Annotated in this window: 103 protein-coding genes, 1 tRNA gene, 1 pseudogene and 1 riboswitch (1 of these 106 cut by a window edge); of the genes and pseudogenes, 56 read left to right on the top strand and 49 right to left on the bottom strand. The window is 71.9% G+C overall.

Annotated features, from left to right (window positions below; translation table 11 throughout):
- From ACGFIE_RS04100 to ACGFIE_RS04085, 4 genes are all read left to right on the top strand, one after another.
- Positions 1–356, top strand: the final stretch of a protein-coding gene (locus ACGFIE_RS04100; RefSeq protein WP_363680960.1) for a (Fe-S)-binding protein. Its footprint begins 1,843 nt before the window's first position; the window shows 356 of its 2,199 coding nt (coding positions 1,844–2,199); the start codon falls outside the window, past its left edge; its stop codon occupies positions 354–356.
- A gap of 130 nt (positions 357–486) precedes the next feature.
- Positions 487–1,812: a hemolysin family protein gene (locus ACGFIE_RS04095; RefSeq protein ID WP_393290770.1), complete on the top strand. Its 1,326-nt coding sequence runs from the start codon at positions 487–489 to the stop codon at positions 1,810–1,812.
- The gene (locus ACGFIE_RS04090; protein WP_393290768.1) at positions 1,805–2,806 is read left to right on the top strand and encodes a hemolysin family protein; all 1,002 of its coding nucleotides are present in this window, start codon (positions 1,805–1,807) and stop codon (positions 2,804–2,806) included. The genes ACGFIE_RS04095 and ACGFIE_RS04090 overlap by 8 nt, the downstream gene beginning before the upstream one ends.
- A 167-nt stretch (positions 2,807–2,973) precedes the next feature.
- Positions 2,974–3,987 carry an NlpC/P60 family protein gene (locus ACGFIE_RS04085; RefSeq protein WP_393290766.1) on the top strand — a complete coding sequence of 338 codons (1,014 nt, stop codon included), beginning with the start codon at positions 2,974–2,976 and terminating at the stop codon, positions 3,985–3,987.
- A gap of 68 nt (positions 3,988–4,055) precedes the next feature.
- Here ACGFIE_RS04085 and ACGFIE_RS04080 read toward each other — a convergent pair whose 3' ends face one another.
- On the bottom strand, positions 4,056–6,032 hold the full coding sequence (locus ACGFIE_RS04080; RefSeq protein WP_393290763.1) for an N-acetylmuramoyl-L-alanine amidase: 1,977 nt from the start codon (positions 6,030–6,032) through the stop codon (positions 4,056–4,058).
- Positions 6,033–6,264: 232 nt separating this feature from the next.
- Positions 6,265–6,401: riboswitch (cyclic di-AMP (ydaO/yuaA leader) on the top strand.
- Positions 6,402–6,477: 76 nt separating this feature from the next.
- On the opposite strand from ACGFIE_RS04080, the gene ACGFIE_RS04075 reads away from it, so the two are divergent.
- Positions 6,478–7,455: an NlpC/P60 family protein gene (locus ACGFIE_RS04075; protein WP_393290760.1), complete on the top strand. Its 978-nt coding sequence runs from the start codon at positions 6,478–6,480 to the stop codon at positions 7,453–7,455.
- 59 nt (positions 7,456–7,514) lie between these two features.
- On the opposite strand, the gene dcd is transcribed toward ACGFIE_RS04075, so the two are convergent.
- Positions 7,515–8,093, bottom strand: a complete 579-nt coding sequence (gene dcd, locus ACGFIE_RS04070) for a dCTP deaminase (protein ID WP_363680972.1) — start codon at positions 8,091–8,093, stop codon at positions 7,515–7,517.
- 77 nt (positions 8,094–8,170) lie between these two features.
- Between dcd and ACGFIE_RS04065 the strand changes: the two genes are divergently transcribed.
- Positions 8,171–8,728, top strand: a complete 558-nt coding sequence (locus ACGFIE_RS04065; RefSeq protein ID WP_363680974.1) for a pyridoxamine 5'-phosphate oxidase family protein — start codon at positions 8,171–8,173, stop codon at positions 8,726–8,728.
- Between the two features lie 77 nt (positions 8,729–8,805).
- On the opposite strand, the gene ACGFIE_RS04060 is transcribed toward ACGFIE_RS04065, so the two are convergent.
- Positions 8,806–9,789 carry a zinc metalloprotease gene (locus ACGFIE_RS04060; RefSeq protein WP_393290758.1) on the bottom strand — a complete coding sequence of 328 codons (984 nt, stop codon included), beginning with the start codon at positions 9,787–9,789 and terminating at the stop codon, positions 8,806–8,808.
- A 245-nt stretch (positions 9,790–10,034) separates the two neighbouring features.
- Here ACGFIE_RS04060 and ACGFIE_RS04055 point away from each other — a divergent pair.
- Positions 10,035–10,108 (top strand) — tRNA-Gly (locus tag ACGFIE_RS04055).
- 198 nt (positions 10,109–10,306) lie between these two features.
- Here the strand turns inward: ACGFIE_RS04055 and ACGFIE_RS04050 are convergent.
- Positions 10,307–11,122, bottom strand: a complete 816-nt coding sequence (locus ACGFIE_RS04050; protein WP_393290756.1) for a cellulose binding domain-containing protein — start codon at positions 11,120–11,122, stop codon at positions 10,307–10,309.
- A 349-nt stretch (positions 11,123–11,471) separates the two neighbouring features.
- Positions 11,472–13,370 carry a cell wall-binding repeat-containing protein gene (locus ACGFIE_RS04045; RefSeq protein WP_393290754.1) on the bottom strand — a complete coding sequence of 633 codons (1,899 nt, stop codon included), beginning with the start codon at positions 13,368–13,370 and terminating at the stop codon, positions 11,472–11,474.
- A gap of 465 nt (positions 13,371–13,835) precedes the next feature.
- Here ACGFIE_RS04045 and ACGFIE_RS04040 point away from each other — a divergent pair, with 465 nt between their 5' ends.
- Positions 13,836–15,620: a cell wall-binding repeat-containing protein gene (locus tag ACGFIE_RS04040; RefSeq protein WP_393290751.1), complete on the top strand. Its 1,785-nt coding sequence runs from the start codon at positions 13,836–13,838 to the stop codon at positions 15,618–15,620.
- 73 nt (positions 15,621–15,693) lie between these two features.
- On the opposite strand, the gene ACGFIE_RS04035 is transcribed toward ACGFIE_RS04040, so the two are convergent.
- Positions 15,694–17,652, bottom strand: coding sequence for a cell wall-binding repeat-containing protein (locus tag ACGFIE_RS04035; protein ID WP_393290748.1), 1,959 nt, complete (start codon positions 17,650–17,652; stop codon positions 15,694–15,696).
- A 349-nt stretch (positions 17,653–18,001) separates the two neighbouring features.
- Here ACGFIE_RS04035 and ACGFIE_RS04030 point away from each other — a divergent pair, with 349 nt between their 5' ends.
- Together ACGFIE_RS04030 and ACGFIE_RS04025 are read left to right on the top strand one after the other, a co-directional pair.
- Positions 18,002–20,017: a cell wall-binding repeat-containing protein gene (locus ACGFIE_RS04030; RefSeq protein ID WP_393290745.1), complete on the top strand. Its 2,016-nt coding sequence runs from the start codon at positions 18,002–18,004 to the stop codon at positions 20,015–20,017.
- A gap of 328 nt (positions 20,018–20,345) precedes the next feature.
- Positions 20,346–22,367, top strand: coding sequence for a cell wall-binding repeat-containing protein (locus ACGFIE_RS04025; RefSeq protein ID WP_393290743.1), 2,022 nt, complete (start codon positions 20,346–20,348; stop codon positions 22,365–22,367).
- Between the two features lie 232 nt (positions 22,368–22,599).
- Here the strand turns inward: ACGFIE_RS04025 and ACGFIE_RS04020 are convergent, their stop codons facing one another.
- Entirely contained in the window at positions 22,600–23,301 is a 702-nt protein-coding gene (locus ACGFIE_RS04020; RefSeq protein WP_393290741.1) for a dihydrofolate reductase family protein, read from the bottom strand.
- A gap of 114 nt (positions 23,302–23,415) precedes the next feature.
- The gene (locus ACGFIE_RS04015; RefSeq protein ID WP_393290739.1) at positions 23,416–23,610 is read right to left on the bottom strand and encodes a hypothetical protein; all 195 of its coding nucleotides are present in this window, start codon (positions 23,608–23,610) and stop codon (positions 23,416–23,418) included.
- A gap of 126 nt (positions 23,611–23,736) precedes the next feature.
- On the opposite strand from ACGFIE_RS04015, the gene ACGFIE_RS04010 reads away from it, so the two are divergent.
- Positions 23,737–24,615: an LLM class flavin-dependent oxidoreductase gene (locus tag ACGFIE_RS04010; RefSeq protein WP_393290737.1), complete on the top strand. Its 879-nt coding sequence runs from the start codon at positions 23,737–23,739 to the stop codon at positions 24,613–24,615.
- A 41-nt stretch (positions 24,616–24,656) separates the two neighbouring features.
- Here the strand turns inward: ACGFIE_RS04010 and ACGFIE_RS04005 are convergent, their stop codons facing one another.
- The 3 genes from ACGFIE_RS04005 to ACGFIE_RS03995 are packed head-to-tail and all read right to left on the bottom strand — an operon-like array spanning position 24,657 to position 26,792.
- The gene (locus ACGFIE_RS04005; protein WP_393290734.1) at positions 24,657–25,088 is read right to left on the bottom strand and encodes an ASCH domain-containing protein; all 432 of its coding nucleotides are present in this window, start codon (positions 25,086–25,088) and stop codon (positions 24,657–24,659) included.
- 57 nt (positions 25,089–25,145) lie between these two features.
- Positions 25,146–26,207: a hypothetical protein gene (locus ACGFIE_RS04000; protein WP_393290732.1), complete on the bottom strand. Its 1,062-nt coding sequence runs from the start codon at positions 26,205–26,207 to the stop codon at positions 25,146–25,148.
- A gap of 33 nt (positions 26,208–26,240) precedes the next feature.
- A complete protein-coding gene (locus tag ACGFIE_RS03995; RefSeq protein WP_363681004.1) occupies positions 26,241–26,792 on the bottom strand; it encodes a phosphoribosyltransferase family protein in 552 nt (183 codons plus the stop codon).
- A gap of 186 nt (positions 26,793–26,978) precedes the next feature.
- Here ACGFIE_RS03995 and ACGFIE_RS03990 point away from each other — a divergent pair, with 186 nt between their 5' ends.
- The 4 genes from ACGFIE_RS03990 (at position 26,979) to ACGFIE_RS03975 (ending at position 31,309) form a co-directional block, all read left to right on the top strand.
- On the top strand, positions 26,979–27,611 hold the full coding sequence (locus ACGFIE_RS03990) for a septal ring lytic transglycosylase RlpA family protein (protein ID WP_393290730.1): 633 nt from the start codon (positions 26,979–26,981) through the stop codon (positions 27,609–27,611).
- A gap of 101 nt (positions 27,612–27,712) precedes the next feature.
- Positions 27,713–28,840, top strand: a complete 1,128-nt coding sequence (locus ACGFIE_RS03985; RefSeq protein WP_393290727.1) for a PP2C family protein-serine/threonine phosphatase — start codon at positions 27,713–27,715, stop codon at positions 28,838–28,840.
- Positions 28,841–28,968: 128 nt separating this feature from the next.
- Complete coding sequence (locus ACGFIE_RS03980) at positions 28,969–30,825, top strand: acyl-CoA dehydrogenase (protein ID WP_393290725.1); 1,857 nt, start codon at positions 28,969–28,971, stop codon at positions 30,823–30,825.
- Positions 30,826–31,039: 214 nt separating this feature from the next.
- Positions 31,040–31,309: a DUF6458 family protein gene (locus tag ACGFIE_RS03975; protein WP_007454197.1), complete on the top strand. Its 270-nt coding sequence runs from the start codon at positions 31,040–31,042 to the stop codon at positions 31,307–31,309.
- 48 nt (positions 31,310–31,357) lie between these two features.
- On the opposite strand, the gene ACGFIE_RS03970 is transcribed toward ACGFIE_RS03975, so the two are convergent.
- Positions 31,358–31,897 (bottom strand): SixA phosphatase family protein, encoded by a 540-nt coding sequence (locus ACGFIE_RS03970; protein ID WP_393290722.1) that lies wholly within the window; start codon positions 31,895–31,897, stop codon positions 31,358–31,360.
- 113 nt (positions 31,898–32,010) lie between these two features.
- Between ACGFIE_RS03970 and ACGFIE_RS03965 the strand changes: the two genes are divergently transcribed.
- Entirely contained in the window at positions 32,011–32,298 is a 288-nt protein-coding gene (locus ACGFIE_RS03965; RefSeq protein ID WP_393290720.1) for a DUF6458 family protein, read from the top strand.
- 64 nt (positions 32,299–32,362) lie between these two features.
- Here ACGFIE_RS03965 and ACGFIE_RS03960 read toward each other — a convergent pair whose 3' ends face one another.
- Entirely contained in the window at positions 32,363–33,040 is a 678-nt protein-coding gene (locus ACGFIE_RS03960) for a hemolysin III family protein (protein ID WP_393290717.1), read from the bottom strand.
- A 107-nt stretch (positions 33,041–33,147) separates the two neighbouring features.
- Here ACGFIE_RS03960 and ACGFIE_RS03955 point away from each other — a divergent pair, with 107 nt between their 5' ends.
- Genes ACGFIE_RS03955 through ACGFIE_RS03945 form a run of 3 tightly spaced genes read left to right on the top strand, consistent with a single transcriptional unit; the run spans position 33,148 to position 35,403 of the window.
- Positions 33,148–33,807: an allophanate hydrolase subunit 1 gene (locus ACGFIE_RS03955; RefSeq protein ID WP_393290716.1), complete on the top strand. Its 660-nt coding sequence runs from the start codon at positions 33,148–33,150 to the stop codon at positions 33,805–33,807.
- A complete protein-coding gene (locus ACGFIE_RS03950; protein ID WP_393290714.1) occupies positions 33,804–34,667 on the top strand; it encodes a biotin-dependent carboxyltransferase family protein in 864 nt (287 codons plus the stop codon). The genes ACGFIE_RS03955 and ACGFIE_RS03950 overlap by 4 nt, the downstream gene beginning before the upstream one ends.
- Positions 34,651–35,403, top strand: coding sequence for a LamB/YcsF family protein (locus ACGFIE_RS03945; protein ID WP_393290712.1), 753 nt, complete (start codon positions 34,651–34,653; stop codon positions 35,401–35,403). The genes ACGFIE_RS03950 and ACGFIE_RS03945 overlap by 17 nt, the downstream gene beginning before the upstream one ends.
- Positions 35,404–35,448: 45 nt before the next feature.
- On the opposite strand, the gene ACGFIE_RS03940 is transcribed toward ACGFIE_RS03945, so the two are convergent.
- The 8 genes from ACGFIE_RS03940 to ACGFIE_RS03905 form a co-directional block, all read right to left on the bottom strand.
- The gene (locus ACGFIE_RS03940; RefSeq protein ID WP_393290709.1) at positions 35,449–37,287 is read right to left on the bottom strand and encodes an NHL domain-containing thioredoxin family protein; all 1,839 of its coding nucleotides are present in this window, start codon (positions 37,285–37,287) and stop codon (positions 35,449–35,451) included.
- Between the two features lie 247 nt (positions 37,288–37,534).
- Positions 37,535–40,237 carry a hypothetical protein gene (locus ACGFIE_RS03935; RefSeq protein WP_393290706.1) on the bottom strand — a complete coding sequence of 901 codons (2,703 nt, stop codon included), beginning with the start codon at positions 40,235–40,237 and terminating at the stop codon, positions 37,535–37,537.
- A gap of 343 nt (positions 40,238–40,580) precedes the next feature.
- Entirely contained in the window at positions 40,581–40,718 is a 138-nt protein-coding gene (locus ACGFIE_RS03930) for a hypothetical protein (RefSeq protein WP_007454215.1), read from the bottom strand.
- 220 nt (positions 40,719–40,938) lie between these two features.
- The gene (locus ACGFIE_RS03925; protein ID WP_393290703.1) at positions 40,939–42,411 is read right to left on the bottom strand and encodes a dihydrolipoamide acetyltransferase family protein; all 1,473 of its coding nucleotides are present in this window, start codon (positions 42,409–42,411) and stop codon (positions 40,939–40,941) included.
- Positions 42,408–43,397 carry an alpha-ketoacid dehydrogenase subunit beta gene (locus tag ACGFIE_RS03920; RefSeq protein WP_393290701.1) on the bottom strand — a complete coding sequence of 330 codons (990 nt, stop codon included), beginning with the start codon at positions 43,395–43,397 and terminating at the stop codon, positions 42,408–42,410. Before ACGFIE_RS03920 ends, ACGFIE_RS03925 begins: the two co-directional genes overlap by 4 nt.
- Positions 43,397–44,572: a pyruvate dehydrogenase (acetyl-transferring) E1 component subunit alpha gene (pdhA, locus tag ACGFIE_RS03915; protein ID WP_363681031.1), complete on the bottom strand. Its 1,176-nt coding sequence runs from the start codon at positions 44,570–44,572 to the stop codon at positions 43,397–43,399. The genes ACGFIE_RS03920 and pdhA overlap by 1 nt, the downstream gene beginning before the upstream one ends.
- A gap of 583 nt (positions 44,573–45,155) precedes the next feature.
- Positions 45,156–45,368 carry a hypothetical protein gene (locus tag ACGFIE_RS03910; RefSeq protein WP_393290699.1) on the bottom strand — a complete coding sequence of 71 codons (213 nt, stop codon included), beginning with the start codon at positions 45,366–45,368 and terminating at the stop codon, positions 45,156–45,158.
- A 12-nt stretch (positions 45,369–45,380) separates the two neighbouring features.
- Positions 45,381–45,935: a hypothetical protein gene (locus ACGFIE_RS03905; RefSeq protein ID WP_393290696.1), complete on the bottom strand. Its 555-nt coding sequence runs from the start codon at positions 45,933–45,935 to the stop codon at positions 45,381–45,383.
- 90 nt (positions 45,936–46,025) lie between these two features.
- Here ACGFIE_RS03905 and ACGFIE_RS03900 point away from each other — a divergent pair, with 90 nt between their 5' ends.
- Positions 46,026–46,649: a phosphatase PAP2 family protein gene (locus ACGFIE_RS03900; RefSeq protein ID WP_393290693.1), complete on the top strand. Its 624-nt coding sequence runs from the start codon at positions 46,026–46,028 to the stop codon at positions 46,647–46,649.
- 99 nt (positions 46,650–46,748) lie between these two features.
- Here ACGFIE_RS03900 and ACGFIE_RS03895 read toward each other — a convergent pair whose 3' ends face one another.
- From ACGFIE_RS03895 to ACGFIE_RS03885, 3 genes are read right to left on the bottom strand one after another with little or no spacing between them, the layout of a single operon-like run.
- On the bottom strand, positions 46,749–47,972 hold the full coding sequence (locus ACGFIE_RS03895; RefSeq protein ID WP_393290691.1) for a hypothetical protein: 1,224 nt from the start codon (positions 47,970–47,972) through the stop codon (positions 46,749–46,751).
- A 38-nt stretch (positions 47,973–48,010) separates the two neighbouring features.
- Positions 48,011–49,696, bottom strand: a complete 1,686-nt coding sequence (locus ACGFIE_RS03890; protein ID WP_393290689.1) for a GTPase — start codon at positions 49,694–49,696, stop codon at positions 48,011–48,013.
- Positions 49,693–51,531, bottom strand: a complete 1,839-nt coding sequence (locus ACGFIE_RS03885; protein WP_393290687.1) for an ABC transporter — start codon at positions 51,529–51,531, stop codon at positions 49,693–49,695. Before ACGFIE_RS03885 ends, ACGFIE_RS03890 begins: the two co-directional genes overlap by 4 nt.
- 220 nt (positions 51,532–51,751) lie before the next feature.
- Here ACGFIE_RS03885 and dnaK point away from each other — a divergent pair, with 220 nt between their 5' ends.
- The 5 genes from dnaK (at position 51,752) to ACGFIE_RS03860 (ending at position 56,489) form a co-directional block, all read left to right on the top strand.
- Positions 51,752–53,623 (top strand): molecular chaperone DnaK, encoded by a 1,872-nt coding sequence (gene dnaK, locus ACGFIE_RS03880; RefSeq protein WP_393290684.1) that lies wholly within the window; start codon positions 51,752–51,754, stop codon positions 53,621–53,623.
- A 48-nt stretch (positions 53,624–53,671) separates the two neighbouring features.
- Positions 53,672–54,430, top strand: coding sequence for a nucleotide exchange factor GrpE (locus tag ACGFIE_RS03875; RefSeq protein ID WP_363681044.1), 759 nt, complete (start codon positions 53,672–53,674; stop codon positions 54,428–54,430).
- 91 nt (positions 54,431–54,521) lie between these two features.
- Positions 54,522–55,709: a molecular chaperone DnaJ gene (gene dnaJ, locus ACGFIE_RS03870; RefSeq protein WP_363681046.1), complete on the top strand. Its 1,188-nt coding sequence runs from the start codon at positions 54,522–54,524 to the stop codon at positions 55,707–55,709.
- A 30-nt stretch (positions 55,710–55,739) separates the two neighbouring features.
- Positions 55,740–56,180 (top strand): heat shock protein transcriptional repressor HspR, encoded by a 441-nt coding sequence (locus tag ACGFIE_RS03865; protein ID WP_030332087.1) that lies wholly within the window; start codon positions 55,740–55,742, stop codon positions 56,178–56,180.
- A gap of 120 nt (positions 56,181–56,300) precedes the next feature.
- Entirely contained in the window at positions 56,301–56,489 is a 189-nt protein-coding gene (locus ACGFIE_RS03860; RefSeq protein WP_363681048.1) for a hypothetical protein, read from the top strand.
- Between the two features lie 147 nt (positions 56,490–56,636).
- Here the strand turns inward: ACGFIE_RS03860 and ACGFIE_RS03855 are convergent, their stop codons facing one another.
- From ACGFIE_RS03855 to ACGFIE_RS03835, 5 genes are all read right to left on the bottom strand, one after another.
- On the bottom strand, positions 56,637–57,068 hold the full coding sequence (locus ACGFIE_RS03855) for a hypothetical protein (RefSeq protein WP_363681050.1): 432 nt from the start codon (positions 57,066–57,068) through the stop codon (positions 56,637–56,639).
- A gap of 207 nt (positions 57,069–57,275) precedes the next feature.
- The gene (locus ACGFIE_RS03850; protein WP_393290680.1) at positions 57,276–58,481 is read right to left on the bottom strand and encodes a cation:proton antiporter; all 1,206 of its coding nucleotides are present in this window, start codon (positions 58,479–58,481) and stop codon (positions 57,276–57,278) included.
- A 5-nt stretch (positions 58,482–58,486) separates the two neighbouring features.
- On the bottom strand, positions 58,487–58,987 hold the full coding sequence (locus ACGFIE_RS03845; protein WP_363681054.1) for a TrkA C-terminal domain-containing protein: 501 nt from the start codon (positions 58,985–58,987) through the stop codon (positions 58,487–58,489).
- Positions 58,988–59,110: 123 nt separating this feature from the next.
- A complete protein-coding gene (locus tag ACGFIE_RS03840) occupies positions 59,111–59,332 on the bottom strand; it encodes a winged helix-turn-helix domain-containing protein (protein ID WP_393290678.1) in 222 nt (73 codons plus the stop codon).
- A 211-nt stretch (positions 59,333–59,543) separates the two neighbouring features.
- Positions 59,544–60,680, bottom strand: a complete 1,137-nt coding sequence (locus tag ACGFIE_RS03835) for an epoxide hydrolase family protein (protein WP_393290676.1) — start codon at positions 60,678–60,680, stop codon at positions 59,544–59,546.
- Positions 60,681–60,766: 86 nt separating this feature from the next.
- On the opposite strand from ACGFIE_RS03835, the gene ACGFIE_RS03830 reads away from it, so the two are divergent.
- The 9 genes from ACGFIE_RS03830 to ACGFIE_RS03790 all read left to right on the top strand — a co-directional run bounded on the left by ACGFIE_RS03830 (position 60,767) and on the right by ACGFIE_RS03790 (position 68,980).
- The gene (locus ACGFIE_RS03830; RefSeq protein WP_393290673.1) at positions 60,767–61,408 is read left to right on the top strand and encodes a TetR/AcrR family transcriptional regulator; all 642 of its coding nucleotides are present in this window, start codon (positions 60,767–60,769) and stop codon (positions 61,406–61,408) included.
- An 86-nt stretch (positions 61,409–61,494) separates the two neighbouring features.
- The gene (clpB, locus tag ACGFIE_RS03825) at positions 61,495–64,086 is read left to right on the top strand and encodes an ATP-dependent chaperone ClpB (RefSeq protein ID WP_393290671.1); all 2,592 of its coding nucleotides are present in this window, start codon (positions 61,495–61,497) and stop codon (positions 64,084–64,086) included.
- A gap of 101 nt (positions 64,087–64,187) precedes the next feature.
- Entirely contained in the window at positions 64,188–64,568 is a 381-nt protein-coding gene (locus ACGFIE_RS03820; protein ID WP_363681062.1) for a hypothetical protein, read from the top strand.
- A gap of 186 nt (positions 64,569–64,754) precedes the next feature.
- Entirely contained in the window at positions 64,755–65,357 is a 603-nt protein-coding gene (locus ACGFIE_RS03815) for a DUF4178 domain-containing protein (protein WP_363681064.1), read from the top strand.
- An 89-nt stretch (positions 65,358–65,446) separates the two neighbouring features.
- On the top strand, positions 65,447–66,280 hold the full coding sequence (locus ACGFIE_RS03810) for a hypothetical protein (RefSeq protein ID WP_393290668.1): 834 nt from the start codon (positions 65,447–65,449) through the stop codon (positions 66,278–66,280).
- A 71-nt stretch (positions 66,281–66,351) separates the two neighbouring features.
- Positions 66,352–67,017, top strand: a complete 666-nt coding sequence (locus tag ACGFIE_RS03805; RefSeq protein ID WP_393290666.1) for a hypothetical protein — start codon at positions 66,352–66,354, stop codon at positions 67,015–67,017.
- A 10-nt stretch (positions 67,018–67,027) separates the two neighbouring features.
- A complete protein-coding gene (locus ACGFIE_RS03800; protein ID WP_393290664.1) occupies positions 67,028–67,837 on the top strand; it encodes an SDR family NAD(P)-dependent oxidoreductase in 810 nt (269 codons plus the stop codon).
- Positions 67,838–68,005: 168 nt separating this feature from the next.
- A complete protein-coding gene (pyrE, locus tag ACGFIE_RS03795) occupies positions 68,006–68,545 on the top strand; it encodes an orotate phosphoribosyltransferase (RefSeq protein WP_393290662.1) in 540 nt (179 codons plus the stop codon).
- Positions 68,546–68,602: 57 nt separating this feature from the next.
- A complete protein-coding gene (locus ACGFIE_RS03790; RefSeq protein WP_007454255.1) occupies positions 68,603–68,980 on the top strand; it encodes a helix-turn-helix transcriptional regulator in 378 nt (125 codons plus the stop codon).
- Between the two features lie 169 nt (positions 68,981–69,149).
- Here ACGFIE_RS03790 and ACGFIE_RS03785 read toward each other — a convergent pair whose 3' ends face one another.
- Complete coding sequence (locus tag ACGFIE_RS03785) at positions 69,150–69,971, bottom strand: DedA family protein (RefSeq protein WP_393290660.1); 822 nt, start codon at positions 69,969–69,971, stop codon at positions 69,150–69,152.
- 113 nt (positions 69,972–70,084) lie between these two features.
- Between ACGFIE_RS03785 and ACGFIE_RS03780 the strand changes: the two genes are divergently transcribed.
- Complete coding sequence (locus ACGFIE_RS03780) at positions 70,085–70,570, top strand: SigE family RNA polymerase sigma factor (RefSeq protein ID WP_393290657.1); 486 nt, start codon at positions 70,085–70,087, stop codon at positions 70,568–70,570.
- Positions 70,567–71,631 carry an LCP family protein gene (locus tag ACGFIE_RS03775; RefSeq protein ID WP_393290654.1) on the top strand — a complete coding sequence of 355 codons (1,065 nt, stop codon included), beginning with the start codon at positions 70,567–70,569 and terminating at the stop codon, positions 71,629–71,631. Before ACGFIE_RS03780 ends, ACGFIE_RS03775 begins: the two co-directional genes overlap by 4 nt.
- A 4-nt stretch (positions 71,632–71,635) precedes the next feature.
- Here ACGFIE_RS03775 and ACGFIE_RS03770 read toward each other — a convergent pair whose 3' ends face one another.
- Positions 71,636–71,848, bottom strand: a complete 213-nt coding sequence (locus ACGFIE_RS03770; RefSeq protein WP_393290652.1) for a hypothetical protein — start codon at positions 71,846–71,848, stop codon at positions 71,636–71,638.
- A gap of 122 nt (positions 71,849–71,970) precedes the next feature.
- Between ACGFIE_RS03770 and ACGFIE_RS03765 the strand changes: the two genes are divergently transcribed.
- Together ACGFIE_RS03765 and fbaA are read left to right on the top strand one after the other, a co-directional pair.
- The gene (locus tag ACGFIE_RS03765; protein ID WP_393290649.1) at positions 71,971–72,354 is read left to right on the top strand and encodes a phage holin family protein; all 384 of its coding nucleotides are present in this window, start codon (positions 71,971–71,973) and stop codon (positions 72,352–72,354) included.
- 136 nt (positions 72,355–72,490) lie between these two features.
- Positions 72,491–73,516: a class II fructose-bisphosphate aldolase gene (gene fbaA / locus ACGFIE_RS03760; RefSeq protein ID WP_363681080.1), complete on the top strand. Its 1,026-nt coding sequence runs from the start codon at positions 72,491–72,493 to the stop codon at positions 73,514–73,516.
- Between the two features lie 49 nt (positions 73,517–73,565).
- Here the strand turns inward: fbaA and ACGFIE_RS03755 are convergent, their stop codons facing one another.
- Positions 73,566–74,759, bottom strand: a complete 1,194-nt coding sequence (locus ACGFIE_RS03755) for an LOG family protein (RefSeq protein WP_393290646.1) — start codon at positions 74,757–74,759, stop codon at positions 73,566–73,568.
- A gap of 247 nt (positions 74,760–75,006) precedes the next feature.
- Between ACGFIE_RS03755 and ACGFIE_RS03750 the strand changes: the two genes are divergently transcribed.
- Complete coding sequence (locus ACGFIE_RS03750; protein WP_266247783.1) at positions 75,007–75,435, top strand: DUF3151 domain-containing protein; 429 nt, start codon at positions 75,007–75,009, stop codon at positions 75,433–75,435.
- A gap of 43 nt (positions 75,436–75,478) precedes the next feature.
- On the opposite strand, the gene ACGFIE_RS03745 is transcribed toward ACGFIE_RS03750, so the two are convergent.
- The gene (locus ACGFIE_RS03745; RefSeq protein ID WP_393291283.1) at positions 75,479–77,425 is read right to left on the bottom strand and encodes a chromosome partitioning protein; all 1,947 of its coding nucleotides are present in this window, start codon (positions 77,423–77,425) and stop codon (positions 75,479–75,481) included.
- A 581-nt stretch (positions 77,426–78,006) separates the two neighbouring features.
- Complete coding sequence (locus tag ACGFIE_RS03740) at positions 78,007–79,104, bottom strand: hypothetical protein (protein WP_393290643.1); 1,098 nt, start codon at positions 79,102–79,104, stop codon at positions 78,007–78,009.
- Positions 79,105–79,228: 124 nt separating this feature from the next.
- Here ACGFIE_RS03740 and ACGFIE_RS03735 point away from each other — a divergent pair, with 124 nt between their 5' ends.
- The 3 genes from ACGFIE_RS03735 (at position 79,229) to purD (ending at position 83,030) form a co-directional block, all read left to right on the top strand.
- On the top strand, positions 79,229–80,518 hold the full coding sequence (locus tag ACGFIE_RS03735) for an adenylosuccinate synthase (RefSeq protein WP_363681086.1): 1,290 nt from the start codon (positions 79,229–79,231) through the stop codon (positions 80,516–80,518).
- Positions 80,519–80,759: 241 nt separating this feature from the next.
- Positions 80,760–81,689 (top strand): hypothetical protein, encoded by a 930-nt coding sequence (locus ACGFIE_RS03730; protein WP_393290640.1) that lies wholly within the window; start codon positions 80,760–80,762, stop codon positions 81,687–81,689.
- Positions 81,690–81,779: 90 nt separating this feature from the next.
- Positions 81,780–83,030, top strand: coding sequence for a phosphoribosylamine--glycine ligase (gene purD / locus ACGFIE_RS03725; RefSeq protein ID WP_393290638.1), 1,251 nt, complete (start codon positions 81,780–81,782; stop codon positions 83,028–83,030).
- A gap of 31 nt (positions 83,031–83,061) precedes the next feature.
- On the opposite strand, the gene ACGFIE_RS03720 is transcribed toward purD, so the two are convergent.
- On the bottom strand, positions 83,062–84,624 hold the full coding sequence (locus tag ACGFIE_RS03720; RefSeq protein ID WP_393290636.1) for an AMP-binding protein: 1,563 nt from the start codon (positions 84,622–84,624) through the stop codon (positions 83,062–83,064).
- A gap of 463 nt (positions 84,625–85,087) precedes the next feature.
- Between ACGFIE_RS03720 and ACGFIE_RS03715 the strand changes: the two genes are divergently transcribed.
- Positions 85,088–85,471, top strand: a complete 384-nt coding sequence (locus tag ACGFIE_RS03715; protein ID WP_393290634.1) for a peptidase inhibitor family I36 protein — start codon at positions 85,088–85,090, stop codon at positions 85,469–85,471.
- A 78-nt stretch (positions 85,472–85,549) separates the two neighbouring features.
- On the opposite strand, the gene ACGFIE_RS03710 is transcribed toward ACGFIE_RS03715, so the two are convergent.
- Together ACGFIE_RS03710 and ACGFIE_RS03705 are read right to left on the bottom strand one after the other, a co-directional pair.
- Positions 85,550–86,764 carry an acyl-CoA dehydrogenase family protein gene (locus ACGFIE_RS03710; protein WP_363681096.1) on the bottom strand — a complete coding sequence of 405 codons (1,215 nt, stop codon included), beginning with the start codon at positions 86,762–86,764 and terminating at the stop codon, positions 85,550–85,552.
- A gap of 1 nt (position 86,765) precedes the next feature.
- Positions 86,766–87,218: an SCP2 sterol-binding domain-containing protein gene (locus tag ACGFIE_RS03705; protein ID WP_393290632.1), complete on the bottom strand. Its 453-nt coding sequence runs from the start codon at positions 87,216–87,218 to the stop codon at positions 86,766–86,768.
- 68 nt (positions 87,219–87,286) lie between these two features.
- Here ACGFIE_RS03705 and ACGFIE_RS03700 point away from each other — a divergent pair, with 68 nt between their 5' ends.
- On the top strand, positions 87,287–87,925 hold the full coding sequence (locus tag ACGFIE_RS03700; RefSeq protein ID WP_363681099.1) for a TetR/AcrR family transcriptional regulator: 639 nt from the start codon (positions 87,287–87,289) through the stop codon (positions 87,923–87,925).
- Here ACGFIE_RS03700 and ACGFIE_RS03695 read toward each other — a convergent pair.
- Complete coding sequence (locus ACGFIE_RS03695) at positions 87,900–88,565, bottom strand: DedA family protein (protein ID WP_393290630.1); 666 nt, start codon at positions 88,563–88,565, stop codon at positions 87,900–87,902. The two genes, ACGFIE_RS03700 and ACGFIE_RS03695, sit on opposite strands and share 26 nt — an antisense overlap.
- Before the next feature lie 170 nt (positions 88,566–88,735).
- Between ACGFIE_RS03695 and ACGFIE_RS03690 the strand changes: the two genes are divergently transcribed.
- Positions 88,736–89,887: a sensor histidine kinase gene (locus tag ACGFIE_RS03690; protein ID WP_393290628.1), complete on the top strand. Its 1,152-nt coding sequence runs from the start codon at positions 88,736–88,738 to the stop codon at positions 89,885–89,887.
- On the top strand, positions 89,884–90,525 hold the full coding sequence (locus tag ACGFIE_RS03685) for a response regulator (RefSeq protein ID WP_393290626.1): 642 nt from the start codon (positions 89,884–89,886) through the stop codon (positions 90,523–90,525). The genes ACGFIE_RS03690 and ACGFIE_RS03685 overlap by 4 nt, the downstream gene beginning before the upstream one ends.
- 11 nt (positions 90,526–90,536) lie before the next feature.
- Here ACGFIE_RS03685 and ACGFIE_RS03680 read toward each other — a convergent pair whose 3' ends face one another.
- The 7 genes from ACGFIE_RS03680 to ACGFIE_RS03650 form a co-directional block, all read right to left on the bottom strand.
- Complete coding sequence (locus ACGFIE_RS03680) at positions 90,537–91,157, bottom strand: DedA family protein (RefSeq protein WP_363681105.1); 621 nt, start codon at positions 91,155–91,157, stop codon at positions 90,537–90,539.
- A gap of 64 nt (positions 91,158–91,221) precedes the next feature.
- A complete protein-coding gene (locus ACGFIE_RS03675; RefSeq protein WP_393290623.1) occupies positions 91,222–92,484 on the bottom strand; it encodes an adenylosuccinate synthetase in 1,263 nt (420 codons plus the stop codon).
- Positions 92,481–93,440 (bottom strand): hypothetical protein, encoded by a 960-nt coding sequence (locus ACGFIE_RS03670; RefSeq protein ID WP_393290621.1) that lies wholly within the window; start codon positions 93,438–93,440, stop codon positions 92,481–92,483. Before ACGFIE_RS03670 ends, ACGFIE_RS03675 begins: the two co-directional genes overlap by 4 nt.
- 9 nt (positions 93,441–93,449) lie before the next feature.
- Positions 93,450–94,421, bottom strand: a complete 972-nt coding sequence (locus ACGFIE_RS03665; RefSeq protein ID WP_393290618.1) for a serine/threonine protein kinase — start codon at positions 94,419–94,421, stop codon at positions 93,450–93,452.
- On the bottom strand, positions 94,418–95,170 hold the full coding sequence (locus ACGFIE_RS03660; protein WP_393290616.1) for an NUDIX domain-containing protein: 753 nt from the start codon (positions 95,168–95,170) through the stop codon (positions 94,418–94,420). The genes ACGFIE_RS03665 and ACGFIE_RS03660 overlap by 4 nt, the downstream gene beginning before the upstream one ends.
- 107 nt (positions 95,171–95,277) lie before the next feature.
- The gene (locus ACGFIE_RS03655; protein WP_393291280.1) at positions 95,278–96,096 is read right to left on the bottom strand and encodes a MaoC/PaaZ C-terminal domain-containing protein; all 819 of its coding nucleotides are present in this window, start codon (positions 96,094–96,096) and stop codon (positions 95,278–95,280) included.
- A 245-nt stretch (positions 96,097–96,341) separates the two neighbouring features.
- Entirely contained in the window at positions 96,342–97,688 is a 1,347-nt protein-coding gene (locus ACGFIE_RS03650) for a 3-oxoacyl-ACP reductase (RefSeq protein WP_393290613.1), read from the bottom strand.
- Between the two features lie 55 nt (positions 97,689–97,743).
- Here ACGFIE_RS03650 and ACGFIE_RS03645 point away from each other — a divergent pair, with 55 nt between their 5' ends.
- Complete coding sequence (locus tag ACGFIE_RS03645) at positions 97,744–99,036, top strand: acetyl-CoA C-acetyltransferase (protein ID WP_393290611.1); 1,293 nt, start codon at positions 97,744–97,746, stop codon at positions 99,034–99,036.
- 60 nt (positions 99,037–99,096) lie between these two features.
- Here the strand turns inward: ACGFIE_RS03645 and ACGFIE_RS03640 are convergent, their stop codons facing one another.
- Positions 99,097–101,415 carry a right-handed parallel beta-helix repeat-containing protein gene (locus ACGFIE_RS03640; RefSeq protein ID WP_393290608.1) on the bottom strand — a complete coding sequence of 773 codons (2,319 nt, stop codon included), beginning with the start codon at positions 101,413–101,415 and terminating at the stop codon, positions 99,097–99,099.
- 317 nt (positions 101,416–101,732) lie between these two features.
- Between ACGFIE_RS03640 and ACGFIE_RS03635 the strand changes: the two genes are divergently transcribed.
- The 5 genes from ACGFIE_RS03635 (at position 101,733) to purB (ending at position 107,032) form a co-directional block, all read left to right on the top strand.
- Positions 101,733–102,251: a SigE family RNA polymerase sigma factor gene (locus tag ACGFIE_RS03635; protein WP_393290605.1), complete on the top strand. Its 519-nt coding sequence runs from the start codon at positions 101,733–101,735 to the stop codon at positions 102,249–102,251.
- Entirely contained in the window at positions 102,248–103,552 is a 1,305-nt protein-coding gene (locus ACGFIE_RS03630) for a hypothetical protein (protein WP_393290603.1), read from the top strand. The genes ACGFIE_RS03635 and ACGFIE_RS03630 overlap by 4 nt, the downstream gene beginning before the upstream one ends.
- Positions 103,553–103,709: 157 nt before the next feature.
- On the top strand, positions 103,710–104,225 hold the full coding sequence (locus tag ACGFIE_RS03625) for a SigE family RNA polymerase sigma factor (protein WP_393290600.1): 516 nt from the start codon (positions 103,710–103,712) through the stop codon (positions 104,223–104,225).
- Entirely contained in the window at positions 104,222–105,484 is a 1,263-nt protein-coding gene (locus ACGFIE_RS03620) for a hypothetical protein (protein ID WP_393290597.1), read from the top strand. The genes ACGFIE_RS03625 and ACGFIE_RS03620 overlap by 4 nt, the downstream gene beginning before the upstream one ends.
- 126 nt (positions 105,485–105,610) lie before the next feature.
- The gene (gene purB, locus ACGFIE_RS03615; RefSeq protein ID WP_393290595.1) at positions 105,611–107,032 is read left to right on the top strand and encodes an adenylosuccinate lyase; all 1,422 of its coding nucleotides are present in this window, start codon (positions 105,611–105,613) and stop codon (positions 107,030–107,032) included.
- Between the two features lie 146 nt (positions 107,033–107,178).
- Here the strand turns inward: purB and ACGFIE_RS03610 are convergent, their stop codons facing one another.
- A complete protein-coding gene (locus tag ACGFIE_RS03610) occupies positions 107,179–107,742 on the bottom strand; it encodes a YbjQ family protein (RefSeq protein WP_393290593.1) in 564 nt (187 codons plus the stop codon).
- Positions 107,625–107,990 carry a hypothetical protein gene (locus ACGFIE_RS03605; RefSeq protein ID WP_393291318.1) on the bottom strand — a complete coding sequence of 122 codons (366 nt, stop codon included), beginning with the start codon at positions 107,988–107,990 and terminating at the stop codon, positions 107,625–107,627. The genes ACGFIE_RS03610 and ACGFIE_RS03605 overlap by 118 nt, the downstream gene beginning before the upstream one ends.
- A 279-nt stretch (positions 107,991–108,269) precedes the next feature.
- On the opposite strand from ACGFIE_RS03605, the gene purS reads away from it, so the two are divergent.
- The 4 genes from purS to ACGFIE_RS03585 all read left to right on the top strand — a co-directional run bounded on the left by purS (position 108,270) and on the right by ACGFIE_RS03585 (position 112,746).
- The gene (purS, locus tag ACGFIE_RS03600) at positions 108,270–108,533 is read left to right on the top strand and encodes a phosphoribosylformylglycinamidine synthase subunit PurS (protein ID WP_007454310.1); all 264 of its coding nucleotides are present in this window, start codon (positions 108,270–108,272) and stop codon (positions 108,531–108,533) included.
- A complete protein-coding gene (purQ, locus tag ACGFIE_RS03595; protein ID WP_266247815.1) occupies positions 108,530–109,213 on the top strand; it encodes a phosphoribosylformylglycinamidine synthase subunit PurQ in 684 nt (227 codons plus the stop codon). The genes purS and purQ overlap by 4 nt, the downstream gene beginning before the upstream one ends.
- A gap of 106 nt (positions 109,214–109,319) precedes the next feature.
- Positions 109,320–111,986: a phosphoribosylformylglycinamidine synthase subunit PurL gene (gene purL, locus ACGFIE_RS03590; protein ID WP_393290589.1), complete on the top strand. Its 2,667-nt coding sequence runs from the start codon at positions 109,320–109,322 to the stop codon at positions 111,984–111,986.
- Positions 111,987–111,990: 4 nt separating this feature from the next.
- Positions 111,991–112,746: a 2-phosphosulfolactate phosphatase gene (locus ACGFIE_RS03585; RefSeq protein WP_393291277.1), complete on the top strand. Its 756-nt coding sequence runs from the start codon at positions 111,991–111,993 to the stop codon at positions 112,744–112,746.
- Between the two features lie 237 nt (positions 112,747–112,983).
- Here the strand turns inward: ACGFIE_RS03585 and ACGFIE_RS03580 are convergent.
- Positions 112,984–113,266: pseudogene (locus ACGFIE_RS03580) on the bottom strand (hypothetical protein); the annotation flags it as partial.

The raw sequence follows: 113,266 nt of genomic DNA, 5'->3' as shown, positions 1-113,266 counted from the left end.
ACCGGGTCTTCGCCGCCCCTCGTGAGGTCCTCGGCGACGCGATCGAGGGCGAGATCACCGAGATGCCGCGCAACAGCGAGCGCTCCTTCTGCTGCGGCGCCGGCGGCGCCCGGATGTGGATGGAGGAGAAGATCGGCAAGCGGATCAACGTGGACCGGGTCGAGGAGGCCATGGCCACCGGGGCGAAGACGGTCGCCGTCGGCTGCCCGTTCTGCTCGACGATGCTCAACGACGGGGTCAACGGCAAGGGCGCCGGCGAGCAGGTCGAGGTGATCGACGTGGCGAGCGTGCTGCTCCGCTCGGTGAAGCCGGATCAGCCGCGGGGCGACAAGGAGTCCGCGCCGGTCGCCGGCTGAGGCGTACCCCGAAAATCATCGGACGGCGGCGGCGCCCACGGGGTGCCGCCGCCGTGCCCGACCGCCCCGGCCCTCGCGGACCCGGCGTGGCACAATCGCGCCGAGGTGAGGCGATATCGACGGCCTGCTCTTGACCACGCTGCTGCCACTGGTCGGCTTCGTTGCGCTGACCGCCGGCAACGCGTTCTTCGTCGCGGCCGAGTTCGCCCTGGTCACGGTCGATCGGGCGGAGATCGACCGTCGGGCCGCCGCCGGCGACGAAGCCGCCCTGAAGGTCCGCACCGCGCTGCGTGAGCTGTCCTTCCAACTCTCCGGGGCGCAGCTCGGGATCACCATCACCGCGCTGCTCACCGGCTACCTGGCCGAGCCGGCCCTGGCCCGGATCTTCACTCCGCTGCTGCGCCCGCTGGCCGGGGAGAACACCGAGCGGTTCACCCCTTTCCTGGCGCTGGCCCTGGCCACACTCATCTCCATGCTGTTCGGTGAGCTGGTGCCCAAGAACGCGGCGCTGGCCCAGCCGATGCCCGCCGCGCTGGCCACCGCCGGGCCGATGCACACCTTCTCCCGGACGTTCGGCTGGGTGATCCGGGGCCTGAACGGCTCGGCGAACCGGCTGGTCCGGGCGCTCGGCGTGGAGCCGCAGGAGGAGCTGGCCAGCGCCCGCTCACCGGAGGAGCTGGGCCTGCTGGCGGCCATCTCGGCCCGTGCGGGCGCGCTGCCCAGCGACACGGCGATGCTGCTGCGCCGCACCATCCGCTTCGGCGACAAACGGGCGGCCGAGGCGATGACGCCGCGGGTCGACGTGGTCGCGCTGCGCGCCACCGCCACGGTGGCCGAGCTGCTCGAAGAGTCTCGGCGGACCGGCCGGACCCGCTTCCCGGTGTACGAGGAGACCCTGGACCTGGTCACCGGTGTGGCAGGCGTGCCGGACGCGCTGGGCGTGCCGTTGGCGGCGCGGGCGTCGACAATGGTCGCCTCGGTGGCCCGGGAGCCGGTGTACGTGCCGGAGAGCCTGGACCTGGACGGCGTGCTGGCGGCGTTGAAGGCGGCCGGGGCGGACCTGGCCATCGTGGTCGACGAGTACGGCGGCACGGACGGCGTGGTGACGATCGAGGACCTCGTCGAGGAGTTGGTCGGAGAGATCGCCGACGAGTTCGATCCGGCCAGTGTGGACGACGCCGGGCCGATCGAGCTGACCGTGCCGGGCGGGGAGCGTACGGTGCTCGTCGACGGGGTGCTGCGCTCCGACGAGTTGGCCGAGCAGACCGGCTTCCGGCTGCCCGAGGGGCCGTACGAGACGTTGGCCGGGTTCCTGCTGGCGCGGCTCGGGCACATTCCGCTGGCCGGCGAGACGGTCGACGCGGACGGCTGGGAGTTCACTGTGGTCGAGGTGGAGCGGCACCGGATCGAGCAGGTCCGGGTGTTGCGCCCGGCGGAGCCGGACACCGATGACTGAGCTGCTGGTGACCGTGCTGCTGCTCCTCGGCAACGGGTTCTTCGTGGGCAGTGAGTTCGCGCTGATCGCGTCCCGGCGGACCGTGATCGAGCCGCTGGCGGCCGGCTCCAAGCGGGCCCGCTGGGCGCTGTCGGCGATGAACCAGATCCCGCTGATGATCGCCGGCGCGCAGCTCGGCATCACGGTCTGCTCGCTGGGCCTCGGCGCGATCGCCGAGCCGGCGCTGGCTCATCTGCTGGAGTCGCCGTTCCACGCCGTCGGCCTGCCCGAGCGTGCGGTGCACCCGGTGGCGTTCGTACTCGCGCTCGGTGTCGTCGTCTTCCTGCACACGGTGGTCGGCGAGATGGTGCCGAAGAACATCACGCTTGCCGGTCCGGAGGTCTCCGCTCTCTGGCTGGGCCCGGCCATGCTGGCGTTCTGCGTGGCCACCAAACCGCTGCTGCTGGCCATGAAGTGGGCGGCGCGCCGGGTGCTGGCGTTCTGGCGGATCGAGGCGACCGAGGCCGTGAAGACGGTGTTCACCGCCGAGGAGTTGGCCGGGCTGGTGTCGCAGGCGCGTACCGAGGGGCTGCTCGACGCCGAGGAGCACGCCCGGATCACCGGCGCCCTGGCCCTGCACACCCGGACCGCGGCGGACGCGTTGCAGCCGTGGTCGACGGTGGTCACGGTTGCCGAGGACGTCTCTCCGGCGTCGCTGGAGGTGCTGGCGACCAGGACCGGCCGGTCCCGGTTCCCGGTGGTGCAGCGGTCCACCCGGCGTGTCCTGGGCTTCGTGCACGTGAAGGACGTGCTCGGTTACGCCGGGCAGGGTCGCCGGGCACCGGTGCCGGCGCAGGTTTACCGGCCGCTGGCGGTGGTGCCGCCGGATCGTACGCTTGCCGATCTGCTGCTGGCGATGCGCCGGGAACGGCGACACATGGTGCTGGTCAGCGATGGTCGGCGTCCGCTCGGTGTGGTCACGCTCGATGATGTATTGACCGCAATCGTTGGCTAATCAACCAGCACCCTTGGTGTGCAAGCGGTTGCGCCACAGTGATGGTGACTCGGCTCGCCTTGATTCCGGTGCGGCGCTTCCCTAATGTGGGGCACCGACCGCTGTGGGTCGTCTGCCTCGGCCCTTCCCTCACGCGAGGCGCCCGGCGGTCGGTTGCAAAGGAGTCGGTGCCGGTGGCAACCATGCCCCCTCATCGTCACGCCCCGGGACTGTCCGCTCGGCCGGGCGGTCTGCGCCGGGTCGCCCACCGTCTGCTCGTACTGGTCGCCGCCGCCGCGGTAGGTGCCGGAATGCTCGCCGTGCCGGCGCAGGCCGAGCCCACGGTCGACGAGATCGAGGCCCAGATCGACAAGAAGTGGGAGCAGTTGGAGCCCACCATCGAGCAGTACAACAAGGTGCGGGCGCAGCTGAAGGTCAACCGGAGCAAGTCGTCCGCGCTGCAGAAGAAGATCGAGCCGCTGGCACTGCAGAGCGAACTGGCGCTCAGCCGGGTCGGTGACCTCGCCTCCCGCTACTACATGTCGGGCCCGTCGCAGGAGATCGGCGCGCTGCTGGTCAGCGCCAAGCCGGACACGCTCACCGAGCAGCTCACCCTCCTCGACCGGCTGGCCGCGCAGGAGCGCAAGCAGGTCGCGGGCGTCCTGGCCGTGCGGGCCAAGTACGACCGCGAGAAGCAGAAGCTGGACGCGCTGATCACCACGCAGACGAAGCAGCAGAACGAGCTGGCGGCCAAGAAGAAGCAGATCGACGCCGAGATCAAGAAGCTCGAGGCGTCGATGCCCAAGACCACTGTCAAGACCGTCGGCTGTCCGACCATCAACGGTGTGCTCGCCGTGGCCGCCCAGAAGGCGATCAAGACCGCGTGCCAGCAGGTAGGCGATCCGTACGTCTGGGGCGCCACCGGCCCGAACTCGTTCGACTGCTCGGGGCTGACCCAGTACGCCTACAAGTCGGCCGGGATCTACCTCACCCACCACACCGGTGACCAGTGGAACGAGGGCAAGGCGGTCTCGCGCGCCGACGCCCGTCCCGGTGACCTGGTCTTCTTCTTCTCCGGCCTGAGTCATGTGGGGCTGTATCTGGGTAACAACCAGATGGTGCACGCGCCACGTGCCGGCAAACCGGTGCAGGTGTCCAGCATCAACACCATGCCCGTCGCCGGGTTCCGCAGACCCGGCTGATCCACCTCGCGCACCACGACGGCCCCCGGTCACCCGGGGGCCGTCGTCGTCTCTCGGCGAGGCGTCTCTCAGCGGGGCGCGCCCACCGGGGACGGCAGCAACTGCACGTCGGCGAGGTCGACGTACATGATGCGGTGGCCGAACTGGATCTGCGCGTACCGGTTCTTGCCCCGGATCACCGTCCAGTCGCCGGGCGAGGAGCCGTCGAACGTGCTGGCCCGGTAGTACTCGCCGCCCAGCACCGCGCCGACGGCGTAGCGCTGCCCGGCGGCCAGCGTGTACTGCAGCGGCGAGATCGCCTGGTAGGGAACGCCTGTCGGGTAGGCCGCCTGCTCCGGGTACGCCCGCCCGTACACCGGGATGGTGGCCCGGCCGGCCTTCGGGGTGGCCACCACGCCGACGGTCCAGGTGGCGGTCGGCGCGGACGCCGGGTTGTGGAACCAGGCCCGTTGCCCGAGGTACCAGATGGCCGTCCAGTCGCCCTGCCGCCCGGCCAGGGCGTACGTCTGGCCGGCGGAGGCCCGGGCGCCGTGGTCCGACACGTCCATCGTGTTCGGGGTGCCGTCCGGGCGCAGCGCGATGTCGTTCACCAGCGGCGCGTCCTCGGACGGCGCGGTGTGCAGCACCACCGACGAGGAGCCGCGCGGCGCACACGGCGTTCCGGCTGTCACGCATCCGGTGAACGCCGGTTGGTTGGTCGCGTAGTCGGGGTCGATCCGGACCAGCCCGGTGGCCGGGGTGCCGGTGTCCAGGCGCGGCGCGTGCAGCAGGTCGAAGTAGTGCGTCCAGTCCCAGTAGGGGCCCGGGTCCCAGTGCATCCCGCGCACTGTCGACGCGATGGTGCCGGGCACGTTGTCGTGGCCGATGATGTGCTGGCGGTCCAGCGGGATGCCGTACCGCAGCGCCAGGTGCCGGACGAGCTTCGACGAGGTCCGGTACATCGCCTCGGTGTACCAGGTGCCCTGCGCGGCGAAGCCCTCGTGCTCCAGCCCGATCGACTTCGCGTTGACGTACCAGTTGCCGGCGTGCCAGGCGACGTCCTTGGTCTTGACGTGCTGGGCGATGTGCCCGTCCACCGAGCGCAGCGAGTAGTGCCAGCTCACGTACGTCGGGTCCTGGACGAGTTGCAGGGTGGTCGCCCAACTCGCCTCGGTGTCGTGGATGACTATGTACTCGATCTTCTGCCGGGCGGGCCGGTCGGAGAGGTCGTGGTTGCCGTAGTCGCCGTCGCCGAACGCCTCGTAGGGGGCGGGGATCCACTCACAGGACACGGTCCGGGGGCATTCCAGGCCGTCCGGGCGGGCGAGTCGTCGCAGGCCCAGCCGGTCCAGCCAGGAACGCTCGGGTCGTACCGCGCGGGCCGGCAGCGTGACCCGCTGGCCGTCGTCGGTCACGCGGGTCTCGCCCGCGCCGATGGTGGTGAAGACCTCGTCGGCGAAGGCCGCCGCGGCGTCGGCGCTGTCCGCGCCGGCGTAGCGGGCCACCGCGCCGTACCAGGTGGCCGGGTCGGTGCCGGCGCCGACCGGGGCGCCCACCTCCCGTTGGTACGCGGCCAGCAGCGCCGCCCCTCCCCGGATGTTGGTCGTGGCGTCGGTGCGCAGCGCCTCGGGGGCGGCGCCGGTCAGCGCGGCGGCGGCGTCGACGGTCTGCAACGCGGCGCTGGGCGGCGCGGGATCGGTAGCCGGTGCGGGTGCCCGGACGGCACGTGAATCGTCGCCGCGCGGATCCTCGGTGCCGGCGTCGTGGTGGCCGCGCGCGGGTAGGGCGGCCACGTGGCGGGCGTCGGTCAGGTGCATGGGCCCGTAGCCGCCGCTGGTGCTCGGGGTGCCGGCGTTGCTGTCCCAGCGGGACTCCAGGTAGGAGACGCCGAGCAATACGGCGGTCGGCACCCCGTACTCGGTCGACGCGGCGACGTACTGCTGTTGACGGTCGGCGGCCGGCGCTGCGGAGGCGGGACCGGCGCTCAGCGGTACGGCTGTCGTTGCGGTGACCACCGCGACGACGAGCAGCGCGCGCCGGCCGGCGGACAGGGTTGGACTTTCCATCGAACCCCCTAGATTTGCTGGTATCGGTCTGGTCACCTTCGCGCCGGCCGGGAGTCCGCGTCAATACCTTTCTATCTATCAAAGCGTGCAGAAAGAAACCTTCATGTACGCTCGGTGATCCCCTCCAATCGGTACGGAGTGTCACGGCCGTACGGGTTGCGGATCGGTAACGGCCGTCTCTACTCTGGTCATTTGTCGGCCCGGTAGCAGGTCTGCCCATCCGGGCGGTAACGGACCGACACCGCCGAGTCGCTTGCGAGCGAGCCGGGGACCCAGGTTCCCCCGGGGTGAATCCGCAGCCAATGCGGTAGGGCGCCAACTTCCCGCCCGAACCCGTCAGCTAACCCGGTAGGCGGTCAGGAAGAAGGAGTACGGAACCCCGGTGGCCCTCCATGCCCCGCGGCCGTCGTCCGAACGGTCGGCTTCGGCCAACCCGACGTCGACCATGCCGCGTCCACGCTGGTCCCGCTTCACCACAGCCCTTGCCGCAGTGATCGGCGTCGCCGTCGTCCTCACCGGCAGCGCCACGGCGGCGCACGCGGACCCGTCCGTCGCCGAGATCGAGCGCCAGATCGACGCCGACTGGAACAAGCTCGAACCGGTCATCGAACGGCACAACGCCACCCGCGCGGACCTGGCCGTGAAGCGCAAGCAGGCCGACACGCTCGCCGCTCGCATCACGCCCCTGGAACGCCAGGTCGACGCCGCGATGACCAAGGTCAGCGCGCTGGCCGTGCGGGCGTACATGGGCGAGAACCTGTCGACTGTCAACACGATGCTCGGCAGCCGGTCGCCCAGCGAGGTGGTCGGGCAGCTCGAGATGCTCGACCGGTTCGCCCACAACCAGCAGGAGGACGTCCGGCAGGTCGCCGACCTCCGCGACGAGCTGGCCCGGCAGAAGGCGCCGCTCGACGAGATGGTGGTCCAGCTGACCCGGACCGAAGCGCAGTTGGCGGCGAAGAAGAAGCAGATCAACGACGAGATCGACAGGCTGCAGAAGCTGCGCCTCAAGGTGTACGGCAACGGCGGCGGCGGTTCGCTGCGTCCGGCGCCCTGCCCGGCCAGCTACCCCGGCGGCGCCGCGGGCACGGCTGTCAAGTTCGCCTGCGCCCAGATCGGCAAGCCGTACGTGTGGGGTGCCGAGGGTCCGAACTCGTACGACTGTTCCGGGCTGATGCTCGCCGCGTGGGCGAAGGCCGGCGTGTCGCTGCCGCACAACGCCGCAGCGCAGAGCCGGGTGACCAAGAACGTCAGCAGGGGCGATCTGCGCGCCGGTGATCTGGTCTTCTACTACAGCGACATCCACCACGTCGGCATGTACGTCGGCGGCGGCTGGGTGGTGCACGCCTCCCAGGCCGGTCAGCCCGTCAAGATGAAGAAGGTCGACGACGGGCCGATCCACAGCTACGGCCGTCCCGGCTGACCGACGCCGGACGCAGCAGGGCCCGTCGCGATCTCAACGCGGCGGGCCCTCGTCGTCTCCTAGCGCGTCGGCCAGGCACGCCAGTTCTGCCAGGAGCGGCTCGGCGTCGGCCCCCGCTGACCCTGGTACCGCGAGCCGTAGACCACCGAGCCGTACGGGTGCTCGGCCGGCGAGGAGAGCCGGAAGATGCAGAGCTGGCCGATCTTCATGCCCGGCCAGAGGGTGATCGGCAGGTTCGCCACGTTGGACAGCTCCAGCGTCACGTGGCCGGAGAAGCCCGGGTCGATGAACCCCGCGGTGGAGTGGGTGAGCAGGCCGAGGCGGCCCAGTGAGCTCTTCCCCTCCAGCCGGCCGGCGAGCTGGTCGCCGAGCGAGATCACCTCCAGTGTCGAGGCGAGCACGAACTCCCCCGGATGCAGCACGAACGGCTCGCCGTCGGGCACCTCGACCACCGAGGTCAGGTCGTCCTGCTGCATGGCCGGGTCGATGTGGGTGTAGAGATGGTTGTTGAAGACCCGGAACAGCCGGTCGAGTCGGACGTCGATGCTGGACGGTTGGACCAGGGTGGGCTCGAACGGCTCCAGGCCCAGCGTGCCGGTCTTGATCTCGGAGACCAGGTCACGGTCGGAGAGCAGCATCGGACCACCATAGCGAGGGCCGCGGTGACCAGCGTGTTGAGGTCGCTCCTCGTACATTTGTTCGATAGAATGCCGGCATGGCTTCCTGGTCCGAATTCGCCGCCGACGAGCCCCGCCTCGCCGACGGGATCCGCGTTCTCCTGCAGCAGTACGGGCCGGGCTTCGGCTATCTGGCCACGGTCCGCGCCGACGGCGGGCCCCGGGTCCACCCGGTCTCCCCGGTCATCACCGACGAGGGTCTCTTCTGCTTCATCATCGACTCGCCGAAGCGCCGTGACCTCGAACGGGACGGCCGCTACGCGCTGCACTCCTTCCCTTCGGAGGAGAGCGACGACGAGGCGTACGTGGCGGGCCACGCCTGGCCGGTCGCCGACCCGGGCCGGGTGGCCCGGTTGGCGCAGAGTGCCCGGGCCGAGCCGCAGGTCGACTGGCGGTTGTTCGAGTTCACAGTCGACGTGGCGATGTTGACCCGTCGCGAGCAGCACATCACAGGCGTTCCGGGTGTCACTCCGGGCCGCCCGGCAGTGCGGGTCTGGCTGGATCCGCAATCCCCGCCGGCACCGGCCGCGCCTCTCTCCGTACCGCAGACGCGCCCGACCCGACGCAGCCGTGACGTCCAGTGCACGGCCGCCTGACCGCGGGCCCGATCCGGTAAAAACGCCGGTGCCGGCTCCGTCGTGACGGAGCCGGCACCGGGTGTACGCGGGGGAAGCTACGCCGCGCGGTACGCGTTCCACGCGGTCAGCATGCGGCTCGCCTGCCCCGGGGTGAACTGGTACATGCACGAGTCGTAGGTGTAGTCCATGAAGTTGGTGATCGGGTCCAGGCCGGCCGCCGAGCAGGTGTTCCGCCCGGTCGGGCACTCGTAGGCCGGTGACGCCTCGGCCGGGGTGTCACCCACACTGTCACCCGAGCCGCCGCAGCCACCCTGGAACGTGTGGTAGAGGTTCAGCCAGTGCCCGATCTCGTGGGTGCCGGTGTCGCCCTGGTTGTAGTTGGTGGCGGCGCCCCCCGGGAGAGACTCGTTGAGCACGACCACGCCGTCCATGCTGCTGAGCTTGCGCTGCGGGAAGGTCGCCCAGCCCAGCAGGTCGTCGCTCAGCTCACCGAGGTAGATGTTGAGGGTGCTCTTGCCGCCCACCCGCAGCGACGACTTCATCGAGCGCTCCGCCGACGAGCCGTCGACGATCGGGTACCAGGACGGGTTCGTCACCCGGTTGATCTTGTCAAGTCGGAAGGAGAAGGCGGTGGCCGCGCCACCGGTCCCGCCCGCGTAGGCCTGGTTGAGCACGCTGATCTGCGAGGTGATCAGCGAGTCCGGGATGTTGCCGCCGGCCCTGGTGCTGTCCCGCTGGATCACGTGCACCACCACCGGGATGGTAACGGTGGCAAGCGTCGTGGCGCCTGCGCCGGCGCGGAAGTTGGCGCGCTCGCGCAGCGCCGTCGCGAGGTCGGCCTCGCGTTCGCGGACCTGCTTCGCGGTCAGCTCGTTGGGCTCGTGGGTGCTCGCCGCGCCCGGCCTCACCCGGGCGTTGGTGTGGCTGTCGGTCGGCTCCGCGCAGGCGCCACCAGGCGCCGCGGAGAAGGCCGAAGCAGCCGGAACGACGCCCACCGCAGCGGTGCTCAGCAGCAGCGCGAGGGTCGTCGATGCGACACCGGCGGCACGCCGGGTCAGCAGGTTGGGACGGAGTCCCATGGGCCCACCTCTTTCTGGCGGCGCGGCAGGGGGTGTGTCACGCCGTGGCTGGGAACGTGTGGCAGACGTTACAACCCATCGACGCATTTGAGAACGGACACATGTTGCCGCGCGGAGACTTTTTCGTGTCTGCAGGTGGTGCGGAGGCGACCTGCCGTCATCTCCCGGCCTCGGCGGGTGGGGGACGGGTGCGCGGGGGTACCTGGGTGCACCGGCCCGGTGCCTCAGGTACAGTGGTGCCGCCTGCGGGTGTAGTTCAATGGCAGAACATCAGCTTCCCAAGCTGACAGTGCGGGTTCGATTCCCGTCACCCGCTCCACGTACGGAAGCCCTGGTCAGGACTCATGTCCCGCCAGGGCTTCCGCGTTTCTAGGTCATGCCGAAACAGGGCTGGGCCATTAGTGGGCCATTAGCTCGCCTCGGGCCGCCAAGGTTCCGTCGGCTCTCGCCGGTGAACACGAACGCCTCGGGTGCCCCGCCCACATAGCCACTCATGTGCTGCGGTCCGGTGCGCGGGCTACCCGGCGGCGCAGCTGACGTTGTTGAGCGTGAACGCGGTCGGCACCGCGTCGCTGGCCTGCCAGGTGCCCAGGACGCCGAAGACCACCGAGGCGCCCGGCGCCACCAGGGGGTTGTAGCTGGCGTTCCGGGCCGTGACGGTGACACCGCTCTGCTGGGCGGTGGCGGACCAGGACTGGTCGATGTGCTGGTCACCGGGGAAGGTGAAGCCGAGCGTCCAACCGTTGACCGGCACGGTGCTGGTGTTCTTGATGGTGATCTGGGCGGTGAAGCCTCCCGGCCACTCGCTCCCGGTGCGGTAGCTCACGGTGCAGGGTGCCGCCGGCGGCGGGTCGATCGGCACCGTGGCGGTCTGGGTGAGCTCGCCGCCGGTGGCGTCGTCCTCTACCCAGACCGTGACCTGCAGACCGGTGGCCGTACAGCCGGAGGGCACGTGGTAACCCTCCTGCCAGCTGAAGGTCGCGCCCGGATCGACGGTGACCGTCCAGCCGGGCAGCGAGGGGAGGGCCGGGCAACCGGTGGGGATGCCGGGGGTGGAGCCGACGAACCGGCCGTAGATCGCCGTGGAGACCTGTTGCTGTTGGGCGGTGCAGTTCTGCCCGACGGCCGTGGCCCTGACGACCTGGCCCGCAACCACCCGGGGCGGGTTGAAGGTGAGCGACTGGATCTGGACGGTACTGGCGCAGGCGTCGGCCGGGACGGTCGCGCCGGTCGGGGCGGTGCCGGCCGGATCGGCCTGCGCCGCCGCTGCGGGGACGGCCAGTGCACCGGCGGCGCAGACGGCGGCCGCGGCGAGGGTCAGGAGCGTACGCAAGAGGGTCCTCCTGGGTGAGCCGGGGGATGCGGGCCTCGCCAGTCGACCGCGATAATCGACGTCTGTCAATTGACCGGATCGGCGGGCGTCTCCATCATGCGTCGCACCGGCTCGCCGCCGGAGACCGCCGTGACCTCCCGACCGGCCCCCTCGGCCAGGACGGGTTCGGGCGTTATCTTGCCTCGCCGTGACATGTGGTCCGTGCTCATTGACAACCGTCGAACTGGCCGGTGGGCCACGTCGTCCCCATGAACGCCAGCGCGCTGCCCTTCGCGCCGTCGGCCGGAGCCCGAGAGAGGAAAGGGCCCGGCGAATTCGCCGGGCCCTTCCGATCGTTCGCGGGATGCCGCTACTTCAAGTAGGTCCCGTTGGTGGCCATCGAGCTGCCCATCGGGCCGCCGATCCACCTGCCGAGCTCGACCGCCTGCGGCTCGCTGACCACGCCCGCCGAGCCGAAGACGACGGCGGTGTCAACCGCGCCGCTGAGCAGGTCGGCGTACTCCTTCGCCTTCGGGTGCAGCGTGTCCTGGGTGCCGACGGTCAGCATGAGAGGGCCGTTCAGGGTCGCCATCAGGGCGCCGCCGGCGAGCGCGTCCGGCCAGTCCATCCCGGTGGCCAAGCCGACGGTGCCGCCCCTGCCGAAGAACTGCACGTTGACGGAGAGGGCGGTCTCGAACCGGTCCCGGCCGGCGAAGTTGATTGTCAGGTACGGGTCGACCGCAGCGGCTGCCTGCTTGCCGACCGCGATGAGCTGGCTGCCCCCGGCGGCCCGGGCATCGAGGTAGGCCTTGGTGTCCGATGACAGCTTCTCGTCGTTGGTCAGCACCACCACAGCGGAAGTGTCGGTGCCAGGCCGGTTGCGCGATCCGGCCGCGGCCCCGGCGGCCAGCGCGTCGGGGAAGTTCATGCCGGTCGCGACGAGGACCTCCTCCGGGGTCGGGTCGATGGCGTTGGCGATCGCGATCGAGGTGGCGAAGCGGTCGGCGCCGGCCAGCCGGACGACCCTGAAGCCGAGACGCTCGACGGCGGTGCGCACGGTGTTGGACAGCGCACCCTCGCTGCCGAGCAGGTAGACGGTGCCGCCGTCCGGGAGCACCCGGCGGATCTCGTCGGCGGTCTGCGGCTGGAGCGCGGTGGGCGGGGTCAGCAGCAGCGGCCCCTTCTTGGCCGCGGCGAGCGCGGAGCCGCCGAGCGCGTCGGCGTACGTGTCCGAACGCGACAGCACGACGGCGCCGGCCCGCGGTCGGACGTCGGCCGGGTCGTCGTACTTCCCCCAGTGCGATTGGGATGCGGCCACCGCGGTGCCGAACCGGTCCTGGCCGGCGACCCGCACCGTGCGGTCCAGGAGTTGCGGCTGGTACGCCGGCACGCCGCTGAGCCCGTCGAGGGGGTAGACCTTGTCCTGCATTCCCCCGATGGCGTAGACCCTCACCACGGACGAGCTGGCGGACCCCTCCACGCGCTGGTTGGCCATCACGAAGTCGCCGCCCGGCGCGAAGTGGGGATTGTCGTAGCTGGCGCCGTCCGGCGTGACGCGGTTCTCGAGCCCGCTGTGAAGGTCGATGTTCCAGAGGTGGCCGTCGCGGACGAACGCCACCTTGCGTCCGTCGGGCGAGATGGTCGGGTTGCTGGCGTTGGCCGCGATCTCCTCGAAGCGCTGGGAGGTGATCACCCCGATTTCCGGGACGCCTGCCGGCTTGCCGCTGCCGTCACTCTGCTGACGTTGGGCGACGACGGTACCGGCGTTGTCGCTGTCCGGGTTCGTGTAGTTCCGGCCGTCGTCGGGGCTGATGGCGTCGGTCTCGATGCCGTTCAGGTTTCGGGTGTGCTCCAGCCGCCAGGGGCGGCCCAGCGGCTTGGCCGCCCAGACCAGCTCATCGGTACGCCCGATCCACTGCGGGTCACGGCGTTGGGTGTCGGTCTCGGGCCAGACCGCCGTGTGGACATCGTCCGGATCGTCGTAGCGCAGGGTGAGGATCGCGCCTTTCTGGTTGACGAAGGCGGCGCGGCTGCCGTCGGGAGACCAGGAGGCGTAGTTGATCTTCTCTCCGGCGGAGTTGGTCAGGATCCGACCGTCGGCGAAGGTGATGGAACTGCTGCCGTTGCTGGCCGTAGGCGCGAAGGGGTTGCCGATGAGGCCGGTGGAGGCGGTGGCCGGAGTCGGAGTGACGGCGAACGCCACGGCAACGGTGGCGAGAACCGGCGCCATCGTCGCGGCGAGCGGCCGTCGGAGCTGGGGTCGAGGCAAGGGGATCCCCTCGGAGGAGGTAGATGGGACAGCCGGGCCCAGGCGGACGATCACATCTGCGGCGCGGCGGCAGGTGCACGATACGGCCTCAGGACCAGTCTCGGCAGCCCGCCCTGGGGCGTGCCGTCGGGCCGGCCGGAGGAGGGTCCGTGCGTGCGAAGCCGAGTCGGGAGCGGTCCACATCGTGGAGCCGATGCTGGTGACAACCCGGCCTGCCGGTGGTAACCGGCGCACTGTCGATCATGGAGACCAGGAAGTCGATCGTCGACTATAGAGTCTCGCGTGTGCCGCCCTCGTCGGAAGCAGCGACGCACGGAGTGAGCACGCTTCCCAGCAAGGAGTCTCCACGTGCCTCGATCCTTGATTCGGGGTCCGGTCGCTGCGGCGTCGGCCCTCGCAATCACCACGACCGTTCTGCTGTCCGGCGGTACACCTGCGACAGCCAGCCTCCCTGGCTCGGGCGGCGTGCTGACCAGCAGTAACGGCGGCACCGCCATCACGTTCCACGGGGATCCGTCGCGGACCTCCCTCAGCTCGCCGGACACCATCACGGACGCCGCCTGGTCCCCGGATGGCAGCCAGGCGGTCTACCTCGACCAGCAGGCGGGCATCAAACGCATCCGGTTCAACGACGGCGCGATCCGCTACACGGTCAACTCGCCGCCGGATGACGGGGTTCGACGCGGCAGCCCGACCTGGTGGGCCGACGGTAGCGCTGTCGCGTGGTCGGAGAAGAACTCCGCCAGCTCGCCCTGGCGGGTGGCGACTGAGCGGGTCGGAGGGCTGCTGGGCAACAGTTGGCTCTCGCCCAAGGACGGGAAGCACTATCTGAATCCGGATGGCGGCCCCGGCCAGCTGGTGGCGTTCCAGCGTCAGGACGACAACGGTTCGGGTCTGCCGACCGGCCAGCCGGCCGTCATGCTGTACGACGGCGCCCAGGAGGGGTTCGAGCGCTGGAGACTCGTCGACGAAAATGGGTCCAATCCGTCGATCTCGCCGGACGGTTCCCGAGTGGCCTTCGTTCGCGCCGGCCGGATCGTCGTGTCCGATCTCGCCGGTGACAACGAGGTGACCATCACCCCCGCCGACGTCCAGTACGACAACCCCACCTGGTCGCCGAACGGCACCTCGTTGGCGTTCAGCAGGGTTACCTCGACGGGTGCGTGGCCGGTGTACACGGCCTTGGTGGACGGTACGGCCGCGCCGTCGGCGGTGCCGGGTCTGAACGGTGTGCCGGCTTACCAGCCGCAGCGCAAGGAGCGGGTCGCGCGGGTGTCCGGCGCGAGCCGGTTCGAGACGGCGGTGGCGGTGTCCCGGGCGCGGTGGGGCGATGGTGGGGCGTTCGCGGCGGTTCTCACGCGGTCGGACACCTACGCCGACGCGCTGAGTGGCACGGCACTGGCGGCGGCGAAGGGCGGCCCGCTGTTGTTGACGCCTTCGGCTCGGCTGGAGGCGACGACCAAGGCGGAGATGCAGCGGATCCTGGTGCCCGGACACAGCACGGTCTACCTGTTGGGTAGCACCGGGGCGCTGTCGACGGCGGTCGAAAACGAGGTCCGGGCCATGGGTTACGCCGTGCAGCGGCTCGCCGGCCCGGATCGCTTCGCGACGTCCGTGGAGATCGCGAAGGCGATCGATCCGAGACCGGATCAGGTGCTGCTGGCCACGGGGATGAACTTCCCGGACGCTCTGGCCGCTGGTGCCGCCGCCGGTGCCACCAACGCGGACTTCGAGCGCTACGAGTCCGCCGTGGTGTTGCTCACCCGCGACGAGGTGATTCCTCCGGTGACGAAGGCGTTCCTCGACTCGCAGCCGAGGGACCAACGAATGCTGTACGGCATCGGGAAGCAGGGCGGGGCAGCGGCCTACGCCTACGACCCGGTCGGTCCGTACGTTCGTGGCGTCTGGGGCGAGAGCCGGTACGAGACGGCACAAGACGTCGCCCTGGAATTCTTCGAGGGCCAGCGGTACACGGGCTTCGCCACCGGAACCAACTGGCCGGACGCGTTGACCGGCGGCGCGCTGATGGGCGTGCTCGGTGGCCCGTTGATGCTCACCCCGGGCAACGACGTCACCCTCGCGACCCACGGGGCCTCGTTGCTCAAGGAATCCAGCGGGTCGGTGCACACCGGGTTGGTCTTCGGCTCGTCCGCGGTGGTGAGCACGTCGCAGCAGACGCAGATCGGGGCCTGGCTCGGTGGGCCGCTCGGGGCGACTTCGTTGAGTAACCCCACCAACATCGGGCGCTAGTCCGCAGAGCGAAAACGACACAGCCCCTGCTCGGACGAACCCGTCCGAGCAGGGGCTGTGTCGTTCTTGGGTTCTACCGGCTGAGGCGCTTCTGTCCGGCCACCACCGCCGCCTTGATCTCGGCAGTCGACCGGCGAGGCCCGGGCGCCGCCGTACGCGCACCAGCGGGCGTGCCGGTCCGCACGGCTGAAGTGTTGTCCTCCGACAGGTAGCCTGACGGGCCGCTCAGCAGCGCGCCCGCCGCGCTCTGCTGCTCTGCCCAGACCACCGGCTCACTGCCGAAGATGAGCCCCGTGTGCACCGAGCCGCTGAACTCGTCGAGTACCTCCGAGGCTTCCGGGCTGAGCTGGGTGCTGGTCCCCAGGGTGAGCATCAGCGGCCCGCGCAGCGTACCCATCATGGCCCCACCGGCGAGCGCGTCCGGCCAGTCGCTGCCGGTGGCGATACCGACGTGGTTCTCGCCGCCGAAGAAAGCCCACGCGGTCAGCGCTGCTGTCTCGTACCGACTGTCACCGACCACCGGCACCGAGCCGTACGCCGCACTGGCCTGGGCGGCGTGCAGGCCGATGCCGTACATCTCGGTGCCGGCCGGCAGCGCGTCGAGGTAGGTCTTCGTGGCTGGCGCGAGCGTGGCGTTGTTTGTCAGCACCAGGACGGCCGTCTTTCCGTCCGCGAGGAGGCCGCCGGTGGCGGCACCCGCGGCGAGCGCGTCCGGATAGTCCATGCCGGTCGCCGTGAGCACCACGTCGGGCCTGGTGTCGATGGCATTGGCGACGGCGATGGAGGTGCCGAACCGGTCGGCACCGGCCAGTCGGACCGTCTGGTAGCCGAGCGCCTTGATCTGATCCTGCACGCTCTGGCTCAGCGCGCCGGTGCTGCCGAGCAGGTAGACGGTCCCCCCTGGTGGGAGGATCCGCTGGATCTCCGCCTTGGCATTGGGATCGAGCGAGGTGGGCGGGGTGAGTAGCAGTGGGCCCTGCTTGGCCACGGCCAGCGCCGCGCCGCCGAGCCCGTCCGCGAACACGTCCGAACGGGACAGGACAACCGACTTGGCCTCCGCCTGCTGGCCACCGATCGTCCCGACGCCCCGCCAGAGCGACTGGGAGATCTTCACGGCGGTGGTGTGCCGGTCGGTGCCGGAGAGCCGGACCACCCGGTCCCGCCGCAGCGGCTGGTACGCCGGCAGGCCGGCCTTCGCGGTCACGGTCGGGGTGTCGGCGGTGCTGCCGCTCGCCGTGGCCTCGGCCACCGTGTCGCCCTGACTGAAGGCGATCACCTGGCCGCTCGGAGACCAGGTCGGGTTGTCGTGGTCGACCGGGTTGCTGGTGACCTGCACCAGGTCGCCGCCGGACAGGTTGCTGACCCAGATCTGCCGGTGGGTGCCGTCCGACCGGACGAAGGCGACCCGGGTGCCGTCCGGCGAGATCGACGGGTTGCTGGCGTCAGTGGTGATCCGTTGGTAGGTGCCGAAGTTGATGATGCCGATCTCCGGCGTTCCGGTCGGAGCGCCACCGCTGTCGGCCTGGCGCTGAACGACCAGGCGGAAGCTGAGGTTGGTGTCCGGATTGAGGTAGTGCATGCCGTCGTCGGGAGTGACCCGGACCGGCTGGTACCCGAACGAGCTGACACTCTGCTCGATTCGCGACGGCGTGCCGGCCGTCTTCTCCGCCCAGATCACCCGGTCGCCGTTGCCGATCCACTGCACGTCGGTGCGTTGGGCGGTCGGGTCGGTGTCGGGGTCGAGGATGGGATAGACGTTCTCGCCGTCGTTCCACCTGACGGTGGCCACGTAGCCGTCGTCGGTGACGAAGACACCCCGGCTGCCGTCCGGGGACCAGGCGATCTGGTCGATCGGATAGGACGTCGTCAGGGAGACCGGGCCATGCACCGTGGTGCTGCCGTCGGCGATGGTCAGTCGGCCGCCGGTGCTCGGCAGCGCCGCGTGCGCCGGGCTCGCGACAGTGATCCCGGCAGCACCGACGACGAGCACCGCGGCCGCGACGGCCGGGCGACGGATGAGATGTTGAAGCAAGGAGACTCCCGAGTAGAGGGGCGCGATCTCTCCGGTGGGGCGGCCGGACTCTCCCGGCTGCCCAGGGGCGCTCGGACGGACCCTACTGTGATCGCCGACGATGCGATGTACCGTCCGTCCTCCCTCGGGGACGACATCACGCGTTCGCTCAGGACGGCCCGGATCGTCGCCGGCAGACCGGTCGGCCGATTGAGCCTCCTCTGTATGGTCAATTCACCCGACCGACTCTCCCTCAGGGCGACGGGGGAGCAAAGGATCTCTTAAGGTTCTCGCATCTGCGCCGCCCCGCCCCGGATCAGCCGGTGGACGGGTGGAAACCTACGGCGTTCTCTTTCAGCAGGGAGTTCCCTTGCCTTCATCCCTTCGCAGGTCCGCCGCGCTTGCTTCGGCCCTCGCAGTCGGCTCCACCGCGCTCATCGCGGGCGCGCCGGCCGCCAACGCCAGTCTGTCGGGCTCCGGCGAGGTCCTGACGATCAGCAACAAGAGCACGTCGATCAAGTTCATCGGTGACGCATCGCGCACCGTGCTCAACAACCCGTTCGGCGAGACGATGGCTAACGCCTCCTGGTCGCCGGACGGCAGCCGGGCTGCCTACATCGATCCGGACGGCGGCATCACGTCGATCCGCTTCGACGGCAAGGGCGACCTGTGGTACGTCGCTCCGCCCGAGGACGGGGTGACCCGTACCAGCCCCTCCTACCGGGGCGACGGCGGCAGCCTCGTCTGGGGTGAGAAGGCCGGTTCGAGCGGCAAGTGGGTCGTCCGGGTCGCGCCCAGCAGCTCCGGCGCCTACGGCGGCCAGCTCTCGCCGGAGGACGGCCAGCACTATCTCAACCCGGACGGCGGCCCCAATTCGACGGTCGTCTTCCAGCGGCAGGCCGACAACGGTTCCGGCCTGCCGACAGGCACCCCCGCCGTGATCCTCTACGACTACAGCAGGCCCGAAGCCGAGCGGGTGACCCTGGTCGACGACAACGGGGCCAATCCGTCGATCTCCCCCCAGGGGGACCGGATCGCCTTCGTGCGCAACGGTCAGATCATCGTCTCGGACCTGACCGGCGAAGGTGAGGTGGCGGTGACCAGCAACGCCGCCGCGCACGACAACCCCACCTGGTCGCCGGACGGCAAGAAGATCGCTTTCAGCCAGGGCACCCAGGTGGCCACCGCCGCAGCCGACGGCACGACGGCGGCCAACCCGACGGTGGTCTCCACCACCGCTGGCGTCCCCGCCTACCAGCCGCGGCGCAAGGACCGCGCGGTCCGGCTCTCCGGTGCGTCCCGGTTCGGCACGGCTGCCGCCGTGTCCCAGTCGCACTGGAAGTCGGTGACCGACCAGAGCGACACGCGGGAGCAGGCCGGCGCGGTGGTGCTGTCCCGTTCGGACACCTTCGCGGACGCGCTCAGCGGCTCCGCGCTGGCGGCCGCCAAGCGGGGACCGTTGCTGCTGACCCCGTCGACCAGCCTGGAGGCGAGCACCAAGGCCGAACTCCAGCGGGTGCTGGCGCCGGGTGGCGTCGTCTACCTGCTGGGTAGCGCGGGTGCCCTCTCCACCTCGGTCGAGAACGAGGTCAAGGGGCTCGGCTACACCGTGCGTCGGCTGGCCGGCGCCGACCGCTTCGGCACCTCGGTGGAGATCTCCAAGGCCATCGACCCCACGCCGGACCTGGTGCTGCTCGCCACCGGCATGAACTTCCCGGACGCGCTCGCCGCGGGTGCGGCGGCCGGCTCGTTCGACGCTCCCGGCAGCGGCACCAGCGCCGTGGTGGTGCTCACCAACGACTCGGCGCTGCCGACCGCGACCAAGAGCTTCCTGGACTCGCTGTCGAACACCGACCGCGTCATCTTCGGGATCGGACGCGGCGCCGCCGCGGCCGCCGAGGCGTACGACCCGTCCGGGATTCCCCTCTTCGGTGCGGGACGCTACGAGACCGCGCTCCTCACCAGCTACGTGTTCTTCGGTGGGTCGTCGCACATCGGCCTCGCCACGGGCACCAACTGGCCGGACGCCCTCGCCGGCGGTGCGCTGATGGGTCTGCTCAACGGCCCGTTGATGCTCACCCCGGGCACCAGCGGCACGCTGGGCGTCGAGGCGCAGTGGCTGCTGGACGAGAACAGCGCCTCGGTGAACACCGCGTTGATCTTCGGATCGACGGCGGTCGTGTCGTACAGCCAGCAGACCCAGGCTGGCACGTGGATCGGCGGCCCGCTCGGCTTCAGCCGGGTGGACAACCCGACCAACGTCCGCATCGCTGCGGGTGCCCGCTCCACGGCGGGGCTGCGCACCACCGGCGGTGCCGGCGTCCGTACGCCCGAGCAGGCGGTCGCTGCGGCGAAGGCTCTGACGGAGCGGAAGACCCGCCGCTAGGCGGTACACACCCGCCGGTCCGCCGGCGTTGCGCAATGGAGGAGCCCGGTCGTTTCGACCGGGCTCCTCCTGTCTCTGCGGCGATTGATGACTGACTGGACTGCCACCCGCACCATTGTCGAACGAGTCCGGAACGTTTGACCCGCTTTGCCGGACAACCCGGTCGGCGGTGGATCGCTAAGCTGTGACGGCCGCGTTGCCGCGCGCCCCATTCGGGCCCGCCCGCTCCGCCTTTCACATCGACGCGAGGCTTTCCCAGCGTCACGTCAACCCGGTCCTCCGCCCGTCTCCTCCGACGGGCGTACCGCACGAAACGGGGAGTTCCACTTTGTCATCCACGTCTCCACGCCGAGCGCTCGCGATCGCCTCGGCGCTCGCGATCGGCGCCACCGGCCTGGTGGTCGCCACGCCGGCCGCTCACGCCAGCCTGCCCGGCAGCGGCCAGGTCCTGACCATCAGCAACGGCAGCAGTTCGGTCCAGGTCATCAGCGGCACGACCCGATCCACGTTGAAGAACCCCGACGGTGAGGCGATGCGGGACGTGTCCTGGTCGCCGGACGGCAGTCGGCTGATCTACCACGCCCCCGATGGCAAGATCAAGTCCCTCCGGTACACCGGCGCGGACACGGTCCGGGAGGTCAACTACTCCGTTCTCAGCGACATCGAGCGGGCGGGCACGTCCTGGCTCGGCGACGGCAGCAGCGTGGTCTGGGCGCAGATGTGGAAAACCTCCGCGTACTCGAGGTGGACCATCCAGATCTCGGAGAGCACCTGGGGCGGCTGGGCCGAGACGATCTACGTCGGTGACTCCACCAAGCACTACCGGAACCCCGATGCCGGCCCCGGTCAGACGATCGTCTTCCAGCGGGAGGACGACGACGGCAGCGGTCAGCCGACCGGCCAGCCGGCCGTGCTGCTCTACGACGGTGCCAAGCCGGAGTTCAACCGGGTCACCGTGGTGGACGAGCACGGCGCCAACCCGGCGCTGTCGCCGGACGGCCGCCGGGTCGCGTTCGTCCGAGATGGCCAGATCATCACCTCTGACCTCACTGGTGCCAACGAGGTGGTGATCACCAGCAACCCAGCGGCCCACGACAACCCGACCTGGTCCCCGGACGGCGGGACTATCGCCTTCAGTCAGGGCACGACGGTGGCGACCGCGCCGGCCGACGGCTCGCGGGCAAGTACGCCGACCGTCGTCTCCACCACCGGTGGGGTGCCGGCCTACCAGCCGCAAAAGAACGACCGGGTCGCCCGGCTCTCCGGCGCCAGCCGGTTCGACACTGCGGTCCAGGTCTCCCGGTCGCACTGGGCGACCGCCGCTGACCCGAACGACCGGCGGGAGAAGGCCGGAGCGGTGGTGCTGTCCCGGTCGGACACCTTCGCCGACGCGCTCGCCGGCTCGGGTCTGGCGGGGGCGAAGCGCGCGCCGCTGCTGATGACCCCACCGACCGGCCTCGAGGCGGGCACCCAGGCGGAGATCCAGCGGGTGCTGACCCCCGGTGGCACGGTCTACCTGCTCGGCAGCCCCGGCGCGCTCTCCAGCGCCGTCGAGAACGAGGTCCGGGCCCTGGGCTTCCAGGTCAAGCGACTGGCGGGCGCGGATCGGTTCGGCACCGCGGTCGCCATCGCGAAGGAGGCCGACGTCGACCCGGCCTTCGTGTTCGTGGCGTCCGGCATGGACTTCCCGGACGCGCTCACCGCTGGTTCCGTGGCCGGTAGCGAGATGTTCCCGGGCGCGACCCACGGCGTGGTGGTGTTGAGCAACGGATCCGCGCTGCCTCCGGCAACCGAGTCCTACCTGGACTCGCTGACCACTCCCTCGGTGTGGGGCGTCGGACGGGACGGTTCCGCGGCCGCTCTGTCGTTCGACCCGAACGCGTACGGTCTGTTCGAGGCGGACCGCTACGGCACCGCCGCCTACGTGGCGCAGATCTTCTTCGCCGGCCAGCAGTACGCCGGCATCGCGACCGGTGCGGACTGGCCGGACGGGCTCGCCGGCGGGGCGCTGATGGCTGCCCTGAACGGCCCGCTGCTGCTCACCCCCGGAACGGCGACCGATCTCGGTGTCGCGGCGCGCGACTCGCTCGACGAGACCAGCGGCGCGGTGAAGGAGGGTCTGGTGTTCGGTGCGGCCGCGGTGGTCACCAACCGCCAGGCGTCCCAGGTCGGGACGTGGATCGGCGGTCCGCTCGGCTCGACCTCGGTCACGAATCCCACCGACGTGGGCGTCACGCTGAGGCGTGCTCCGACGGCGGCTGACGCCGCGGCGGCACGCGCCGCGCAGGACGTGGAGCGGGCTGCGGTCGCCGAGGTGGTGCGCAACGCGCGGCAGGCCGCCAACCGGTAGGACCACGACCAGCGCGGCGCGGCGGGCCGCGCCGGCCCGGTAGGGCGTAGGGAAGGGCTCGGCCACGACGGCCGGGCCCTTCCTCGTACCGTGGGGACGGCGGCCGGGCCCGGCCCGCCGACGGACATCGGGCGCTCACCGGCGCGGGCGCCACGCAGCGCTCCGCCGGGCCGGGCGCCGACGACATCCGACGGGCGGAAGGGCGGGTGGCGGCTGAGGCCCGAGGTCCGGTTCACTTCGTGGCCGTCGGGCCGCCGCCGCTGCCCCGGTCGTCGAGCACGAGTGGGGCTCGGCCCCTCACCGCGTACCGGATGTGGGTGACCTGCGGTGTGGGGATGACCCGGGTCGGCGTCAGCTCGATGGCCTCCTTGTCACCCAGGTCGAGGTCCGCGTCGAGCAGCCGCAGGCCGGTGCCGAGCACGACCGGTACGACGTGCAGCTCCAACTCGTCGAGCAGGCCGGCCTTGAGTACCTGCCGCACCAGGCTGCCGCCCCCGGCCACGGCGACGTTCCGGCCGCCGGCCGCCGCGCGTGCCTGCTCGACGGCGCTGGCCACGCCGTCGGTGACGTAGGTGAAGCTGGTGCCGCCGCCGCGCTGCAGGGTTTCGCGGGGCCGGTGCGTGACGACGAAGACCGGCGCGCGGAACGGCGGCTCCTCGCCCCAGGGCACCTCGCCACCGTCGGCCATCCGCCGGCCCATGACGTACGCGCCGGCGGCGCCGAACGTCTCGGCCATCACGTCGGAGTTGGTGTCCTGCTCGCCTCCGGCGAAGCCCTGTCGCTCGCGCCACGCCACGGAGTCGGTCACCCAGCGGGTGACCCGGAAGAACCCGGCAGCCTCGGCCGAGTCCGTCCAGTCGCCGTCGCCGTGGAACAGCGGGCCGGCGTAGAACCCGTCCACCGACACCGACAGCTGTGCGGTCACCTTCGTCATGTTGCTTCTTCCTCTCCGCGGGCGGCACCATGCGGGTGCCTGCTCGCAGGGAGGTCGGAGCCGATCCGGGCGCCCCTACCGCAACCAACTGTGACCTGAGTCACGCAGGAGGGGTTATGGCCTGCGGTCGATGATCGCCGCCTCGATCCGCAGACCGATGCCGGTCAGGATGAGAAAGGCGGCCAGGAGCTGCGGTTTTAGCCCGCCACTGCCGGACGACATGGTGAGCAGCGTCGTCAGGAAGCCGGCAACCAGCGACACGGTGCCCAGGACTCGCGCCGTGTCGGCCCGCCGTGACCGTGGATCCACGGCAGAACGGTAGCGAAAGCCCGGCGTCCGTGATGCCCCGCATCGTCGGCGCATCCGCGCGACTCGACGGGCTATCGCTGTCGCGCTCCGAGTGCAGGTATATCGGGCGCGGCTAGGCTGGCGATCATGCGGATTGGCATCGTGATCCTGCCGGACCAGCGTTGGGCGGAGTCGCAGCGTCGCTGGCGGCAGGTCGACGAGTGGGGCTTCGACCACGCCTGGACGTACGACCACCTGGGCTGGCGGGACCTGGTGGACGGCCCGTGGTTCGACTCGATGGCCACGCTGACCGCCGCCGCGACTGTGACATCCCGGATCCGACTGGGGACGCTCGTGGCGTCGCCGAACTTTCGGCACCCGGCCGCGTTCGCCCGGCAGATCACCACGGTGGACGACGTCTCGGACGGCCGGCTGCTGCTGGGGCTCGGCGCGGGTGGCATCGGCTTCGACTCGGCGGTGTTGGGCGGTGAGACGTTGCCGCCACGGCAGCGGGTCGACCGGTTCGCCGAGTTCACCGAGCTGCTGGACCTGATCCTGCGCGAGGATGGCACGACCTGGCGTGGCGAGTGGTTCGCCGCGGTGGACGCCCGCAACAACCCCGGTTGCGTGCAGCAGCCCCGGGTGCCGTTCGTGGTCGCCGCGAACGGCCCACGGTCGATGCGGCTGGTTGCCCGGTTCGGTCAGGGTTGGGTGACCACCGGCACCGAAGCCGACGACGTGGAGGGCTGGTGGGGCACTGTGGCGGCGCTGTCGGAGCGGATGGACCGGACGCTGGACGAGGCCGGCCGCGACCCTGCGACGCTGGACCGCTACCTGTCGATGGACGCGGCGCCGGTGTTCTCGCTCAGCAGCGCGCAGTTCTTCGCCGACCAGGTGGGTAGGGCGGCCGAACTCGGCTTCACCGACGTGGTGACGCACTGGCCGCGCGCGAGCAGTTGGTACGCGGGCGACGAGGCCGTCCTGGCCGACGTGGCGACGCGACTGCTACCCGAGCTGCGCGCCTGAGGCAGCGCGTCGAACGGCGGCCGCGCGCGGGTGGCGAGGGCTCAGGTGCCGAGATCGCCGCTGGCCACGCCACCCTCGCCACCGGAGACCAGCCGCAGGCGCAGGCAGGCGATCGGGGTGTCGTCGTCGACGGGGGTGCCGAGCCGCGCCCAGTAGGCCGAGTGCCCGGCCCGCCACTCCTCGATCGAGCGGTCGCCCTCGCCCTCGGCGCGGGCGAACTCCCAGGGCACGTCGCCGAAGCGGACCACCTCGACGCCGGTGATCTCCACGACGCCGGCCAGCGCGTCGTTGTCGTCGACAAGCGCGAGCCGCTCGCCGACCTGCTCCAACTCCTCGCCCTCTTCCGCGTACTCGGCGAGTCGGCCGGCCGTCGCGGTCTTCACGCCGGCCAGCACCAGGGTGTTCAGGGTCGCCCGCAGTTCGCCGGGGGTGCCGAGGGCGAGCGTGCGCAGAGCACCGATCCGAGGCCACATCCTGCCGAGGCTAGGCCAGCGCGGCCGGCACCGCCGCCGTAATTCGGCCGGCGCAGCTCAGATCAGCTGCGCGGCGTAGCCCGCGGCGTCGAGCAGCCGCCGGTCACCGCTGGCGGCGTGCGCGTCGAGGACCGCGTCGGCGAGCTTGACCACGTGCGCGTCGCCGTGCCGGGCCGCGCGGGCGAAGACCTCCGCCGGGGTCCCGGTGGCCACCGACGGCGGCGCGATCCCGTCGGTCGGGGCGTACACCGAGGTCACGGCCGCCGTCGCGGCCCAGGCCGCGGCGAGGCTCGGCGCCCACAGCGCCCGGTCCAGTGCCGGGAGGGTACGCAGCACGGCGGTCGGCGCGGTGACCGCGTGCACCAGCATGATCGGCTCGGCGTGCCCGTAGCGCAGGTAGTCGAGGCCGGCGCGGTGCACAAGCGCGGCGAGCCCGTCCTCCGCCTCGGTCGGCGTCCGCGCGGGGTGCAGCGCCGCGAGCGCCGGTTCCCATCGGGGTACGCCCACCAGCCGGCCCAGCCGCTCCCGGATGCCCCCGGTCTGGTGGTCGATCCGGGGTAGTCCGGCCAGCGCGGCGGCCACGTCCGGTCCCGTGCTGTCCGGTTGGGCCTCGGGCGGGCCGGACGTGGCGGCGGTGAGTAACCGGTCGGCGCCGGGCACCGGCTGCCAGCGGGCGGCCCAGTAGCCGAGGGCCTGACCCAACTCGGTGAGCCGTTGCGGGCTCTCGTCGTGCAGGTGCAGGGCGTGTACGGCGTGCCCGACCCGGATCACCCCGTGCGTGGCGCCGGCGGCGATGCCGGGCAGCAGTCGGGGCCACCAGGTGCCGAGCACGTCCCGCCACGGCTGCTCGCGCAGGTGCCTGTCGAAGTACGCCAGCCAGTCACCGGCCCGCTTCGCGTCGCCCAGCGCCACCTGCCAGTCGTCGATCGGGCGCAGCCCGCGGGGCAGCTCGTCGAGCCGGCTGAGGTAGTCGTCCAGCCAGCGGTGCACCCGTTGCCCGTGCCCGTGTCGGGCCAGCGCCTCGACGGCCATCGGCCCGTGGTTGGAGAGCCAGCCCTCGTACTCGGGGCCGGTCCGGTGCAGTCGGTCGTACGCCTCGTCGAGGATTCCGTCGCTCATGCGTCGATCGTCGAAGGTGAAGCGGGCTTCAGGTCAAGAGGGCAGATCCGTGCCGGAGATCAGGCCGGTGATCCGCAGCGCGGTGGCGGTCTCGGGCGGGCAGTCGACGGCCACCACCGAGGTGCCGAGCACCTGCGCGCCGCGCCTCGCGCAGATGTCGTAGAGGGCGTGCAGTTGCGCGCCGGTGCGTACCCAGTCGTCGACGACCAGAACGCGGTCGCCGGGGCCGAGGTGCCGGTCCCGGACGGCCAGGTCGACCTGCCGGCCCCGGTAGTCCGGCGGGCTCTGCGCCCAGGTGAGCGGGCCGGCCGGCAACCTGCCGTCGCCGGGCTTGTGCGCGGCCACGAAGCCGACCCCGAGGGCGGTGGCGGCCAGTGGCCCGAGCAGCAGGCCGGTGACCGCCGGGGCGAGCACCACTGTCGGGCGGGCGGCCCGGTACGGCGCCACCAGCGCCGGTCCCAGTTCGGCAAGCACGCTGGGGTCGCGCCACCAGCCGGAGATGTCGCTGACCAGGTGGCTGGCGTCGGGACCGGGGTCGATCCAGCGGAACAGGGCGGCCAGGCGTTCGGTCAGCTCAGCGGGCATCGGTCCATCGTGCGGCACGGGTGCTCGGCGCGTCCCCACCCGGGCCGGTCGACCCACCCGGGCTCGGATGATCGGCTACACGTAGTATGGCAAATACGGGCATAACACCATGATCACGTTGACTTCGGAAGTGCTTCTCTCGTTACGGTCCGACCCGGTTTGTTCAATCGACGAAAGGACCGGCCGGTGGTAGGCAGGCACTCCCGTACCCGCATCTTCTCCTCTCCGGCGGGCATCGCGGCCACCGCGGCGGTCGGCGTCGCCCTCGCCGTCGGCGGCACCGTCGGCGCCGTCCAGCTGACCTCGGGATCCGGGCAGTCGAGCCAGGCGGCTCTCGATCTCACCCCGACCACCGCCCCCGCCAGCCTCGCCCCCAGCTCTCCGACCGCCTCCCCGAGCGCCAGCGCCTCGCCGAGTGCGACGGCCAGCCCATCCGCCAGCCGGTCGGCGCAGGCCGCCTCCCGGGGCAAGGCCCGCACCGCGGCGCCGAAGCCGCGCCCGACCGCGAAGAAGACCACGCCGGCGGCGAAGGTGCTGGAGAGCGGCTCGTGTGGCGCCTCCTTCTACTCCGACGGGCAGCTCACCGCCAACGGCGAGTCGTTCAACCCGAACGAGTTGACAGCCGCGCACAAGACTCTGCCGTTCAACACCAGGGTCCGGGTGACCAACCCGAGCAGTGGCAAGTCGGTAGTCGTGCGGATCAACGACCGTGGCCCGTTCATCGAGGGTCGCTGCCTGGACCTGTCCCGCGCCGCGTTCGCGACCATCGCCTCGACCGACGTGGGTGCGCTCACCGTCCGCTACGAGGTCCTCGGCTGAGCGCAGCCGGGAGCGCCGTTCCGGCCGCGCGCCTGGGCCGGCCGGACAGAACACCCTCGGACGACGGGCCAGGTTCATTCACCGGTTCACGTGGATCAGGCATGCTGTCCCTCGTACCCACGCGACTCCTCCAGTCGGGCCGTAGCCCGCTGAGCCCCGGATCCCGCGCCGGCCTCGGCGCGGCCCTCGTCCTGCTCGCGATCGTCTCGGGGCTGGAGGCGGCCGACGGCCGCCGGGCGCACTATGTCGCACTTCTGGCGGCCGCCCCGCTCCTGGCCGCCGCCCTGGCAGCCTGGCGGGTGGTGCTGGGTGTCGGTGCGGTGGCGACCCTGATCGGGGTGGGCTTCGCCCTGCTCGACCCGACGATGATGCTGGTGACCTCGGTAAACGCGTTCGGCGTCGCGCTCGTGAGCGCGCTCGCGGTGGCGGTGGCCTCGATCCGCCAGCGGCAGGCGGAGCAGATCGCCGAGCTGACCAAACTCGCCTCGGTGGCCCAGCAGGCGGTGTTGCGCCCGCTCGGGCCGCAGGTCGGCATGCTCTCGGTGGCCGGTCGCTACATCTCCTCGACCGCCACCGCCGAGATCGGCGGCGACCTCTACGAGGCGATCGACACCCCGTACGGCGTCCGCATGATCATCGGTGACGTGCGTGGCAAGGGTCTGGACGCGGTCCGCCTGGCAAGCATCGTCCTGGGCTCGTATCGGCACGTGGCCTATGAGCGGGCCGACCTGCGCGCCGTCGTCGCCGACCTGGATCGTGCGGTGGCCCGCAACGTCGGCGACGAGGACTTCGTGACCGCCGCGCTGGTGGAGGAGCGGGGCGGGACGCTCACGATCGTCAACTGCGGGCACCCGTCGCCACTGCTGCTGCGCCGGGGCGCGGTGATCCCGCTGGAGCCGCCGGCGCCGGCGCCGCCGCTCGGATTCATGCCTGTCGTACGCCCCCGCGTGGAACGCCTGGAGCCCGGCGACCGCCTGCTGCTGTTCACCGACGGTCTCGGCGAAGCCCGGCGCGACGGCGAGTTCTTTCCCACCGCCGACCGGGCGTGGCGGCTGCTCGGGCACGGCACGGTCGCCGATGGGCTCGCCTCCCTGGAGACGGCCCTCGTCGAGTGGGTGCACGGGCACCTGGACGACGACATCGCCCTGGTCCTGATGGAGTACGTCGGCGCGCGCACGGGCGCGACATCGGCCGTCCCGAGCTGGGAGGTCGGCGCCGCCGAGAGCTGAGCCGAGGCGGCGGCGCGGAACTGTGTAATCGCCGTCACTTGGGTGATCGGCTTGTCGCTGCCTACCCGCGAGTAATACAGTCGGGGTTACTGATCGGTAACACCTGTCCGGAAGCGGGGCCAGCGAGCATGACCCACTACAAGAGCAACCTTCGGGACCTCGAGTTCAACCTGTTCGAGGTCTTCGGGGCGGACCGGGCGTTCGGCCAGGAGCCGTACTCGGAACTCGACACCGACACCGCCCGGAGCTTCCTCGCCGAGGTGGACCGTCTCGCCCGCGAGGACCTGGCCGCCAGCTACACGGACAGCGACCGCAACCCGCCCGTCTTCGACCCGGCCACGCACACGGCGCCGCTGCCGGAGTCGTTCAAGAAGTCGTACCAGGCGTTCATGGACTCCGAGTTCTGGCGGCTGGACCTGCCGCCCGCGCTGGGTGGCACCAACGCGCCGCGCGCCCTCTGGTGGGCCCTCGCCGAGCTGGTGCTCGGCTCGAACGCGCCGGTCTGGATGTACGCCTCCGGCCCGTCCTTCGCGCACGTGCTGCACGTCGAGGGCACCGAGCGGCAGAAGGGCTGGGCCAAGCTCTTCATCGACAAGCAGTGGGGCTCCACCATGGTGCTCACCGAGCCGGACGCCGGCTCGGACGTCGGGGCCGGCCGCACCCGCGCCGTCCAGCAGCCGGACGGCACCTGGCACATCGAGGGCGTCAAGCGGTTCATCACCTCGGGCGAGCACGACCTGAGCGACAACATCGTCCACTACGTGCTGGCTCGCCCGGTGGGCGTGGAGGGCGTCGGCGGCCCCGGAACCAAGGGCCTCTCCCTCTTCGTGGTGCCCAAGTTCCACTTCGACGAGACCACCGGCGAGCTGGGTGAGCGCAACGGCGTCTACGCGACGAACGTCGAGCACAAGATGGGTCTGAAGGTCTCCAACACCTGCGAGGTGACCTTCGGCGAGCACGGCGTACCCGCCAAGGGCTGGCTGCTCGGCGACAAGCACGACGGCATCCGGCAGATGTTCATGATCATCGAGTACGCCCGGATGATGGTCGGCACCAAGGCGATCGCCACCCTCTCCACCGGCTACCTCAACGCCCTGGAGTACGCGAAGAACCGGGTGCAGGGCGCCGACCTGATCCAGCAGGCGGACAAGACCGCCCCGCGGGTCACCATCACCCACCACCCGGACGTGCGCCGCTCCCTGCTGCTGCAGAAGTCGTACGCCGAGGGCCTTCGTGCTCTGGTCCTCTACACCGCCACCTGGCAGGACCGGGTGGCCATCGCCGAGGCGGCCGGCGACGAGAAGGCCACCAAGCTGGCCAAGCGGGTCAACGACCTGCTCCTGCCGCTGGTCAAGGGCGTCGGCTCGGAGCGGGCGTACGAGCTGCTCGGGCACGAGGCCCTGCAGACCTTCGGCGGCTCCGGCTTCCTCCAGGACTACCCGCTGGAGCAGTACGTCCGGGATGCCAAGATCGACACCCTGTACGAGGGCACCACTGCCATCCAGAGCCTGGACCTGATCTTCCGCAAGATCGTCCGGGACAACGGCAAGGCGCTGCTGGCGGTCTCCGGCGAGATCCAGGAGTTCATCTCCTCCGAGGCGGGCAACGGCCAGCTCAAGGAGGAGCGGGCGGCGCTCGGCAGGGCGCTCGCCGAGATCCAGAACATCCTCGGCGTGCTGACCGGCTGGCTGGGCGAGGCGCAGGGCGGCGACACCCGCGCGCTCTACAAGGTCGGCCTGAGCAGCCGGCGGTTCCTGCTGGCCATTGGTGACCTGGTCGTGGGTTGGCTCCTGCAGAAGCAGGCCGACGTCGCCCTCAAGGCGCTGGCCGGCGACGTCTCCGCCGCCGACAAGGCGTTCTACACCGGCAAGGTGGCCGCCGCCCGATTCTTCGCCCGCGAGGTGCTGCCGCGCATCGGCGCCGACCGGCGGATCATCGAGGGCGCGGACCTCGACATCATGGACCTCCCGGAGGAGGCCTTCTGACCGTGCCACGGCACACCTGACGGTTCCGGGTCGCACCACCCGGTACCTGCACCGGCGGCCGGCGGGCACCTGTCCCGCCGGCCGTCGCCGGCTCAGCACACCCGGTCGCCGCATTGGGCGAGCCGGGTCGGGTAGGCAGGCGACGTGGCGGGTAACCGTCGCGTGACCTCGAAAGGGAACGCCCAGAGCCACCGCACGGGGGAGTGCAGCGCACATGGGTGTAGGAAGCGGCATCTTTCTCATCGCGCTCGGCGCGATCATGACCTTCGCGATCAGGGCCAACGTCTGGTGGATAGACCTGCGCGCGGTCGGCTGGGTGTTCATCCTGGCCGGACTGGCCGTGCTGCTGACCACCCTCTGGTTCTGGCAGGACCGGCGCAAGCGGGCCCGGACCCTCATCGTCGAGGAGAACCGGCTGTCCCATCCGACGGCGATGATGCCACCGCCGCCGGACCCGCCGCCGCCGACCGCGCCACCCTCCTGATCGCCTGAGCAGGTACGCCTGAGCCACCCGTCGCGCCCGGCGGGTGGCTCAGCCGCGTGCCGTGTGCCGCTGCGCGACAGGTGCCCCGCCTCGGCCCCACTGGGTCCAGGTGGCCGCGCCGCGGTGCACGGCCAGTTCGGCGGTCCGTAAACCCTCCTCGTCCGACGTCTCCGGGTCGAGAAGCGCCGACAGCAGCGATACGCCCGGATTGTGGGCGATCAGCAGCACGACCCGAGCCGTCGGATCGGCGGTGCGGACCAGCGCCAGCAGCTCCTCGGGGTGGGCGTCGTACGCGCCGGGCTCATAGCGGACGGTCGGGCGGGGACCTGTCGGCCCACCCTCCGGCGGTGAACCGGCCATCCCCATCGCCACCCCGTGCCAGGTCTGCCGGGTGCGGCGTGCGGTCGAGCAGATCACCACGTCGGGCAGCAGGTCGTGGTGGGCCAACCAGGCGCCGGCCGCCGCCGCGTCGGCCTCCCCGCGAGCGCTGAGCGCGCGCCCGGCGTCGTCCGTGCCCTCGTCGCCCTGCTCGGCCTTCGCGTGCCGGAGCAACACCAGTGTCCGCGTCTCGACGTGGCTGTCCGTCATGCCACCAGCTTGCCCGATTGGCGATCTCCCTGCCGGGGTAAGTCCAGGGATGCCGCACCCCCTACCAACGGCCGCGGCGGGCCGTACGCCAGGTTAGAGCCGAGGAGCGAGACATGGGCATTGGTGGCAGCATCTTCCTGATCGCGCTCGGCGCGATCTTCGCATTCGCCGTGGAGGCCGACCTGGGTTGGCTGGACCTGACCGTGGTCGGCTGGGTGTTGATGCTCGCCGGTGTCGCCGGCCTGCTCACCACCCTCTACTTCTGGAACAGCCGCCGCCGTACGGTGGTCGCCGCCCCGGTCCGCGAGGAGCGCGTGGTGGCCGACCGGGTGGTGCCGGTCCAGGGCGACCAGGTCATGCAGGAGTACCGCGAGGTGCGTCGGCCGGGTCGCCCGGTCTGATCCCGCACGCGCACACTCCGGGGTCCCGCAGCGTGGCGGGGCCCCGGCTCGCGTGTGTGTGGCCTCAGGCGAACAGCGCGAAGTAGATCGCGATGTGGTGGCACAGTGCCGCCAGCAGGGTGCACGCGTGGAAGAACTCGTGGTGGCCGAAGACTGTGGGCCACGGGTTGGGGCGGCGCAGCGCGTAGAAGACGGCGCCGACGCTGTAGATGGCCCCACCGGTGATCAGCAACACCAGCGCCGCGACACCTCCGCCGTGCAGAATCTGCGGCAGCATGGCCACCGCCACCCAGCCGAGCGCCAGGTAGAGCGGTGCCGAGACCCAGCGCGGCGCGTGCGGCCAGATCACCTTGAGCGCCACACCGGCCAGTGCGCCACCCCAGACCAGGGCCAGCATCACAGTGGCCTGCCGGGTCGAGAGCAACATGGCGCAGAGCGGGGTGTACGTGCCGGCGATGAACACGAAGATCATGCAGTGGTCCATCCGGCGCATCACCTGGTAGCCGCGCTCCGACCACACGCGACGGTGGTACAGGGCGCTGGTGCCGAACAGCCCGCAGACGGTCAGGCTGTAGATGGCGCAGCTCACCAGGGGCGCCCAGCCCGGCCGGGTGGCGGCGATCGAGCAGAGCACGATGCCGCAGACCACGGCCACGAAGAAGGCGTACGTGTGCAGCCAGCCGCGCATCCGGGGCTTGCCGATGTCGACCGGCTTCAGGCGAAGCGGGGCGGAGGTGGTCACGGCATCAGGTTACGGCACCGTAGGTTACTTTCAAGTAGTCAGGCCGGTGACACCGCGCACCGTCACCGTGAACACCGTGCGGGTACGACATCGGCGAGGATGAGCCGATGCGGATCCGACCCGTCGGTGTGCACGCCCTGCTGCTCGACTGCGTCGCCCCGGCCGACATCCCCGAGGCGGCCCTCGTCGAAGCGTGGCGGGCAGAGTTGTGGCGCCGCCGCGAGCAGGGTGACCTGAGCGCCGTCGAGATCGTGCCGGCGGCCCGCACCATCCTGCTCGACGGCCTGCCCGACCCCGCCGCCACAGCCGACCTGCTGTCCCGCTGGGCACCAGCGGTCACCACCGCTGCCGTCACTGCCACCTCCGCCACTGCCCGCGACGGCGTACCGGCCGGCGTCGTCGTTCGGGTCGAGTTCGACGGGCCGGACCTGCCCCTCGTCGCCGAGCACTGGGGCGTCGACGTTCCGGCCGTGCTGCGCCGCCTGACCGGCACCCGGTTCCGGGTCGCGTTCTGCGGTTTCGCCCCCGGTTTTCCGTACCTGACCGGGCTCCCCGCCGACCTGGCGCTGCCCCGGCTGCCCACCCCCCGACCCCGGGTGCCGGCCGGCTCGGTCGCCCTCGCCGGCCCGTACGCCGGCATCTACCCGAGCGCGTCCCCCGGCGGCTGGCTGCTGGTCGGGCGGACCGACCTGCCCCTCTTCGACGTCGACGGCGACCCGCCCGCCCGACTCGGCCCCGGCACCCGGGTTCGGATGGTGGCGCCATGACCCGTCCGGCCGAGATCGAGGTGCTCCGCGCGGGCGCGCTCACCACCGTGCAGGATCTGGGCCGACCCGGCTGGGCGCACCTCGGCGTACCCCGTTCCGGGGCCCTCGACCCGACCGCCCTGCGGCTCGCCAACCGGCTGGTCGGCAATCCCGAGCAGGCCGCCGGCCTGGAGATCACGCTTACCGGCTGCACGCTGCGGCTGACCCACGCCGCCACCGTGGCGATCACCGGCGCCGAGGTGGCGGTGCGGGCCGGCGACCGTCCGGGCGACACCGGCCGTCCGCTCACCGTGCCGGCCGGGACCGTGCTGCGCGTCGGCCCCGCCCGTCGGGGCGTACGGAGTTGGCTCGCCGTGGCCGGTGGGATCGACGTGCCGCCGGTGCTCGGGAGCCGTGCCACCGACACCCTCGCCGGGCTCGGCCCACCCGTGCTGCGCGACGGCGACCGGCTGCCGCTGGGCGTGCCGCTTGCCGAACCCGCCCCGGTGGACGTGACAGTCGGCCCGCCACCCGCATCCGAACTGCGCCTGAGCGTGCGCCTCGGCCCCCGCGACGACTGGTTCGCCCCGAGCGCCCTCGGCCTGCTGTTCGGCACCCCGTACACCGTCAGCCCGGTCAGCAACCGGGTCGGCGCGCGGCTCGCCGGCGCGGCCCTGCCCCGCGCGGTCGCCGGCGAACTGCCCAGCGAGGGCATCGTGCTCGGCGCGGTCCAGGTGCCGGCGGACGGCCAGCCCCTGATCTTCCTCGCCGACCATCCGACCACCGGCGGTTACCCGGTCATCGGAGTGGTCACCGACGTGACCCCGCTCGCGCAGGCCCGGCCAGGTACTACCGTCAGATTTCATGGACCTCAACGCTGACCTGGGCGAAGGATTCGGCATCTGGCGACTCGGTGACGACGACGCGCTGCTGGCCCTGGTGACCTCCGCGAACGTGGCCTGTGGCTTCCACGGCGGAGACCCGTCCACCATGCGGCGGGTCTGCGAGGGCGCGGCGAAACGCGGCGTCGCGGTGGGCGCGCAGGTCGGCTACCGGGACCTGGCCGGCTTCGGCCGGCGGCGCATCGCATACGACTTCGCCGAGCTGCGCGACGAGATCACCTATCAGTTGGGCGCGCTGGACGCGTTCTGCCGGCTCTTCCGCATCCGGGTCCGCTACCTCAAGCCGCACGGGGCGCTCTACCACGCGGCCGCCACCGACGAGTCCCAGGCGGCGGCGGTGGTCGCCGCAGTCAGCGGCCACGACCCCGAAATGCCAGTGCTCTGCCTGCCCGGCTCGACGCTCGCCCAACTCGCCGTCGGCGCGGGCCTGCCCGTGGTAGCCGAGGCCTTCGCCGACCGCGGCTACCTGCCCAACGGGTCGCTGGTGCCGCGCGGCGCACCCGGCGCGCTGATCACCGATCCGGAGGAGGTGGCCACCCGGGCGGTACGGATGGCCACCGAACGGACCGTCGTGGCGGTGGACGGCACCGTGATCCCCTGCCCGGTGGAGTCGATCTGCGTACACGGGGACACACCGGGGGCGGTCTCCGCCACCGAGCTGGTCCGCGCCTCCCTGATCGACGCCGACGTCCCGCTCGCCCCGTTCGCCGCCTAGCCGTCGAGGCGCGGGGCCGAGCAGGCGTCGAGGCCGCCGGGCCGATCAGGCGTCGAGGCCGCGCAGGACCAGCGGAAGCCGGGACGCCGCCCCGTCGACCACCCGCACCGGTACGCCCCAGTCCTGCCGGGTCAGGTGGCAGGCCGCGTGCTCGACGTCCGCGTCGCAGGTCGCCGCCTGCGCGGTCACCTGGAGTACCCCGCCGGTCGCCTCGCCATTGAGCACCAGCCGACGGGACAGCTCGGTACCGGTGCCGGCGCCCTCCAAGAGCAGCTCCGGCGGGGACGCGGAAACCACAAGCCGGGTCGACGGCCCGTACGTCTCGTCCAGCTTCTGCCCCGGCGCGGGCGTGAAGACGATGTCCAGCGTGACCTCGCCCGCCGCCACGTCGGTCGGCTTCCGCTCGGTGCGATGCCGGGGGCCGTCCACGGTGCTCGCACCCGCCGCCGACAGCGCGCCGGGCGCCAGCCGGGTCAGGCGGTGCGCGGCGGACTCCACCACCAGCACCTCACCGGCCGGAGTGAGCACCAGGTCGCTCGGCTCGGCCAGCCCGTCCGCGACGGTGGACACCTGGCCGGTGGCCGGGTCGAAGCGGCGCACCGCGCCGTTGTAGGTGTCCGCGATCAGCACCGAGCCGTCCGGCAGCGCGCACACCCCCAGCGGGTGCTGGAGCAGCGCCGACTCGGCCGGCCCGTCCACGTGCCCGAAGTCGAAGAGCCCTTGCCCGACGGCGGTGCCCAGCACCCCGTTCTCGACGTACCGGACGGCACTGGTCTCGCTGTCGGCGATCCAGAGCCGGACGCCGTCGGCGGAGACGGACAGCCCCGACGGCTGCGCCATCCACGCCTCGGCCAGCGGGCCGTCGCGCAGCGCCTCCACGGTGGTGCCCGCGTACATGCCGGCGGTCCGCTTGATCGGGTCGAACCACCAGAGCTGGTGGATGCCCGCCATCGCGATGATCAGTTTGTCGTCGTACCAGGCCAGGTCCCACGGTGAGGACAGGTCCACGGAGAGCGCGTCGTGCGCGTGGTCGTCGACTGAGGCCCGCCACTGCCGGCCGCTGCCGGCCACGGTGACCACCTCACCGGACTCCAGCCGTACGCCGCGCAGAAGGTGGTTGACGGTGTCGGCGACCACCAGGTCGTAACCGGCGACCTCGGCGACGTGCGTGGGCAGCACACAGAGGCCCTGCGGCTCGGAGAACGTCGCCGCTTCGGCCGGCCCGTCGGCCCGACCCCGCTCGCCCGAGCCGATCCGGCGCACCGGCGTCTCGCCGTCCGGGGCCACCTCCACCAGGGAGTGCCGGGCCGAGTCGGAAACCAGCAGGTTGCCGTCCGGCAGCAACACCGCCTTGCCTGGGAAGCGCAGCGCCGTCTCCGGGGCCGGCGGCGGGACGTACGGGCCGGTGCCCCGGTGCAGGGTGCCCTTCGCCTCGTGGGTGGCGATCAGCTCGTCGATCAGTCGGGCCAGCCCTTCGGCGTGGCCCTCGCCGGCCATGGTGGCCACCACATAACCCTCGGGGTCGATCACCGACAGGGTCGGCCAGGCCCGGGCCGCGTACTGCTGCCACATGTCCAGCTCGGGATCATCGAGTACGGGATGGTGCACGCCGTACCGCTCGACGGCCGCGACAAGCGCGTCGGCGTCCTTCTCGTGCTCGAACTTCGGCGAGTGCACGCCGATCACGACGAGCACGTCGCCGTACTTCTCCTCCAGCGGCCGCAGCTCGTCGAGCACGTGCAGGCAGTTGATGCAGCAGAAGGTCCAAAAATCAGCGAGGACGATCTTTCCGCGCAGATCCTGCAGGGTCAGGTCCTTGCCGCCGGTGTTGAGCCACTGCCGGCCCCGTAGCTCCGGTGCCCGTACGCGCGCTGTCGTTCCCATGCCTGTCAGCCTGCCACGCCCCGCGGACCCGGCCCCCGTGACCCGGACGACAGGGTGTCACGGTGCCGTCCCGGTGATCGTTGGCAGCTCAGCAGGGCCACGCTCGGCGTGTCGAACCGCTCAGCCGCCACCGATCAAGGAAGCGACGACGAGCGTGCGCAGGCATCTGTTGTGCCCGAGTTTGGTGAAGCGGGCGGGAACGACGACGGCGGGGCCACGGTTGACCGTGGCCCCGCCGTCGGTGCGTCTACTTCGTGGCCGGCTTGAGGCAGAGCACCCGGTTGGCGCCCTCGCCGGGCAGCACCACGTGGGGCTGGACCGGGTCGGCGCACTTGTCCTTCGCGTCCACCTTGGAGACGATCGTGAACGCGCCCGCCTCGCCGCAGTTCACCGCCGACGCGCCCTGGCCGACCTGCTTCACGCAGGTGCCGACCGCCGGGTCGAAGGCCTTGGAGTCGTCTCCACCGTCGAACTTGCCGAGCAGCATCAGCAGGCCGAGCGGCACCGCCAGGATGAGCACGGCGGCGACCAGCACCGCGGCCAGGACCCGCCCGTTGCGCACCTTCGGCGTCGGAGCCTCAACCTTGGGCTCGTCCGCGTCCGGCTTGAACGCGTCGAACCGCCCCTGGTCCGATTCGGTGGCCTCCTGGCCCCAGGACGGCACCGGCTGCTGCGGCGGCGGGAAGGCCGGGAACTGGCCGCCCGGTGCCTGCTCGCTGGCCGGCCCACCGAAGCTCGGCGCGCCGCCCACCGCAGCGGTGCCCGCAGCCGGTGCCCCGAAGCGGTCGGGCGGGCGCTCGCTGCCGGACTGCGGTCGAACCCCGTTCACGGGCCGGTTGTTGCCGGGCGCGTCGACGAAGGAAGGAACTCCGGGTGGAAACGCCGGCGGCGCGGCCGCGGCGGTGGGCTCGCCGAACCCGTTGGGCGCCGACGCGCGGTCCCGGTCGTCGAACTGCGGCTCGGACGGCGAATCGTCGCCCCAACCGGGGAAGCCCTGCCGATCCGGTCCGTTCTGCCAGTCGGGCGTGGTCGGGCGCTCCGGCGTCTGTTGCCAGTCGGGTGCGCCCTGGCGGCCGGCATCCTGTTGCCAGTCGGGCGTGGCGGGGCGCTCCGGGGCCTGTTGCCAGTCGGGTGCGCCGGGGCGGCCGGCGTCCTGTTGCCAGTCGGGAGTTGCCGGACGGTCCGGGGCCTGCTGCCAGTCGGGCGTGCCCTGGTGGCCGGCGTCTTGCTGCCAGTCGGGCGTGGCGGGGCGCTCCGGGGCCTGCTGCCAGTCGGGCGGGCCCGAACGCTCGGTACCCGGGTCGGCCTGGAACGCGTCCGGGGCCGCCTGCTCCGGCTCGTTGTCCGGCTCGGGTCGAGCCGGGCGGCCGTACACCCGGGGTTGTGGCGTGGCGGCGCTCGTCGGCCGCATGGCCTGGTCGGCCGGGGGCATCACCCGGCTGGCCAGCGGTACCGAGGCGCTCGCCGAGGCGCGGCCCGCCGCGCCGGCGGCCGACTCGGCGTCCGAGGCCGGTACGACAGCGCGGCCCGCCCCGGACTCCGGGGAGGTACGCGGGGCAGGTACCACGGCGGCGCTGGCCGATGCCTCCTCGGCCCGGCCCCAGGCGGCCGGCTCGGCCTCGTACGGTGCGGCGGCGTCCGGGGTCTCCCGCTCGGCGTACGCCGGCTGCTCGGGGATCGGCGGGTACTGCGTCGAGGGAGCGTAGTCGGCCGGCGGGGCGGCGGCGAGGCTGGCGCCCGGCACGCGCTGCTCCTGCGGGGGCAGCGGCACCGCGTTGGCGGGTGAGATCCCCGGCGCGGGCGCGGGCTGGTAGATGGGCGGCTCGTCGGCCCGGTCGGCGTCCCAGCCACCGCGCGACTGGGCGGAGGCTTCCGCCTCGGCGCGGCCCCACACCTCGCCCGGCGCCCACGGCTGCACTTCCGCGACGCCGGAGCTGGCCTGCACCGGGTTGTCCGGGCCGGCGGCGGCCCAGCCGGGCGTCGTGTCGTTGCCGGGCACGCTGACGCTGGCCCGGGCGGTCCCGGGGCCGGCCTGCTCGGCCTGGGGCCATGCGGTCGGTTCCGGACGCTCGGCCGGCTGGTCCTGCGGCGAGAGCACCCAGTCCGGCTGCTGCGGGCGGCCCTCGGCGCCACCCCATGCGGCAGGTTGCGGAGCCTCCTCCTGCGCGGTCCAGTTCGGCGCCGGGACCTGTGCCGCGCCACGGGCACCGGCCGACTCGGCCTGCCCCCAGGCGGGGGACGGCTGCTCGGTCTGCCCGGCGGGTTGGCCCCAGGCCTGCGGGGCCTGCTCGGCTGGCGTCCAGACCGGCTGGTCCTCCCGGGCTGCGGCACCGACGGCCCAGCCGCCGGACCCGGACGGGTCGTCCTGCGGGCCGGCTGCGCCGGCTCGGCCGGCGGGCTGCGCCGGCTCGGCGTTCCAGTCGGCGGCGGGCGGGTTGGCCTGCGCCGCGCCAGCAGCCCATCCGCCGGAGCGGGACGGATCGTCCTGGGCGGGCCATGCGGCGGTGGCCGGGGGCACCTGCGCGGCGCCCCGGGCGGCCGGCTGGGCCTGCGCCCAGTCGGGCTGCTCAGGGGAACCGGCGGACCAGGCGGGCGCGGCCTGCTCGGGTGGCGTCCAGCCCTGCTGCGGGGGAGTCCACGGGGTGGGCTGTCCCTGCTCCGGCGCGCCACCGGTGGCCCACGCGGGCTGTGCCGGGTCGCTGGGCTGCGGTGCGGCGGCGGCACCCCAGGCGGGGTTCGGCGGCTGCTGCTCGGACTGGGTCGCCCAGGCCGGGGTGGCGGACGGGTTCGGCCGCGCCGGTGGCGGGGGCGCCCAGCCCAGGTCGGGGCCGGCGGCGTTGTAGCCGTTGTCCGGCTGCGCCGGGCGGTCGCCGTACGACGCCGGTCCGCCGGCGCCCGGTGACACCTCGTCCGGCTCCTGGCCGGGGCGGTGCGGGCCCTCGGACGTCATGGGTGCGCCTCCTCCATCACATGTCGGCCGCCGGTGCCGATCGGTCTCCTCGGCATGGCTGCCGGCGTCACCGGCGTACCGCCGTGCCGGCTCCCCGCACCGTATCCGTTGGGCGCACGCGGCGTCCAAGGAGCATCGGTCGTCACTCCCCGTCGCCGGGTGGTGTCGAGCAGCTTCTATCGGCTCGGCGTCGGCCGGGCCGGCGGGCGGCGACCGAAGCCCACCGTACCGGGCGCTGCGGCAGGGCGGAATCCCGGTGTCAGGTGCTGGCGGAACGCCGATGGCCCACCCGGTGAGCCGGGTGGGCCATCGATCTGGAGGAGGTGCGGAATGTCGTGGAGCGTCAGCTCATGTGACGCTGGGCGATGACGAGGAGTTCCTCGCGAACGGCCGGCGAGTTGGCCGAGCGCAGCGCGTGCTCGATGGCACGGGCGCGGCGGTTGGCGTCGCGGTGGTTGCGGATTCGCTCGATCATGCTCATGGCTTGGGTCCCCCTGGCTATTCGGTTGTCGGCCCCTGATGCGTCCATTCAACAGCAGAACCCGGCCAACTTCCATCGATTATTAGGTGAGCTGAGACACCTGCCTAACAATCAAAGGTCAACAGGGTTCTTGGCCGACGGTTCCGTCGCCCAACGGACACGGCCGGTGTGCCGGGCGTTAACCCGTGGCACACCGGCCGTGGCTGGCGTTTCGGACCGGTCAGGTCCAGGCGAGCAGTGCCGCCTCGGGGTCGGCGAGGAAGTCGCCGATGTCGCGCAGGAACTTCGAGCCCAGCTCACCGTCGATGATCCGGTGGTCGAAGCTCAGCCCCAGCGTGGTGACCTGCCGCGCCTTGACCTTGCCCTTGTGCACCCACGGCATCTCCCGTACCGCGCCGAAGGCGAGGATCGCCGACTCACCCGGCGGCAGGATCGGCGTTCCGGTGTCCACCCCGAACACCCCGACGTTGGTGATGGTCAGGGTGCCGCCGGACATGTCCGCAGGCGAGGTGCGGCCGGACTTCGCCGTCTGCACCAGGGCGTTCAGCGCGTCGGCCAGCTCGCGCAGCGAGAGCCGGCCGGCGTCCTTCACGTTCGGCACGATCAGGCCGCGCTCGGTGGCCGCCGCGATGCCGAGGTTGACGTACTCCTTCACCACGATCTCGTCGCCGGCCCAGGTCGAGTTGACCATCGGGTGACGCTTGACCGCCAGCAGTACCGCCTTCGCCACCAGCAGCAACGGCGAAACCCGGACGTCACGCCACTCCCGCCGGCCCCGCAGGCGCTCCAGTGCCTTCATCGCCCGGGTCACGTCGACGGTCAGGAACTCCGTCACGTGCGGGGCCGTGAACGCCGAGCGGGACATGTTCTCGGCGGTGAGCTTGCGGACACCCTTGACCGGGATGCGCTGCTCACGATCGGCGCCGAAGCTCGCGGCGCTCGTCGCGGTCGAGCTGGCCGCGACCGGCTCGGCCGTCGCCGCAGCCCCGCTCGCGGCCTGCTGTACGTCCTCCCGGGTGATCGAGCCCAGCGGTCCCGACCCGGTAAGCGTGCTCAGATCCACGCCGAGATCCTTGGCGAGCTTGCGGACCGGCGGCTTGGCCAACACGAGCCCGCCCATCGCCGGACCGCCGTGCCCGTTCCGGACCGGCTCCGGTGCGACAGGCTCCGGTGCCACAGTCGCCGGTGCGACAAGCGCCTCGGCCTGCGCCGGGACGGCACCCTTGCGGGGCCGGCGCTTCGCGGCGGTGGTACGCGGGCCGTAGCCGACAAGCACGGCCGTCCGCCCGCCCGGGGCGACACCACCGATCAGACCCGGCTCGATCATGCCCTCGGCCGGGGCCACCTCGACGGCCGCCAGCGAGGCCGCCGACGGGGTGGGCAGGTCACCGGTGGGCGTGGCCGTGGTCGACGGGGCGGTGTCCAGCGGGCCCGCGCCCGGGTCGGTGTCGATCGCGATGATCGGCGTACCGACCTCGACGGTGGTGCCCTCCGGGTGGTGGATCGCCTGCACCTGCCCGGCCCACTTCGCCGGGATCTCCACCGCCGCCTTGGCCGTCTCGACCTCGACGATCGGCTGGTTCAGCTCGATGGTGTCGCCGACCTTGACCAGCCAGGCCAGGATCTCGCCCTCGGTCAGCCCCTCGCCCAGGTCGGGCAGGTTGAACGTCTTGATCCGGGACATGTCGCTCACCAGCCGAAGGTGCGGTCGACGGCGTCGAGCACCCGGTCGAGGTCCGGCAGGTACTCCTCCTCCACCCGGGCGGCCGGGTAGGGGGTGTCGAAGCCCGTCACCCGCAGCACGGGTGACTCCAGGGAGTAGAAGCACTCCTCGGTGATCCGGGCGGCCAACTCGGCCCCGAGGCCGATGTTGGACGGCGCCTCGTGCACCACCACCGCGCGGCCGGTGCGCTTCACCGACTCGTAGGCGGCGGCGAGGTCCAGCGGGGACAGCGAGCGCAGGTCGATGACCTCCAACTCCCGGCCGTCCTCCGCGGCGGCCGTCGCGGCGTCCAGGCAGGTCCGCACCATCGGCCCGTACGCCAGAACTGTCACGTCGGTGCCGGGCCGCACGACCCGCGCCGAGTGCAGGGGGTACGCGTCGGACAGCGGCGCGTCCAGGTCGACCTGGCCCTTCTCCCAGTAGCGTCGCTTGGGCTCCAGGAAGACGATCGGGTCGTCCGAGGCGATGGCCTGCTGGATCATCACGTACGCGTCCTGCGGGTTGGAGCAGGTCACCACCTTCAGGCCGGCGGTGTGGGCGAAGTACGCCTCCGGCGACTCGGAGTGGTGCTCGACCGCGCCGATGCCGCCACCGAACGGGATCCGGATGACCATGGGGATGCTGAGCCGGCCGCCCGAGCGGTAGTGCATCTTCGCCACCTGCGACACGATCTGGTCGTACGCGGGGTAGACGAAGCCGTCGAACTGGATCTCGCAGACCGGCCGGTAGCCACGGATGGCCAGGCCGACGGCGGTGCCGATGATGCCGGACTCGGCCAGCGGGGTGTCGATCACCCGCTGGTCGCCGAAGTCCTTCTGGAGCCCGTCGGTGATCCGGAAGACGCCGCCGAGCTTGCCGACGTCCTCGCCCATGATGATGACCTTGGTGTCGGTCTCCAGGGCGCGGCGCAGACCGGTGTTGAGGGCCTTGCCGAGGGTGAGCGTCTCCGTGGCCATCAGTGGGCGCTCCCCTCGAACGACTCCATGTAGCGGTTGAACTGCGCGCGCTGCTCGTCGAGCAGCGGTGACCCGTTGGGGTAGACGTGGTCGAACATCGTCACCGGCTCCGGGTTGGGCATGCTGAGGACCCGCTCGCGCAGGTGCACCGACTCGCGGCGGGCCTGCTCGTCGACCTCGGCGAAGAAGGCCGCGTCGGCGATCTGCTGCTTCTCCAGGAAGGCCTTGACCCGGGCGATCGGGTCCTTCGCCTGCCACGACTCGACCTCGCTGGCGATCCGGTAACGGGTCGGGTCGTCGGAGGTGGTGTGCGCGCCCATCCGGTAGGTGTACGCCTCGATCAGGCTCGGGCCCTGCCCGTGCCGGGCGTTGTCCAGCGCCGTGCGGGTGACCGCGTACGACGCCAGCACGTCGTTGCCGTCCACCCGTACGCCGGGGAAACCGAAGCCGGCGGCACGCTGGTAGAGCGGGACGCGGGTCTGCCGCTCCAGCGGCTCGGAGATCGCGTACTGGTTGTTCTGGCAGAAGAAGACGAGCGGCGCGTTGAACACGCTGGCCCAGACGAACGCCTCGTTCACGTCGCCCTGGCTGGTGGCGCCGTCGCCGAAGTAGGCGATCGCGGCCTCGCCGTCGTCGGTGCCGACCTTGCCGTCCATGGTGATGCCCATGGCGTACCCGGTCGCGTGCAGGGTCTGCGCGCCGATGACGATCGTGTACATGTTGAACTTGAACTCGTTCGGGTCCCAGCCGCCCTGGTCGACACCGCGGAACAGGCCGAGCGGCATGATCGGGTCGATGCCCCGGCAGTAGAGGACGCCATGCTCCCGGTAGGTCGGGAAAGCCATGTCCTGCGTCCGCAGCGCACGCCCGGAGCCGACCTGCGCGGCCTCCTGGCCGAGGAGGCTGGCCCAGAGGCCCAGCTCGCCCTGGCGCTGCAGAGCGGTCGCCTCGGCGTCGAGCTTGCGGACCAGCACCAGATCGCGGTAGAGCCCGCGGTACTCCTCATCGGTGAAGTCGACACGGTACTCGGTGCCGTCCGGCCCGGTGGCACTGTCGATCCGTTCACCGTCGGGGGTGAGGAGCTGCACCAGCTCCTGGTTACCGGCTGCGCCCTTCCTGGAGCGGGGTGCAGCCCGCCTGCCGCGGGTGGTGCCCCCGGGGTCGCCCTTTGCCATCGGTCTCTCCCTGTCGTGTCTGCGTCGGCACCGGGGGGTCACCCGGCCACGCAACTCGTGCGCCTGCCCGGCTGCTGCCGGACCGGTTCCTGGCGGCCGCGCCTAGCCCCGGTGGGGGTTGCCGCACGGCGTGAGCCGGGTTCTGGCCGAACCCGGATCGGGGAGCGCCGGCGCCGGGCCGCGCCTGCCGCGAGGGTGCGCGGAGGTCACGGCTGCGTTGCCGTCGTGCTCCATATTCGCAGAGCAGGTGAGCGCGCCCACAGTACGCCCGCCCCGCATTCCGACCGCCCACGGTTTGGGGGCCTTTGTCGCCATCGTTGCGCCCTGCGTCCACCGGGCGATCCGGTGCTGATTCGTCACCGTTCGGTCAGTGCCGCGTGTCGACACGCGGTGGATGTTGGCTGACGCAGGGTAACTGGGCGAGGCTGATTGCCGCAGGAACGTACCGATCGGGTGATTGGCCGGATTCTCGCCGGAGGACGCCCCGGGTGTGCTCCAACAGCGACGACAAGGGGTGTGCGGTGGACGAGCCAGGTGACGGTCCCGGCACACCCGCTCTCGGCCGCCACCGGTCTCCGGGCGGCTACCGCCGGGTGATCGGGTCACACCGGGCACCGGGCGCGGGCGGCCCCGCCCGGGGATACCTGCTCACCGTCGCCCTGCTGGCCGGCACCGCGTCGATGCCCGTCCTCGCCGCGGTCAGCGCGGGCTCGGCCACCCCGGGCAGCAGCGCGCTACCGGACACCAGCACCCCGTTCATCCCGACCCCGTCGGTCGGGCCGGTGGTCATCCCCATGCCGGTGACCAGTCAGCCGCCGCCACTCACCCTGCCGTCACCCGGCACACCCAGCGCCGGCCCGACCGCGACCGCCGAGTGGGTCCCCGCCGCTCCCTGGCGTCTCCCGGACGAGTCGTGGTCCGGCCCGACAGGCGACGACCGGGTGCCCATTGGCCGGGAGGAGCCTGCGCCCCCTGCGCCGCCCGCGCCGCGACCCACCCGCAGCGCCCCGCCGGCCGTGCCCCCGCCGCCGTCCAGCCCGTCGCCGTCGCCGGTACCGACCGGCTCAGCGGACCCCGAGTCGACGCAAGCGCCCACGCCGAGCCCGACGCCGACCGACCCGACGTCACCCAGCGCGACCGGTTCGTCGTCCGCCACGGCCGTCCCCACCAGCACCCTCTCCGCACCCGCCAGCACGATTCCGCCGTCGACCGACCCGGATCCGTCGATCACCCCGGGCCCGTCGGCCAGCCCGCCCGAGCCCACCACCGCGCCGTCACCGACGGTGTCGCACTCGCGCAGCGCTTCGGCCCCGCCCGCCTCGCGCAAGGCGTCGGCGCGCCGGGGCCCGGGTGCCGGACCCACGCATCCCACTCTCTCCCCGGCGGTACGGTGACGAGCAGGCGACGCCGAGACGGCGGCGGTGGGCGATAGGCGCGTACCGGAGGGGGTGGCGTGGGCGGCGGTGCGGAACCCCGCCCGGTCGCCGCCCGGCCCGGTCCGGGGCTGCGGGTCGCCCGACTGGTCACCGAGCTGACCGCCCCGGCGGTGCTGGTGTCGCTGCTGATGATCGCCGTGAGTTGGCACAGCGCCAGGGGCAGTGGTCGCGGGCTGCTCTGGGGTCTGCTCGCGACGCTCTTCGTCACCGGCATCCCGTTCGCCTACATCGTCGGCGGGGTCCGCCGTGGTCGGCTCACCGACCACCACATCGGCCTTCGGGAGCAGCGCCGGGTGCCGCTGCTGGTCGGTCTCGGCTCGGTCGCCGCCGGGCTCGCCCTGCTCGTCGTCCTCGGCGCGCCCCGGCCGCTGCTGGCGCTGGCGGTGGCGGGGCTGGTCGGCCTCGTGGTGGCCGTCTCGGTGAGTCACTGGTGGAAGATGTCGATCCACTCGGCGGTCTCCGCCGGCACCCTGATCATCCTGGCGCTGACCTTCGGGCGTGGCTTCCTCGTGGCCGCGCCGCTGTTGGGCGTGGTCGGCTGGTCCCGCGTACGCCTGCGGGACCACACCGTGTCGCAGGTGCTCGCCGGCGGTGTGCTCGGCGCGCTGATCGCCGCGGTCGTCTTCGGTCCACTGCGCTGAGCGATGTCGCCGGGCGAACTGCGCCGGGCGACCGTCTCCAGACTGCACCGGGCGACCGTCTCCGGGCGGGCGGCGTGGGGCCGCCCGCCCTGTCGGTCGTCAGGCGCCGTCGTCGGCGAGGCGGTGCCGGTTCGCCTCGATCCAGGCGTCCAGCGCGGCCGGGTCGTCCGGGTCCACGCCGTCGGCCATCAACTGCGCGACAGCGGCCGTGGCCGGGCTGCGCCGCTCGCCAGTCGAGTAGAGCCGGGCGAACTCCGGCACCATCTCCTCGATCGCCTCGTCGGTGCGCGTCGCGGCCGCCTCAGGCAGGCCGCGCTGCCGCGACGCGTACCGGGCCCAGGCGCGCAGCACCCGGGGCAGCATCGCCGCGTCGTCCATGTCCAGCACGGCACGGCGGTGCACCCAGTCGAGCAGGAAGAGCCCGGACACCGCCGGGCTCCACCGCATCGGGTCGGCGTCCGGGAAGGAGGCCGAGTGGTCCAGCAGCAGGCTCAGGCAGAAGTGCAGCGAGGCGAGTTCCGGGCCGTCGACGCTGTCGAGCCCGAACCGGGCGGCCTCCGGCGCCGCCAGGAACCGCCGGACCAGGTCGGTGCGCTCGGCGGCGGACAGCGGCTCGACCTCCGCCGGGCCGGTCGGATCGGCGGCCGTGGGCAGCAGCGCCAACCGGGCGCCGACAAGCGCGCGGTCGGTGGCGAGCGAACCCTCGTCGGGCAGCTCGGTCAGGTCGTCGGTGACCGAGAGGTGACGGGCCACCTCGCCGCGCAGCCGGGACGGATCCTCGGTGCGGAACCAGGTCAGCTCGTCGTCGGCGCACATCTGCCGGACCTGGTCCAGGATCCGCTCCGCCGGCCCGCCGACGAAGATGTCCTTGGTGATCCCGATGTTGTGGTCGATGAGGGCCACCAGCGCGTGCTCCGGGCCACCTGCCGCGTCGTCGTACGCGAAGGTGGCGAGGTAGGAGGTCTGGTCGCCGTACACGTCGCCGTACGCCCAGCTGCCGGTGAGGTGCACCCGGCCGAGCTGACCGGACCAGGCGGGCGCCTGGCTGCCCGGACGCACCCGCTCGGCGCCCTCGGCGGTCGGGACGAGCGTGGCGAAGACCTGCCGGATCGTGGTGGCCGCCGCGATCCGACGGCGGGCCGTGGCGGCGAGGAACGCGGTGACGAACTCCCGCACGGCGGTGTCGCGGTCGGTTTCCGCGATCGCGTAGACACTGCCCAGCAGCGCGCTGCCGAGCATCTCGGCGTCCAGGGCGGACTCCAGCTTGGTCACGTCGCGTGCGGCGTGCAGCACCGCGTCGTAAGGGGTCTGAGGCGTGGCCATGCTTCGACCCTACGCCGGTCGGGGCGTACGCAGAGGCGTCAGCGGCGGGCGGCGTCCCGCAGCGCGTCGCGTGCCTGCGCGTAGGAGGCCAGCACAATCCGCACCGGGGCGAGCACGTACTCCTCGCCGACGCGGGCGACCTGGGCCGTCAGCCGCTGCTCGGCGCGGCCGCGGGCCCGGCGGGCGGCCCAGCGCACCACCGGGCGGGTCAGCGCTGCCACCAGCAGCCCGGCCAGCAGCCCGCCGAGCAGCAGCAGTGTGGGCAGCGGCACCTGGCCGACCATCGGGTTGTCCAGCGCGGGCAGGCCGAGCGCCCGCAGCGCGTAGCCGAGCACCAGCCAGCCCAACCCGACCACGGCGGCCAGGGTGACAAGCCACTGCACACCGCCGACGATCCGCCACCACAGCGGCCGTCGGCCCAGGCCGAGGTCGGTGCCGGCGATCCTCTGGTCCAGCGCGTCCGGTAGGTCGCCCAGGCGGGACCGGGCGGCGGAGGTGACAGCCGCCGGCCAGGCGGCGGGCAGATCGGCGGCGGCCCGGTCGGCCACCGCGCGGATCGCCAGACCGAGCGCCGAGCGTTGGGCGGCGGTCGGGTCGGGCACCGAGGTCGCCGCGACCAGGCTCTCCGCCGGGTCGGCCGCGTCACCGGACGGGCCGGGCAGGTGCAGCCGGCGCAGCGGGTCGGGTCGGAGCCGACGCCAGCCCCGCACCAGCGGCCAGCCGGTGGCCGCGCCGGCCCGATGCCGGTACGCCTTCTCCACCGCCTCGGTCACCGCCGGCACACCTGCCGTGCCCGCCAGCGCCCGGTTCAGCGCGTCGACGGCCGTGTCTTCCGGGCCGCCCGCCGGTCGGGCCGAGCCGACCAGTTCGTCGAGCCCGGCGACGACCGAGTCGACGTCGCCGGCCAGCCGACGCAGGGCGGCCTGCCGTTCGGCGACCGTACGTTCCAGCGCGGCGCGCAGCCCGGCCATCCCGGCCGGGTCGATGGCGGTGGTGGCGAGCAGCGGCACGCCGGTCAGCCCGTCGGAGTCGAGAAGCCGGCGCAGGTCGTCCAGGACGCGGGGCAGCTCGGTCGGCGACAGCCGGTCGGCCTGGTTGAGCACGACCACTGTGACGTCGCGGTGCCTGTGGAACTCGCGCAGGTAACTGTCGTGGATGACCCGGTCGGCGTACTTCTGCGGGTCGACCACCCAGACCACCTGGTCGACCAGGCCGAGCAGCCGGTCCACCTCCAGCCGGTGGGACCGCTGGACCGAGTCGAAGTCGGGCAGGTCGAGCAGGATCAGCCCGTGCAGCGCCGTCTCGTCGTCCCCGTCGAGCGCGCTCTCCCGGACGAAGCGGTGCCGGGGCAGCACCCCGGTCCAGTCGAGCAACCGGTTGGCGCCCTCCAACGGCCCCCACACGCACGCGTGTGTCACACCTGTGGTCGGCCGGCGGACCCCGACCGGGGAGAGTTCCAGCTGGGCCAGCGCGTTGAACAGGCTGGACTTGCCGCTGCCGGTGGCGCCGGCGAGGGCCACCACCGTGTGGTCACGGGACAGCGCGAGCCGGGTGCCGGCCCGCTCGACAAGTGTGTGCGCGGGCACCAGTTCGGCGTCCGGCAGCAGGCCGTCGACGGCGGTCAGGAACCGGCGTACGGCGTCCAGGCGGGCGATCAACGCGTCGGGGTCGACACGCTGGTCGCCGCGGAACGCCTCGCGTACCCGGCCGGCGATGTTTGTCACCGCGAACCCTCCTCGTCGCCGACCGGCAGGCCGTCGGCGGTGGCCAGGCCGCTGCGGTGCCGGGCCAGCTCGACCCGGCCGGCCGCCCGCCGCAGCGCGTCGCCGGCCGCCTCGGCGGGCCGGGCCTCGGTGGTGCGGGCCAGAAAGCGGTGGGCCTCCGCGTCCAGCAGCGTCCGGACCCGCGCCACCAGGTCGACTCGGGCCTTGGCGGCGAGGGTACGCACCGCCTGGTCACCGAAGATCGCCTGGAGGACGGCCTGCGCGGCGACTGTCGTGCCGGCACCGGTGGCCAGCTCCAGCCCGGTGGGGATGAACGCTGTCGAGGCGAACACGGCGATCATCACGGCGAGCCCGGTGGCGTTCACCGCGTACGCGGCCGTTCGGGCCACGAACCGCTTGTCGCCGCCCTCGACCCGGACCAGCTCCAGCACGGCGCGTTGCCAGTCCCGGACCATCCGTTCGGCGCGTTCGGGCAGGTCGTCGCTGGGGTGGGCGAGCCCCGGCTCGAGCAGGTCCGCTCCCGCGGGGTGTGCCTTCCACCCGGTGTACGCGGATTCGGCGGCCTCGGACGCGACGCCCCGCAGCAGGGTGATGAGCTGCGACTCGATGGCGTTGCGCAGCTCGGCGGCGGGCGCGGGCCGGCCGGTGACGGCGGCCACCACCCGGTCGCGGAGTCGCCCGATGCGGGCCTCCAACGTGCGGAAGAACTCGCCGGTGCCGACGAACTCCTGCCAGCGGGCCAGCACCTCACCGCGGAGCAGTCGACCGTCCTGAAGGCCCTGCTCGACGGTCCGCTCGGCACCCCGGTATGCCGCCCGGACCCGCTCGTCCAGACCGTCGGCGGCGGTGACCTGCTCGTCGGCGGCGTCGGCCAGCTCCTCGACGGCGGGGTGCAGGGCGGCCAGCGCGCCGTCCAGGGTCTGCCGGACCACCGCCGCGCGGGCGTCGGCGTCGGCGGCCAGCCGGGCGAACCAGTCGGACAGCGCCGCCGTGACACCCTCGGGCAGCAGCCCTTGACCGTCGACCCAGGTCTCCGGGAGAACGAACAGCGGCGCTCGGCCCAGATCCTGTGCGGCGAGCATCTCGGCCAGGTGCGCGGCGATCTCGTCGCTGGCCTCGGCGGGCACCCGGTCGAGCACCATGGCGATCACGGCGCCCCGGGCCCGCGCGCTGCGCAGCAGCTCCCAGGGCACCGCGTCGGCGTACCGGGCTGCGGTGGTGACGAAGAGCCACAGGTCGGCGGCGGCGAGCAGTTGGCTCGCGAGCGCCCGGTTGGCGTCGACGACGGAGTCGATGTCCGGCGCGTCGAGGAAGGCCAGCCCCGGCGGCAGGGCGGGGGCGGTGACCAGGTGCAGGGACCGTGGGTCGTCGCTCGGCTCGGTGGTGCGGGTCAGGCCGGGCAGCAGGTCGCCCTGCCGGAACCAGGACGCGTCGGCCGGGTTGCAGACCAGCACCGGGGAGCGGGTGGTGGGCCGCAGCACGCCGGCGGCGCTGACCCGGGCCTTGACCAGGCTGTTGACCAGGGTCGACTTGCCCGCGCCGGTGGAACCGCCGACCACCACGAGCAGTGGGGCGTCCAGTCGGGCGAGGCGGGGCAGGAGGTAGTCGTCGAGCTGGTCGGTGAGGGCGCTGGCGGTGTGCCGGGCGGAGGCGGCGGAGGGCAGGGTGAGCGGATAGCGGGTGGCGCCGATCGCGGCCCGGAGGCCCGACAGCGCGCCGGGGAGGCTGTCGTCCCCGGTGGTGGCGGGCGGCTCCTCCGCGGCGTCCGGCGGGCCGGTGCGGGCTGCGACGGCGGGCGCGCCGGAACGGGTGGCGGAATCGCCGTGCGTCGTCACCGCTAAAGCGTGCCCGACCGATGCAAGGGAAGACAACCGGACGGTAATAACGGCTGGGTTGCGTCGGGTCGGCTCAACTCGACTTGACGATTCGCCAGCGCGTGGCACTATTGAGTCAAGTTCACTCAACTTGTGGTGGGGTCCGCTGCGGGCGGTGCCCGCCAGCAGCCCACGGGCGACGCCCGTCACCTGCACAACCTTACGAAGCGAGGAAGCGAAGATGGCACGTGCGGTCGGTATCGACCTCGGCACGACGAACTCCTGCGTCAGCGTTCTCGAGGGCGGTGAGCCCACCGTCATCGCCAACGCTGAGGGCTCGCGGACGACCCCGTCGATCGTCGCGTTCGCCCGCAACGGCGAGGTGCTCGTCGGTGAGGTCGCCAAGCGCCAGGCGGTGACCAACCCGGACCGGACGATCCGTTCGGTCAAGCGCGAGGTCGGCACGAACTGGTCCGTCGACATCGACGGCAAGAAGTACACGCCGCAGGAGATCTCGGCCCGGACGCTGATGAAGCTCAAGCGGGACGCCGAGGCGTACCTGGGCGAGCAGATCACCGACGCGGTGATCACCGTCCCGGCCTACTTCAACGACAGCCAGCGTCAGGCCACCAAGGAGGCCGGTGAGATCGCCGGCTTCAACGTGCTGCGGATCGTCAACGAGCCGACCGCGGCCGCCCTGGCGTACGGGCTGGACAAGGGCTCCAAGGAGCAGACCGTCCTGGTCTTCGACCTCGGCGGCGGCACCTTCGACGTGTCGCTGCTGGAGCTGGCCGAGGGCGTCATCGAGGTCAAGTCGACGAGCGGTGACAACCACCTCGGTGGCGACGACTGGGACCAGCGGATCATCGACCACCTGGTCAAGACGTTCCGCGGCGAGCACGGCATCGACCTCGGTCAGGACAAGATGGCCCTCCAGCGCCTCCGTGAGGCCGCCGAGAAGGCCAAGATCGAGCTGTCCGCCGCCACCACCACCAACATCAACCTGCCGTACATCACCGCAGGCGCGGCCGGCCCGCTGCACCTCGACGTGACGCTCAGCCGCGCCGAGTTCCAGCGGATGACGCAGGACCTGCTGGACCGCTGCAAGGGCCCGTTCGAGCAGGCCGTGAAGGACGCCGGGATCAAGATCTCCGACGTCGAGCACGTCATCCTCGTCGGTGGTTCGACCCGGATGCCCGCCGTGACCGACCTGGTCAAGCAGCTCACCGGTCGCGACCCCAACAAGGGCGTCAACCCGGACGAGGTCGTCGCCGTCGGCGCCGCCCTGCAGGCCGGCGTGCTCAAGGGTGAGGTCAAGGACGTCCTGCTGCTCGACGTGACTCCTCTGAGCCTGGGCATCGAGACCAAGGGCGGCATCTTCACCAAGCTCATCGAGCGCAACACCACCATCCCGACCAAGCGCTCCGAGGTCTTCACCACGGCGGACGACAACCAGCCGTCGGTGCTGATCCAGGTGTTCCAGGGTGAGCGGGAGATCGCGGCGTACAACAAGAAGCTCGGCACCTTCGAGCTGACCGGCCTCCCGCCGGCGCCGCGCGGCGTGCCGCAGATCGAGGTCGCCTTCGACATCGACGCCAACGGCATCGTCAACGTGCACGCCAAGGACCTGGGCACCGGCAAGGAACAGAAGATGACGATCACCGGCGGCTCCTCGCTGCCGAAGGACGACATCGAGCGGATGCGCCGGGACGCCGAGGAGCACGCGGAGGAGGACAAGCGCCGTCGCGACGACGCCGAGACCCGCAACGTGGCCGAGGCGCTCCAGTGGCAGACCGAGAAATTCCTCGCCGAGAGCGGCGACAAGCTGCCCAGCGAGAACCGGGAGCAGCTCAACGAGGCGCTCGGTGAGCTGCGCGGCGCCCTGGGCGGTCAGGACATCGAGAAGATCAAGACGGCGCACGAGAAGCTGGCGCAGGTCTCCCAGCAGGCCGGTTCGCTGCTCTACTCCCAGCAGGCCGAGCAGGGCCAGCAGCAGCCGGGCGGCGAGGCCGGTCCGGGTGCGGCCGGTGCGACAGGTCCGCAGGCCGGCACGGCAGGTGGCGCCGACGACGTGGTCGACGCGGAGATCGTGGACGAGGACGGCAAGAAGTGACAATCGGCCTCCGACACGTAACCACGGCGAAGGGGATGAGGTAGCCGCATGACGCAGAAGCCACGAGCCGCCGACCCGGGCGACACCGGGTCGACGCCGGGTGGCTCCGCGCCCACGGAGCCGGCCACCGGCGACGGGGAGCGGGTCGTCATCCGCAACAACCGCAAGCTCACCGACACGTCGGAGCCGGAGGGGACCGCCGCGGACGCGGAGACCGGCGCACCGGCCGAGGGCCTCGTCGAGGACGCCGAGGTCGTGGTCGACGAGATCGAGGTCGAGGTCAACGCCACCGACGGGCCGGAGCCGTCCGGCCCGCCGGTGGTGGACGCCCCGGCGCAGCCGGTGGACGGCGGTGGTGTCGGCACGTCGCTCGGCGCTGAGCTGGAGGCGCTCCGGGCCGAGCTGGACGAGCGCACCCGAGACGTCCAGCGGGTGTCGGCGGAGTACGCCAACTACCGCAAGCGGGTCGACCGGGACCGCAGCCTGGTGCAGGAGCAGGCGACCGGCTCGGTGCTGGCCGCGCTGCTGCCGATCCTCGACGACCTGGACCGGGCCCGGGAACACGGCGACCTGGTCGGGCCGTTCGGAACGGTGGCGGAACAGCTCACCACCGCGCTGGGCAAGTTCGGCCTGAACGCCTTCGGCGAGCAGGGCGACCCGTTCGACCCGACCCGGCACGAGGCGGTCGCGCACCAGACCTCGGCCGAGGTCAGCGAACCGACCTGCGTGCAGGTCATGCGACGCGGCTACCAGCTCGGTGAGCGGCTGCTGCGCCCCGCGCTGGTCGCGGTCGCGGATCCGGAATAGTGCGAGACGGTGACCGGGCCGTCCCGTCCCCCGCACAGCGGTGGGCGGGACGGCCGGGCCACGACGGTCGGAAGGAGGAGGTGGTGGACCGGTGAGTTCGAAGGACTGGCTCGAGAAGGACTTCTACGCCGTGCTCGGCGTGGACAAGGCCGCCTCCGCGGACGACATCAAGAAGGCGTACCGCAAGCTGGCCCGGGAGTCGCACCCGGATCACAATCCGGGCGACCCGAAGGCCGAGGAGCGGTTCAAGGCCGTGTCCGAGGCGTACAACGTGCTGTCGGACGCCGGCCGCCGCCGGGAGTACGACGAGATGCGGTCGCTGTTCGGCTCGGGCGCGTTCCGGCGCAACGCCCGGGCGGGCGGCCAGCCGGGCGGGATGCCGTTCGACGTCTCCGACCTGTTCGGCGGCGGTGCTGCCGGTGGCGGTGACCGCCGCTTCGGCGGGGCCGGCTTCCAGGACCTGTTCAGCTCGATCTTCTCGGGCGGGCAGGCCGGTGGGCAGGCCGCTCCTCGTGGTCCGGCGCGCGGCCGGGACGTGGAGACCGAGGTGGCACTCGACTTCGGTGACGCGGTGCGCGGGGTGACCCTGCCACTGACGTTGCGCGCTCCCGGCGTCTGCGACACCTGCCACGGCAACGGCGCCAAGCCCGGCACCCAGCCGCGTACCTGCCCGGTCTGTCACGGCGCCGGGGTCACCACCCGCAACCAGGGGTCGTTCAGCTTCTCCGAGCCGTGCGGCAACTGCCAGGGCGTCGGCACCGTGGTGGAGGAGAAGTGCCCGGAGTGCCACGGCAGCGGCGGGGTCACCAAGACCCGCACGATGAACGTGCGCTTCCCGGCCGGTGTGGCCGACGGTCAGCGCATCAGGCTGGCCGGGCGCGGTGAGCCGGGCGAGCGTGGTGGCCCGGCCGGCGACCTGTTCGTGCACGTCAAGGTCCGGCCGGACGAGCTGTTCGGGCGTACCGGAGACGACCTGACGTTGACGGTGCCGGTGACCTACGCGGAGGCCGTGCTCGGCACGGACCTGCGGGTACCCACGCTCGACGGCGCGGTGACGTTGCGGGTTCCGCCGGGCACGCCCAGCGGGCGGGTGCTGCGGGCCCGGGGCAAGGGTGTGGTCCGTCGCGACGGGCAGGCCGGTGACCTGCTGGTCACCCTGGACGTGGTGGTGCCGGCCCGGCTGTCCGACGAGGCGCGGGCGGCGCTTGAGGCGTTCGCCGAGCAGAGCCCGCCGGCGGCGCGGGAACATCTCGACGCCCGGGTGCGTCGGGTCGGTTAGTCCGGTGGGATGGACGCGGAGGTGAGCGGGATGTCGGGCGAGTTCCTCGGTTCGGGTGACCCTGCCTACGAGGCCAAGGTGCTCATGATCTCGGTGGCGGCACGGATGGCGGGGATGCACCCGCAGACCCTGCGCCAGTACGACCGGTTGGGGCTGGTGCAGCCGGGCCGGGCGGCCGGCGGTGGCCGCCGGTACAGCGTCCGGGACGTGGTGCTGCTGCGCGAGGTGCAGCGCCTCAGCCAGGACGACGGGATCAACCTGGCCGGCGTCAAGCGGATCATCGGGCTGGAGCGGTTGCTGGAGCAGGCGCAGCAGCGGGTCGCGCGGCTGGAGGCGGAGCTGGACGCCGCGTACCGCCGGGTGGCCGAGCTGGAGTCGCTGGCCCGCTTCCCGGGCCGGGATCTGGTGCCGACCAACCGCACGTCCACGGCGCTGGTGGTCTGGCGTCCCCGCCGTACGCCCGATCGCTGACCCTGTTTCCTCGGCCTGGCCCGTGCCGGATTTTCCGGCGCGGGCCAGGCCGCTTCCGTTAGCCTGTCGATACGGGTCCTATCGCCTTAATTCGGGCCTATCGGCGCGGTTGGGGGAGCGATGGCGGAGCCGGCGAAGAAAGTGGCCCAGCAGACGGAGGACCGGCTGGAAGACCTGGCCGACACCGTCCGGGAGAAGTTCGACAGGGTGACCGAGGGAAGTTTCCGGGATCGGATCATCGAGGGGCGATTCGCCGAGGAGTCCGACGGCGACCATCGTCGAGCCGAGACCGAGCGCAAGCAGGACTGATCCGGTAGCCGACGTGCGGGCCGGGACCCACGGGGGGTCCCGGCCCGTTCGCCTTGATCCACTCGGTTTCCTGGAAGTCGTGTTCGACTAAGCGGGAAAGCCCGATTTCCGGGAAGGCGAGTTGACCAAGAGTGTTCGGATGGGATCTCAGCCGAGGCGGCGGTTTTCGCGGACCAGGCCGCCCTCGCACCAGTCCCGATAGACGAAGAGATCCGGTCGGGCCAGCAGCACGCGGCCGTTGTGCGCCCAGATCCTCATCAGCTCGTCGCCGTCGCGCTCGGCCTGCTCGACCAGCTTGCGGAAGCGGCGCTTGGGGTGGGCGCGGAAGTTCGTCCGGATGCCGTCCGCGGCGTAGATGTAGAGGCAGTGCAGCGCGAAGCGCCGCGCGGGGCAGGTCGGGTCCATGGCCAGCTCGAAGAGCGTCAGCACCAGGCGGTCGCCGGAGACCAGCAGGTCCCAGTCGGGTGGCATGGAAGCCAACGGCACCGAATCGGGCTGGAACGCCCAGGCTCGCAACTCCGCCGGCGTCGGATCGACGGGGTTGGCAAAGCCGTGGAACGTCGACTCCTGCACGCTCACCGGCCAACCTTCCGCTCTCGCCCGCGTCTGGCAACGCTGCCTGCGGACCGTGGCTGCTGGGGCGAAACGGTAACCCGCCGCCGGTTGCTGCGGTAGTACCCGCAGGGAGCAATTCGGCATCCGCCGGCCGGGGCGGCCCGAACGCCCGTTCGGGTGTCCTGGCCACCACCGCTGCCGCGCCGAAGGGTACGGCAGCGGCGGTGCGCGTCAGTCGTGGATCGGCACCGGGTCCCGCCGCTGGGCCGCCGCGCGGTTGCGCAGCCACCGCTTGAACCACGGGAAGTCCGGCAGCCGCGCCAGGATCGGCCCGGTCACCACGGTGATCAGGACGTACGTCGCGGCGAGCGCGGCCAACCGCGGCTCGACGCTGCCGGCCGCGACCGCGAGGCCGGCGATGACGATCGAGAACTCCCCTCGGGGTACGAGCGCCAGGCCGGCCCGCCAGCGACCGGGTTCGGCGATACCGACCCGGCGGGCCGCGAGGTAACCGGTGAGCGTCTTCGTCGCCATGGTGACAACGGCCAGCGCGAGCGCCGGCAGCAGCACCGGCGGAATGTCCTGCGGGTCGGTGGTCAGGCCGAAGAAGACGAAGAACACCGCCGCGAACAGGTCCCGCAGGGGCGAGAGCAACTCGGTGGCGTGGTGCGCCACCGGGCCGGAGAGGGCGATGCCGACCAGGAACGCGCCGACCGCCGCCGACACCTGGAGCGACGCGGCGAGGCCGGCGATCAGCAGGGTCAGGCCGAGTACGCCGAGGAGCAGCGCCTCCGGGTCCTTCGCCGACAGGGCGGACGAGATGAGGTGGCCGTACCGGATGGCGACCACGAGCACGATCAGCACCGTGCCCACCGCGACGGTGAGCGCGATGCCGCCGCCGAGCAGGCCGGTGCCGGCCAGGACGGCGGTGACCAGCGGCAGGTAGAGCGCCATCGCCAGGTCCTCGATCACCAGCACCGAGAGGATCACCGGGGTCTCCCGGTTACCGAGCCGACCCAGGTCGGCGAGGACCTTGGCGATGACCCCGGACGAGGAGACCCAGGTGATGCCGCCGAGCACCAGGGCGGCCACCCAGTTCCAGCCGAGCAGCAGGGCGAAGATGGCGCCGGGTAGCGCGTTCAGCACCCCGTCGATCAGGCCGGCCGGTGCCGCCGAGCGGAGATTGCCGACGAGTTCGTTGGCCGAGTACTCCAGACCGAGCATCACCAGCAGCAGGATGACGCCGATCTCGGCGCCGACCGCGAAGAACTCCTCGCTGGCGTCGAGGGGTAGCAGCCCACCGTGCCCGAAGGCGAGCCCGGCGAGCAGGTAGAGCGGAATGGGCGACAGGCCGAAGCGCCGGCTCAGCCGACTGAGCAGCCCGAGCAGCAGCAGCAGCGCACCGACTTCGATGAGCAGTGTGGTGAAATCGTGCATCCGCCTCAGCCGTCCGGGTCACTGTCGGCGAGGATGGCGGACACGCCGTCGAGACCCTGACGGGTCCCGACCACTACCACCACGTCACCGGCCGCGAAGCGGAAGGAGGGCTCGGGCGACACGTTCACCGTGCCGTCGCGCAGCACCGCCACGATGGAGGCGCTGGTGCGGGTACGCGCCTTGGTGTCGCCGAGCTTGCGGTTCACGTACCGCGACCCCGCCGGAATGGCGATCTGCTCGGTGAGCAGACCGGCAGCCTGCTCGCGCAGCCCGGAGAGCTGACCGAGCATCAGCGACGCGCCGAGGATGTCGGCCAGCGCCTCCGCCTCGTCGTCGGTAAGCGGGATGTCCGCCTGGCAGGCGTCGGGATCATCCGGGTCGTAGAGGACAAGATCACGGCGGCCATTGCGGTGGGAGACCACGCCCAGGCGGCGTCCGGACTCCGTCACCAGATCGTGGCGTACCCCGATCCCCGGTAAGGCGGTCTGCTCGACACGTACTCGCACCCGTCCAGGCTACCGCTAGGTAAACAAAAGGCAGATCTTGCAGCGAGCGCACCCACCCGCCGCGCCCACCGCGCGAGATCTTGGACGGTAAGTGCCCTTCTAGGGGCAGTTTCCTACCAAGATCTACCGCTTGTCGGTGACGTAGGTGCCCTTGCCCTGATGGCCCTCGATCAGGCCCTCTGCCTGCAGGATCAACAGGGCCGACCGGACGGGCTCGGCGGACACGCCGTAGTGCGCGGTCATCTCGCGCAGCGAGGGCAACTTGTCCCCGGGCGAGTATTCGCCAGAGGCGATCTTGTCGCGGATGTCCTGCGCGATGCGTTGGCGGTCCGAAACACGGGGCATGGGGCAACTCCTGCACCGCCCGCCTGCCCCGCCGAGCCGGCCGCTGACCCGCCACCGAGCACCGCCCCGGGTGATCCACTCGACTTCGGCGAAATCGCCCTATCCCGGTGGCCCGGATACCGCGCTTTCCAGGAAGTCGAGTGGATCTAGCGGCGGTCGACGCGTCGGTGCCCGCCCGGGTGAGTGGGCGGGCACCCGCGGCGCGGACTGGTCAGCGGAGGCTGGCGAAGAACTCGCGGATGTCGCCGACCAGGACGTCGGTGGCCTGGTGGGCTGCGTAGTGACCGCCGACGTCACCGCGGCCCTCGACGTCCGTCGCGTACGCCGTCCAGCGGACGATGTTCGCGTGGTCCCGCTCGGCGAAGCGGCGGATGGACTGGAAGTCGCCGGGGAACATGGCCAGCGCGGTCGGTGCCGTGGTCGGCTCGGACGGCTGCTCACCTGCGTGCGCGTCCTCCCAGTAGAACCGGATCGCCGAGGCGGCCGTGCCGGTGAACCAGTAGAGCGCCACATTGGCCAGGACGAAGTCGTCGTCCAGGCTCTCGTCGAAGAGTTGGGCGTTCCAGGCCAGCAGCCCGACGGGCGAGTCGGCCAGGCCGTACGCCAGGGTCTGCGGTTGCTGGCTGTGCACCTGGTTGAAGGAGAACTTGTTCTCGTAGAACCACTGGAGGTGCCCCAGCGCGGCCTGGTCCGCCTCGGACAGTCCGGCGAACTCGGCCGGGTCGCCGGACGGGAACGAGAAGAGCTGGGTGACGTGCACGCCGAGGACGTGCTCGGCGTCGATCCGGCCCAGTTCCGGCGCGACCATCGAGCCGGCGTCGTTGCCGATGGCGCCGTAGCTGTCGTACCCCAGGCGGTTCATCAGCTCGGCCCAGGCGCGGGCGGTGCGGAAGCGGTTCCAGCCGGCGCTGCGGGTGGGGCCGGAGAACCCGAAGCCCGGCAGCGACGGGATGACCAGGTGGAAGGCCGGCGCGGCCGGGTCGTTCGGCTCGGTGAGCGGGCCGATCACGTCGAGGTATTCCAGCACCGAGCCCGGCCAGCCGTGGGTGAGCACAAGGGCGGTGGCGTCCGCGCGGGACGACCGGACGTGCAGGAAGTGGATCTGCTCGCCGTCGATCTCCGTGACGAACTGCGGGTGGGCGTTCAGTCGGGCCTCGACGGTCCGCCAGTCGAACCCGTCCCGCCACCTGTCGACGAGGGCGCGCACCCGATCGGCGCTCATGCCGTACGCGTCGCCGGTGCCGGGCAGCGCGGCGGGCCAGTTCGTCCGACCGAGGCGGACGGCCAGGTCGTCGAGGGCGGTCTGCGGGATCTCGACGCGGAACGGACGGATCGCGGTGCCGGTCATCTCGAACTCTCCTTCGGAACGGAATGTTTCGTTCTGCAATCACAGTAGCAGAGCGGAACGATCCGTTCCACTGTTAGGCTGACGACATGTCAACGCCCCCCAGGCCCCTTGCCGGCCGCCGCGCCCAGGCCGCCCGCAACGACGAGGTCATCCTCGAAGCCGCCCGCGCGGTCTTCCTCGACGACCCGAAGGCGCCGATCGCCGCCGTCGCCGACCGCGCCGGCGTCGGCATCAGCGCGCTCTACCGGCGGTACGCGGGCAAGGAGGCCCTGCTGCGCCAGCTCTGCCACGACGGGTTGCGCCGCTACCTCGCCCTGGCCGAGGGGGCGCTCGCCGAGCCGGACGACTGGGCCGCGTTCGCGGGGTTCCTGGCCGGGGTGGTCGACGCCGACGTGCACTCGCTCACCGTCCACCTGGCCGGCACCTTCACGCCGACCGAGGAGATGGGCCGGGACGCGCTGCGCGCAAGCGAGCTGGCTGCCGCGTTGGTCGAGCGGGCGCACGCCAGTGGGCGGTTGCGCGCGGACGTGGTCGTGCAGGATCTGGGGCTGGTCCTGGAGGCGTGCGCGGCGGTGCGGGTGCCCGATCCGGAGCGGACCCGTCAGCTGCGCCGCCGGCAGCTCGCCGTGCTGCTGGGTGGACTGTCGACGGCGGCGGACTCCGATCCGCTGCCCGGCCCGCCCCCGGCGGCCGGGGAGTTCGACTGGCGGTGGCGCCTGCGGGAGTGATGGGCGTCACAGCGGTAGGGTTGAGTGGAATACGCTCAACTCTGGTTGTGTCCAACCCAGTGGACAACGCCGATCCGGGGGAGCCCATGAACACGGAAAGACTCACCACCAAGAGCCGCGAGACCATCACCGGCGCCGTCGCGCTTGCCAACCAGCGTGGCCACGCCACAGTCGAGCCCTGGCACCTGCTGCTGTCCCTGCTGGACACCGACGGCTCGACCGCCGCCGGCCTGCTGCGCGCCGTCGGGGCCGACCCCGCCGAGCTGCGTCGGGCCGCCCAGCGTGCGGTCGACGCCCTGCCGGCCGCGCGGGGCTCCAGCATCGCCGAGCCCACCCTGGCCCGGGAGTTCGTCAACGCCATCGGCGCGGCCGAGCAGATCGCCCGGCCGCTCGGCGACGAGTACACCTCCACCGAGCACCTGCTCGCCGGCCTGGCCCAGGTCGGCGGTGCGGTGTCCGCCGCGCTGAAGTCGGCAGGCGCCACCGAGGAGGCCCTGGTCGCCGCCTTTCCGACCGTTCGGGGTGGCGACCGGCGGGTCACCACCGCCGATCCGGAGCAGACCTACCAGGCGCTCACGAAGTACGGCGTGGACCTGACCGCCAGCGCCCGCGACGGCAAGATCGACCCGGTGATCGGCCGGGACTCGGAGATCCGCCGGGTGATCCAGGTGCTCTCCCGACGTACGAAGAACAACCCCGTCCTGATCGGTGAGCCCGGCGTCGGCAAGACCGCCATCGTCGAGGGCCTCGCCCAGCGGATCGTGGCCGGCGACGTGCCCGAATCGCTACGCGACAAGAAGCTGGTCTCGCTGGACCTCGGCGCGATGGTCGCCGGCGCGCAGTACCGGGGCCAGTTCGAGGAGCGGCTGAAGTCCGTCCTGGAGGAGATCAAGAACTCCAACGGGCAGGTCATCACGTTCCTCGACGAGCTGCACACGGTCGTCGGCGCCGGCAAGGGCGAGGGTTCGATGGACGCCGGCAACATGCTCAAGCCGATGCTGGCCCGTGGTGAACTGCGGATGGTCGGCGCGACCACCCTCGACGAGTACCGCGAGCACATCGAGAAGGACCCGGCGCTGGAGCGGCGCTTCCAGCCGGTGCTTGTCGGTGAGCCGACGATCGAGGACACCATCGGCATCCTGCGCGGGCTCAAGGAGCGCTACGAGGTGCACCACGGCGTCCGGATCACCGACGCCGCGCTTGTCGCCGCCGCGACGCTCTCCGACCGGTACATCACCGACCGGTTCCTGCCGGACAAGGCGATCGACCTGGTCGACGAGTCCGCGTCCCGGCTCCGGATGGAGATCGACTCCCGTCCGGTCGAGGTGGACGAGATCGAGCGGGCGGTCCGCCGGCTGGAGATCGAGGAGATGGCGCTGGCCAAGGAGCCGGACGCCGCGTCCGCCGAGCGGTTGGCGCGGCTGCGCCAGGAGTTGGCCGACAAGCGCGAGCAGCTCACCGTGCTCTCCGAGCGCTGGCAGACCGAGAAGAGCCACATCACCAAGCTCTCCACCGCCAAGGAGGAGTTGGAGCGCCTGGGCGGCGAGGCCGAGCGGGCCGAGCGGGACGGGGAGTTGGAGCGTGCCGCCGAGCTGCGCTACGGCCGCATCCCGGCCCTCAAGGTCGAGCTGAAGCAGGCCGAGGAGGAGCTGGCCCAGCTCCAGGCCGACGGCGCGATGCTCAAGGAGGAGGTCGGCGCGGACGACATCGCCGCGGTGGTCGCCTCGTGGACCGGCATCCCGGCCGGCCGCCTGCTGGAGGGCGAGACGGCCAAGCTGCTGCGGATGGAGGAGTCGCTGGGCGGCCGGGTGGTCGGCCAGGCCGAGGCCGTCGGCGCGGTCTCCGACGCCGTACGCCGGGCACGGGCCGGTGTCGCCGACCCGGACCGCCCGACGGGCAGCTTCCTCTTCCTCGGCCCGACAGGTGTCGGCAAGACGGAGCTGGCCAAGGCGCTCGCCGAGTTCCTCTTCGACGACGAGCGCGCGATGGTCCGCATCGACATGAGCGAGTACGGGGAGAAGCACTCGGTGGCCCGCCTGGTAGGTGCCCCACCCGGGTACATCGGCTACGAGGAGGGCGGGCAGCTCACCGAGGCGGTGCGCCGCCGCCCGTACTCGGTGATCCTGCTGGACGAGGTGGAGAAGGCCCACCCGGACGTCTTCGACATCCTGCTCCAGGTGCTCGACGACGGTCGGCTCACCGACGGGCAGGGCCGCACGGTGGACTTCCGCAACGCGATCCTGATCCTCACGTCCAACCTCGGCTCGTCGGTGATCAGCGACCTGACGCTGGCCGAGGAGCAGCGTCGGGAGGGCGTCCTGGCCGTGGTGCGGTCGCACTTCAAGCCGGAGTTCCTCAACCGGCTGGACGACATCGTGGTCTTCGCCGCGCTGCGCGGGGACGACCTGCGCTCCATCGTCGACATCCAGCTCGACCGGATGCGACGGCGGTTGGCCGACCGGAGGCTCGGCCTGGAGATCACCGATGCCGCTCGGGACTGGCTCGCCGAGCACGGCTACGACCCGATCTACGGTGCTCGCCCCCTGCGCCGCCTGGTCCAGACCGCAATCGGCGACCAACTGGCGAAGGCGCTGCTGAGCGGCACCATCCGAGACGGCAACACGGTGAAGGTCGACCAAACCCCCGGCACCAGTTCCCTGACGGTGACCCCCGCCTGACCAGCGGTGATCAAGAGGTTTGCGTCACGGGACGTCTTCTCATGGCGCAAACCTCTTGATCAACAGGGTGAGAGGTGGGCGGGGAGGGAAAGGGTTGGGGCATGTTCGGGATGCGTGCGGCCTGGGAGCGGGAACTTCGTGCGGCTGTTGACGAGTTGGTCGTCGCCGAGACGCTCGCCTTCGGTGGGGTGGGGATCGCGGGCGCGACGTTGCCGGTGACCGAGGCGTACCACCGCGTCGAGGCCGCGCTCGACGACCACCCCGAGGAGGTACGCCGGCAGCTCGACCGGCTGCTCGCCGAGGGCTCACCCGCCGGCCGGGCGTACGCCGCGACGCTGCTGGAGCGCGCCGACCCGGCGGCGGCCCGGGCGGCGTGGACGTCGCTGCGGGACGACCGCACCGAGTTCACCACCTTCGTCGGCTGCGTCATGGGGCGCTCCACCCTCGGCGACTACGCCACCCAGCGACTCGCGGCAGCGTGACCCTGCCGCGACACCACCCGCCGGCCGCACCAGCGTGGAAGAGCGCAGGGCGTCCGGGCATCCACAATGACCACGCCGGGCGACACGTCGGCTGCCGTCGGTAGCTGAGCTTTCGGTCACGACACGACTCAATTCGGTGCGCGAGGTTGTTACCGTCTGCGCCGACGTACCTGGGGAGGTGGTCGGGTGGACGGGGCGCTTGCGTACCTGGTGGCGGCGTTTGTCGTACTCATCGTGGTCGTGCTCGTGATCGTCGTGCGGACCCGGCGGCGGGCCGCGGCCCGGCCCACCGGAGTGCCGCCGGCCACCGGGCCCACCCGCGACGGCGCCCACCGACTGGCGCCCGGTGATCGCGTGCGGATCGGCCAGCGGGAGTACGTCGTGAGCGGCACCATCCGCCTGGTCGAGGGGGACTGGAGCTGGGTGCAGCACCTCCTCGACGACGCCTCCGGCACGCCACACCGGCTCTCCGTGGAGGGCGACGGCGGCCCCGAGCTGGAGTTGGTGCTGTGGACCGCCGAGCCCGGCGCGACGGTCACCCCCGGCGCACCGACCATCGACCTCGGCGGGCTGCGGTACACCTGGGCCGAGACCGGGCAGGCCCGCTACACCGCCACCGGCGAGACCGGCCTGCCGCCGGCCGGAACGATGCGCTACCACGACTACCAGTCGGGTGGGAACGCCCGGCTCTCCTTCGAGGCGTACGGCGAAGAGGGCTGGCGGGTCGCCCGTGGCGACCTGCTCGACCCCGCCAACCTGGCGATCCGACCCACCGACGACGGGCGCTGAGCGACCCGACGCGCGCGCCGCGTTCGGCACGGCATGCCGGATTGGCCGGTTGCCGATACGGTGTGGGCCCGATCTAGGGAAGGAGAATCGTGGTCGATTCCCAGAGCACGCCGGCCCGTCAGCGGCCATCCACCGTGACCATTTCCAGCTATCTGCTCTACCTGTTCCTGGCGTGCCAGGTGATCAGTCTCATCGTCACCCTGTCCACCATCGGCAAGACCCGCGACGTGCTCCGCGACGCCTACTCGAGCAGTACCACCGATGGCGCCGACCAGGTGGCGGACTTCGTCTTCGCGTTCGCCCTGGGCGCCGGCATTCTCGTGGTGCTGTTCTCGGTCGTGCTGGCCGTGCTGGCCATGTTCAACAACCGGGGTAGCAACGGTTCGCGCATCACCACCTGGATCGTCGGCGGCATCATGGTCTGCTGCACGGGTGGGACCGTGCTCAACGGCGCGGGCGGTGGCAGCTTCGCCACCGGTGGGAACAGCGGCGGCGACATGCCGAGCGGCGACGAGGTCCGGCGCCGCCTCGAGGAGGCGCTGCCATCCTGGATCACCCCGGTCAGCATCCTGCTCGGCGTGATCAGCCTGCTCGCGCTGCTGGCGGCGCTCATCCTGCTGGCACTGCCCAAGTCGAACGAGTTCTTCCGCAAGCCCACCGCGGCCTGGGAGCCCCCGACCCCCGGCGCCAGCTACCCGGGCTACCCGCAGGCGTCCGGCCAGCCGGGCTACCCGTCGACCGGCCAGCCGGGTTACCCGTCCGGTGGCGAGCCGGGTTACCCGTCGACGCCGGGTCAGGCACCCGGATCGGAGCAGCCGGGCACGCCGCCGTCCGCGCCGCCGTCGGGCCCGTCCGGCACCGACCGGCCGGACGACACGCCGCCGGGCGACCGCCCCGGACCGACCCCGCCGTCGACCAGCTGACCGCTGGATAAGCACGACGCCGACGATCCCTCCGAGTAGGTTGCACCCGACGCCTACCGGAGGGATTCGTCGTGTCGTACCCCGAATCGGCACCGCCGCGCCGGCCCGCCGTCGTTCTGCTGGCCTCGACCGTGCTGCTGGTGATGGCGCTGGGCGCACTCGCGTACGCCGTCGTCGACCTGACCGTGCTGGGCCGGACCGTCGACGCGTTCCGGGCCGCCGCTCGCGACACCTCGGCGAGCTCGCAGCAGATCGACGACGTGGTGACCCTGCTGCGCGCGTCGGCGGTTCTGACCGCGGTGGTGGCCGCCCTCTCCGCGCCCGTGCTCGCCGGCCTGGCCCTCGGGCTGCTGACGGGTCGGCGCGGCGTGCGGGTGGCCGCCTGGGTGGTCTGCGGGCTCGGCCTGCTCGCGGGCTGCTGCAGCGTGGCGGTGCTCGTCGGCGAGCGGGCCGCGCCGCTGCGGTTGGGCGCGGACGAGCGGGCCACCGCCGAGCTGCTCGGCCTCATCGCGGACGCGTACCCGTCCTGGTGGATTCCGCTCAACGCCGGGCTTTCGGTCGGGCAGGCCCTCGGTTACCTTGTGGTAGCAACGCTGCTGACCCTGCCGGCGGCGAACGCCTGGTTCGGTCGACACCGTCCGACGGCATCCACCCCGCCGTCCGCCCCACACGCGTTCCCGCCCGTACCGCACCAACCCCCGCAGCAGCCCGCCACACCCCCGTACCCGCCCAGGTGAGGACCCGCCCGTGACGCTCGACCCCACGACCGCCGAGCGACGGGCAGTGGTCACCGGCGCCACGGCCGGCATCGGCGCGGCGTTCGCCCGACGCCTGGCGGCCGACGGCTGGCACCTGGTGCTGGTCGCCCGGGACGCTGGCCGACTGGGTGAGATGGCCGCGGAGTTGGGTGCGCGGCACGGTCGTCCGGCCGAGACGTTGTCGGCGGACCTGTCCACCGATGACGGCTGCGCCGCCGTCGAGCGGCGACTGACGTCCGACAGCCCTGTCCACCTGCTCGTCAACAACGCCGGCATCAGCCTGAACAAGCCGTTCCTGCGCTCCACAGCGGAGGACGAGGCACGCCTGCTCCGGCTCAACGTGCACGCCGTCATGCGACTGACCCTGGCGGCCCTGCGCCCCATGACCGAACGGCGCGACGGGGCAGTGATAAATGTCTCTTCGGTTGCGGGGTTTGGCGCGGTGATGCCCGGATCGACCTACTCGGCCAGCAAGGCGTGGGTCACCAATTTCAGCGACTCCGTCGGCCAGTCGGCACGTCCATTCGGTGTTCGGGTGATGGCTCTCTGCCCCGGCTACACCCGTACCGAATTCCACGAACGGGCCGGCATCAACATGTCGAAGACGCCGGAGTGGCTGTGGCTGCGAGCCGAGGATGTCGTCGACGAAGCCCTTCGTGACCTGCGAAAAGGCAAGTTGGTAAGCATCCCGGCGTGGAAGTACAAGGTGGCAGTCGCCGGTCTGCGACACGCGCCGATCCGGCTGCTCCAGGCGGTCGCCCGCGACACCCGTGGCCGGACCGGCCCCAACAAGCGCTGACCCGTCGACGCAGGGTCTCGTCTAGAACGCCGCCGTCTGGCGTTGGCGCACCGCCTCCAGGCCGGTCGCTGAGCGTAGTCGAACATCGCCAACCATCGGTGCCTCGTCGGGCCGATCGGGGAGGGCCGTGCAGACGCCGTTCAGACTTGCGCAGTAACCTCTACCGCCATGGGGGACCACGACGACCTGCGTAAATTCATTACCGACCTGGCTGTGGTCCACGGACGGGTCGTGCTCTCCTCGGGGCGCGAGGCAGACTGGTACGTCGATCTGCGACGTGTCACGCTCCATAACCAGGCCGCTCCGTTGGTCGGTCGAGCGCTGCTCGATCTCACCGCCGACTGGGAGTACGAGGCCGTCGGTGGGCTCACCCTGGGCGCGGACCCTGTCGCGCTCTCGATGCTGCACGCCGCTGCTCCGACCGGCCGTGCCCTGGACGCCTTTGTGGTGCGAAAGGCGGGCAAGGCGCACGGTCTGCAGCGACGAATCGAGGGACCGGAGGTGGCCGGCCGCCGTGTGTTGGCGGTGGAGGACACGTCCACAACGGGCGGAAGTGTGTTGACCGCTGTCGAGGCGCTTCGCGAGGCCGGAGCCGAAGTCGTGGGCGTGGCGGTTATTGTTGATCGAGGCGCCGGCGACGCGGTGCGAGCCGCCGGATTGCCGTACAGGGCGGCCTATACGTTGGCTGACCTCGGCCTTGTGGCGTAAAAGTTTGCCGATTCGGATCTGCTGATATGCAGGCGGATCGATGCTGCTGGTGGAAGGATGGAATACGTGGGAACTGCGTTGGCCGAAATGACAATGCCTCAGATCTCGCCGCTTGCCGGTGAGCCGATCGAACGTGCCGATGCCGAGCGTCTCGCGGGGGTCCTCAAGGCCCTCGCGGATCCCGCTCGGTTGCGGCTGCTCAGCCTGATCCAGTCGGCCCCCGAGGGCGAGGCGTGCGTCTGTGACCTGACCGCGCCGCTCGGCCTCTCTCAGCCGACGGTCAGTCACCACCTGCGTATCCTCACCGAGGCCGGCTTGCTGGAGCGGGAGAAGCGCGGTGTCTGGGCGTACTACCGGCTGGTCCCGAGTGCGATCGCGACGATCGCCGACCTGCTGACCCCGCCGCGTAAGCGGGCCACCAAGAAGGCCCGCTGACGTAGGCGCTGCGCACCGTCCCATGCCGGGGCGGTGTCCGGTGGCGAACCAGGGGTGGCGCCACCGGTGGGTGATACCTGCTCGTCCTCGGCCGCACCGCCGCAGGGCGGGCCTGACATGCCGACGGCCGACCCCCTCACCAGGGGGCCGGCCGTCGTCGTATCTGGGATCAGCGTTCCTGGCCGTGCCCCGGACGCCGACGGTCGTGCGGGTGCTCGTCGTGGTCGAACTTCTCGCGTACCGCCTCGGCCGCGCCCGCGGCGCTGGCCGCCGCGACCACCGCGACCGCCTCGCCGCGCTTGCGCGCCCGCCGGTCCCGCAGGAACTCGAAGAAGATCGGCAGCACCGAGATCAGGACGATCAGGGCGACCACCGGCAGGATGTAGTGGTCGATCTTGTCGCCGATGGCCCGGTAGATCCGATCGGCCAGCAGGTAGCCGATCAGCAGGATGCCGTCCACCCAGAGCACCGCGCCGACGATGTTCCACAGCAGGAACTGTCGCGCCGGCATGCCCAGCGCCCCGGCGACCGGGTTGAGGAACGTCCGCACGATCGGAATGAAGCGCGCCAGCACCACGGCCTTCGCCGGACCGAACTTCTGGAAGTAGTACTCGGCCTTCTCGACGTACTCCTTCTTGAAGAGCCGCGAGTTGGGCCGCTCGAACATCCGTCGGCCGTACCGCGCACCGAGCAGGTGGCCGAGCTGGGCGCCGAGGATCGCGCAGATCGGCCCGCCGATCAGCAGGCCGGCCAGGGAGAGCCGGGTGCCGTCACCGAAGATGGCATCCGCCACCGGCGAGGCGGCCACACCGGCGAGGAACAGCAGCGAGTCACCGGGGAAGAAGAAACCCACCAGCAGGCCGGTCTCGGCGAAGAGGATCACCCAGACGCCGACCAGCCCGAAGGTCTGCAACAGGTCCTTGGGATCGAGCGGGTTCAGGGCGACGCTCTCCGTGAGGGCGCGGGTCTTCTCAGCTGTGTCCACGGCCACAAAGGGTACCGAAGCTCGTGGTCCGCGCCGCGCCGGACCGGATCCCACCACCCGCGGGCGCAACGTTCCGTCCACCCGTTTCCGTCATCTGGTGCAGGACCTCGGGAGGTGCAGTGACGTACGAGGAGTTCGCGGACTCGCGACTTGCCCCGCTGCTGCGGTATGCGGTGATGCTCACCGGTGATCCGCACCAGGCGCAGGATCTGGTGCAGGAGACGATGGTCCGCGTCCAGCTCAACTGGCGGCGGGTCGCCCACGCGGACTCACCCGAGCGGTACGTACGCCGGATGCTCACCAACCAGTACGTCGACTGGAAGCGCGGCTCGTGGATGCGGCGGGTACTGCTGCGCGGGGAGCCCGACGAGTCCCTGCCGTCGTCCGCCGACCACGCCCAGTCCGCCGTGGACCGGGACCAGATCTGGACCTGGCTGTCCCGGCTGCCACGCCGGCAGCGCGCCACCCTCGTGCTGCGCTACTACGAGGATCTGCCCGACGCCGAGATCGCCGACATTCTCGGCTGCGCCGTCGGGACCGTACGTTCGTCCATCTCCCGGGCGCTGGCCACGCTCCGGGCCGAGTACGTGGAGGTTGGCTCATGATCGAGGATGACCTGCGGGCCGCCTTCGCCCGGCACGAGCCGCTGACCCCGCCGACCGGTCCGCTGCGCGCCGCCATCGACCGGCTGACGATCAGGCGACGCCGTCGCCGTCGCCGCTGGCAGGCCGGTGGCACCGCGCTGGCCCTGCTCGGGGTGCTGGGGCTCGGGGTGCCCCTGCTGACTCCGGAGCGTGCGGGGTCGCCGCCGGCCGCCGAGTTGCTCGGCGAGTCCGGTCGGCCGACGCCCACCGGCGCGCTGAACATTCTGCTGCTCGGCATCGACGGCGACGGGCGGACGACGGCACGCGCGGATGCCTTGCTGTTGGTGCACATCCCGGCCGACCGCAGCCGCCCCTACCTGGTGTCGCTGCCGCGTGACCTGGGGGTGCAGATTCCGGGGCAGGGAACCGACAAGCTGAACGCCGCGTTCCCGTTCGGGGCCGGGTTCACCCGCCCGGAGCTGACCAAGGGGTACGAGTTGACCCGGCGTACGGTGACCGAGCTGACCGGGGTCCGGGTGGACGCCGGCGTGGTTTTGACGTACCGCGCGGTGCGCTCGCTCACCGACGCCGTTGGCGGCGTCCCGACCTGCCTGCCGGAAGCGGTGAGCTCCGTCCACACGAAGCGGCTCTTCCCGGCCGGCTGCCAACGCCTCGACGGCGCCGCGTCGGTCGACCTGCTCCGCCAGCGTTACGGCCTGCCGGAGGGCAGCCAGGACCGGGACCGCAACGCTCGGCTCTTCGCCGCCGGCCTGGTGCGCCAGGCCGCCGACCAGGGCGTGCTCACCGATCCGGTACGCCTCGCCAAGTTGCTGACCACCGTCGGCCCGGACCTGGTGGTGTCACCCGACCGGGGCGCTGTGCTGGACCTGCTGCGGCTCGTCCCCACCCTGCGGACCGTCGATCCGGTCGGGCTCAGCCTGCCGGTCGCCGGGGTGTTTGAGAAGAACCGCTACCTGCGCACCGACCCGAAGCTCGCGCCGGAGTTCCTGACCGCGCTGCGGGAGGACCGGCTGGGCGACTGGGCGGCCCGCCACCCGAAGCTTGTCGACAGCGCCCGCTGAGCTGTCAGCGGTAGTCGTCCTCGTCGGTGGTGACCACCCGGGCCTGCTCCATCGCGTCCCAGTCGTCGACCTCCAGGCCGCGCTGTGGCTCGGGGTCGACGTCGGCGGGGTCGACCGCTGCGGCCTGCTCGACCGCGTCGGCCGGCTCCGCCTCGTGGTCGCGTTCGTCCGCGGCGAGGTGGTCGCCGGGGGTGAAGTCCTCATCGGGCTGACCCATGGTCCCTCCCGGGTTGTCGGGGCACGATTCCCACCACCGTACGGGCTGCGTCGGTGCCGCGCGCGGAAGCCGAGTCGGCCGAATCACCCCGTGACGGCGCGCGCCGATGCCAGGATGGTGGCGTGGGCTTCCTCATCCGACTGGCGATCACCGCTGTCGCGTTGTGGGTGACCACGCTGATCGTGCCCGGCGTCGACGTGCACGGCCGCTCCGGTGGCAACACCGTGCTCACGCTGATCGTGGTGGCGCTCATCTTCGGCGTTATCAACGCGGTGCTCAAGCCGGTCATCCGGGTGGTCGGCTGTGTGTTCTACCTGCTGACCCTGGGCCTGTTCGCGCTTGTGGTCAACGCGCTGCTCTTCCTGCTCACCGACCGGATCGCCCGCGGGCTCGACCTGCCGTTCCAGGTGGACGGCTTCTGGGCGGCGTTGTGGGGGGCGATCGTGATGACAGTGGTCACCTGGCTGATCAGCGTCATCGTGCCGGACCGTCTGGACACCCGGTGAGCGGGTGACACCCCCCTCGATTAGTCCGGCGCACCGCACCTGCGGGATACTGCCGGGCGGAGGACAGCGCGGTCCGGCGCACACGAGAACAACAGCGGCCAGCACGGCCGAGAGTGGTAAGTAAGGAGCGCATCACATGCCCATCGCTTCCCCCGAGGCCTACGCGGAGATGCTGGACCGCGCCAAGGCTGGCCGGTACGCGTACCCCGCGATCAACGTGACCTCCTCCCAGACGCTGAACGCGGCGCTCAAGGGCTTTGCCGACGCGGAGAGCGACGGCATCATCCAGGTCTCCACCGGTGGTGCCGAATACCTGTCCGGTCCCTCGATCAAGGACATGGTCACCGGCGCTGTCGCGTTCGCCGCGTACGCGCACGAGGTGGCCAAGAAGTACTCGGTAAACATCGCCCTGCACACCGACCACTGCCCGAAGGACAAGCTGGACGGGTTCGTGCGTCCGCTGATGGGCATCTCGCAGGAGCGGGTGAAGCGCGGCGAGCAGCCGCTGTACCAGTCGCACATGTGGGACGGGTCCGCCGTGCCGGTCGCGGAGAACCTGCAGATCGCCTCGCAGCTCCTCGACGAGGCCGCCAAGGCCAAGATCGTCCTTGAGATCGAGGTCGGCGTGGTCGGTGGCGAGGAGGATGGCGTCGAGAACGCCATCAACGACAAGCTCTACACCACCACCGATGACGGCCTGGCCATGGTCGAGGCGCTCGGCCTCGGCGAGAAGGGCCGCTACATGGCGGCGCTGACCTTCGGCAACGTGCACGGCGTCTACAAGCCGGGCAACGTCAAGCTCCGCCCGGAGATCCTGAACCAGATCCAGGAGGCGGTCGGCGCCAAGTACGGCAAGGACAAGCCGCTCAGCCTGGTCTTCCACGGCGGCTCGGGCTCTTTGCTGAGCGAGATCCGTGAGGCTCTCGACTACGGCGTGGTGAAGATGAACATCGACACCGACACCCAGTACGCCTTCACCCGGCCCGTTGCCGACCACATGCTGCGCAACTACGACGGCGTGCTGAAGATCGACGGCGAGGTCGGCAACAAGAAGCTGTACGACCCGCGGGCCTGGGGCAAGGCCGCCGAGGCCGGCCTGGCCGCTCGGGTCGTCCAGGCGTGCGAGGACCTGCGCTCCACCGGCACCACGATGACCAAGTAACGACTGTCCACCGACGGCCGGCTCTCTCTCGGGGAGCCGGCCGTCGCCGTCAGGTGGTCAGCAGGCGGACGGCCTCGTGGACGTCGTCGGTGAGGTGGATGGTCGTCGACAGGTCACCGAACGGGGACGCGGCAAGCAGCGGGCGCAGCAACGCCTCCACCGGCAACTCCCGCGTCCAGTAGTCGCGGTCCAGGAAGATGTACGCGCCGCTGGCCCCGTCGGTGCCGTAGTAGGTCTTGGTCGCCGCCTGGAACACCTCCTGCACGGTGCCCGCCCGTCCCGGCGCGAACACGATGCCGCCCCGGGCGAGCCGCAGAATCGTGTCCTCCCGGATGGCGTTCGAGAAGTACTTCGCGATCCGCCCGGCGAACAGATTCGCCGGCTCGTGCCCGTACAGCCAGGTCGGGATCGCCAGCCCACCGCTCCGCGCCCACCCGGCGTCGCCGGCACGCTGGCGGGGCACGATCGCGTACCGCTGCCGGACCGTCAACGCTACTGCCGTGTACCGGTGGTGGTCGGTGAAGTCGGGCGCGGTGGCCAGCAGGTCGATCGCCCCGGTCAGGTCCGCCGCCGGCCGGTCCGCCAGGTACGCGCCGAGGTTCGCCGCCTCCATCACCCCGGGACCGCCGCCGGTCACCACCAGCCGGTCGGCCCGCGCCAGCTCCCACCCCAGCACGGCAGCCATCCGGTACGCCGCGCTGCCGCGCCGCACCGCGTGCCCGCCCATGATGCCCACCACCGACTGCGGCCCGTACCCGCCCAGCCAGGCGCGGGTGGCGTCGGCGAGCGCGTTGTCCACGCCGTGGTCGTGCAGCCGCTGACCGAGCGCCTCCTTCACGTCCGGCAGCGCCCCGCCGTGCGCCCGGTAGTGCTCGTACACCCGGGTGTCGTACATCCCGGCGAACCCACCCTCGGCGAACCCGGCGGCCAGGTCGTCAGGGGTGTAGAGGTGCGCCGGCTGGGTCGGGTACGGCAGACCGGAGAACGGCGGCACCACGTTCGCGCCTCGCCGGACCAGGTCTGCGCCGACCTCCCGGGAGGCGAACCGGCAGCCGACGAAGAGCGTGCCGGTGACCTCGACGGCGGTCAGGTCGGGCACCGGGGCGAGGTCGAGGCGCAGCCCCTGCACGGTAAGCCCGGTCAGGCGCCCGGTGACCAGTCGCCTGTCGAACTCGTCCCGGGTCTGGATCTCGTCGGCGTGCAGGTGCGGTTCGATGACGTCCGTGGGAGGTGGGGTCGGCACCCGGCCATCCTGCCCCTTCGACGGGGCCGGCCAAACCCCGGGCGGGGCGGAAACGACAGGAGCCCGGTGGTCGTGGCCACCGGGCTCCTGCGTAACCGGGTCCTGGGGAGGCTCCGGACCATTAGTTGTAGTGGAAAACACCTGGCAGCGGCATAGGCCGCAGGCGTGACCAACTCCTCAGCCGTTCAGCGGAACGCGTCGGCCGACCCGCTCGCGTGTCGCCCTGTCCAGCGGGTTGAATGGGGCGATGCAGAACCTTTTGCCGGAGCCACCGGCCACCCTCCTGCCCGCGAACGACGAGGCCGACGCCGCCCTGGCCGCTGCCCAGGAGGCCGGCACCGACGAGGCGTTCGCCGAGGTGGCGGCCCGCTTCCCGACCTTCAGCGCGGCCTGGGGTGCGCTCGCGGCCCGGGCGTTCGCCGCCGGTGCGGTGGTGACGGGGTACGCGTACGCCCGCACCGGCTACCACCGTGGCCTGGACCAGCTCCGCCGCAGCGGCTGGAAGGGCCACGGGCCCGTGCCCTGGTCGCACGAGCCCAACCGGGGCTTCCTCCGCTGCCTGTACGTGCTCTCCCGGGCCGCCGACGAGATCGGCGAGGCCGACGAGGCGGCCCGCTGTGCCCAGTTCCTGCGCGACTGCGACCCGGCTGCGGCGGACGCGCTGGCCAGCAACTGACACCGGCCCAGGGCCGGCCCGACGCCGGGCCGGCCCTGGGCGGCTACAACCCTTCGGCGACCGCTGCGGCGATCTTCAACCAGGCGTCCCGGGTGGCCGAGGAGAGCCCGCCGTACCGGATCGGCTCGCCGCTGTCGATGAGCCGCTCGTACGGCGCCAGCAGCACCGCCCGGGTCCGGGCCGCGAAGTGCTCCTGGATGGCCGGCAGGTCGATCTCCTTGCGGGACGGCGGCATCGACACCACTGTCACCGCCTGCCGGACCAGCCGATGCCTGCCGCTCTGCTCCAGGTGGTCGAGCATCCGGGCGGCCGTCTCCGCCGAGTCGTTACGGGCCGACATGGTGACCACGAGCTGGTCGGTGGCATCCATCGACGCCTGCCAGTTCTGTGCCCGGACGTTGTTCCCGGTGTCCACGAAGATCAGCTTGTAGAACCGGCTGACCACCTCGCGGATCTCGGCGAACGCGGCAGCCGTCAGCATCTCGCCACCGGTCGCCGACTCGTCCGAGGCCAGCACGTCGAACATCCCCTCGCCCTGCGAGCGGACGTACTGCGACAGGTCACCGACCCGACCGTGCGCCCCCTGGAACTGCCCGAGGTCGCGCAGCATGTCCCGCACCGTGCGGGAGTGGAAGTCCTGCTGGGCCCGCATCCCGAGGGTGCCCTGCGTCTCGTTGTTGTCCCAGGCCAGCACGTAGCCGCCGCGCTTCTGGCCGAACGTCATCGCGAGCAGCAGGATGGCCACCGTCTTGCCGGCGCCGCCCTTCGGGTTCACCACCGTCACCTGCCGCAGCCCACCGAAGTTGCGGCGCACCATCTCGATGTCCCGCTTGAGCTCCTGCTCGTGCCGCCCCGGCGAGAGCCGGACCAGACCCATCTTGTTGACCACCGCGCGTACGCCCATGGTGGCCACCGGGTCGGCGGGCCGGACCTGCCGGCGGCGGGCGAAGTCCTCGGCCGTCGGCGCGGCAGTTGTCTCCGGCGTCCAGGTGGCGTCCGGGTAACCGGTGGCCGGCACCCGCGCCACCGGGTCGGTCTCCTGATACTGCTGCGGCGGTGTCGGTGGGACCGCTGCGGCGCCCTGCTGCCACGGCGGCGGATACCAGCCCGGCGACGGCGGAAAGGGCCCCGGTGGCGGGGTCGGCACCGCGCCCTGCTGCGGCGGTTCGGCCGGCGCCGGGCCGGGGACCGCCGGCGGGTACGTCTGGGCGGAGTAGGTCTGACCGGCGTACGTCTGCCCCGCCCCGGTGCCCTGGTCGAACACGGGCGGTGGCGCGGGGATCGGTGGTGGCGCGGGAATCGGCGGTGGCGCGACGGTGGCCTGATCCTCTGCCGACGGGGGCAGGTTGGTCGGCCGCTGCGGCGGATACGCCCAGGGGGACTCGGTGGCCGGCCGCACCGCCCCGACGGCCGGGCCGTCCTCCCCGGTACCGGCTGCTTCGTCACCCTGCGGCGCCGGCCCCGCCCCTGCCGCTGCCGGGCCCGCCGCGGCCGGGTCTGTGGTGGAAGGGCCTGCGACTGCCGGGCCTGGGACGGCCGGGCTTGTCGTGGAGGTGCCTGCGGTGTCTGGGCCCGCTGCGGTCGGGTTTGCCACGGCCGGTCGGTCGACGGGAGTTGTTGCTGCCGTCGGGCGGTCCAGGGAGAACGGCAGGTCCAGGTCGACGCCGCCCGACGCCGTCGGCGAGTGGGCGACCTGACCTGGGCCGCGCTCGTCCGCCGGCACCGCTCCGGTCCCGCTGCCCGTCGCCCCGGCTGCGGTGCCCGGCGCTCCGCTAGCGGCGGTGTCGGTCGACCACGCCGCGGTGCCAGGTCCGCCGGTTGCGGTGCCCGGTTTCCCTGCCGCGGTGCCCGGTCCGCCGGTTGCGGTGCCAGGTCCCCCTGCCGCGGTGCTCGCTGACGCGGAGGTGGTCGCCGGCAGGACCGTGTCGGTCGTCGGAGCGCCGGGGGCCGCCTGTGACGTATCGCCGCCTGGGCCGAGGAGAGCGCCCACCCCCGGCGGAACCGGTGACGTCGACGCGACGGGCGGCACGGCCGCAATGGCCGGCGCCGGCGGAATGGCGGGCGCGGGTGGGGTAGCGGGCGCCGATGAACTGGCCGGCGCGGGTGGAGTGGCTGGCGGGTCGGCCGGCGGCCAGCTCGGCTGTGCCGGTGCCCAGCCCGTACCCGCACCGTTCGGGCCGGTGGCGCCCCAGCCGTTCGGCGGCGGCACCGCCCCGGTCAGCGACGGGTAGTCCGACGGAGACGGCGGCGGCAGGGCTGCGGCCCCCGGCTGTCCGGGAACCGGCGGACGGCCGATCGGCGGCGCTGCCACCGGCGGCGCGACGGTCGACGATGGCACGGACGGCGACGGGCCACCCCGCTGCTCGGCGACGGCCGCCCACGGCGGCACCACGTCACCCGCGCCCCGCTCGGCTGGATCCGGCGGCCAGAGTGGCTCGATGTCCCGCTCCGGCACCGGCTGCTGGCCGGGCACCTGCGCCCGGTCGGCGTTCTTGTCCATTACGGTTCCTCCCCAGTCCTCCTGCGAGGATAGGCCCACCGGACGACCGGGGCCGGTCGGCACAGCCGGGGTCAGACCACCCAGACCGCCCAGGCGCCCGGTTCGATCCACCAGGACCGCTTGCGGGTCAGCTCACCCTCGACGCCATCGTCGAGGTAGGGCACCTTTCCCTCCCGGGGCAGCACCGAGACGGCCCGTCCCCGGGCCCGCCGCACCTCCAGGCGTACCCGCTTGCGTCCCAACGCCGACCGGACGACCACCGGCACGGCCACCGCGACCTCGACCTGGCCGTCGGCCGGGTCCGGAGCGGCCAGCAGCGTCACGTCGTCGAGCGACGCGTACCCACCGGCGTTGCCGATCGCGCAGGCCAGCAGCGGTTCGTCGCCGTCGGTGAGGATGGCGTCGTCCACCTCCACCCGGGCCCGCCAGTGCAGCGGGCGGCCCGCGTCGTCGGCGGCGCCCAACAGAGCCCCGTCCAGGGTCACCGAGCCACCGTCGTTGCGCAGCAGGTCCAGGCGGCGTGGCGTGCCGTCCAACACGGCAGCGGCCACGGCCGCCGGGTCGCGGGGCAGCCCGAGCTGCGCGGCCAGGTCCCGGTGGGCGCCGCCGCGCGCCGGGTCGAGCGGGAGTACGGCGACCGGCGGCAGGTCGGGCAGGGTCCGGTCGCCGCGCAGGTCGGCCGGACGCTTGCTCGACGCGGGGGCGTACCGCTTGACGAGCCGGCGCAGCACGGCGCGCAACTGCGCGTCGCTCGCCGTGGCGACGACCAGCCGGGTCTTGCCGTCCGAATCCGGCCAGGTGAGACCGTCCGGGCGGGCCGGACCGTCGAGCTGGGTCAACACCGCGTCGATTTCGGCGTCCGAGCGGGCGGTGACCGTCTGCACACGAGCGCCCCGGGCGGTAAGCGCGTCGGCGCAGGCCAGCACCGGCACCCGGGGCCGATCGGTGGCGCAGACGTCACTCGATGCCCCGCCGGCGTCGGCCGCGGTCGTCCTGCCGGTGTCGGCCGCGGTCGTCCTGTCGTTGTCGGTCCCGGTCGTCTTGCCGGCGTCGGCCGCGTCGACGCCGGTGTCGGTTCCGGTCGCGCCGCCGCAGCAGGCCCCGCCGCTGCCGCAGCCCCCGGGAGCATCGCGCTCCGACGCGAGGGTGAGCAGCACCACGTCGTACACCGAAGGAGCCTCCTGCCTCTCGACGCGACCCCTGCCGGTCGCGCCGTCACTACTTGTTAACCTGACACCCCGGGCTCGCCAACCGGTCGCCACCTGGCACCCGAGCCTTCTGGAGGCGGAAAAGATGCCAGCGATCGTGCTCATCGGCGCTCAGTGGGGCGACGAGGGCAAGGGCAAGGTTACCGACCTGCTGGGTGAGCGGGTCGACTACGTCGTGCGCTACTCCGGCGGCAACAACGCCGGGCACACGGTCATCACCCCGGACGGCCAGAAGTACGCGCTGCACCTGATGCCCTCCGGGGCGCTCTCGCCGAGCGCGATGATCGTCATCGGCAACGGCGTGGTGGTCGACCCGAAGGTGCTGCTCGCCGAGATCGACGGTCTCGCCGAGCGCGGCGTGGACGTGTCCCGGCTGCGGATCTCCGGTGACGCACACCTCATCATGCCGCACCACCGAGCGCTGGACCGCGTGGTCGAGCGGTACCTCGGCTCGTCGCGGATCGGCACCACCGGCCGGGGCATCGGCCCGGCGTACGGCGACAAGGTCGCCCGGATGGGCATCCGGCTCCAGGACCTGCTCGACCCGGGCATCCTGCGCAAGAAGCTGGAACTCGCGCTGCGCGAGAAGAACCAGATGCTGTTCAAGGTCTACAACCGCAAGGCGATCGACCTCGAGGCCACCGTCGAGGAGTACCTGGAGTACGCGGAGCGGCTCAAGCCGTACATCGCCGAGACCCGGGCCATGCTCTGGGACGCCCTGGACCGCGGCGAGACCGTGCTCCTGGAGGGTGCCCAGGCCACCATGCTGGACATGGACCACGGCACGTACCCCTTCGTGACGTCGTCCAACCCGACCGCCGGTGGCGCCTGCGTGGGCGCGGGCATCCCGCCGACCGCGATCAACCAGGTCATCGCGGTGAGCAAGGCGTACACCACCCGGGTCGGCTCCGGGCCGTTCCCGACGGAGCTGTTCGACGCCAACGGCGCGCACCTGCGCAAGATCGGTGCGGAGTACGGCACCACCACCGGCCGGGAGCGCCGGTGCGGGTGGTTCGACGCGGTCGTGGCCCGCTACGCCTGCCGCCTCAACGGCGTCACCGACCTGGTCATCACCAAGCTGGACGTGCTCACCGGGCTGCCCAAGGTGCCGATCTGCGTCGGGTACGAGATCAACGGCAAGCGGGTCGACGACATGCCGATGAGCCAGACGGACTTCCACCACGCCACGCCCATCTACGAGGAGCTGGACGGGTGGTGGGAGGACATCACCAAGGCCCGCACCGTCGACGAGCTCCCGGAGAACGCCCGCCGCTACATCGCGAGGGTCGAGGAACTCTGCAACACCAGGGTGAGCGTCATCGGCGTAGGCCCAGGCCGAGAAGAAAACGTAGTCCAACACCCCCTCCTCCCCTAAACCCCCCCGGGCCCACCCCCACCCCCACCCCCCACCCCCCGCCACCGCCCCGGCCCCGCCCCGCCCCGCCCCGCCCCGCCCCGCCCCGCCCGCGTTGATCATGAAGTTATTGCCACTCTCCTCGGCGTGTCGTGGCAATAACTTCATGATCAACATGCACTGATCGGCTGGTTATCCACAGCGGGTCCGTGGTTGTCCACAGGGGTGGGTTTGGGGCGTCCGGGTAGGTCAGGGTGGCCGCGTGGACGCTTTGGAAGGTGCGCGGCGGATTGCGGCCGCGCGGGACGGGATCGTGACGCTCGGGGAGGCGCGAACCGCAGGCCTCACCACGCATGAGGTTCAGCGACTCTGCCGGAGCGGTCGATGGCGCTTCGTGGCACGTGGCAGCTATCTCGTGGACGCCGATCTTTATGACGGAGTGCCCAGACGGGCACGGATCAGGGCGGCGGTCGCCTCCTTCGGTCCGTCGGCCGCGGCAGTGCTTGCCACGGCGGCAGAACTGCACGGGCTGGCCGGTCTGCGGGCCACCGAGGTGATCGATCTGTCGGTGCCGGGCCGGGTTGCCAGGCCGGCCCGGGTCGCCCATCCGGAGGTGGTGGTCCATCAGTTGGTCATTCCGCCCGAGCATCTCGTCCGATTGGATGGAATCACCACCACCGAGCCGCTTCGGACTCTCGCCGACGTGAGCCTGCGGGTTGATCGTTTCTCGGCGGTGAGTGTGTTGGATTCGGCGTTGAATCGTCGACTGGTCACCGCAGACGATCTGCACTCCATCCCGCAGCTCGTCCGAGGCCGACGTGGTGCGGTCGCGGCTCGTGGCTACCTGGGCGAGGCGGATGGGCGGGCGCAGTCGCCGCTCGAGACGCGCGCTCGGCTTCGTTGTGTCGACGGCAGAGTGCCGCCCGATGCGCTGCAACTGGAGGTCCGCGACCACGACGGCTATCTGCTGGGCATCGGGGACCTGGGATGGCGTGGTCCCCTGGTCATCGCCGAGGCCGACGGTCGCGGCCCGCATGGCGTTCCCGAAGCAGTCTTCACTGATCGCCGTCGCCAGAACCGGCTGGTCAACGCCGGTTGGACAATCCTCCGCTTCACCTGGCAGGACACTCTCCGTCCCGATTACATCCCGTGGACTGTCCGCCAGGCAATCGCTGCCTCCCGACATCGTTGATCATGAAGTTATTGCCACGACACGCCGAGGTCGCGGGCAATAACTTCATGATCAACGGGGTGGGTGGGGCGGACAGTAGGATGTTTGGTTGTGCGCGTTCTCTTGGTGGGTGGTGGTGGGCGGGAGCATGCTCTCGCGCTTGGGTTGGCCGGCGATCCGGCTGTTTCGGCGCTGATTGCCGCGCCCGGTAATCCGGGGATCGCCTCGGTTGCCGAGCTGCGGCCCGTCAATGCCTCCGACCCTTCCGCGGTGGCCGCGTTGGCCGTGGAGACTGCCGCCGACCTGGTCGTGATCGGGCCGGAGGCGCCGCTCGTCGCCGGTGTCGCCGATGCGGTACGCGCCAAGGGCATCGCCGTGTTCGGCCCGTCGGCCGAGGCCGCCCAGTTGGAGGGCTCGAAGGCGTTCGCCAAGGACGTGATGACCGCCGCCGGTGTGCCGACCGCCCGGGCGTACGTCTGCACGGACGAGGAGAGCACCGCGCGGGCGCTTGACGAGTTGGGCGCCCCGTACGTGGTGAAGGACGACGGGCTGGCCGCCGGCAAGGGCGTCGTGGTGACCGACGACCGGTCCGCCGCGTTGGCGCACGCCGCGGAGTGCGGCCGGGTCGTGGTCGAGGAGTTCCTCGACGGCCCGGAGGTCAGCCTGTTCGTGGTCACCGACGGCGAGGCGGCGCTGCCGCTGCTGCCCGCACAGGATTTCAAGCGGATCGGCAACGGCGACACCGGCCCGAACACGGGCGGCATGGGCGCGTACGCGCCGCTGCCCTGGGCCCCGTCCGACCTGGTGGACGGTGTGATGCGCGACGTGGTCCACCCGACCCTCGCCGAGATGCGCCGCCGGGGCAACCCGTTCGCGGGCCTGCTCTACGTGGGCCTCGCGATGACGGCGACCGGCCCCCGGGTGATCGAGTTCAACGCGCGTTTCGGTGACCCGGAGACCCAGGTCGTGCTCGCCCTGCTGGAGACCCCGTTGGGCGGGCTGTTGCACGCGGCGGCCACCGGCACGCTGGCCGAGCACCCGCCCCTGCTGTGGCGGGACGGCAGCGCGGTCACCGTGGTGCTCGCCGCGCAGGGCTACCCGGCGGCGCCGCGCACCGGCGACGTGATCACGGGCGCGGATCGGCCGGGCATCATCCACGCGGGCACCGCCCGCCGGGCCAGCGACGGCGCGTTGCTGTCCGCCGGCGGCCGGGTCCTCTGCGGTACGGCCACCGGCCCCGACCTGGCGACCGCCCGGGATGCCGCGTACGCGCTGGTGGGCGGCGTGGAGCTGGCCGGTTCGCAGCACCGCACCGACATTGCCGCCGCCGCGATCGACGGCCGGATCACCATCCCGGCCTGAGCGGGGCCCGGCCTGAGCGGCTGAGTGGTCGTCAGCCGTAGTAGCGGCGTAGTTCCCCGGCGAGCACCTTGCCGGTGGCGTTGCGGGGCAGGTACTTCACGAAGACCACGTCCCGCGGTACGGAGAACCGGGCCAGATAGTGCCGGACGTACTCCCGGACCGCCTCGGGGTCGAGGGTCTCGCCGGGGTGCAGGGCGAGGAACGCGGCCAGTCGCTGCCCGTACTCGGGATCGGGTATGCCGATCACGGCGGCCTCGCGTACCTGCGGTAGTTGGGCGAGGAGGTCCTCCACCTCGGAGGGGAAGACGTTCTCGCCGCCGGAGACGATCATGTCGTCGGCCCGGCCGTCGACGAAGAGCAGCCCGTCGGCGTTGAGTCGACCGAGGTCGCCGGTGTCGAGCAGGCCGTCGCGTGTCTCCCGGCTGGCACCGGAGGTGTAGCCCTCGAAGAGCATCTCGTTGCCGACGAAGATGCGGCCGACCTGTCCCTGCGGGACCGGCTGGCCGTCGGTGTCCAGCATCTCCAGGCGGGTGCCGTGCGGCGGTCGGCCGGCCGTGGTGGGTGCCTGGCGCAGGTCCGGGGGGCCGGCGATGGACGCCCAGGAGACCTCGGTGGAGCCGTAGAGGTTGTAGAGGACGTCTCCGTACGTGTCCATGAACTTCGGGGCGAGCCCGCCCGGCAGGGCCGATCCACTGACCGCGACGACCCTGAGCGGGGGGCGTGGGTCCGGTGGGGGCACTTCCAGCAGCCGTTGGAGCATCACGGGTACGGCGAAGAGGGCGTCGCAGCGGTGTGTCACGAGCGCGGCGAGCGTGGCGGCCGGGTCGAAGCGGCGGTGCAGCACGATTGTGGCCCGCAACGCGAAGCACACCTGGAGGGCAGCGAATCCCCAGGTGTGGAAGATCGGGGCGGCGATCAGCACCCGGTCCTTGGCGTGCAGGGGGATGCGGTCGATGATGGACACGAGCGGTCCGAAGCCGCTGGGTGTGGGCCGGCGGGCACCCTTGGGCGCCCCGGTGGTACCCGAGGTGAGCACGATGATCCGGCCGTCGCGCTCCGGCGGGTGCAGCTCGCCGGGCAGCGCTCCGGCGACCAGCTCCTCGCGCGCGCGTTCGTCGAGGCGGGGCAACTCGGCGGGGAGGCCGAGGACCCGTTCGGCGAACTCGTCGTCGTGCACCAGCAGCCGCAGTCGCTGCTCCTCGGCGACGGTGGACAGCTGGGCGGCGGAGAGCCCGGTGTTGACCAGGACCGCGTCGACGCCGAGCAGGGTCGCCGCGACGATCGTCTCGATCAGTCCGTGATGGTTGCGGCACAGCACGCCGATCCGGTCGCCGGCCTGTACGCCGAGCCGGGACCGCATGGACCGGGCCATGCGTTCGGCCCGGTCGAGGAGCGCCTGGTAGGTCAGCTCGACGCCGTCCTCGTCGATGATCGCCGGCCGGCCAGGGTCTCGGGCGGCTGCCTGGCGTAGTTCGCCGGCGAGGCTCCAACCCCAGGTGCGCAGCGCGTTGAGCTGCGAGGCGATCCGGACCGGGCGGCCCGGGTTGAGCAGGCCGCGCCTGGTCAGCGTGGTGACGATGAACGGCAGGTCCATGCCGCAGACCTCCTAGGGGTGGTACGCGGACGGGCAGTCGATGTCCCCGCCCGTCAGGGTGTCGTCCCTTGATCATGCACCGGGCGTGGCTGGAGGCCCAGTCGGCGTCGGCGTGGGGTGATGAAGACGGCACGGATCGTGGAATCCGCTGCCCCGCGAAGCCGCCGTGGTCGGCGTGACCACGAGTCGAGTCTCGCGTGGCCGTGGATCAAACAATGTGAAAGCGAAATGGTGCCATTGCTGGGAATTGACAGGCAATCGCCTCGGGCGAGCCGGAGCCGGAGCCGTTCAGTGAACATAAACAGTTCTTCCAGACCGCCCGCGTACGTTCGGGAACGAAGGCCTGCGATGGAAAGGGCGTCGAGCGCTTCCATCGCCCAAGTAGCGCTTCCGAATATGTGGAGGTTCAGTGAACCTGTTGAAAAGGCGTACTCTTGCCGCAGGGACGGGAATTGTCGTAGCCGTGACCGGCTCCCTCTTCGCGATTTCTTCGCCTGCCTCGGCGGACTACGCGTGCCCGGCGAGGCAGGTGTGCTTCTTCCAGGACAAGGACGGCCACGGAAGCCCGGCCACGCTGGCGGGTCTGGTCCAGGGTGGCGGCGGCGTCGCCAACTTCTCTGATCACAAGTTCCACAACGGTGTGAACCTCAATGACCAGGCGTCCTCCGTCTTCAACAACACGAATCAGTACCTGGGGGTCTACGAGCACAACAACTACGGGGGGCGGTGGCAGCGGGTCAAGCCCTACGGGTGGGCCAATTTCGGGGGTGACGTCAAGAATGACAGCGCCTCGTCCGCCCGGTTCGTCGACGAGGGATGCACGCCCGGGCCGGAGTGGTGCATCTAGGCGCCCAGGTCTTATCGTCGCGACCCAGCGGTAGAGCGAGGGCCGGAATACCCGGCCCTCGCTCTACCACCCCTACGGTCAGCGGATCTGCATGCCGGAGATCGCCCGGGAGATGACCAGTCGCTGGATTTCGGACGTACCCTCGAAAATGGTGTAGATCTTGGCGTCGCGGTACCAGCGCTCGACGGGGTGGTCGCGCAGGAAGCCGGCCCCGCCGAGCAGTTGCACCGCCTTCTCGGTGACCGACACCGCCACCTCGCCGGCCTTGAGCTTGGACATCGAACCCTCACCCGCGGTGAACGGGCGGTTGTTGCGACCCATCCAGGAGGCACGCCAGACCAGCAGCCGGGCGGCGTCGATCTCCATCCGCATGTCGGCAAGCGCGAACGCGACGGCCTGGTTCTCGATGATCGGTCGTCCGAACTGGACCCGGTCCCTGGCGTAGTCCAGGGCGTACTCGTAGGCGGCCCGGGCCACGCCGAGCGCCTGCGCGCCCACCGTGGGTCGGGAGAGCTCGAAGGTACGCATCGCGGCCTGTCCGGTGGCCCGTTGCCCGGAGCGGGCCCGGTCCAGGCGTTCCAGGAGGGCGTCGCGTCCGCCGAGCAGGCAGCGGCCGGGTACGCGTACGCCGTCGAGGAAGACGTCGGCGGTGTGCGACGCGCGCAGGCCGAGTTTGCGCAGCTTGCGGGTCGCGGCCAAGCCGGGGGTGCCGGGCGGTACGACGAACGCCGCCTGCCCCCGGGAGCCGAGCGCGGGGTCGACGGAGGCGGTGACCACGTGCACTCCGGCGATGCCGCCGTTGGTGGCGTACGCCTTCTGACCGGTGAGCACCCACTCGTCGGTGGCCTCGTCGTAGACGGCCCGGGTACGCATCGCGCCGACGTCGGAGCCGGCCTCCGGCTCGCTGGTGCAGAACGCGGCGACGGCCGGCGAGTCGACGTCGCCGAAGCACTGCGGCACCCACTCGACCAGCTGGTCGGGGGTGCCGGCGCCGTAGATGGCGGCGACGGCGAGCGAGGTGCCGAAGATGCTCAGGCCGATGCCGGCGTCACCCCAGAAGAGTTCCTCACTGGCGATCGGCAGGGAGAGCCCGGTCGGGTCGGCCCAGCAGGTGGCGAGGAACTCGAAGCCGTAGAGGCCGACCTTGGCGGCTTCCTGGATCACCGGCCAGGGGGTGTCCTCGCGTTCGTCCCACTCGGCGGCGGCCGGGCGCACGACCTCGGCGGCGAAGCCGTGCACCCAGTCGCGTAGATCCCGCTGTTCCTCGTTCAGGTCGAGCGAGAACTCGGCCATGTCAGGCCTTGGGGATGTCGAACAGGTTGGCGATGTTGGCGGCGAGGCCGAGGTCGCCCTTCGCCTTCAGCTTGCCGGTCATGAACATCATCACCGGGTTGGCCCCACCGGAGACGATCTTCAGGAACTCGACCGGACCCATGGTGAGGCTCAGCTTCGGGTCGTGCTGCGGGGTCTCGTTCACCTGGCACTTGCCGTCGGCGACGACCACCTCGTAGGTGTCGCTGCCGCCGTCCGGGCGACCGGTGATGATCCAGTGGATGACCGCGTTCGTGGAGCCGGCCCGGTCCGCGCGGAACAGCGACGGCATCCGGCCGAACACCTCGCCCAGGACCTTGCCGCGCAGGTCGCCGGCCATCACCTGGGCGATCTTGTCATCCGGGGTGGACTTGACCAGCTGGGCGAACTCCTTGGGGCCGACGTTGGCGAAGTTGGCCGGGTCGAAGTCAGTCATCAGGTGCGCCTTCCGGAAGATTTGGCTACTCGTGCGTAACCCTACGCACGAGTAGGTATGCTCGCAAGGTGTCCAGCGTCCCCGCCTTCAAGCGCCTGCCGCGCGCTGTCCGCGAGCAGCAGATGCTCGACGCGGCGGTCAAGGTCTTCTCCCGACGTGGCTTCCACGCCGCCAGCATGGACGAGATCGCGGAGGACGCCGGCATCTCCAAACCCATGGTGTACGCCTACCTCGGCACCAAGGAGGAGCTGTTCGTCGCCTGTCTGCACCGGGAGGGGACCCGGATGATGCAGGCCATCGCCGGGGCGGCGGCTCCCGACCTGCCGGCGGACGAGCGGCTCTGGCGTGGGCTGCGGGCGTTCTTCGGCTTCGTGGGCGCACACCGCGACGGCTGGGCGGTGCTCTACCGGCAGGCCCGGGGCGAGCAGCCGTTCGCCGGCGAGCTGGCCACCATGCGGGCCCGGCTGGTCGAGGTGGTCGCCGGAATGCTCGACCACGCGCTGCGCGAAGAGGGCCGCGAGATCGCCGCCGTCGACCTGGAGGTCGTCGCGTACGCCCTGGTGGGGGCGACGGAGTCGCTTGCCGACTGGCTCGCGGACCACCCGGAGGCGGACCCGGAGAAGACGGCCACCCGGATGATGAACGTGGCCTGGCTCGGTGCCGCCCAACTCCTGCACGGCGTCACCTGGCGTCCGCCGGCCGACTGACGGCCCCGGCGGAGACAGCGTCGCTGCCCGGCTCGCCGGCCCGCGCCGCACGACGCCGGTTGCGGAGCCAGCGGACCACCTCGACGACCACCGTCACCGTCAGGGCGAGGCCCAGACCCAGCAGGAGACCACGCAGCGGGTCCTGCTCGAAGGCCAGTCCGCCCAGGTAGCCGACCAGCGCCGAGTAGAGCCCCCACGAGCTGGCGGCCAACGCGTCGAAGACCAGGAACCGTCGCCGGGGATAGCGCATCGCACCCATGGTGAGGGTGACCGCGGTCCGGCCGCCCGGAACGTAGCGGGCCACGGTGAGGATCAGCCCGCCCCGGGTGGCGATCCCCCGACGGGCCCGGTCGATGGCGGCTCGGCGTCGACCGTCGGGCGGCAGCCGGTCGAGCAGCCGGGTGCCGCCGCCCCGCCCGATGGCGTACGAGATGTGGTCGCCGACAAGCGCCCCGACGGCGGCCACCAGGATCACCGCCGGCAGGTACGGCGCTCCGGAAGCCGCGAACACCCCCGCGGTGATCACTGCCGTCTCGCTCGGCACCACCGGGAAGAAACCGTCCAGCACCGCGATCGCGAAGATCGCCAGGTACACCCAGGGCGAGGACATCGTGTCGTGCAGCAGGTCGAGTAGATCCATTATCCCGATGCTGGTGGGGGCGGCGTTGGCCGACATCGGCCAGCGGTCAGGTGGGCGCCACTACTTAGGTAGCCGCCGGCCCGGACTGCGGGTCGGGGTCATCCCCCACCTCACCCGGGTACGCCGCTGCGGGGCGACCCGATCCGCCGGCCGCGCCCTAGGCTCGCTGGGTGGCATCCAGCGCCGTCGCTCTCCGGCAGGTCGTCCATCGGTACGCCCCGCCGCTGCTCGCCGTCCTGGTCGCCGTAGCCGTCTGGGCCAGCGCGACCGGGGACATCGGTGTCCGCTCGCCGCTGCCGGGCGCGGTCGTACTGCTGATCGCGCTGGGCTCCGCGTGGGCCGCCGGCACGGTCCGGACCCGTCGCTGGCCGTTGTTCCTGGCCGCGGCGGTCGGCTGGTTGGTGCTCGCCGCGGCGGCCGCCGGGGTGCTGGCCTCGTACCAGGCGGGTCTGCGGCTGCGCGGTCGCCAACTCGCCGGCTACCTCGCCGGGGCGGCCCTGGTGCTGACCGGCGGGGTGCTGGTCGGGCTGGCGGTGGGTGGCGTCCGCCGGATCACCACCGCCGCCACCGGCAACGTGCTGCTGCTCGCCGCCTGCCTGGTGGGGCTTCCGTTGGTCTTCGGTCTCTGGGTGCGGGCCCGCCAGGACACGCTCGCCGCTTTGCGGGACCGGGCCGAGCGGCTGGAACGCGAGCAGGAGGCCCGCGCCGACCGGGTCCGCGCCGAGGAGCGGACCCGGATCGCCCGGGAGATGCACGACGTGGTGGCGCACCGGGTCTCGCTGATGGTGGTGCATGCCGGGGCGCTGGAGGTGACCGCCGTGGACCCGGGGACCGTCGAGGCGGCCGCGCTGATCCGGACGACCGGCCGGCAGGCGCTCACCGACCTGCGCGAGGTGCTGGGTGTGCTGCGCCAGGCCGGACCGGCCGTGACGCCGGAGCGAGGGCTCGACACGTTGGACGAGTTGATCGGGGAGTCCCGTGCCGCCGGGCTGCGGGTGTCCCGGCGGGACGAGGGCGTGCCGACGGCACTGCCCGCGACGCTGGGGCGTACCGCGTACCGGGTGGTCCGGGAGGCGCTGACCAACGTGCGCAAGCATGCGGCCGACGCCGAGACGACCGTCTGCCTGCGCTACCTGCCCGACGGGCTGGAGGTGCTGGTCCGCAACGGCCCGTCCGAGGGCGGGTCGACGCTGCCCGGTGCCGGGCAGGGGCTGCTCGGGCTGCGGGAGCGGGTGGAGCTGCTCGGCGGCCGGTTGGAGGCGACTCCCGTGAACGGCGGCTTCCTGGTCAGGGCCCTGATCCCGCTGGCGGGTGCGGCGTGATCCGGGTGGTGGTGGTGGACGACGAGCAACTGCTCCGTGCCGGGCTGCGGCTGATCCTCGAAGCGGCGGAGGACATCACGGTCGTCGGTGAGGCAGCGGACGGCGCTGGCGCGTTGGAGCAGGCCCAGCGGTTACGCCCCGACGTGGTGTTGCTCGACGTGCGGATGCCGGGCGTCGACGGGTTGACCGTCGCGCCCGAGGTGGTCGCCGTCGGCCCGAAGGTGATCATGTTGACCACCTTCGACCTCGACGAGTACGTGCACCGGGCGCTGCGGGCCGGCGCGGTCGGCTTCCTGCTCAAGGACACCCCGCCCCGCGAGTTGGCCGCCGCGGTTCGCACGGTGGCCGCCGGGAACGCGATGCTCGCCCCGACGGTGACCCGGCGTCTGATCAGCTCGTTCGCCGAGCGCGGTCCGGACCGCCGGGACGCGGCCCGTGCGCGGCTCGCACCGCTGACCGAGCGGGAGCTGGCGATCGTCCGGGAGGTGGCGCGCGGGCACGGCAACGCGGAGATCGCCCGGCGGCTGACGATGAGCGAGGCAACCGTCAAGGCACACGTCAGCCGGTCGCTGGCGAAACTCCACGCCGGCAACCGGGTGCAGTTGGCCATCCTGGTGTACGACGCCGACCTGCTGTGACGGGCGCGGGGTCAGTGGCGGGAGGAGGCGTGGCGGCGGACCCTGCGACGTAGCCACCGGATCCCCTCCAGCCCGAACGTGACGACCACCGAGATTCCCACCCCGACCAGCAGACCCTTCACCGGATCGCGTTCGAAAGCCAACCCGCCGAAGTAGCCGAGCAGTCCGCAGTACAGCGCCCAGGTGATCGCGCCGATGCTGTCGTACAGCAGGAATGACCGGCGGGGATAGCGCACCGCGCCCATGGTGAGGGTGACGGCGGTCCGCCCGCCCGGCACGTACCGGCTGGTGGTCAGGATGACTCCGCCGCGCCGGTCCACGGCCCGACGGGCCCACTCGGAGCTGGCCCGCCGGCGGCTGCCGTCGGGGAGGCGGGCCAGTCGGCGGGCGCCCCCGCCCCGCCCGATGGCGTACGAGACGTGGTCGCCGATCAGCGCGCCGGTGGCGGCGGTCACGATCACCAGGGTCAGGCTGGGATGCCCCCCGCTCGCCGAGAGCACTCCCGCGGTGATCACCGCCGCCTCGCCCGGCACCGCGGGGAAGAACGCGTCGACCGCGGTGAGCCCGAAGATCACCAAGTAGACCCACGGCGACGTGACCGTCCCACGGAGGAGGTCGAGCAGGGCGTCCATGCCCCCATGCTTGCCGGGCGCGACCTACCCGGTGGGCGAGTCGCCGGATCACGGCCCCGACTTGTCAGTCGGCGTGCACCAGGGCGGGTGGGGTGAGCAGTGGACCGCACGGGGTCTTGTCGTCGGCGGTGGGGCCGTGCGAGGTCAGCGCCACCTGAGTGTCCAGCTCCGTGCCTATCGCCTCGGCCCAGTCCGTCGGTGGCTCGTCGTACACCGGGCGGGAGCGCAGCAGGCGCGCGGTGAGTGCGGCCTGCCGGTCCAGATCCCCGGGAGGGCCGGGGGTGAGCCGGTCGGTGGTGTCGTAGCGGCGGCAGATCCGCAGGTCGGGGCCGGCGAGGTCGAGGTGGGTGAGCGCCAGGCCGTCGACGCCGCCGGCCGCGGCGAGGGCGTACCGGTGGGCGACCGCGTCGAAGTGGCCGAACCGGAAACGGCCCTGCCAGGGGTTCGTCGGGTTGTGCGGGTCGGCGAGCGGCAGGGCCGGGTCCTCGGTCACCAGTGGGCCGGCGCCGTGTCGGGTGGTGACGATCCGCAGCACCCCGAGCCGGGTCAGGTCGCCGGTCAGCCCCGCCTCGGCGAGCAGCCTGTCGGCGTTGGCGAACGTGGTGGTGCTCCACGTGGTGTACGGGTGGAAGCCGTGCCACTCGTCGAGCAGCACGCCCTGCGCGCCCTCGAAGACGCAGGTCCCGGCGCGCAGCGCCCCGGCGAGCCAGCTCTCGTCGACGATGACGACCCGCCCGGCGAACCCGGTGAACGCGGGCAGGCAGTCTTCGACCGGCGGCGCGTCCAGCGGGCCGAGCTCGGCGGTCAGCCGGTCCCGCAGGGCGGTCAGTCGGCGGCGCAGCAGACCCGGGCTGCGGCAGTCGGCGACCCGGGGCGCGTCGTCCGGGTGGGCGAGACCGTACGCGACGGCCTCGCCCACCCCCAGCCCGCAGGAGCCGTGCCGGTCGGCGCCCCGGGCGATCTCCCGGGCCCGGTTGGCGGCCCGGTGGTACGGGGTGGCGAGCAGTGCGTCCCCGTCGACTGTCAGCCGGTCGAGCGCGTCGGGCACCCCGACCGTGGCGAGATGGTCGGCCTCGGCGGCCAGTGCCAGCGGGTCCACCACCACGTGCCGGGACAGGTGCGTACCGACACCGGGGTGGAACGTGCCCGCGCCGAACTGCGCGAACGTGTGGTGTCGCCCGTCGCGCAGCACGACGTTGTGCGCCGCCTGCGCGCCCCCGTTGAAGCGGACCACCGTGTGCACCTGGCGGGTGGCGCAGAGCCAGTCCACGACCGTGCCCTTGCCGGCGTCGCCGTAGCCGAGGTCGACCACCGCCACGTGCCTCACAGCCGGGTCACCCCGCCGGTGGTGTCGCGGAACGCCGGCAGCGTCGACACCTCGGCTCGCCGTCCCCGGCCGAGGCGGGCCAGGGCCTTCGACACGGTGCCGGTGGCGCTGGAACCGGCGTGGTCCAGGTGGCGCAGGCCCTCGTCCAGGTCGATGGCCTGCTCGCCGAGCCCGATGGTGAGTGCGATGGTCTCGCAGACCGCGTCCAGGTCGTCGAGCACGACGGCGTTCTGCCCGAGCAGGTCCCGCCAGAAGTCGAGCACCGTGGCGTTGCCGGCGTAGTGGCTGCCGGCGGGGAGTAGGTAGTAGGTGTCCCAGCGGCGCGTCACCTCGTCGACGACCTGCCGCAGCGGCACGTCCTCGCCCAGGTCGTCGCCGATCAGGCCGGCCACCTCACGGGCCTTGACCTGCGGGTACGCCAGCTCGTCGCCGATGATGAACAGGTAGCCGCGCCGGCCGCGCTTCTCCCAGTTGTCGGTGACCGTGTGCCGGGCCATGAAGTACAGGGCCAGCTCGTACGACTCGCTCATCTGCCCGCCGCCACCGCCCTCCAGCACGATCCGGCCGAGGTCGTCGTCCATCCGGTTGTCCGACTCGAACTGGCCGACCTGGAGCGGCACCCGATCGCAGGTGGCGTCGCCGATCGCACCGAACATGATCTGCGGGTCGCTGGCGTACCCCTGCCGTTGCAGCAGCCCGAGCAACTGCGGCAGCTTGGTCTGCAGGGCGCGCGGCACCCTGCGCATCGAGCCGGTTACGTCGAAGAGCACCGCGATGGGCGTCGACTGCGGGTGCTCGTCGGAGTCGCGGCTCTCCCGGCTCGCGTCGCGGGGGTCGAGCGCGGGGTGCACGGTTCGCGCGCCGCTGTCGCTGTAGGAGAACGCGCTGCTGCCGGTGGAGCGCCGGTAGCGGTCGGCGGCGTCGTACACGTCGGTGGACCAGATTCCACTGCCCATGACAGCTCCTTAGGGGGTGAGGGTGAAGGGTCGGAAGGTGCGCGGCCCGTAGAGCCGGTCCAGCACCTGGTCGAGTTCGCGCAGCAGAAGCCAGGCGTCGTCGGGCCGGCGGTCCAGGTGCCGCTGCCGGCAACCCCGCGCGAAGGTGTGCAGTTCGCGGGGCGCACGCGGCCCCATCAGCCAGCTCATGCAGCGGCTGGCCATGGCGATGTCGGTGCCCGGGCCACAGGGCCGCCTGTGGAGGACCTCCTCCGGGTACCACTCCTCCTGGCCGGGCACCAGGGCCGGAATCGTGCTGCCCACGGCCGCGGAGAAGCACCAGTCGACGAGCACGACGCCGTGGGCGTCCGGCTCGATCAGCACGTGTCGCGGCAGGACCGCGCCGTGCACCAGGCCCGCCCGGTGGGCCAGGCCGAGCACCACCAGCAGCCGCCGCCACATCCAGGCCACGTCGCGGGCGTCCAACCCGTCGGGGTACGCGCGCCGCACCTCGTCCAGGTCGTGCAGGCCGGGCGCGGTGGCGAGCACGGTGATCCGCCGTTCGGCACCGGAGGCGGCGTCGCGGTGCGGGAACTCGTCGATGAGCCGGGGCACGTACGGCAGGTAACGCGGGTCGCCGCGCTCGGCGATGGTGTGCAGCGCGTGTGCCTCGCGGGCCATCAGGTCGTTGTCGGCGGGTCGTCGGGGGAGCTTGAGCAGCCGGTCGGCACCGACGTCGTAGAGGTCGGCCAGGTCACCCGAGTGGGCCGGGGCTCCGAGCCGGTAGTCGCCGAGGACGGTGACCCGCCGGGCCTGCCACCGGGTGGTGACGTGGACGAACGCGTCGAGGGCTTCGGCGCGTACCGCAGGGTCGGTCGGCAGGCGGTCGGGGTGCAGGGCCGCGACCAGCTCGCGGTAGCGGCGGGCCGGCTGGTCCGCGCCGAACAGGTCGGCGTCGGTGCGGGCCGCCGCGACCAGGCCGATGGCCTCGGTCGCCCTCATCGCACCGTCTCCTCACGGGCGGGGCGCAGCAGCGCCGGGTGCAGCAGGCGGGCGTCGCCGGCCCGGTAGAGCCGGGCGCGGGGGCCACCCCGGGAACCACCGCGCTCGGTGCTGGTGCCCGTGCTCTCCACGAAGCCCGGGACGGAGAGCACCTTGCGGTGGAAGTTTCCGGCGTGCAGCGGGTGACCCCAGACCGTCTCGTAGACGGCGCGCAGCTCGCTGATCGTGAACTCGGCGGCCAGGAAGCGCGTGGCGAGCGGGGTGTACTCCAGCTTGGACCGGGCCCGCTCCAGCGCGTCGTCGATGATCCGGCCGTGGTCGAAGGCGAGTTGCCTGCTGGTCAGCGCGGTCACCGGCAGCCAGATCGCCTCGTCGGCGTCGGTGCCGGCGGCCGGATCGGGCAGGTCGGGGGCGAACGCGAGGTGGGCGATCGAGACGACACGCATCCGCGGGTCACGGTCGGGAGCGCCGTAGCTGCCCAACTGCTCCAGGTGTACGCGGCGCAGCCCCTCCCCGCCGAGCCCGGTCTCCTCGGCCAGCTCCCGTCGGGCACCGGCGGTCAGGTCCTCGTCGGGGCGGACGAACCCACCGGGCAGCGCCCAGTGGCCGGCGAAGGGTGCCTCGCCGCGCCGGATCAGCAGCAGGTGCAGCGCGTCGTCGCGGATGGTCAGGGCCACCACGTCGACTGTCACGGCGACCGACGGGTAGTCCCGCGGGTCGTACGCGGCCAGGAACTCCTGCTCGTTCATCGCGTCTCTCTCATTCTGAGAACATCTCGTTGTGAGAACAACTTAGCGCATGCGAGTGCCCCTGCCAAGGGGGCGCTCGTCAGCGCACGGGGCCGGCTGGCCGCGCGTCAGCGCACGAGGCCCGCCAGGTGCGGTCGGCCGCGCGAGTCGTGCAGGGCGAACCCGCCGTCCGGCAGGAGGGTGAAGTTGACAGTGCTCGGCAGCGGTACGGGCAGCTTGAACGCCACCTCGACGGTGCAGGCGTCCGGCAGCCGGGTCTCCAGCGCGGCCAGGCAGCGCGCCTTGCTCCACATGCCGTGCGCGATGGGCCGACGGAAGCCGAACAGCCGCGCCCCGAGCCGGGAGGTGTGGATCGGGTTGTGGTCACCGGAGACCCGCGCGTACTCCGTGCCGACGCGCGGCTCCACCCGCCAACGGGCCGTGGCGGCCGGTGCCGCGGGACGTTCGCTCCGGTCGCGCCCCGCATCGGCCTTGCGCTCCCGACCGAGGTACGTCGAGACGCCGCGCCACACCTCCTCGCCGTCGACCGAGCCGACAAGCACCACGTCCACCTGCCGCCCCCGGTCGTGTGGACGCAGGTTCTCCGCGTACGTCGTGAAGTCGTGGGTCTCGTCGGCGGTGATCGGGCGGCGCGTGGTGATCCGATTGCCGACGTGCACCAGGCCGATCAGCGGAAGGGGAAAGCCCGGCGCGGTCATCAGCCGCAGGGCCAGCGGGAAGCCCAGGACGTGCGGGAACGTCGCGGGCAGCCGGTCGGTGAGCCGGAACCCGCAGACCCGGTCGTAGTCGGCCAGGTGCGCCCGGTCGATCCGCACCCCCGCCACGGCGAACTCGACCGCCGGCAGGTCGACCCCGCGCCGTCCACCGCCGAGGCCGGGCAGCGTGCCGAGCGCGGCCCGCCGGTACAGCGCGCCGGGCGCGGGCATCCGGGGCAGCTCGACGCGGGTCCGGCCGCCCGTTCCGGCCGGACCGTCGCCGCCGAGGTCACCTGTCACCTCGGCTGCCGAGGCGGTCAGGTCGTGGGTCTGCTCGACGCTCGGGTCGGTGCTGGCCGCTTCCGGCCGGCGGATCGCGTCAAGCGTCTCCCGCGAAAGGATCTCGGTCGGGCCCTCGATCAGGTCGTGGACCGACAGGTCGTCGGGTTCCCTCGCGGGCTCTCTCCTCTTCGCCATCACGCCCCCAGCAGACTCTGGCCGCAGACCCGGACCACGTTGCCGCTGACCCCGCCGCTGGCCGGCCAGGCCAGCCAGCCGATCGTCTCGGCCACGTCCTCCGGCAGACCGCCCTGCGCCAGGCTGTTCATCCGTCGGCCCGCCTCGCGGACCACAAGCGGGATGCGCGCGGTCATCCGGGTCTCGATGAAGCCGGGGGCCACCGCGTTGACGCTGATGTTCCGGTCGCGCAGGGCCGGGGCGAGCGAGTCGACCAGGCCGATCACGCCGGCCTTGCTGGTGGCGTAGTTGGTCTGCCCCCGGTTACCGGCGATCCCGGCGATGGAGGAGACGCCGATGATCCGGCCACCGGCCGGGATCAGCTCCCGCTCCAGCAGCACGTCGTTGATCCGCTCCTGACTGGACAGGTTGACGTCGATGACCTGGTCCCACCGGTCGGCGTCCATCCGGCCGAGCGTCTTGTCCCGGGTGATGCCGGCGTTGTGCACCACCACGTCGACCCGGCCGTGTCGGCTTGCCAGGTGGTCGGCGAGCCGGGTCGGCGCGTCCGGCGCGGTCAGGTCGAGTTGCACCGCCGTACCGCCGATGTCGTTCGCCACCGCGGCGAGGGCGTCACCGGCCGCCGGGACGTCCAGGGCTACCACCTGTGCGCCGTCGCGGGCGAGGACCCGGGCGAGGGCCGCGCCGATGCCCCGGGCAGCCCCGGTGACCAGCACGACCTGCCCATCCAGCGGGCGGTCCCAGTCGGCCGGGGCGCTCGCCGCGCCGGTACCCACCCGGATCACCTGCCCCGAGACGTACGCGGACCGGCCGGAGAGCAGAAATCGGACTGTCGATTCGAGGCTGGTGCCGTTGGCGTCGCGAGTTACCTGGACGAGTTGCGCCGTGGTGCCCCGACCGAACTCCTTGCCGATGCTGCGGACCAGCCCCTCCAGGGCGCGCTGTGCCGTCGCCTCGCGCGGCGCCGGGCACTCGCTCGGCGGAGTGCCGAGCACGATCACCCGGCCGCTGGGCAGCAGCGCCCGGGCCTGCGGGTGGAAGAAGTCGTAGAGCTGGCGCAGCTGGGTCGAGTCGGTGACGCCGGTGGCGTCGTACACCAGGGCGCCGAAGCGGTCCTGCGGCGCGGCCGTGCCGGTGTCGCGCAGCTCGACCCCGGCGGCGGTCAGGATCGCGGTGACCGGCTCGGCGAGCCGGCCCCCGCCGGCCGCACCGAGCAGGGCCGGCCCGGTCAGCAGCGGGTCGCCGGGGTGGTGTCGGCGCAGTCGCGGCGGGTCGGGCAGCCCGAGGCGCTTGACCAGCGTTCGGCCGGCGGCCGATTGGACGAAGCTCGCGTACCTGTCGGTCATGGGCGTAGCCTACTGGCGAGTAGGGTTCGAGCAACACTTGTCGAGGAGGCGGATCGTGCAGAGCATCCGGCGGGTTGCGGTCATCGGGGGCAACCGCATCCCCTTCGCCCGTTCCAACTCCCGCTACGCGGACGCGTCCAACGCGGATCTGCTCGGCGCGGCGCTGGACGGCCTGATCGCCCGCTACGGGCTGGCCGGGCAACGCGTCGGCGAGGTGGTGGCCGGCGCGGTGCTCAAGCACTCCCGCGACTTCAACCTCACCCGCGAGGTGGTGCTCGGCTCCCGGCTCGACCCGCACACCCCCGCGTACGACATCCAGCAGGCCTGCGGCACCGGCCTGGAGGCGGCCATCCTGGTCGCCAACAAGATCGCCCTCGGTCAGCTCGACGTCGGCATCGCCGGCGGTGTCGACACCACCTCCGACGCGCCGCTCGCGGTCAACGAGGACATGCGGCGCACACTGCTCAAGCTGAACTCGGCCCGGACCCTCGGCCAGCGGGTGAAGATCGCCGCGAAGCTGCGCCCGCTCCAGCCGTTCAAGCCGGAGATCCCGCGCAACGCCGAACCGCGTACCGGCCTGTCCATGGGTGACCACGCCGCCCGTACCGCCGTGCAGTGGCAGATCGAGCGGCGCGCGCAGGACGAGCTGGCGCTGCGCTCGCACCAGCGGCTCGCCGCCGCGTACGACAGGGGTTTCTTCGACGACCTGATGACGCCCTACCTGGGGCTCACCCGCGACCAGAACCTCCGCCCCGACAGCACCCTGGAGAAGCTCGGCTCGCTCAGGCCGGTCTTCGGCACCCGTGGCCCGGACGCCGAGCAGGCCACCATGACCGCCGGGAACTCGTCGCCGCTCACCGACGGCGCGTCCACAGTGCTGCTCGCGTCGGAGGAGTGGGCGCGGGAACACAGCCTGCCGGTGCTTGCCTGGTTCAGCTGGTCGGAGACGGCGGCCGTGGACTTCGTGCACGGCGAGGAGGGGCTGCTGATGGCCCCCGCGTACGCGGTGCCGCGGATGCTGGCCCGTGCCGGGCTGACGTTGCAGGACTTCGACTACTACGAGATCCACGAGGCGTTCGCCTCGCAGGTGCTGGCCACCCTCGCCGCCTGGGAGTCGCCGGAGTTCTGCAAGGACCGGCTCGGCCTGGACGCTCCGTTGGGAGCGATCGACACCGATCGGCTCAACGTCAACGGCTCCTCGCTGGCCGCCGGGCACCCGTTCGCCGCCACCGGCGGCCGGATCGTGGCCACGCTGGCCAAGCTGCTGGCCTCCAAGGGCAGCGGACGCGGGCTGATCTCCATCTGCGCGGCCGGCGGCCAGGGCGTGACGGCGATCCTGGAGCGCTGAACCGCCCCGACGGCCGACGCCCGCCACGGATCGTCGTGACGGGCGCCGGCGCGTGGTGGATCAGCTGAGGACGAAACGCTCGCCCGAGCCGATCGAGGTGCGGTCGGCGGTCAATGGTGACGACCCCAGGCCCGCGCTGACGTAACGGTTGTTGACTGTCGCCTTGAGGCTGACCGTCCCGTTCGTGTTGCGGACCAGCGTGAACGTCCCCCAGGGGCTGACCAGGCCGCTGGCGTTGATCAGCGGCAGGGCGCCGGCGTTCGGCGCGAACACGAAGCGGTTGTTGGCGTGCGCGAACAACGCCACCTTGCCGTCTCCGAGATCGACGAAGTCGAACCGCTGGTTCTTGTCGAGGACGGAACTGCTGGCGATCAGCGGCTTCGACGCGGCGGTGTCGGCGGTCACGAACCGCTTGACGGTCGCGGTCCGCAGGGTCCGGTTGGCGTCGGCGAGGTTCACCCGGTGGAACCTCTCCGCGTAGGTGACCGCATAGGTGCTGGTGCGCAACGCGTCACCGGGGTTGTACACACTGACGTACCGGCCGTTGGATGCTTTGAGGCTGAAGCTGCCGTCGGTGTAGCGGGTGACGGTGAACGTCTCGTTCGGGCCCACCGACGAACTGCCCGCCGAGAGCACGTCGACCGCCAAGAGGTCCGGACTCACGTAGGCGCCGGTGCGGTGGGCCAGCAGCGCCACCTGGTTGGTGCCGACGTTCACCAGGTCGAACGCATCGGCCGGCGCGAGGGACGTGCGGTCGGCGACCAGAACGGGGCTCTGGTGTGCCGCGTTGCCGACACCGAGATAGTGGTTGTGGGCCAGGGACAGCAGACCGATCGTGCCGGCGCTGGGCAGGAAGCTCACGCTGTACGCCCTCGCCGCCGTCATGGTGTCCGCGAGGGTGGCGGTGACCGTGACCCGGAACGTCCCGTGCGAGCCGTACTGGTGTCGGGCCACCGGCCCGGGCTGGGTCACGACCGTCCCGTCACCGAAGTCGAACCGGTAGGACACGACGGGCGTGAAGCCGGCCCGGGTGGCCGAGGCGTCCGCGGTGACCCACCCGGTCCCGGGCTCCTGGGTCAGGGCTGCCAGCACGACCGGAGCGGGAAGCGATTCGTGCGTGCCGCGGTCGGCCCAGGGAACGGGCCCGGTTCCCGTGTTCGCCCTCGACGGGTCGTCGCCGCGACTGCGGCCCAGGACGTCCGTCGCCGGGAAGCCAGGAGCAGCCGAGTTCGCCGAGTCGACACGCCCCCACTCGCTGGAGTCGTAGCTGTCGTGGGCGCCCTGTCCGGAGGCGGCCTGGAACTCCTCCAGGGTCATCGGCCGGTCCCAGGCGTAGCCGGTGGACTTACCGGTGTTGTTGTAGTCGACGACAGTCTTTCCGCGCGACTCGGCGTACACCCCGATCTCCACGCCGTCGGTCGAGGACGACGCACAGAGACCCGTGTTGTTGGGGCCGCCGTTCCTGATGACCACGTTGTTCTGGACCGAGATGCGGTCGGACGTGCCGTCGACACGGACACCGTTGCCACAGCGATCCTGCACGAGGTTGTTGCTGACGGCGGTGCCGATCGCCCCCCGGATCTGGATGCCGTCACCGTAGCCGCGGTTGATCTGGTTGTTGGCAATCACGGTGTCGATCGCACCCGGCCGGACGGCGATGGCCGTCCCACGGAAGCCGGCCACAGTGCTCGCGAGGATCCTGGTGTCAGCAGCCTCGACGTCGATTCCCACGCCCGCTCCGGCGTCGGCGTCGCTGTTGCTGAAGGTGGCCTTGGTGATGGTCACCCCACTGCTCGCCGCGTCCAGGAACAGGCCCGTGGCAAGCCGTGTGCCGACGCCGATGGCACCCCGTACGGTCACTCCGGTCACTCCGGACAGCCGGAACGCGGGGTGGGTCGATGCTCCGGTGGCACTGACGCCGACATCGTCGAGGACGATGCCGTCGGAGTCCTCGATGTCGACGGCCGGTGCCTCCATGGTGCCGACGATGCGGAAGCCCTTGATGGTGACGTGGCTCTGGTGGTGGACGACGGCACCGGCGGTCGGCCCGGTGAGCCGGACGAAACCGTTGGTGGCGGACACGCCCGCGAGGATGGTGATCGGCCGTTCCGCCGTGCCGGAGACGGGAACGCTGAACCGTTCCGCGTATGGCCCGCCGTCGACCGTCACGGTCTGGCCCGGGCCGACTCTGGCGACGGCCGCCCCGATGGTGCAGAAGGGCTGGTCGACTGCGCCGACACCGGTGTCGGTGCAGCGCTCGGGGACGAGGTTGTTGACGTACAGGACGGTGGTCTCGGCGAGGGCGGGGCTAGCGGACGGCAGTAGCGTGCCGCCGAGCAGCGCGATCGCCGCGAGCCCGGCGAGGCGTGATGTGCGCATACGGTGTCTCTCACAGCGAAGGGAGACGGCCGGGATCGGCCGGAGAAACCAGATCATGGCGTATTCGCCGTCTCCTGTCCGCCCTGTCGGGCAACGCAACGACAACGGGTCGGGTCAGCGACGGCAGAAACTCCGACGGGCGGGCAACCTCGCCGCCGTGACGCTTCGTCCCCTGCACATGAGACGAAGAAGTGCCCGCCGGACGGCTACCACCGGCGCGCGGACAAGGTGGACCTGATGGCGCCAACGAGATGCGGCGATCGTGCTGGCGCTGGCCGCGTGAGCGGGTACCCGCACCGGGCGGGAGGCACCCCAGGGTGAACCAGGCTGACGAGGACGAGTACCGACAGTTCGTCGCGGTCCGGCTGGAGCCGCTACGCCGTACGGCGTACCTGCTGTGCCGGGACTGGCACACCGCCGACGACCTGGTTTCCATCACCATCGGCAAGCTCTACCGGCACTGGCGGCGGGTCCGCGCGGCGGAGAACGTCGACGCGTACGTGCGGGGGATGCTCACCAACGCGTGGCTGGATGAGCGGCGCCGACCGTGGCGACGGGAGCGGGCCACCGACGAGCTGCCCGAGCAGGCCGAGGTGGATCTGCCCCGGATGGATCTGGTCGACCGGGCCGCGTTGATGAAGCTGCTCCAGGAGTTGCCCCCGCGACGCCGGGCGGTGATCGTCCTCCGCTTCTACTGCGACCTTTCGGTCGAGGAAACCGCCCACGCCTTGGGCATCAGCACGGGGACCGTGAAGAGTCAGGCGTCCCGCGGCCTCGACACCCTCCGTGCCCTCGCCCAGGCACCGTCGCGTCGCACCAGTGAGGAGTGGGCATGAGCTACCGGCAGGTTCTGGACGAGGCGATCGGCGATTCCCCGGTCTCCGGCGTTGACGTCGAGCGGGTGATTCGGCGTGAGCGGCGGGCGCGGTCGCGCCGCTGGGGTGCCGGCGCAACGGCCGCCGCGGTGCTGACGGTTGTCGCGGCGGTGACGGTGCTGACTCCGGGAAGCGTGCCGAAGACCGGGGATCCCGCCGGTCCGACGATCACCACCACGCCCGGCACACCGGAGGACAAGGCCCGTATCGACCGGGCCGTCGTCGCCGCCGTCGCTCGGGAGGCACCGGCCGTGACGTGGGTCCGCCCCTTCGGTGTCCCCGACCCTGACCGCCCCCTGCCCCCATCGTCCTTCGATGAAGAGGCGGGCACCCGGGTCGGCTACGACCAGACGGGCGACATCACGGTTGGTGGTGTCGGGGCTCGCCTGGCCGTGGAGGTCCACCGGGACGGGGCTCGGAGCTTTGGCGACCGCAGCTGCGAAGAGGGCCCCAATCCGACGACGGTCATCTGCGAGAAGGGCGCCGGCCCGAACGGTGAGCGCCTCCGGACCGTCGGATTTGAGCACCGCGAGAAGGGCCGGGGCGGCAAGCTCTACGCCCAGAACGACCGGACGGTGCTGGTCCTCCGGCCGGACGGCGCAATGGTCGGGGTCTGGCTTCAGAACATGAGGCAGGATGGCCGGTTCCCGCTGTCGGTGGACCAGCAGACGGCCGTCGCGCTCGATCCCGCCGTCGCGCTGGCCCCGCTGCCGCCCGGGGTGGTGCTGCCTTCAGCCGAGCCTCGTCCGACCCCGACCAAGTCCGCGGAGCAGATCCGGATCGACAACGCTGTCTTCGCGGCGCTGCGCCGGCAGGCACCCACGGTCAAGGGTGCGGGCGGCGCCGACGACATCCCGACCGACCTGGCCTCGGTGTGGGGCGACAGCGGCGGCGAGAACACCGCCGACTCGTACTGGGGGCAGGGCCGGATCATCGTGGGCGCGGAGACCGGACGCTTCGATGTGCAGATCTGGCGGAAGGATCCGGGCCTCTCCGGTGATCTGACCTGTGGAAAGCAGACCAAGACCTACCGCTGCACGGCGGGGGTCGGGCCGAACGGCGAGCGCTACCGCACCGTCACCAACACCAGACGGGAGGGCTCGGGTGTCGCGGGCGAGCGGACGGTAACTGTCCGGCGCAAGGACGGGTCCGTCCTGGCGGTCACTCTCGCCGGGGACCCCCCGGACGGGAAGTTCCCGCTGACCGCCGCGCAGCAGCAGGCCATCGCTCTCGATCCGGCCGTTGCCCTCGCCGGAAACTGACCTGACGGGCGCGTGGTGGGGGACGGTCGCGGGCCGTCCGCCACCACGCGCCGCACACCGGTGCGGAATCGAGGCCGGCCGAGCAACGCTGGGCGAGCAACCTTTCCGGCCCTTCTCTCCGTTCCCCAGGCATGAGGCGAACGCAAGGTCCAGCGCGGTGAATCGGGCCGACGAGGACGACTACCGGCAGTTCGTCAGCGCCCGGTTGGAGCCCCTGCGCATCACTGCGTACCTGCTCTGCCGGGACTGGCACACCGCAGACGACCTGGTCTCCATCACCATCGGCAAGCTTTACCAGCACTGGCGGCGCGTCCGGACGATGGAACACGTCGACGCGTACGTGCGGGGGATGCTGACCAACGCGTGGCTGGACGAGCGGCGCCGGCCGTGGCGGCGCGAGAAGGTCACCGACGAGCTGCCCGAGCAGGCCGACGTGGCCCTGCCGCAGGCGGCGCTGGCCGACCGGGAACTGCTCCTGGACCTGTTGGCGCAGCTTTCGCCGCGGCGGCGGGCGGTGGTGGTCCTGCGCTTCTACTGCGACCTGTCGGTCGAGGAGACCGCCAGAGCACTGGGGATCAGCGCGGGAACGGTGAAGAGCCAGGCGGCACGCGGCCTGGAGAGCCTCCGCACGCTGGCGACGGTCGATGCGGCGTTGAGGGGAGAGGACGCATGAGCTACCGGACGATGTTCAGGGAGTCGGTCGGGGAGATCCCACCCACCACGATCGACGTGGAACGGGTCATCGCCCGGCAGCGCCGGAGGATCCGATTGCGTCGGCTCGGGGTGATGGCGGCAGCGGTAGTCACTGTGGGTGCCGTCACCTTCGGCGCGGCCGCCGTCGTGGGCCGACCCAGGGCTGAGCTGCCGGCGGCACCGAAACCGACGAAACCGGCGGTACGCACACCGGAACCGCAGTCGGGCCAGCGGTTCACACAGATGGATCTGGCGATTTTCGAAGCGGTCGGGCGGGTGGCACCCGACCTGGAGTGGGCACCGGGAGACAAGGGGGGTGCCTGGTTGTCCGGCGCGGCCACGCGCGGCTACACCCCGTCGGGATACATGGGGCAGGGCAGGGTCCGGTCAGGTGACCGGACCGGCTACCTTCTCGTCCAGATCGAGGAGGGGGAATCGCCTGATCCCTGCACCGCCGATGCGGTCCGGATGAGCGGTTGCGCCATCACGACCGGCCCGGCCGGCGAGAAGATCAGAACCACCTCGGCCCGCAACCCGGCCCGCGGACCGGCTCGGGGCACTTCCGAGGGGCTCGCCGTGTCCAGCGACGTGTTCGTGGCGCGGCCCGACGGGGTGGTCCTGATAGTGAGCGTCAGGGGTGACGACGACAACCCGCCGCTGTCCATCGAGCAGTTGACCGCCCTGGCGCTCGACCCTGCCGTGGCCGGGCCGGCCGCGCATCCGCTGCAGGGCGACCCGGAAGCGCGCCGGCGGTGGATCGACAGCGCGGTCCTCGGCTCGTTGCAACGGCATGTGCCGGGTGTCACGGGGGCGGAGGGGAGGGGGGTCGCCGTGACTCCGAACGACCTGGGGGGTGGCTGGAGTGGCCGGCCTGCGGAGAACACGGCGGACAGCTACGTGGGCCAGGGGAGGGTCCTGGTGGACGGGGTGGCCGGGGTGTTCCTGGTGCGGATCCAGCGGCGGGATCCGGGCTCTTCGGGCGACCTGACCTGCGCCGAGCCCACCAGGACCTACACCTGCGAGACGGGTGACGGGCCGGACGGGGAGCGCTACCGCATCACCACCGATACCTCCCGCCGCGATTACGCGCTTCGGACCGTCCACCTGTCGCGCCGGGACGGCGCCTGGCTGACGGTGACGCACGTAGCGGACGCGAAGGGGAAGTTCGCCGTGACCGCCGCCCAACAGCGGGCCGTCGCGCTCGATCCGGCGGTGGCCCTTACCGACCGCTTCGGTTAGAAGGTCGCTGGAGGCCGTCGGGTGGCGCACAGCGTCGGCCGGCGGCCTCCCACGGCGTCGCTGCCGGTGAGCCGCCGGAACGTCCTCTTCCGGGCCCGCGTCCACGGTCATGAAAGACTGAGGCACGTGACGATCCCGAACGTGCTCGCCAACAGGTACGCCTCACCCGAGTTGGTCGCCCTCTGGTCACCGGAGGAGAAGGTCCGGATGGAGCGGCGGCTCTGGCTCGCCGTGCTCCGCGCCCAGCGCGACCTCGGGGTGCCCGTCCCGGACGGTGTGGTGGAGGCGTACGAGCGGGTGCTCGACCAGGTCGACCTCGCCTCGATCGCGGAGCGGGAGCGGGTCACCCGGCACGACGTGAAGGCCCGCATCGAGGAGTTCAGCGCGCTCGCCGGGCACGAGCACGTGCACAAGGGGATGACCTCGCGGGATCTCACCGAGAACGTCGAGCAGCTCCAGGTGCGCGCCTCGTTGGAGCTGATCCGGGACCGGGTGGTGGCCACCCTGGCCCGGTTGGCCTGGCTGGCGTACGAGCACACCGAGCTGGTGATGACCGGTCGTTCGCACAACGTGGCGGCGCAGGCCACCACGCTGGGCAAGCGCTTCGCGTCGGCGGCGGAGGAGCTGCTGATCGCGTACGACCGGCTGGAGGATCTGATCGCCCGCTACCCGCTGCGCGGCATCAAGGGCCCGGTCGGCACGTCCGCCGACCAGCTCGACCTCTTCGACGGCGACGCCGACAAGGTGGCCGAGTTGGAGCGCCGCGTCGCCGAGCACCTGGGCTTCGCGCGGGTGCTGGACAGCGTCGGGCAGGTCTACCCGCGCTCGTTGGACTTCGACGTGCTGTCGGCGCTGGCGCAGACCGCCGCCGCACCGTCGTCGCTGGCGACCACGATCCGGCTGATGGTCGGTCAGGAGTTGGTCACCGAGGGCTTCAAGCCGGGCCAGGTGGGCTCCAGCGCGATGCCGCACAAGATGAACACCCGCTCGTCGGAGCGGGTGAACGGCTTCGCGGTGATCATCCGGGGCTACCTGTCGATGGTCGGCGAGCTGGCCGGTGACCAGTGGAACGAGGGGGACGTGTCCTGCTCGGTGGTTCGGCGGGTGGCTCTGCCGGACGCGTTCTTCGCCGCCGACGGGCTGTTCCAGACGTTCCTGACCGTGCTCGACGAGTTCGGCGCGTACCCGGCGGTGATCAACCGGGAGCTGGAGCGGTTCCTGCCGTTCCTGGCCACCACCAAGATCCTGGTGGCGGCCGTCCGGCGCGGCGTTGGCCGCGAGGTCGCACACGAGGTGATCAAGGAACACGCGGTCGCCGTGGCGCTGGCCATGCGCGAGAAGGGCGCCCCGGAGAACGACCTGTTCGACCGCCTGGCCGCAGACGGCCGCCTCGGCCTGTCCCGAGCCGACATCGACACCCTGGTAGCCGACCGCAGCGCTTTCGTGGGCGCAGCGAAGACCCAGGTGGAAGCGATAACCCGCCGCATCACCACTGTGGTCGAAACCCACCCAAAGGCGGCAACCTACAGCCCACCCCCAATCCTGTAACCCCCCCCCGCCCGCCCTCCCCCCCGGCCCCCTCCCCCCGGCCCCCGCCCCCCGTCGATCATGAAGTTATTGCCGCGACACGCCGATGCACAGGGCAATAACTTCATGATCAACCGGCCTTGACCGGGGTGGGTGCGGGGTGGGCGTTACTCGCCTGTGGGGGTTTCTGCTGCTGTTCTCAGGTTGGGGGCGCTTGCCGGTTCGGCGATGCCGCCCAGGGACTCCGCGAAGGCCGGCTCGGTGGCGGTCTCCGCCGCCACCGCCGGCTGGTCGGCCGGCATGACCTCGGGCATCTTGGGTACGGCGACAACCGCCGTGCCGTACGCGCAGATCTCCATCCACATCTCACCGCAGTCGCGGCTGTCGAAGCGCATGCCGATCACCGCGTTCGCGCCGAGCCGCAGGGCCTCCTCGCCGAGGCGGGTCACCGAGTCGGTGCGCCAGCGGGTCAGGTTGTCCGGCGCCATCGGGTCGTACGCTCCACCGCGCAGGTTCTTGACCCCCTCGCGGTACGGGTTGCGCGTCCTGGCCATCGATGACACCACCTCACCGAGAATCTGGCGGATCTCGTAGCCGGGCAGTTGCTCTGTCGTCACGACCAGCACGGTTCCGATGCTGTCAGGAGTTGCGCGACCCGATCGTGTGCCGTGTTCACCTGATCGGATGCTGCAAAACGACGCGGCGCGGACGGTCGGCGCGGTGTCGACCATCCGCGCCGCGCGGGCGCTAACGGTCGGACACCGGCCACCGAGGTGATCCAGGCCCGGTTGTACGCGTCGGTGACGTCGGTGCTGGTCACCTGGAGGGCGGCCGTCTTGAGCTTGCTGGATGCGGAGCAGCCGCGGTAGCAGACCATGCCCCACCCGTAGATCGAGTTGGTCGATCCGACGGGCGGGTTGCCGCCGGCCAGGGACGCCGCCGCGGTGCTGATGCTGCGGTAGACGCTGCCGACCCGCACGAACATCAAGTTATATCAATGTGTGGCAGGGCCGACGAGCATCGTTTTCAACAAGGTCATCGAGATCAGCCAATGTAACGATTCGGCTACCCGGCGCGCCGTATCTGCCCTGGTGGGGCCGCCTGTCCCGCCCCGTCGGTCGTCCCCGAAGCCGGTTATGTGGATCACTGCCTGGACTGCGCCCGGCCGGTGCGTCCGCAGCGGTATCTGCCAGGTACGCTGGCTGCGCTCGCCCATTGTGGGTCGGCACCCAACTGCGTACACAGTCAGGAGTGCCCAGTGCCTCGCGTCGTCGTCGACGTCATGCTCAAGCCCGAGATCCTCGATCCGCAGGGCCAGGCCGTCGCAAACGCGCTGCCCCGGCTCGGCGTCAGCGACGTCGCCTCAGTGCGGATCGGCCGGCGCATCGAGATCGACTTCACCGGTGAACCGGACCTGGACCGGGCCCGGGAGATTGCCGACAAGCTGCTCGCCAACCCGGTCATCGAGGACTTCACCGTCCGCCTGGTCGAGACCGACGAGACCGCGGACGCCCGCTCGTGACCGCCCGGGTCGGTGTGGTCACCTTCCCCGGCTCGCTCGACGACGGGGACGCGGCCCGCGCCGTCCGCATCGCCGGCGCCGAGCCGGTCCGGCTCTGGCACGGTGACCCGGATCTGCACGGTGTGGACGCGGTCGTGCTGCCCGGCGGCTTCTCCTACGGTGACTACCTGCGCTGCGGCGCCATCGCCCGGTTCGCGCCGGTGATGGAGACGCTCGTGGACGCCGCCCGGGGCGGCCTGCCGGTGCTCGGCATCTGCAACGGCTTCCAGATTCTCTGCGAGGCGCACCTGCTGCCCGGCGCGCTCACCCGCAACCAGCACCTGCACTTCCGCAACCGGGACCAGGTCCTGCGCGTCGAGTCGGCCGGAACCGCGTGGACCAACGCGTTCCAGCCCGGCCAGGAGATCCTCATCCCGGTGAAGAACGGCGAGGGCTGCTACGTCGCCGACACCGCGACGCTGGACCAGCTCGAAGCCGAGGGACGGGTCGTGGCCCGCTACGTCGGCGGCAACCCCAACGGGTCACTGCGCGACATCGCGGCCATCACCAACTCCGCCGGCAACGTTGTCGGCATCATGCCGCACCCCGAGCACGCCGTGGAGGCGCTCACCGGCCCCTCGCTGGACGGCCTCGGCTTCTTCACCTCCGTCCTCAAGCACCTGGTGGGGGCGCCAGCGTGAGCGCGAGGAGTGAGCCGGTCCTGCGAGCCCCGCAGTCGCGAACGAAGGGCGGGGTCGTGAACGCGAGAAGTCGTTCAGGCGGGCACGAGCGCAGCGAGGAGAGGTCATGACCACCCATCCGGACCCGGTACGGGACACACCGGAGGCGTACTCCGCCCCGGCGCAGCCGACCGAGCCGCTGGCGCAGCCCACCGCCCCGGCAGCCGCTCCGGCCCGGCCGGCGACCGCCGACTGGACCGACGGAGTGGACACCGTGCCGCGTGCCGGTGGCACCCCGGGCGAGTTGCAGCCGTACACCGAGTTGGGCCTGCGCGACGACGAGTACGACCGGATCCGACAGATCCTCGGCCGTCGCCCCACCCAGTCCGAGCTCGCCATGTACTCGATCATGTGGAGCGAGCACTGCTCCTACAAGTCGAGCAAGGTGCACCTGCGCCAGTTCGGTGAGAAGGCCCCGCACAGCGACCGCCTGCTCGCCGGTATCGGCGAGAACGCAGGCGTCGTGCAGGTCTCCGACGAGCTGGCGGTGACCTTCAAGGTCGAGTCGCACAACCACCCGAGCTTCGTCGAGCCGTACCAGGGCGCGGCGACAGGCGTCGGCGGCATCGTCCGGGACATCCTCGCCATGGGTGCCCGGCCGATCGCGGTCATGGATCCGCTGCGTTTCGGCGCGGCGGACCACCCGGACACCGCCCGGGTGCTCACCGGCGTCGTCGCCGGTGTGGGTGGCTACGGCAACTGCCTCGGCCTGCCCAACATCGGCGGCGAGCTGGTGTTCGACCCCTCGTACCAGGGCAACCCGCTGCTCAACGCGCTCTGCCTGGGCGTGCTGCCGGTCAGCCGGCTACAGAACAAGGCCGCCGCCGGCCCGGGCAACGTCGTCGTCCTGATGGGCGCCAAGACCGGCCGGGACGGCATCGGTGGCGTGTCGGTGCTGGCCAGCGCGACCTTCGACGAGGGCAGCGAGGCACGCCGCCCCGCCGTGCAGGTCGGCGACCCGTTCACCGAGAAGCTGCTGATCGAGGCGTGCCTCGAGCTGTACGACGGTCAGTTGGTGGTCGGCATCCAGGACCTCGGCGGCGCCGGTCTGACCTGCGCGCTCACCGAGACCGCCGCGGCGGCAGGCACCGGCATGCGGGTCTGGTTGGAGCGGGTGCCGCTGCGCGAGCCCTCGATGGACCCGCACGAGATCCTGGCCAGCGAGTCCCAGGAGCGGATGCTGCTGGTCGTCGAGCCGGACAAGCTCGACGCCGTGCTCAAGACCGCCGAGAAGTGGGGCGTGCTCGCCACCGCGATCGGCGAGGTCACCCCGCCCGAGCCGGACGGCCGTCCTGGTCGACTGCTGATCACCTGGCAGGACCACCTGGTCGTCGACGTGCCGCCGGGTTCGCTTGTCGACGACGGCCCGGTCTACGCCCGGCCGATGCGCGAGCCGGCCGACCTGATCCTGCTCCAGGCCGACCGCGCCGAGACGCTGCCCCGCCCGGCCGACCCGGACGCGCTGCGGGAGACCGTGCTGCGCATGATCGCGTCGCCCAACCTGGCCGACAAGACCTGGGTCACCGAGCAGTACGACCGCTACGTGCTGGGCAACACAGTCCTCGCCCAGCCGGAGGACGGCGGCGTGATCCGGCTCGACGAGCGGACCGGGCTCGGCGTGGCGCTGTCGGTCGACGGCAACGGCCGGTACGCCCGGCTCGACCCGTACAACGGTGCCAAGCTGGCCCTCGCCGAGGCGTACCGGAACGTGGCGGTGACCGGCGCGACGCCGATCGCCGTGACCGACTGCCTCAACTTCGGCTCCCCGGAGGACCCGGGCGTGATGTGGCAGTTCGCCGAGGCCGTGCGCGGCCTGGCGGACGGCTGCCTGGAGCTGGGCATCCCGGTCACCGGCGGCAACGTCAGCTTCTACAACCAGACCGGCGCGGCGCCCATCCACCCGACCCCGGTGGTAGGTGTGCTGGGCGTGCTGGACAACGTCGCCGACCGGGTGCCGATGGGCTTCGTCCCGCGCCCCGGTGGCGACCACGACCAGCTCTACCTGCTCGGCGAGACGAACGTGGAGCTGTCCGGCTCGGAGTGGGCCTGGGTGACGCACGAGCACCTCGGCGGCATCCCGCCGCAGGTCGACCTCCTTCGTGAGAAGGCGCTGGCCGAGCTGCTGGCCGAGGCGGCCCGCGTCGGTCACCTGGCCTCCGCGCACGACCTCTCCGACGGTGGTCTCGCCCAGAGCCTGGTCGAGTCCTGCCTGCGGCGTGGCGTCGGTGCCCGGATCGCCGTGCCGGAGCAGTTCGCCGGCGGCTCGATGCCGTTCGTCTACCTGTTCAGCGAGTCCGCCACGCGGGCGCTGGTGTCGGTGCCGCGTGGCCACGACAAGGCGTTCGCCGCGCTCTGCGCCGAGCGGGGGGTGCCGTTCGAGCTGATCGGCGTCACCGACCCGACGGGCGGCGCGCTGGAGGTGCACGGCCAGTTCCGGATCGGTCTGGACGAGCTGCGGGCCGCGCACACCGAGACGCTGCCGCGTCTCTTCGGCGGCGCTGCCGCCGTCGAGGTGCCCGCGCCGGCTGCCGGCGTGGCGGGCGCGGTCGAGGGCGTGCCGCTGCCGGGCACCCCGGCCGAGCCGGTGGACGCGTCGGAGGTGCTCTCCGAGCCGATCGCCTCGGCCGGTCCGTCCCCGCACACCGGAGCCGTCGACCCGGTCGGGTCGGAGCAGCCGGGTGAGTCGTCCGAGTCTGACCCCGGTGCCGCCGAGCCGTCGCCTGACGAGCGCTGAGGCGTTGGCGGCGGCCGTCCACGGCCAGCCCGGCTCGGGCGCCCGCTTCGACTGGGGCCTGACCGGGGCGGCCGAACTCGGCCGGGTCTGCGCGGCGTTGGTGGTGGTGGACGTGCTCTCGTTCACCACCGCCGTGGAGGTGGCGGTTGCCCGGGGCATGCGGGTGCACCCGTTCCCGTGGGGTGAGCAGGCCGCCGAGTACGCCGTGCGGGTCGGCGCGGTCGCCGCGGTGGGTCGTCGCCTGGTGACGGCCGACCATCCGTGGTCGCTGTCGCCCGCCGCGCTGAGCGCCGCGCCCGTCGTGGCGGATCTGGTGCTGCCCTCACCGAACGGCTCCGCGATCAGCGCCGCCGCCAGCGCCACCGGGCTGCCGGTGGTCGCGGCGTGCCTGCGCAACTCCCGCGCCGTCGGGCGTTGGCTGCGCCGCCAGGGGTACGGCACGTCGGACGCCCCGATCGGGGTCATCGCCTCGGGTGAGCGGTGGCCGGACGGGTCGCTACGGCCGTCGGTCGAGGACCAGCTCGGCGCGGCGAGCGTGCTGGACGCCCTGTCCGGTGTGCCGGGTGGCCTCTCCGTGGAGGCGGCCATGGCGCTCGCCGCGCTGGCCAGCACCCCGGACGTCCCCGCCGCGGTGCGTGGCAGCGTGTCCGGTCGGGAGCTGACCGAGAGCGGCTTCGGCGCCGACGTCGACATCGCCGTCCGGGTCGACGTGTCGGATGTCGTGCCGGTCCTCCGTCAGGGCGTGTTCTCCGCCGCCTGACCGACGCGGGTCGCCGGCCGCCGCGCCTGGACGGTGCCGCACGTCGGTCTGTCTGCGGGATCAACTCGGTTTCCTGCAAAGCAGGCCGTCCGCCACACCTCGACACACCGACTTCCTGGAAGGCGAGTCGATCACGACGAGCCGGTGCGGTGATCGAGGGCTCGGCGACCAGCGACAGCAACGGAACGGCCGCCCGGATCTCCGGACGGCCGTTGTCGTGGTGCTGCTTCTGTTGAGTCAGTCGTCCAGCCAGTCGAGGCGTCGGCCGCCCCGCTCGGTGGGCGGCGGACCGTCCGGCCGGGCCCGGCCACCCTGCTGCTGGCCGTAGCCGCCCTGGTCGTAGCCCCGGTCGTCGTAGCCGCCGCGTTGCTGCGGGGGCTCCTGGCCGTAACCCGGCTGGTCGTACCCGCCGCCCTGCTGCTGACCGTAGCCGCCCTGGTCGTAGCCCCGGTCGTCGTAGCCGCCGCGTTGCTGCGGGGGCTCCTGGCCGTAACCCGGCTGGTCGTACCCGCCGCCCTGC

Source organism: Micromonospora sp. NPDC049275 (genome assembly GCF_043197115.1).
GTDB lineage: Bacteria > Actinomycetota > Actinomycetes > Mycobacteriales > Micromonosporaceae > Micromonospora.
Note: the sequence above shows the minus strand (reverse complement) of the source record. Positions and strands in the feature narration are given on the sequence as shown.

Bases quoted from the DNA above. Each gene is read 5' to 3' on its own strand.
- ACGFIE_RS04090 (WP_393290768.1), top strand. From the start codon at position 1,805: ATGACTGAGCTGCTGGTGACCGTGCTGCTGCTCCTCGGCAACGGGTTC.
- ACGFIE_RS04080 (WP_393290763.1), bottom strand. From the start codon at position 6,032: ATGGAAAGTCCAACCCTGTCCGCCGGCCGGCGCGCGCTGCTCGTCGTC.
- ACGFIE_RS04075 (WP_393290760.1), top strand. From the start codon at position 6,478: ATGCCGCGTCCACGCTGGTCCCGCTTCACCACAGCCCTTGCCGCAGTG.
- dcd (WP_363680972.1), bottom strand. From the start codon at position 8,093: ATGCTGCTCTCCGACCGTGACCTGGTCTCCGAGATCAAGACCGGCACG.
- ACGFIE_RS04065 (WP_363680974.1), top strand. From the start codon at position 8,171: ATGGCTTCCTGGTCCGAATTCGCCGCCGACGAGCCCCGCCTCGCCGAC.
- ACGFIE_RS04060 (WP_393290758.1), bottom strand. From the start codon at position 9,789: ATGGGACTCCGTCCCAACCTGCTGACCCGGCGTGCCGCCGGTGTCGCA.
- ACGFIE_RS04020 (WP_393290741.1), bottom strand. From the start codon at position 23,301: ATGACGAAGGTGACCGCACAGCTGTCGGTGTCGGTGGACGGGTTCTAC.
- ACGFIE_RS04010 (WP_393290737.1), top strand. From the start codon at position 23,737: ATGCGGATTGGCATCGTGATCCTGCCGGACCAGCGTTGGGCGGAGTCG.
- ACGFIE_RS04005 (WP_393290734.1), bottom strand. From the start codon at position 25,088: ATGTGGCCTCGGATCGGTGCTCTGCGCACGCTCGCCCTCGGCACCCCC.
- ACGFIE_RS04000 (WP_393290732.1), bottom strand. From the start codon at position 26,207: ATGAGCGACGGAATCCTCGACGAGGCGTACGACCGACTGCACCGGACC.
- ACGFIE_RS03995 (WP_363681004.1), bottom strand. From the start codon at position 26,792: ATGCCCGCTGAGCTGACCGAACGCCTGGCCGCCCTGTTCCGCTGGATC.
- ACGFIE_RS03985 (WP_393290727.1), top strand. From the start codon at position 27,713: ATGCTGTCCCTCGTACCCACGCGACTCCTCCAGTCGGGCCGTAGCCCG.
- ACGFIE_RS03980 (WP_393290725.1), top strand. From the start codon at position 28,969: ATGACCCACTACAAGAGCAACCTTCGGGACCTCGAGTTCAACCTGTTC.
- ACGFIE_RS03975 (WP_007454197.1), top strand. From the start codon at position 31,040: ATGGGTGTAGGAAGCGGCATCTTTCTCATCGCGCTCGGCGCGATCATG.
- ACGFIE_RS03970 (WP_393290722.1), bottom strand. From the start codon at position 31,897: ATGACGGACAGCCACGTCGAGACGCGGACACTGGTGTTGCTCCGGCAC.
- ACGFIE_RS03965 (WP_393290720.1), top strand. From the start codon at position 32,011: ATGGGCATTGGTGGCAGCATCTTCCTGATCGCGCTCGGCGCGATCTTC.
- ACGFIE_RS03955 (WP_393290716.1), top strand. From the start codon at position 33,148: ATGCGGATCCGACCCGTCGGTGTGCACGCCCTGCTGCTCGACTGCGTC.
- ACGFIE_RS03950 (WP_393290714.1), top strand. From the start codon at position 33,804: ATGACCCGTCCGGCCGAGATCGAGGTGCTCCGCGCGGGCGCGCTCACC.
- ACGFIE_RS03945 (WP_393290712.1), top strand. From the start codon at position 34,651: ATGGACCTCAACGCTGACCTGGGCGAAGGATTCGGCATCTGGCGACTC.
- ACGFIE_RS03940 (WP_393290709.1), bottom strand. From the start codon at position 37,287: ATGGGAACGACAGCGCGCGTACGGGCACCGGAGCTACGGGGCCGGCAG.
- ACGFIE_RS03935 (WP_393290706.1), bottom strand. From the start codon at position 40,237: ATGACGTCCGAGGGCCCGCACCGCCCCGGCCAGGAGCCGGACGAGGTG.
- ACGFIE_RS03930 (WP_007454215.1), bottom strand. From the start codon at position 40,718: ATGAGCATGATCGAGCGAATCCGCAACCACCGCGACGCCAACCGCCGC.
- ACGFIE_RS03920 (WP_393290701.1), bottom strand. From the start codon at position 43,397: ATGGCCACGGAGACGCTCACCCTCGGCAAGGCCCTCAACACCGGTCTG.
- pdhA (WP_363681031.1), bottom strand. From the start codon at position 44,572: ATGGCAAAGGGCGACCCCGGGGGCACCACCCGCGGCAGGCGGGCTGCA.
- ACGFIE_RS03910 (WP_393290699.1), bottom strand. From the start codon at position 45,368: ATGGGGATGACCACCGGCCCGACCGACGGGGTCGGGATGAACGGGGTG.
- ACGFIE_RS03895 (WP_393290691.1), bottom strand. From the start codon at position 47,972: ATGGCCACGCCTCAGACCCCTTACGACGCGGTGCTGCACGCCGCACGC.
- dnaK (WP_393290684.1), top strand. From the start codon at position 51,752: ATGGCACGTGCGGTCGGTATCGACCTCGGCACGACGAACTCCTGCGTC.
- ACGFIE_RS03875 (WP_363681044.1), top strand. From the start codon at position 53,672: ATGACGCAGAAGCCACGAGCCGCCGACCCGGGCGACACCGGGTCGACG.
- ACGFIE_RS03865 (WP_030332087.1), top strand. From the start codon at position 55,740: ATGTCGGGCGAGTTCCTCGGTTCGGGTGACCCTGCCTACGAGGCCAAG.
- ACGFIE_RS03860 (WP_363681048.1), top strand. From the start codon at position 56,301: ATGGCGGAGCCGGCGAAGAAAGTGGCCCAGCAGACGGAGGACCGGCTG.
- ACGFIE_RS03850 (WP_393290680.1), bottom strand. From the start codon at position 58,481: ATGCACGATTTCACCACACTGCTCATCGAAGTCGGTGCGCTGCTGCTG.
- ACGFIE_RS03840 (WP_393290678.1), bottom strand. From the start codon at position 59,332: ATGCCCCGTGTTTCGGACCGCCAACGCATCGCGCAGGACATCCGCGAC.
- ACGFIE_RS03835 (WP_393290676.1), bottom strand. From the start codon at position 60,680: ATGACCGGCACCGCGATCCGTCCGTTCCGCGTCGAGATCCCGCAGACC.
- ACGFIE_RS03830 (WP_393290673.1), top strand. From the start codon at position 60,767: ATGTCAACGCCCCCCAGGCCCCTTGCCGGCCGCCGCGCCCAGGCCGCC.
- clpB (WP_393290671.1), top strand. From the start codon at position 61,495: ATGAACACGGAAAGACTCACCACCAAGAGCCGCGAGACCATCACCGGC.
- ACGFIE_RS03820 (WP_363681062.1), top strand. From the start codon at position 64,188: ATGTTCGGGATGCGTGCGGCCTGGGAGCGGGAACTTCGTGCGGCTGTT.
- pyrE (WP_393290662.1), top strand. From the start codon at position 68,006: ATGGGGGACCACGACGACCTGCGTAAATTCATTACCGACCTGGCTGTG.
- ACGFIE_RS03790 (WP_007454255.1), top strand. From the start codon at position 68,603: ATGGAATACGTGGGAACTGCGTTGGCCGAAATGACAATGCCTCAGATC.
- ACGFIE_RS03775 (WP_393290654.1), top strand. From the start codon at position 70,567: ATGATCGAGGATGACCTGCGGGCCGCCTTCGCCCGGCACGAGCCGCTG.
- ACGFIE_RS03770 (WP_393290652.1), bottom strand. From the start codon at position 71,848: ATGGGTCAGCCCGATGAGGACTTCACCCCCGGCGACCACCTCGCCGCG.
- fbaA (WP_363681080.1), top strand. From the start codon at position 72,491: ATGCCCATCGCTTCCCCCGAGGCCTACGCGGAGATGCTGGACCGCGCC.
- ACGFIE_RS03750 (WP_266247783.1), top strand. From the start codon at position 75,007: ATGCAGAACCTTTTGCCGGAGCCACCGGCCACCCTCCTGCCCGCGAAC.
- ACGFIE_RS03735 (WP_363681086.1), top strand. From the start codon at position 79,229: ATGCCAGCGATCGTGCTCATCGGCGCTCAGTGGGGCGACGAGGGCAAG.
- ACGFIE_RS03720 (WP_393290636.1), bottom strand. From the start codon at position 84,624: ATGGACCTGCCGTTCATCGTCACCACGCTGACCAGGCGCGGCCTGCTC.
- ACGFIE_RS03710 (WP_363681096.1), bottom strand. From the start codon at position 86,764: ATGGCCGAGTTCTCGCTCGACCTGAACGAGGAACAGCGGGATCTACGC.
- ACGFIE_RS03705 (WP_393290632.1), bottom strand. From the start codon at position 87,218: ATGACTGACTTCGACCCGGCCAACTTCGCCAACGTCGGCCCCAAGGAG.
- ACGFIE_RS03695 (WP_393290630.1), bottom strand. From the start codon at position 88,565: ATGGATCTACTCGACCTGCTGCACGACACGATGTCCTCGCCCTGGGTG.
- ACGFIE_RS03680 (WP_363681105.1), bottom strand. From the start codon at position 91,157: ATGGACGCCCTGCTCGACCTCCTCCGTGGGACGGTCACGTCGCCGTGG.
- ACGFIE_RS03670 (WP_393290621.1), bottom strand. From the start codon at position 93,440: ATGGGCAGTGGAATCTGGTCCACCGACGTGTACGACGCCGCCGACCGC.
- ACGFIE_RS03665 (WP_393290618.1), bottom strand. From the start codon at position 94,421: ATGAGGGCGACCGAGGCCATCGGCCTGGTCGCGGCGGCCCGCACCGAC.
- ACGFIE_RS03660 (WP_393290616.1), bottom strand. From the start codon at position 95,170: ATGAACGAGCAGGAGTTCCTGGCCGCGTACGACCCGCGGGACTACCCG.
- ACGFIE_RS03655 (WP_393291280.1), bottom strand. From the start codon at position 96,096: ATGCCCGCGCCCGGCGCGCTGTACCGGCGGGCCGCGCTCGGCACGCTG.
- ACGFIE_RS03650 (WP_393290613.1), bottom strand. From the start codon at position 97,688: ATGACCGACAGGTACGCGAGCTTCGTCCAATCGGCCGCCGGCCGAACG.
- ACGFIE_RS03640 (WP_393290608.1), bottom strand. From the start codon at position 101,415: ATGCGCACATCACGCCTCGCCGGGCTCGCGGCGATCGCGCTGCTCGGC.
- ACGFIE_RS03630 (WP_393290603.1), top strand. From the start codon at position 102,248: ATGAGCTACCGGCAGGTTCTGGACGAGGCGATCGGCGATTCCCCGGTC.
- ACGFIE_RS03620 (WP_393290597.1), top strand. From the start codon at position 104,222: ATGAGCTACCGGACGATGTTCAGGGAGTCGGTCGGGGAGATCCCACCC.
- ACGFIE_RS03610 (WP_393290593.1), bottom strand. From the start codon at position 107,742: ATGGTCGACACCGCGCCGACCGTCCGCGCCGCGTCGTTTTGCAGCATC.
- purL (WP_393290589.1), top strand. From the start codon at position 109,320: ATGACCACCCATCCGGACCCGGTACGGGACACACCGGAGGCGTACTCC.